Origin of the sequence: Ruminococcus sp. RTP21484sp1_RTP21277st1_D2_RTP21277_210401 (assembly GCF_040924225.1) — a bacterium.
GTDB lineage: Bacteria > Bacillota > Clostridia > Lachnospirales > Lachnospiraceae > Blautia_A > Blautia_A faecis.
The window spans coordinates 1-85,207 of the sequence record NZ_JBCOMJ010000021.1 but is presented as its reverse complement, the minus strand read 5'-3'; the positions used below and the strand labels follow the sequence as shown (position 1 = coordinate 85,207).

Genomic DNA, 85,207 nt, shown 5'->3' with positions numbered 1-85,207 from the left:
GTATGCTCCTGTGTAGTTGGTCTTATCCTTTGCGCACAGGCTGGTATGGGAAATATGGAAGCTGGAAACATGTACGAGATGTATGGCGTAGCAGCCGGCGTAATCGGTGGCGTTTCCCCACTTGGAGGAACTGGAATCCTTCTTGGAACCTTCGCAGGTGCAGCTGTCTGGCAGACTCTGGAAAATGGTCTGAACATGATCGGTGCACAAGTTGGTATCCAGCGAGTTGTAATCGGCGTGATCGTAGTTGCAGCCGTATTGCTGGATGTAGTTGTAAGAAACGGACAGTTTGGCAAACACAGAAAAAAATAACCGCAAGAAAACAGTATTTTTCACAGGAAAATGAAATCGACAACTGAATATGGGAGATGTAAAATAATTTCATGAAACTAAACCGCAAATGGAGAAGGCGGGTAGTTATAAAAAATAATTTTTAGGAGGATTTTTACAATGAAAAGAAAACTTTTAGCTATGGTATGTGCAGTATCTATGATCGCTTCCCTTGGAGCAGCTACTGTTTATGCATCAGATGATGTTAAGGCTACAGGCGATGAGAAAATTGCGCTGATCACAATGGACTCTATCGACCAGCACTGGATCACCCTGAACGAAGGCGCTCAGGAAGAAGCAAAAGAGCTTGGTGTAACAGTTGACTTCATGTCCCCGAATACAAAAGATGACGCTCAGCAGATCGAGTGTGTAAACAATGCAGTAGCAGGCGGTTATGATGCAATCATGGTTGCTGCAAACGGACCAGACGCTATTTCTTCCGCACTTCAGGAAGCAAAAGATCAGGGAATTAAGATCGTATATGTTGATTCCCCTGCAAATGTAGAGGCAGAAGCTACTTTCTCCACAGACAATGAGGCAGCTGGAACAACAGCAGGAGAAGAGATGAAGAAGGCGCTTGAGGATGCTGGTATTACATCTGGTAAAATCGGTATCATTAATGTAAACGCAGCTACTGATTCCTGCGTAAACCGTGAGGAAGGCTTCCGCGCAGCATTTGACGGCACAGACTTCGAGATCATGGAAACCCAGTACGGCGAAGGTGATGCTGCAAAATCCCAGAGTATCGCAGAGAACTACATTACACAGGGTGTTGTTGGTATCTTCGGATGTAATGAAGGCTCCACAACTGGTGCCGGAAATGCCATCAAAGCAGCTGGAAACGCTGACATCATCGGTGTTGGTTTTGATAAATCTGACGCGATTCTGAACCTGATCGACGACGGATATCTTCTTTGCACAATGGCTCAGAACCCAGATGTTATGGGATCTGAAGGCGTAAAAGCAGCTGTAAAAGCAATCAACGGCGAGGAACTCGGCGGAGAAGTTACAGATACAGGTGTATCTGTGATCACAAAGGATTCTGATAAATAATCTGAAATAAAAGGAATATTGTTCATGGAACGTCATGGATATGATGACGGCTGGGGCAGTAATTATAAGGAGCAAGAAACCGTCGGTTTTTCCGGCGGTTTTCTTGCTTAAAATGCTGAAATGGATTATTATTAGAAGTAAGAAAAAGTGGAGAGAGTTTCTAAAAAAATGGGGAAATTTCTTCACAGTAATCATGTAATGGGGACGGAGAACATGGAGATTTTAAAGGTAGTAATTGCAGATGATGAGGTGCGGATCTGCCAGCTGATCCAGGCACTGATCGACTGGGATTCTATGGGAATGAAGGTGGTGGGAATCGCCCACAACGGAGAGGAAGCCTGCGAAATGGTACGGCAGACACAGCCGGATATTCTGATCACAGATATCCGCATGCCAGGCTGCAGTGGCCTGGAGCTGGTAAAAAGGGTGAAGGAGCTGGATTCCGCTCTGGAAGTAATCATAATCAGCGGTTACGCCCATTTCGAGTATGCACAGCAGGCTATCAGTTACGGTGTGGGACATTATCTTCTGAAGCCGGTAAACAAGGGGGAACTGACTGCTACCCTGCAGAAATTGCAGAAAAAGATCGGGGAGCGCAAGGAGTCGGAACTGAATCATCAGGAGCTTGTAAATAAGGCGAAAAGGGATGATGACCATTTACGGGCAAATCTGATCGACCGGCTGCTGGATCAGCCGGATATGCCGGTTTCACAGGACACATTGACGAGCATTTATCATCTGAAAGCAAGACAGGGAGTGTACCAGGCGTTTTGTGTAAAAGTGGATTATGGAAGAAAGATCATTTCTGGCGGCAGAATGGATGGAACAACAGGTCTGGCTGGCGCACGAGAGATCAGCTCCACTTCCAGTGAAATCCTTATGGAAAAAGTACGTGAGGTCCTGGAACGAAATCTGAAAAAAGACAGCCGCGAATTAGTTCTTCTGATTCGTGATGACTATTGCTACGGTATTCTTAACTATCCGGAAAGTGAGAAGGAATCCATCCGCCGGAGCATGAAGAGCAGCCTTACCCAGATGGAAATCCAGAAAAATATGTTTCAGCATGTAAGCTTTTCCATGGCAGTTGGAGCTGCATACAAAGAGGCAGAGCATTTGGCTGACTCTATGCAGGAAGCCCGAAAACTGATCCAGGAAAGGCTGGTAAAAGGGGACGGACGGGTTCTTGACTGTCTGGGAAAAGCTTCAGAAATCCAGGAGAGCGAGTTGCTGAAAAAGTATCTTCGTGAGATTACTCATGCCGTAGAAATTTCCAGCATTCAGAATGCAGCAGAAGCAGTAGAGGATTTGCAGGATACGGTAAATAAGGCGAAAGAAATTCGTGGCAGCGAGATTTTTGAACTGGTGTATGCAGCAGCTGATATTTTTGCGGCAAGTATTCGGATTCCAGAGCGTACTGCTACTGTGGAGGAATTCCGTAAACAGTGTGATAAATGTGGAAAAATAGAGGAAATTTTTTCCTGTCTTGGGGATTTCCAGAAAAAATATATCCAGGAGCAGGCTGAACGCTATGAAACTGATACTATCCGCCCGGTTCGCAAGGCAAAGGAATATATCCAGAACCATTTCAGTGATCCGCTGACTTTAGAGGAAGTCAGCGAGATAGTGGGACTTAGCACTGCTTATTTCAGTGCCTTATTCAAGAAGACAGAAGGAGAAGGTTTTGCAAAATATCTGATCAACGTGAGAATGGAACAGGCCAAGCTACTCCTTCGGGAATCCAATCTTCCAGTAACAGAAATCTGCAGGAGGGTAGGATATAACGATCCGAAACATTTCACACATACCTTTGAGAAAGCGGCAGGGGTGAAACCCTCTACATATAGAAAATTGTATGGATAAATCAAAAATGAAATTTAAAGAAAAACTGAAATACATATCCAACCGGGCTCTTGTCCTGGGAACGGTAGTCTTCGGGAGTTTTATTATTCTGGCGGTAATTCAGCTGTTATTGGCATATAAAGGCGAAACACCCTGGTGGATGGCCATAATTATAACAATATTTGCAATTTTGTTTCCGATTGTATTCTGGCTGTGGATTCACCGCCCTTACATGCGCTGTGAAAAAATGACGGATCGTTTTCTGGATGGTTATATTTTTTCCGAAAAAGAAGATATGGAACTCTTGAACCTGACTCCAAGCATCCAGAAGCAGATGAAAATGGTAGACCGCATTGTGCGTTCTCCCCAGTATATGGATCTGAACAAAAGACAGGCTCAGTACCTGGCTTTGCAGAATCAGATCAATCCCCACTTTCTTTACAATACACTGGAAAGCATCCGTGGAGAAGCTATTATTGCAGGTCTGGACAGCGTTGCAGATATGACAGAAGCCCTGGCAAGATTTTTCCGTTACACCATTACCAAGGTGGAGAATCTGGTTTCTGTGGAGGAAGAACTGGATAACTGTGAGACTTATTTTGGAATTCAGAAATATCGTTTCGGGGACCGGCTGCAGCTTCATATTGATTATGATATTGCAGAGTATGAAAAGATCATGAACTGCAGAATCCCCAAACTGACGTTGCAGCCGATTCTGGAAAACAGCATTATCCATGGCGTGGAGCTGAAGGTTGGCGGTGGAAATCTTTATATCCGTTTTCAGTGTACAAAGGATCGCCTGCTCATCCGTATTTCAGACGATGGGGTGGGAATGGACGAGATGACTTTAGCAAAGCTGAACCAGAAGCTGGGCAAGTCAACCAAGGCCATTCACGACAATGAAGAAAAACAGGGCGGAATTGCTCTGGTGAATGTGAATAACAGAATCCATTTGATCTTTGGGGATGAATATGGCATGCATGTTTATTCTGTACCAGGAGAAGGAACAGATGTGGAGATCACCATCCCTATACTTACTGACGACAGACAGGTGAAAAACAGGAGCGTGTTGGTATGAGAAACGAAGTTCTCAGAATGGAGCGTGTGACGTATAAAGAGGATGAGGTTGTGAAGCTGGAGGACTTCAATCTTCAGATTTTTCAGGGAGAGATTATGGGATTTATGCCTGTTAACAGTCATGGAAAAACAGCTCTTCTGAAGCTTCTGGAACGGAATCTTCCCCTCTATGACGGTTATATTTATTATGGAGGGGAAAAGGTAAACACCTGGAAAGAGAATTACAAGGCAGCAAACAGGATCAGCATTATCCAGGAGAAAAGTTCTCTGGCAGGAAATCTGAACATTGCAGATAATATTTTTGTCCTGCGTCCGGGCTTTCGCCAGTGGGTGATCCGCACAAAGATCCTGAACCGGCAGATGGAACCTTTTTTAGAAGATATCGGAATGGACATTCCCCTTAATAAAGATGTGGAGAAGCTTTCTACTTTTGAACGGATCATTGTAGAATTGCTCCGGGCTGTGATTATGGGATATCATCTGATCGTGCTGGACGAAGTTGGAGCCCTTGTCAGTGATGATGAGTTGAAAAAGCTCCATGGAATTATCCGTCGTTATGTGAAAAAAGGGTTTTCTTTTCTTTATATCTGTTCTCATCTGGAAGAGATTTCCAGTATCTGTGACAGATGTGCGCTGTTTACCAATGGAAGAATCCAGAAGATTCTGGAAAGAGAGGAGCTGTTCAATGATCCGCCCGTAACTTACATGACGGAATATAACGACATGGTCCGTTATCATACGGAAAAAAGGGAAGGGCAGCAGGCTGCACCGGTTGTTTTTCAATGGAAGGGCTACGGAGAGGATGCAGCCTGCAATTTTTCCTTTGATGTGCATAAAGGAGAATGCCTGGCCGTACAGATTATGGATGCCAGGGGAATGGAGGAGCTACGGAAGATTCTGACCGGAGATATTTTACCGGAAAGTGGAGAAATCCTGTTGAATGGGAAGCAGACAGAGATTCCGGGAAATGGCAGGATTGCAGTAATCCAGGAACGTACTACAAAAACCATGATTTTTCCGAAACTGGATTATATGAATAATCTCTGTATTTGTCTGGCAGAAAAAGTTCCTTCAATCTGGCACAACAAACGTCTTCAGAAAAGTATTCGGAATGAATACAGTCCCATATTAGGGACAGATGTTTTTGAAATGCCGGTGGAGGAACTGAGTGAAAAGCAGAAGTATCAGCTGGTGTATACAAGAGTATTTTTGCAGAAACCGGAGATTCTGTTTTGTATTCAGCCTTTCTGCGGCGCTGATCTTGCTCACAGGATGTTTATCTGGAGTATGTTGGAAAAGTTCCTGGATAAGGGGATTTCGGTGGTGATCTTATCTTTGAATTTATCGGATTCCCTGGCTATGGCAGATCGCCTGTTGATTCTTGGGGAAAATGGGAAAAAGAAGGAAATTGTAAGAGAAAATTTCCATAAGATTACCTCGTCGGTGCCCTGGCTGCATAGGTATCCGTCAGAGAGAAAATAAAATGTATAAAACATAATACTAATAATTCGGATTGTATTTTCAAACACGCTCCAGAGCCTAAATAAGAAGCCCATGGCAACAGAAATAAAATTGCCATGGGTTTCTTTATAACTAAAATTCAATTTCAGTCAATCTTCAGAATCAGTTCCAGCACCCGTCTTGCACAGTGCTCTAATTCCGGGCGGCCAAGCTGTCCCATTTCCATGGCCTTTTTCACACGTTCTGGGAAACCAGTTCCCATTTTTACGTCATTTCCGGCCTTGATTTCTTTGTAATGCTCTGCTCTTGTCCACCAGTCAGTGGTGACCATTCCCTTGAAGCCCCACTCGCCGCGGAGAACATCTTCCAGAAGCTCACGGTTCTCAGAAGCGCGGTGACCATTGATTGCATTGTAGGAGGACATGATCGTCCATGGCTGTGCTTCTTTTACAATGATCTCGAAACCTTTCAGATAGATCTCGCGAAGTGCACGCTCGGAAACACGGGAATCGCTGTGCTTTCTGTTGGTCTCTTTGTTATTTGCTGCGAAATGCTTTACAGAAGCTGCAATGTGCTGGGACTGGATACCTTTTACCATAGCTGCGCCCATTTTTCCGGCAATCAGCGGATCCTCGGAATAGTACTCGAAGTTTCTTCCACAAAGCGGATTTCTGTGGATATTTACTGCAGGGGTAAGCCATACAGCAAGATTGTTCTCCTTCACTTCTTCGGCGCCAGCCTGTCCAACCTGCTGAACAAGAGCCGGATTCCAGGTGCAGGCAAGAAGGGTTGCACAAGGCCATGCTGTTGTGTTCATGCTGCATTCCCCGCTGATACGAAGACCGGCAGGACCGTCTGCTGTCATAATGGATGGAACACCATAATCCGGAAGATTTCCAAAGCCGAAGGTATTGGAAACACCTACGTTTGGCTGTCCTCCAAGAAGATGAATCAGATCGTCATCGCTTAACTGTTCCATAAAATCATCCAGGGAAAGCCTGCCTTCTGCTACATCAATAAACTGTTTTCTGCCAAAGTTGTCGAAAAGTGTGCCACGTGTACAGCAGCGGACTGCAGGGGTAATACCTTCCTCAGTGCCCGGCTCCATTTTCTCAAATACGCATTCGTTCATGTCATTGCATGCAGACTGTGGAAGCTCCTCAAAACTGCCGTCAGAGAGCATACGCTCTTTCAGGCTGGTTGGAACAAGATGAGCTGTCAGCTGCTTTGTGATCATATTTTCATACAGTTCCATTGTCAGGAGGCTCTCCTTAGTGTCGCGCACAGAAGTTCCAATATAGAACTTATAAGTACCTTTTTCCAGAATATATGCGGATTTCTTGATTTTTCCAAGGTCATCGTAGGAAGCCATGTCAGCCTTTGCAAAGGAAAGGCGGATCTGCTGTGTCTCACCTGGCTGAAGAAGACGGGTTTTTGCAAAAGCAGCAAGCTGGCGGGCTGGTTTCTTCAGAAGTCCCTGTGGAGCTTCGAAATAAATCTGGACAACTTCTTTTCCAGCCAGGTTACCGGTGTTGGTCACCTGAACTTCAGCGAAAATCTGATCCTCTGTTTCCCACATAGCGGTGGTGTTCAGGCAAAAGGTGGTGTAGGAAAGTCCGTATCCAAATGGATAGATTACTTTTTCCTGTGCTCCTGGAAGGGTTTCAAAATAACGGTAGCCTACATAAATATCTTCTGTATAGTTTACATAATCAAAAGACTCATGGAAGTTAGCAGTGGATGGATAATCATTTACGTCTGCAGCAAAAGTGTCAGCCAGCTTACCGGATGGATTCCCTTTGCCGGTGAGAAGCTCCGCCATGGCAAGCCCGCCTTCCATGCCACCCTGCCATCCAAGAAGAGCGGAGGAAATCCGGTCATCATTTTTTACCCAGGAAAGGTCCATGATTCCGCCGATATTGAGAACGACTACGATATCATCAAAGCGCTCTTTTACCATGGAAAGCATTGCTTTCTCCCTGGTAGTGAGATAGAAGTCGCCATCTGGGAAAACTTCGCCGGAAATTTTCGGCATGGTGGTTTCTGTATCCCATGGATTAAATTCGTTGTTGCATTCAATGCTGGAACGGTCCCAGCCCTCGCCGGAGAAACGGCTGATCACAACAACTGCAACGTCAGCAAATGCTTTTGCGCCGTCAGCAAGCTCCTGGGAAAGCTCTGGCTCTACCGTCATTCCTGGTGCGGCACCTTTTTCATACTGATGTCGGATATCGGTGCGGTAAAAATCGGATAACGGTTCGTAGATCTGAACGGCGTTTTCCTGCATTTTCAGCCCATCGTAAAGGTTGTGTACATAAGAAACCATAACATCACCGCTTCCGCCGCCGCCTTTTACATAGTCGAAGCTGCCCTTGCCGAAAAGGGCGATGCGTGTGCCCTCAACAAGAGGAAGCAGATTTTTCTCATTTTTTAAAAGAACCATACCTTCCTTGGCGGCTTCTTTGGAAAGAAGGATATGTTCTTTGCTTGCGGTAACACGGCCGCTTTCCTTAAGGGGAAGGTTTGGCTGGAATTTAACTCTGATCCATTTGTTCATTGTGGGATGTCCTCCTGTAGATAAATTTATAATTAGAAAGTTTTTTTCGTGTAGTTGCCTTGATATTGCTATTGTACTGGAAAAAGCGGTGGTGTACTAGATGGTTTATTGCTTCTTTTATAGGTCTTTCTTGATATTATAGATGAAATATTATATATTATCATAAAGAATAAATGGTATATTTTGATTTTGAACCTGTAGCATAAATGTTGTATTTTGATTTTAAACCTGCAGCATAAGTGTTGCGTATTATGGAAGTCGGGAAATTTGAGTGAAAAAAGAAGGTGAGGAATACTATGAGAGCAGAATATGAAAACGTGCTGGATGATCATTTGGGGAAAATTCATTTTACATATGTAAATACCTGGGATGAATTGTTACCGGCGCACTGGCATGAGCATTTGGAAATTATTTATGTGCTTTGCGGCGAGATTACAGCATCTATTAATGATGTGAGTTATGAGTTGGAAAAAGGGGATATTTTTCTGGTAAATTCCAATGATATCCATTATACCTACACGCATGAGGATGCCAGGTATTATCTTTTACAGATCCCGCCGGTTCATCTGGAAAGAATTTCTGCAAAGTGGAAGGGACTGAAATTTCAGGAGCTTATAAGGTCGAAATCAGCTGACGCATGTGTTCAGGGAGAACAACTGGAGAATGTGCAGCGAAAGGGACTTGTGGAGATGAGGGAGAATCGAAAGTCTACAAATCGGGCTGATGATTTGTATGATCAGTTGAGAGACGTATTTCGGAAAATTGCAGGCTTTTATGAAGGAAAAAAAGAAGGCTATCATCTTCTGGTGCTTTCTGCTGTTTACCGTTTACTTTATTTTCTTTATACAGAAGGAATCAGGAGTGAGGAAGATACAGAAAACACTCACGGCACTTTGCGAGACTTGGAGAGGATGAAGCTGTGCATGGAATTTGTCCGGGAACATTATGGGGAAAGAATTTCCCTTGCCGATGCTGCTGGGCTTTTGTCCATTACACCAGAGCATTTCTGTCGTCTTTTTCGCAAATATACAGGACAGACCTTCCTGGCTTATGTAAATCAGATCCGCATGGAGCATTTCCACACAGATCTTCTGGAGACAGATAAAAATATAACATTTCTTCTGGATAAAAACGGGATTACCAATTACAAAGGTTTTTTGCGAAAATTTAAGGAAGCTTATGGGGAATCGCCGAAGGAAGTCCGGAGAAAGAAAAAACTGAAATCTTATGATAAATAAAGTACTTGTAAATTAGCATGGACAATGTTACTATGATAAAAAGCATATTTCTTATATAGTTCATGGCACGTCAGCCATCTGATTTATCTAATTGCATTTCAGAAATTCATGCTTTTAAACCCATTAAAAATGAAAAAAGCAGGAGTTCTGAACGTGATTGGTTAACAAATAAGAGTTAATCTGTATTTTCTGACTCCTGCAAGAAAAGGAGGACCAGATTATGGTAAACAGAAACTACAAGGATACAATATTCAGAATGCTTTTTTCCGACCGTAAAAATCTGCTTTCGCTTTATAATGCGATTAACGGAACATCATATGAGAATCCGGAAGAACTGGAGATTGTGACACTAGAGAATGCTATTTATATGGGAATGAAAAATGATCTGGCATTTATTATTGGCACCAATCTTTTTCTGTATGAACATCAGTCAACCTACACACCTAATATGCCCCTGAGGGATCTTTTTTACATATCAGCAGAATACCAGAAATTGGTGAATAAGAAGTCTCTGTATTCATCGACACTGCAGAAAATCCCTGCACCAAATTTTATTGTATTCTACAACGGTATAGAGAAGACAGATGAAAGATGGGAAAATTGTCTGTCAGAAGCGTATGAGAACCTATCTGGTGAGCCGAAACTGGAGCTTAAAGTGGTAACGTTGAACATTAATGAAGGAAGAAACCGAGAACTGCTGGAACAGTGTCAGACGTTAAGAGAATATGCAGTATATGTAGCAAAGGTACGTAAGTATGCCCAATATATGGAACTAGAAGCAGCTGTGAAAAAAGCTGTGGATGAGTGCATTCAGAATGGAATTCTAAAAGATTTTCTTCAGAATAAAAGAGCGGAGGTTATCGCAGTGAGTATATTTGAGTATGATAAAGAAGAGGAAGAACGAAAGCTGAGAGAAGCCGAGTTTGAGGCTGGGGAGTTGTGTGGAATACAGAAAGGAATACAGAAAGGAATACAGCTGCGTGATAGGGAAATAGCCCAGTCATTGATGAAAAAAGGGATGACTGCAGCGGAGATTGCAGATATTCTTGAGATTAGTGAGAATGATGTTATAAAAATGCGGGAATGATTTTTCAAACAAGCTCCAGAACCCAAAAGCAGGACAGCCTTAAATTCTTTATGTAAAGGTCTGTCCTGCCAGTTGGAAGCTGACGCATTATAACTGCGCTTTATTTTTTACCAGCATTTCATGAATGATATTCTGTGTATAAGCACCCAGATGTTTTTTGTCCTCTTTTTCCAGCTGGTCTATGTAGATTGGTTTGCCATATTCCAGGATAACGTGGGTTTTCTTAACTCTTGGAAAATGGTTTTCCCAGATATCAGCGGAGCCGCTGATCGCCATCGGGATGATCGGACAGTTTGTCTTTGCGGCAATTTTGAAGCTGCCCTCATGGAATGGAAGCATGTCCAGTTCATCTTCATTTTTGTTTCGTGTACCCTCTGGGAAAATGCAGATGGAAATGCCGGATTTCACTTTCTCAATAGCAGTGAGAATGGTTTTCAGGCCCTGCTTCAGGTCATTACGGTCAAGAAACAGGCAGTGAAGACGTTTCATCCAGGTAGAAAGCAGAGGAACCTTTTCCATCTCTTTTTTTGCGATATAGCCGGTACGGATGGGGCAGCGTGGATAAGTGATCGGTACATCAAAAAAGCTTCTGTGATTTCCGATATAAAGAACCGGCACATCAGTTGGTACATTTTCCTCTCCGATAACAGTCAGCTTCACACCGGATATCCACAGGATAAAACGAAATACTGCCTGAACGATCCGAAGAGAGCTGATTTCCTTTGCCATAGGATTGAATTTGCCGATGATCCATTCTACAAAGAGAATGGGAATGGATAAAATCAGGAATCCAACCACTACAATCACGCATAAAATAAAACGAATCATATGATTTTCCTTTCTTTGATCTGTGCCTCATGCGTAGGAAGCATGTTTTGGCATATTGTTTATGTCTATTATATGTAATTTGAAAAATTCTTGCAATAAATCTTTTTTATTCCTCATACAATAAAATAAATGGAGATTGCTGTTTGCTGTGTTTAAAGGCTGAGCATCAGATGAACAGCAACGAGACATCTGAGGTGGCAGAATGAAAAAAACAAAAGCAGTTCTTCTGGGAGTAATTTTGTGGTCACTGCTTTTGATCAGTGGATGCAATTTTATCCGCATTGAGGAAGAGCCGCGGAAGCCTCTGGAGTATTCCATTGTAAAAAATGAAGAGATACCGGCAGAACTGGCTGCCCTGATACAGGAGAAAAAGAAGAATGAATTTCAGCTGACCTATCAATGTGAAAAAGACCTGTTTCTTGTAAAAGGATACGGGGAGCAAATGAGCGGAGGTTACAGTATTTCTGTGGAAGAACTGGGGTGGACTTCCCAGGCTGTTTTTTTCCGGACAATGCTGCTGGGGCCATCAGACGAGAAAATAACGATCAGTCCGCCTTCCTATCCTTACATCGTGGTGAAGACGGAATACCGAAAAGAACCTGTGATTTTTGAACGCTTTACTGAAAAAAGCGAAAATGATGCAATATAGCAGTCTGGTGAAAAAGGAGTGGAAAATCGTGGAATTAAGAAAAGAAAGTGTGCAGATGCTTCAGATAAAAAGCCGTGCAGCCAGCCAGGTAACGTTTGATACAGATTATAATGTACCAGATGCAAAGCCGGATGTGGGCCGACTGATCCAGAACAAGGGTGACGTTTCCATGGATGAAGTGCGTCTTAGCGAAGGAAAGGCATTTATCAGCGGAAACCTGAACGTGGATATTCTCTATGTGGGGGAAGAAAACCAGAAGGTGAGCAGTCTGGGGGCAAAACTGCCTTTTGATGAGACTTTGAACCTGGAAGGGATTGCAAGTGGGGATAAAATGTGCCTGAAGTGGGAGATTGAGGATCTCAGCGTGCACATGATTCATTCCCGAAAACTAAACATAAAAGCAATTGTCACCTTTTATGCAGTGGTAGATGAAATGGCAGGGATTCAGCTTCCGGTGGAAATCAGTGAGGAGGGAATTTCAGTAAAAAGGAAGAAAGTCCGTTTAATGAGTCTTATGGTACATAAAAAGGACACTATGCGGATTAAGGATGAAGTGACTTTAGTGTCCAATAAACCGAACATTGAACAGCTTTTGTGGTATACCATCGATGTCCGTGGAATGGATCTGCGTCCAGAGGATAATGTGGTGAAGGCAAGAGGGGAGCTGTCAGTTTTTGTCCTGTATTCGGGAGAAGATGAGGAAAATCCGCTTCAGTGGGCAGAGTATGTGCTTCCGTTTAATACGGAAGTGGAGTGTACTGGTTGTATGGGAGAGATGATTCCAAATATTGGCTTTTCCGTTATGCATCAGAGCATTGAAGTAAAACCGGATTCCGATGGGGAAGAACGGGTAATGAGTGTAGACACGGTGCTGGAACTGGATATGAAGCTTTACCGCGAAGAAGAGCATGACCTGATTCTGGATGTGTACTCGCCTTTGAAAGAATGCATTCCTCAGGGAAAAGAGATGTGTCTGGAAAGCCTCCTGGTACGGAATGACTCCAAATGCCGCGTATCTGACCGTATTGAACTGAAGGAAAGCCAGGGGAAAATCCTGCAGATCTGTCACAGCCAGGGACGTGTAAAGGTTGAGAAAACGAAAATTGTAGAAAATGGAATCCAGGCTGATGGAATTGTATTTATGAAAATTCTGTATATTACAGGAAATGATGAAATGCCATTCTATTCTGTTGATGGAATGATCCCTTTTTCCCATATAATTGAGGCAAACGGGATCAACGAGGACAGTATCTTTTTTCTGCAGGCAGATCTGGAACAGCTGTCAACGTCTATGATCGACAGCAATGAGATTGAGGTGAAGGCTGTGATCAGTCTCAATGTGCTGGTGCTTCAGTGTGAAAACCGGATGATCATAAGCAAAGTGGAGGAGCGTCCCCTTGATATGGAGAAAATCCAGGCAATGCCGGGAATCACGGTGTATGTGGTGAAAAATGGGGATTCTATGTGGGATATTGCGAAAAGATTTTATACTACAGTGGAGGAAATCTGTGAGCTGAATGAACTGGAAGAGGACAGAGTTGTGCCTGGAATGCCGCTGCTGTTGGTGAAGAAGGTGGAAGGGTAAGGTTGCTTTCTGTTTACTGCATATATTTGGAGAAAACCTTTTCAAACATGCTCTGGTCACGTTGTGGACAGTAACGATATATATAGAATGAGAAATTTCCTCGCATAAATGTATTGAAAAAAATACAAAAATATTTTACAATAAAAGCATTGATAAAATTGTATACAAAGTACAAAGAAACTGCTGCTCTTAGAGCCTGCCAGAGGTTTTATGTGAGCGGCAGCTACAAGCGGAGGAAATTATGCGTTTACGTGCACTTGCAAAGATAAATCTGGGACTTGACGTGGTTGGAAAACGTGATGACGGATATCACGAAGTCCGTATGATCATGCAGACCATACAGATGTATGACGTGCTTGAAATTGAGAAAAAAAAGGAGCCGGGAATTGTCCTTACCACGAACATTCCTTACGTTCCTACTGACGAGCGGAATCTTGTATATAAAGCGGCGAAAATGTTAATGGATGAGTTTGATATAAAAGAGGGGCTTACCATGAATCTGGAGAAGTTTATCCCGGTAGCAGCCGGCATGGCTGGTGGAAGCTCTGATGCGGCAGCTGCTTTTGTTGGAGTGAACCGCCTGTTTGGACTGGGACTTTCTGAGGAAGAGCTGATGAAGCGTGCTGTGAAGGTTGGAGCGGATGTTCCTTATTGTGTGATGCGCGGAACTGCTCTTGCAGAGGGAATCGGGGAGAAGCTGACCAGACTTCCCAGAGTACCTTACTGCTATGTTCTGGTGGGAAAACCAGGAGTAAATGTTTCAACCAAGACTGCTTATGAGAACCTGAAACTGGACGATCCTGTTGTGGTTCATCCGGATATCGATGGTATGGTGACAGCTGTCAGAAATGGTGATCTTGATGGAATGATTTCCAGAATGGGAAATGTATTTGAACCGGGAATTATCAGCAAATATCCTGTGATCCAGGAAATCAAAGATCTGATGGAGAGCAACGGAGCACGTAAGGCCATGATGAGCGGAAGTGGTCCTACTGTATTTGGCATTTTTGATGATAAGGAGAAAATGGATCGGGCAGCAGCTGTTCTCAGGGAGAGCAGACTTGCGAAGACTGTTTTTGCCACAGATGTTTTTTAGCGGAGGAAAATACAAATGACAAGTGATTTTACAGTGCATATGGATGAGTATCTTCCACTTAGGGAGGTCGTTTTTAACACATTGCGTCAGGCAATCCTGAAGGGAGAACTGAAGCCGGGCGAAAGACTTATGGAGATTGCCCTTGCGGAGAAGCTTGGGGTGAGCAGAACTCCTATCCGGGAGGCCATGCGTAAGCTGGAACTGGAAGGGCTGGTTGTGATGATCCCGAGACGTGGAGCCCAGGTTGCCAATATTACAGAGAAGGATCTGAATGACGTTCTGGAGGTCAGGATCACTCTGGAAAATATGGCCATTGAGAAGGCCTGTGCTAATATGACAGATGCGGATATCCGGAAGCTGGAGCAGGCGGCTGAGGTTTTCCAGACCAGTACGGCGGAAGGCGACCTGGTAAAGATGGCTGAGGCGGATGTGAATTTCCATGAGGTAATTTATGAAGCTGCTGATAATAAAAGACTGATGCAGGTTCTGAATAATCTTCGCGAGCAGATCTACAGATATCGTGTAGAATATTTGAAAGAGGATGAGTCCAGAAACCGTCTGGTGAAAGAGCATGAGAAAATTACCAGAGCGATTAAGGAACGGGACGTGAAAGCGGCACAGGAGCTGTCTTTTGAACATCTGGAAAATCAGCGGATGGGAATTATTCAGGCGATTCGGGCAGAAGAGTAAACTGAGTGGTTTTCTGGGAGCGGAGCGGGCACATCCTGCCCGCGTTCCTCTTTTTGGGAAGTTGAGAGAAAATGAATATAATTGTTTTTATGGGAGATACTGGGAGAGATAACCAGTGTCTTTTTTTGTGTAATGGGAAATTTCGTTGAAATTTTCCATTACAAAAAAAAACTACCGGGCAGGATCGCACTGCGGCGAAATGAAAGATGTCGTCCGAAGCGACCCGCCGCAGGTGGAGAATCCTGCAGGCAGGATTTTCTTTTGTTGCCTGAAAATGGAAAAGAGGAGCAGTGTTGGATAAAAATGATAATATTGTTATGATTTCAAAGGATATTCGAGAAAATGAACGGTATATAAGAGAACGTCTGACAGATTGTGGAGATATTCAGATCCGGAAGATGCGGCTGGGGGATGAGCGGAAGGTTGACTGTCTGATGGTCTATATTGAGGTAGCGACTTCCAATATGATGCTGGAAGACTCTGCCATTGGAAAAATGGTGGGGCATTTCTGGGAGATTTCGCCTGGGGAGATGCAGGAATTTGTGGAGTATAACAGTCTGGGAATTGCGGATGTAAAGAAGCTGACTGACATGGAGCAGGTGTTCGCAGGGCTGCTTGCCGGAAATGCGGTTTTCTTTATGGACGGATTTGACCAGGCCATGAAAATTTCCAGTGCCGGTTATCCAAGCATGGGGGTAACAGAAGTGGAGATGGAGAAGGTTCTGCGAGGTTCCAGGGAAGGCTTCTCTGATTCTGTGAAAATAAATTCTGCACTGATCCGGAAGCGGCTTCGGGATACCAGATTAAAGGTAGTGGAATTTTATATTGGGGAGAGATCACATACACTGGTTCAGATGGTATACATGGAAGATCTGGTGCAGGAGGAATTTCTGGAACAGGTGAAAGAGCGGTTGGGAGAGTTTCGAGTTGATGGAATCCTGGACAGCGGAATGCTGGAACAGCTGACGGAGGATTCCTGGTTTTCCCCTTTTCCGCAGTACCAGACTACGGAAAGACCGGATCGTGCAGCGCAGGAAATTTTAAATGGAAAAGCAGTGCTTCTCTGTGATAATTCTCCGTCAGCGCTTATTTTGCCAGGGGTTTTTCACAGCTTTATGGAAAGCAGCGAGGACTGGTATAACCGATTTGAAATGGCATCATTTCTTCGAATACTGCGCTATGTGGCACTGGCAGCTGCTACGTTGCTGCCGGGACTTTATCTTGCAGTGATCCGGTTTCACACGCAGATTCTTCCTACGAATATGCTTCTGTCCTTTGCCCAGGCAAGAGAAGGCGTGCCATTTTCCAGCATTGCGGAGCTTGTTCTGCTGGAATTATCCTTTGAACTGATTCGGGAGGCTGGTGTACGGATTCCGGGAGCGCTGGGAAATGCTATGGGAATTGTGGGAGGACTGATCGTGGGATCTGCTGCTGTGGAAGCGAATCTTGTAAGCCCGATCGTGGTCATGGTTGTGGCGATCACGGCACTTGGTTCTCTTGCAATCCCTAATGAAGAATTTGCCTCGGCATTTCGGATGCTTAAATATTTCTTTTTGTTTTTGGGAGGATATCTGGGGATTTTTGGAATTGTGACAGGAGTATATCTGACAGTATCACATCTGGCAGGACTTCTCAGCTTTGGAGTTCCATACCTGTCGCCCTTTGTCAAACAAAGTACGGATAATGGGACTGGAAGCAAAATTGTGAGAGTGCCATTTAAAAAGAGATGGAGGCGCCCTCCATATGCCAGAAAAAATGAGCGAGTGAGACTGCAAAAAATCCGCAATAAGAACAGGAAGGAAAGGTAACCGAAGTAAATGAAATTTGCAGAAAATAATCGAATCTCCCAGCGGCAGCTCTACAGGCAGATTGTGATTGCGTTTATTGCACCATTAATATTATGCCTTTTCGAAAACAGAAAAACTCTGGGGCTTGGTGGGCTGGCAGGGACTGCAGCAGCCCTTGCAGCTGTGCTGTTTTATGTGATTTTCCTCATCCGTCTTCGTTATGCTTTTGCCAGGCCCTGCAAAACAGCCGGTGTGGTGTGGGGACGGCTGACAGCGTTGTTTTTTCTTATATACTGTATTTTTGGAGCCGCATTTCTTTTGAACCTTCTGGGAGAAATTGTTGCAGTTAGTCTGGGAACAGGTATAGGAAAAAAATGGCTATGTCTGATCACATTGCTGGTTTGCAGTCTGGGCACGCAAAAGGGGATTCAGAGGCGAGGCAGAATGGGAGAAGTGTCAGGAGGCGTGGTACTTGCAGCGGTTATGCTTATGTTAGTCCTGGCTGTGGGACAGGGAAAATGGGAGTATTTTCAGGAAATGGTATGGAATTCCTCTTTCTCAGGAAGAAAAATTCTGGAAAGTGGATATGATGTGATATGTGCATTTTCCGGATTGGGGCTGCTTCCCTTTGCACTGAACTGTGTAGGAAACAGTAAAGATACAGGGAAAACTGTAAGCCTTGCCGTTTTTACCCTGGGAATTTTGCTTATTCTGACGGAATTGCTGCTTCCTTCTGTATTTGGATGGGGGCGGCTGAAATATGAAAGCTGTCCGATTTTGCCGCTTCTGTCAGGTGCGGAGCTTCCAGGGAATGTATTGGCAAGATTTGATGTCCTCTGGATGGGATTTCTTTTATACAGCCTTTTATTTTCTATTGGAAGTTTTCTGCATTATGGTCATTTAATTGTGGAAAAAGCAGATATGGGAACTGGAAAGCTGTGGATATCCATTCTGGTTTTTGCCGGAGCTGTGTGGGATATTGAAAGATGGGGAATCCGGAATAGTTTTCCATTATATTTGAAATATATTTTTGTGCCCGGAATGCTGGTGCTTCAGATTATGTTTTTTATGACAGGCAAAAAGAAGTGGAAAAAGAAGCTTGCTGCAGCGTGTGTCAGTACATTGTTTCTGTTAACCGGCTGTGGTGGTGTGGAACCGGAGAAACGCATGTATCCGCTTGCACTTGGAGCTGATATTACAGAGGGGAAATATCTGCTGACTTACGGAATTCCGGATCTTCCAAAATCTACAGGACAGGAAAAAGACGGGGAAGACCAGGGGAATGCTGCTCCGTCGATTCAGGGAGAAACTTTCCGTGAGATTGAAAATATATACAGCCGGACACAGGAAAAATATCTGGATATGGGACATCTGGAAATTCTGGTTCTTGGAGAGAGTCTGTTGGATGGAGGGCGTTGGGAGCAGGTTCTCGAGTATCTGAAGCAGGAGCCGACTATAGGTGAAAATGTTTATGTGTTTCGCTGTGCTGCGGCATCTGAAGCAGTAGCCTGGGTAAGCCCTCAGGACGTTTCTCTGGGAGAGTATCTTCTTGGGCTGCTGGAAAATAATCCAAATGGAAGCCCGGGACAGGCAGTAACGCTTCGTGAGGTTTATCATGAGTTTTATGAACGTGGTGCTTTGTCTGAATTGCCAGAACTGAAAATTTATGGAAAGGAATTGGAAGTGAAATTTTAGCCGAATCTCCCACAAATTGTGACGCACATCTTGCAGAAAGCCTTTTTCAGACACGCTCCAGGGAAGCTGCGAAAAGCAATAAGCAGTGGGAATAAATGTGATTATTCCGGGCCGGGACAGGGAATACTTTTGTTAAGAAAAATATGGGAGGTACTTTTATGCTTTGTCTGAGAAAAAACAAATATCATATAGCGGCAGCACTTCTGACAGCAGTATTACTTTGCCCGGGCAGTGAAAATTTTAATAAAAATTCTAACCTTCTTGCGTGGTGGGGAACCATTTATCCCCAGTTCTGTTTTATGGAAGCACCGAGGACGGAGAACGGTCAGAAAGCGGAGCCAAGATTTCATTTCTGGATTGTGGATACACTTAACGCTTTGATGTAGTACAAGCACTTGCACCGCCGCTCCTTTGGTGTTAAAATGAAATACAGATTGCGAATATCGCTTGACTATGAATTTGGAGATAGATGAATGAAAATAGACAGAGATGCGCCTGTTGGTGTGTTTGATTCCGGTATTGGCGGACTTACTGTGGCAAGGGAGATCATGCGGAATCTTCCAGCAGAGAAAATCGTGTATTTCGGTGATACTGCCAGGGTTCCATACGGAAGTAAATCCAAGGAAACGATTATAAGATATTCACGTCAGATTATCCGTTTCCTGAAAGAACAGCAGGTAAAGGCAATAGTGGTAGCGTGTAATACAGCCAGTGCATTTGCCCTGGATGCAGTCCGGGAAGAATTTGATATTCCTATTCTAGGGGTGATTGAAGCCGGGGCGAAGGTAGCTGCGCAGGTTACCAGAAATAAACGGGTGGGAATCATCGGTACCGAAGGTACTGTTGGAAGTGGAATCCACGCGGAGGTTCTGAAAAAGATCAATCCGGAGATTACAGTGATCGGAAAGCCATGCCCCTTATTTGTACCGTTGGTAGAGGAAGGCTGGACTCATGATCCGGTAACAGTGGAAGTCGCCAGCAGATATCTGAGGGAATTACAGGAAAAAGATATTGATACACTGATCCTTGGCTGTACCCATTATCCACTGCTCCGTTCTACCATCGGACAGATCATGGGAGAGGGTGTTACTTTGGTGAACCCGGCGTATGAGACGGCACTGGAGCTTGGCAGACTTCTGAAAGAGCAGAATATGCAGAGCACCGGACAGGGACAGTCTGATTTCCCATATCGTTTCTATGTGAGCGATCTGGCAGAGAAATTCAAGGGCTTTGCCAATTCAATCCTGCCCTTTGATGTAGAGAAAACACAGAAAATCGATATTGAGAAATATTAAAAAGAGATGGAAAAAAGAATGGAAAAAGAAGTTTTAATTCACGTAAAAGGTTTACATATGATGGACACACCAGAAGGTGATGAGCCAATCGAGATTGTGGTTCCGGGAGAGTATTATTTCCGCAATGGAAGCCATTATCTTCGCTATGAAGAAATGCTGGACGAGCAGGGAGATCCTACTGTAAATTATATCAAGATATCTTCCCGGGGAATGGAAGTCCGAAAAAAAGGACAGGTAAATACACATATGGTTTTTGAGCAGGGAAAGCGTAATATGGCATTTTATACCACCCCGTTTGGAACTCTTGAAATGGGAATTTCAGCGACGAATCTGGAATTGGAAGAAAGTGACGGTCAAATTGCCATGAAAGTGAACTATTCTCTGGACCTGAATCAGGAGCATGTGGCAGACTGCTGTCTGGATATTCAGGCGCAGGGGAAGAATACAACTGGGTTTGTGTTGTAGGAACTGTTGGGTAGAAGCATTACAGAAATTAATTTTAACAAGAAGACAGCAGGCGTTCGTTTGTTAGAATGAACTCCTGCTGTTTTTTTTATTGTTATTTGAATCGGTAGCAGTGGACGAATCTGGTATTGGAATCAATATTTTCAGATGAAACCAGTGGTCACTGGCGCTGACATCCACGGTATTCATGAATTTGAAAAGGGTTCCATCGATGACGCTGGTTATGGTAATCCCATGTTTCTGGCAATATATGGTTTTCATTTTTTATGTAATGATGTAAACAAAAGAGGTGCGACTTAAAAGTTTGTTTTTAAGCTGCGCCTTCTTTGTTTAATTCACCAGCCGTAACCAGATACGAAAGCGTAATCTGTAGCTTTTTAAACGTGGGATGTTGTGGACTCCTGGAGAAATTCATTTTATACTATAGTTAAATTATGAGTAGATTTACAAGAAATGAGAATTGGTTATTGTTCAAAGATTGTGAACAGCAATAATTTACGGGAGGAAAACGGAAATGGAAAATACATTTTGGATCTGGTATCCGGGAGATTTTGAATTATATCATGCCATGAAGCAGAATTTCAGCCGTGTGGAGAGAGGTTTTGGATGGCCGGCATTTTGGAAGAGTGAGGGCTTCCGCAACCGTGTGGCTTTCCGCCGGACTTATGAATTGGAGCAGGAGACCAGTTTTACTGTATTTTCCAATGCGATTGGTCATGTGCTTGTAACCAGGGAGAATGGGGAGAAGAAATATCCATTTGGAAAGAAGATTACAGTAGCACCTGGAAAGGTGCGGATCTCTATTCATGCAGGCTGTGTGGAGGCATTTCCTTGCGCTTATGTGCAGGGTGAGGTGATCCATTCTGATAAAACATGGAAGGCAGAGGATTATTCCCAGCCATTAGTGCCGGTTGGAGTGTGTAAGTATTTTACCAAGCCGGGACAGAATCCTACTGTGTGGGAATATACAGAAAAAGAGTGCAAGCCGGTGAAAATCAGCGAGATAAACGGTGGCGTGCTGGCAGAGTTTGAGACGGAACTGACGGCGGCGGTTTATGTGAAAAGTAAACGCAGTAATTGTGTTGACAGTACAAGCGAAGATGAGGATTTAGAGGTTTTTTGCGGTGAATCTGAGGACGAAGCTCTTGACCTTGAGCACTGCTACTACAGCTGGCAGCCGAATCCGGTTACAAATCGATGCCCATGCTGTGCAGTCCGTTTTGCATTCATTCCGAATTGCAAAGCCGAAGATGTGGAAATCACAGCATTCTATCAGTATGTAGATTTCCCGAAACGCGCTTCCTTTAAGTGTAATGATGAGAAACTAAATAAAATCTGGGAGGTGGCGGAGCATACCTTCCGTCTTTGCAGCGGTATCTTTTTCCTGGATGGGGTGAAACGTGACAAATGGATCTGGTCTGGAGACGCCTACCAGAGCTTTTTTGTAAATCAGTATCTGCTGGCAGATCCTGATATTGACCAGAGAACTCTTTTAGCACTACGTGGAAATGATCCTATGACAAGACATATCAATACCATCATGGACTATTCCCTGTTCTGGATCCTGGGCGTGCTTTATCATTATGAGGCATATGGTGACCTGGAATTTGTCCGCCAGGTTTATCCGAAAATGTGCTCCCTTATGGAGTTCTGTGAGGGTCAGCTGGATGAAAACGGATTTCTTGTAGGTCGTGAAAATGACTGGATCTACATTGACTGGGCTGACATGGATAAGACTGGTGCCCTTTGTGCAGAGCAGATGCTGTTCGCAGCATGCTGGCAGACCATGGCGAAAGTGAGTGCGGCTCTTGGAGAAGAAAATCCGGAATACATGGAGAAATATGAGAAACTGATCGGGCAGATCCGTAAATTCTACTGGGATCAGGAGAAAGGCGCATTTATTGATTCCTTTGAATCCGGTAAGAGAAATGTGACCCGTCATGCCAATATTTTTGCAATTCTTTTTCACATTGCAACACAAGAAGAGCAGGAGAAAATTCTGGCAAATGTAATTAAGAATGATGCAATTCCGGCAATTACAACTCCGTATTTCAACTTCTTTGAACTGGATATGCTCTGCCAGACCGGAAATCTGGAATTTGTACTAAATAAGATTCGCAATTACTGGGGCGGTATGCTGGACCGCGGTGCAGTTACCTTCTGGGAAGAGTTTGACCCGGAGGCACCAGTAGAAACTCAGTACGATATGTACGGCGACCGCTTTGGAAAAAGTCTCTGCCATGCCTGGGCTGCAAGCCCGATCTATTTCCTGGCGAAGTATTTCATGGGGCTGAAATTTACTGGAGTCGGCGGAAAAGAATTTGTGGTAGAATCGCATACTGAGTTTTTCGACAGCTTTGATTGTACATTGCCTGTTGCTGAGGGACAGGTACATATTGTGTGGGATGGGAACGAGCTGAAGGTAGAGAAGACAGCTCACAGACTTGATTTATAAAGTTCTGTGGGCTGTTATTAGCGTAAAAAAAAGGACTGTTCACGCTAATTCTTCCACAGAGATAGGAAAAAGCAGTAAACTGTCAACAGAACGAGAATGCCGAAAAGGTAGTTGGTTTAAGGACAGAGATTTCAGAAAGGAGTAGTTTACTGTATGCAGAAAATTGATTTTAACAAGGATTGGATATGCAGGTGTCTTACCAGGGATGAGGAAGCTTATCCGGTGACTTTGCCACATGATGCAATGCTGAGTGAGCCGCGTACTCAGGAGAGTACCGGCGAGGGAAATATTGGATGGTATATTGGTGGGGATTACGAATATACCAAGAATTTCTTTGTGCCAGAGGAGTATAAAGATAAGAAAGTCCTCATTGAATTTGAGGGTATTTACCACAATGGTGAAGTTTACATAAATGGAAAAAAAGCGGCTTACCGTCCTTATGGTTATACCAATTTTTATGTGGATACAGAGGGCTTTTTTCAGTATGGAAAAGAGAATGAGATCAAAGTCATTGCGCGCAATGCTGACCAGCCAAACAGCCGCTGGTATCCGGGAACCGGTATTTACCGTCCGGCTTATCTGTATGTTGGGGAAGAAAAACATATTCCGGTAAACGGCGTGAAAATCCGTACTTTAAGCTATGATCCGGCGAGAATTGAGGTCGTTGTGAAAACTTCTTCGCCGGGAGAGGTTTCCCTGAAGATTGAGTTTGAGGGCTCTAAAGTACTTAGAGTAATTGGTGAAAGTACAAAAATAGGAAATGTAAACAATGACAAAATAATATCATCAGATAATAAAAACATGCAGCCAAATGAATCAGTACAGACTGGAAAAAATGGACAGAAGAGTGAATTGGCGCAGGTGGAAGCGGAAAAAAATAATCAGGAAGCAGCATACCAGGCCATCTTCCAGCTGGATGTTCCAAACGCAAAGCTCTGGGATACAGAGCACCCGAATCTCTATACCTGTAAAGCAATTTTCGGTGAAGACGAAGTAACTGAAACTTTCGGAATCCGTGAATTGATCTGGAATCCTCAGGTAGGAATGACCATTAACGGAGAGCGTGTGATTCTTCGCGGTGCATGCTTTCATCACGATAATGGCGTGCTTGGTGCATGTACGTATCCGGAAGCAGAAGAACGTAAAATGCGTATTCTCAAAGAAAATGGATACAATGCAGTCCGCTCTGCACATTATCCTTGCTCTAAGGCACTTCTGGATGCCTGTGACCGTGTGGGAATGCTGATGATGGATGAATATGTAGATGTGTGGTACATTCATAAGACTAAATATGATTATGCCGGACAGCTTGCTGACTGGTGGAAACAGGACTTAAAAGACATGGTTGACAAGGATTATAATCATCCAAGTGTGATCATGTACTCCACAGGAAATGAGGTTGCAGAGACCGCCCAGAAGAAGGGAATTGCCCTCACCGGCGATATGACAAACTACCTTCACAGCTTGGATTCCACCCGTCCTGTTACCTGCGGAATCAACATTTTCTTCAATTTCTTAAGTTCCATAGGACTTGGTGTTTACAGTGATGACAAGGCAGAAAAGAGCGCTGGAAATGCAGAGAAAAATGCCGCTCAGGCAGCTGGAAAGAATGAGAAAAAAGTAGTTAAAAGTGGTGAAAAGACAGTAAATAAAGCCACAGAAAATGGAAAAAAAGGATTAGGCAGCACCAAGCCGGAAAAGAAGAAAAAGCCAGTAGGAAGCGAGTTCTATAATACTCTTGCCTGTCTGGTTGGAGACTACTTTATGAAGTGTGGTGCCACCCTTTATCCATGCGATTTAAGGACGAAGGATGCCTACGCAAACATGGATATCGCAGGTTATAATTACGGTATTTTCCGCTACAAACATGATCTGAAAAAGTACCCGAACCGTCTGATTCTTGGAAGTGAAACCTTCTGTAAAGATGCGTATAGTTTCTGGGAAATTGCCAAGAAAAATAAAAGAATTATCGGTGATTTTGTGTGGGCAGGATGGGATTATATCGGAGAAGTCGGGGATGGTGCAGCAGAGTATTCTGACTATAAATTTGAAGATCCCGCCACGAGAATGACAGGCGGAAACGGTCGAATTGACCTGAACGGAAAGCCGCGTGCAGAGGCTGCATATACCAGAGTCGCTTTTGAAAGAGAGACAGGTCCGTTTATTGCAGTTGATCCTGTTTATCAGAAAGAAAAGCTTCGTCTTACTGGCTGGCAGCTGACAAAAGCTCTGGAAAGCTGGGCATGGGATGGCTGTAACGGAGAACCGGCGAAGGTAGAAGTTTATGCAAGGGCTGCACAGGTTGAGCTGTTTATCAATGGCAAAAGTGCTGGTAAAAAGAAAGTGAAAAAATGCCGTGCAAACTTTAATATCACCTATCAGAATGGGGAGATAACGGCGGTTTCTTACGATGAAAACGGAAGAGAAATCAACCGTTATTCATTACATACAGCAGGAAAAGAAACGGTTCTTCAGGTGCGCCCAGAGGAGAAAACCGTAAAACCGGAGGGCCTTGCATTTATTCAACTGCAATACACAGATAGCAAGGGAATCTGGAAACCAATGGAGAAACATAACATAAAAGTAACAGTAGAAAATGGTGTCCTGAAGGGACTCGGAAGCCCGGCTCCTTATGTAAAAGGGAATTATACTGACCATACTGTGGCGACTTATTATGGTGAGGCAATGGCAGTTGTACAGGCAGATGGAAACGGACCGGTGAAGGTTACCGTGGCAGATGAAGAACGGTTTTATGTGGTGGAAATTCCATGTGAATGAAGTGAAAGACTTATGATTTAAGGTGGAAAAGAGGTTGAACAAATGAAGAAAAAAGGTTTTATCATAGGTGGAATCTGTCTTGCTGCTATAGTTGGTATTCTAGGTTACAATCATGAAGCTGTTCGTGTGGTTTTTCATAATGTATACTCTCCATCAGTGAAATTGGATGATTCTTCCAAATGGAATGGTGGAAAAGCTTATGAGAAGCTGCCATATTCTGAGACTTCCGAAAATGATTATCTGGATCTGTATGTGCCGGACAGTGAAGAACCTATGCCGTTGATCATATTGGTACATGGGGGCGGCTTCGTATACAATGACAGCCAGTCCCGTCAGGCGCAGCTGATGTACCGCTATTTCCGCGATCATGGATATGCATGTGCATCCGTTAACTATCGTCTTGCCCAGGAAGCAGCCTTTCCGGCCGGAGTGGAAGATGTGAAATCGGCAATCCGTTTTCTTCGTGCAAATGCAGAGAAATATGGATATGATCCGGAGCGTTTTGCAATCTGGGGAGAGTCAGCTGGGGGGTATTTATCAGTGATCTGTGGCGCTTCTAATGATGAGGAATTTAATAGTGTTCCATTTATCGGAGAAGATAAGAACCATCCTGTTTCCAGTGAAGTTCAGGTGATTCTGGACTATTACGGCTGTATGGAATTCGGAACTATGGAAGATGATTACAGGGAGCTGAGGATTCCAAAAATTGTCCGCTGGGCGGCCAGCCTGTGGCTTCAGGGAGCAATTAAAGATACCGGCTACGAAGATGTAGAATCTTATTGGATGCGCAAGGATGTAAAAACTCTTACTGAGGATGAGAAAAACAATTATAGTCCATTATATTATATTGAGAAAAATCTTACGGAGAAAAACAGCCCGGATATATTGATCTGGCATGGTGATGCGGATTTAGATGTTCCGTATCTGCAGTCTGAGAGACTGAATGCACTGCTTACAAGAATTGTTGGGACAGATAAGGTGGAATTTAAGCTTTTTCATAATTATAAGCATGCGGCAGATCAGCTGTACAGTGATGAAAATCTGGGAATCCTGAAAGAATATCTGGATGAGAAATTTGCATAAGGGAAGTCGCATACATTAATATGAGCGTGATTACCGGAGAATCGGCAGACACATAAGCTGACAGAAACGAAGAAAATATCTGGCACAGGGCAGAATTGCCCCGTCAGATATTTTTTTGCCCTCAAATAAAAAGGTTTTAACAAAATCTGTCAAAACCTTGAAAAAGCTAAATGGGTTTGATATGCTGTCTATATATATCTTTTGATGAGTTGTAAGTCATTGTTTACAGGTAATATTCTGTGCGGGTAAATTTTGCACAGAATTGCAGCACAAGGTGATCATTGTGCACTTAGTGAGCAGTGCTATTTTATATAGTAGGGAGAAACTATGAAAATAGAAAAAAAACTATGGATCACTCTGTTCGTATTTGGATTGTTTGCAATTGGTTTTTCAGGTTGGATATTCAGTCAGAGTACAGCCAGGGAAAAATTGCTCTGGGATAATACGATTAGGTTTGAAACAAAAAAACTGACAGATGGAGAAATCAAATCAGAGAATATTGCTCTGCCCGAAGACTTCGATGATCCCAGATCAATCTTATTTAAAACCACACACACCATTGCAGAAGTGTGGCTGGACGGAGAAAAAATATACGAATACGGAAATGAAGAAGATGCTCCCAGCTTTATGAAGTCACCGGGAAGCTGCTGGCACATTGTGAATATTCCGGAAGACAGCGCTGGTAAAAGTCTTGAGGTCAGAATTATTCCAGTATATGACAACTATTATGGAAATGAAGTCAGCATTGTATACGGAACACGGGGCAATTGCGTTCTGAAAATTTTAATGGACAGCTTTAAAACCCTGTTGCTCAGCTGCGGGATCCTGTTTGCAAGCATCATCTGCCTGCTGCTTTATTTGGGAGCAGTGCGAAGAAAAAGAAGAGACAAGACAGAAACGAAGATAGAGGTCTTTTTAAACCTTGGATTTTTCTCATTGCTGATTGCAGTATGGACACTGGCACAATGTGGATTCCTGCAGTTTTTGATTCCGGATGGAAGAACTTTGTATTTTGTAGATTATTTTTCATTCTTCCTTTTCCCGGTACCCTTTAATTTTCTGCTATATGATATCTGCAAAAGCAGATACCACAAAGGTGCATTGATTTTTCCCATTCTTTATCTTGCGAATATGGCAGCTGACGTTCTGCTTCAGTGTACGGGAATTATTGATATATTCCGGCTGCTTCCCGCAACCCATGTTATTATGGTTGCCAATGCAGTTTACACAGTTGCCCTCATTCTTTACGAGGCCAGAAAAGAAGGCAACGATGAAGCCAAGAAATTCCAGTATCCTATGTGTGTGCTCATAGTATTCGGAATGGTAGAAATGTTCCTTTATTATTTGAGAAAATTTCAACAGACATCCATTTTGCTTCCCATAGGAACCCTGCTGTTTATCATTATGCTGATCTGGATCCAGGTTTCCCAATATTACGATCAATACATCCAGAAACAAAAGGTGATCTATCTGCAGAAAATAGCCAACATGGATATGCTCACAGAGGCCATGAACCGAAACGCTTACGAGGACATGGTGAAATATCTGGAGGAAAGTGATATTAAACTTCGTACAACAGGTGTAGTTCTGTTTGATCTGGATAATCTGAAAGTGATCAATGACAATTTTGGGCATGAAAAGGGAGACGAAGCGCTGAAGCTATGCTATCAGTGTATCAGTCAGGCATTTCAGAATGTAAAGAACTGTTTTCGGATTGGCGGCGATGAGTTTGCATATGTATATCATAGCGATGAGAAGGATATGATTCCGGAACGGCTGAAGGCGCTGGAGCTGATTTTGAAAAAAACAGCGGAAACGAACAAGCTGGAGTATCCACTCAGCATGTCAGCCGGATATGCTTATTATCAGCCTGATATAGATTTTGACTTTAAGGATATTGTAAGACGAAGTGATACCATGCTGTACCGTCAGAAGCGCAGAAAGAAGGTGGCACGGTCAGCAGGTCTGGACAATCTGCTCTCCCGTATGAGTAAGCAGTCGACAGAGGAGATCACAGATGAGGTGATCCTGCAGGAGAAAAAGTTTCAGAGCATGTCTGTGGATGAGCTTTGCAGTGTGATCGATCTTCTTAGTCCGACTACAGATAATTACCCATATGTGGTTGACTTTCGGTCGGATTTTTATTACATAGCAAATCAGGCTCTTGAACGCTTCTGTATTCCCAAAAATGGTTTTCATAATGTAATTTCGAAGCATAAGGAATTTGTATATGCACCGGATTATGAAAAACTGAAAGCGGAATTTGATGATCTTCTGGAAACAGACCGCTGCACCCATAGCATGGAATATCGTTGGCTGGATCTGAAAAAAAAGCCGATCTGGATTCATTGCAAAGGGTATCTGGTCCGTGACGATAACATGAAACCTCTTTATATGATTGGTTGTGTGAACGAAATTGGAAAGAGACAGAAGGCAGATAATGTAAGCGGACTATTGGGAGAGTCTGGTTTCCGGGAGTATATGAACCAGCTGGATACTCCTTTGGAGACAGGATATCTGCTTCGTATAGGAATCGATCATTTTAAGGAAATCAATGATAACTTCGGACAGGAGTACGGTGACTTTGTACTTAAGAAAACGGCGGAGTGTATTTCAGGCTGTACATCAGAAGGACAGAAGGTGTACAAGCTTGTGGCAGATGAATTTCTGATTCTGGATGTTGCTTCTGACGAAGCGAAGGATGCGGATAAGCTTTATGATAAAGTGAGAGAGGCAATAGACAGATTTATTGAAACCAATGAATTTAAAGTCATGTATACGGTTTCAGGAGGAATTGTACCATTTGCGGCATTAAAGGGAAATCAGTGTTCAGAAGCATTGAAGCTGACGGATTTTGCCCTGAATGAGGCGAAGAAGCTGGGAAGAAACCGTTGTTATATATTTAATGGGGAAACCTACAGAAAATTTCTTCGGAAAAGGGAGATCACCCAGGAACTGCGGGAAGCTGTGATCAATGGATTTCAGGGCTTTACAGCTTTTTACCAGCCTGTATTTGCTGAAGACAAAAAAGTGCCTTATGGAGCAGAAGCTTTAATGCGTTTTACCTCTGAAAAATTCGGAATGATTTCACCGGCGGAGTTCATTCCCATTCTGGAAGAAACAGGTCTGATTATTCCTGCTGGCCGCTGGATGATGAAAGAGGCTATGGGAAAATGCAGTGAGATCAGGAAGATACTTTCAGGGTTCCGGATGAGTATTAATATTTCCCAGGTACAGGCCTCTAAGTCTGATGTGATTCAGGATATCAGTGCAGAAATGAAAAGGACAGGGCTGCCGCTGGAAGCGGTGATCGTGGAATTGACAGAGAGCGATCTTCTGGAACAAAATATAAATGAGAAGCATTTTCTCACAGAACTGAAGCGAATGGGAATCAGTCTGGCGCTGGATGACTTTGGAACCGGCTACTCGAACTTCCATTATCTCAGCGAGCTGAAACCAGAGATCATTAAGATCGACCGTTCTTTCACTGCGAAAGCAGTTGCAGATGAGCAGGAATATTATCTTCTGAATCAGTTTTGCACCATGATTCATAATCTGGATATGAAGATTTGTATCGAAGGTATAGAAAGTGCCCAGGAATGGCTCAAAATCCGAAAGCTGTGCCCGGAATTCACACAGGGATATTTCTGGGGGAAGCCTTGTGGGTATGAAGAGTTTGTGAGAAAATTTGTACAAGAAAAATAAGAGAAATCCGGTACAAAGTGTATAAAAATGCTTTGTGCCGGATTCTTTTTATGTGTGTATAAAATAATCTGCTACAGCACATAAAATTAAAAAAATGTAAAATACAAAAGTTTTAAAAATACATTTTAAAAACTTGAAAAAATATCAGTGATAAGCAGTTAGGAAATGAGTGAGAAAATGGAAAAAATGATAGAGATAATTTGATACTGGATGTTGATGGCAATAAATTAGATAGATTTTGCAAATTGACGTTGCGTGGGATTTAACCTATAATGAAATTAGTTTTATGAGTGAAATGGGGGAAACTATGCGCGTTGATGAGGTCATGACAGAAATTATACAACGGTGCAGATTGTATGGGGCACAGAAGATAATTCTGTATGGATCCCGGGCAAAGGGAACTGCGACAGAGCGGAGCGATATTGATATTGCAGTGTCTGGAGTCGCTTCACACGAAATTCTTGATTTGCAGGAGAATTTAGAAGAGATTCCAACATTGTACACAATTGATCTGGTTGATCTTGATACTTGTCAGAATCAGCTGTTGTTGGAGGATATAAAACAATATGGACGAGAAATTTATAAGAAGATTTGAGTCGTTTAGAAATTCACTGGACTCTCTGGCGGAGGCGAAACAGCGTGATTTGTCAGATTCTTTTGTACTTAGTGGAACCAGTGCTAAATTCAGTATTACATTTGACTTGGCGTGGAAGGTTATGAAAGATATTCTGGTACAGTATTATGCAATAACTGGATTTGTCACTGGCTCACCAAGAGAAGTTCTCAGAGAATCATTTCAGGCGAATCTGATTACTGGTGATGAGTGGATGGATATGCTGAAAGTAAGAAATCAGCTTGCACACGACTATGATGGAGTGATTGTGAAAGAACATTGCGGGACAATTGTTCATGTGTATATTGATAAATTATATGATTTCAAAAAGGCTGTTGAAAAATTGCTGAAAGAATAATACATCGACCGGGGCATGCCCGGTCGGTTGTTTTTAGGGAGTTTGGGTTATGGCTAAGGTGTATTTTGTGAGGGAAGAGATTAGTATAGAGATTCCGGTTGGAACCAGCGTTCTGGAGGCGGAGATTCAGGCGGGGCTTGCGCCGGATGTGCCTTGCGGAGGGCAGGGAACCTGTGGGAAATGTCTGGTGAAGGTAGATGGAAAGCCTGTGTTGGCATGTCAGACGAAGGTGGAAAAGGACTGTCAGGTGGAGATTCCCGGGAAGAAAAATAGAGGTAAAATTTTGAGCGAAGGATTTTCCAGAAAGGTGAATTTCCAGCCAGAATTGCAGGTGAAAACAGTGTGGCTGGAGAAGCCGGAGACTGGGGAAAAAAAGTCAGAGTGGGAGCGGCTGGTGGAGGCTGTTTATGAGAACCCTGAAACTGAAAAAGCTTCGCATACGATTCAGCGAAACATAAAAACAGATATAGAAATAGCTGGAAGTCTTTATAAAAAAAGAATCTCTGAGGCAGAATGGGACGTGATTTACATAGATGATGAAATTCTGGATTTGCAACCCTGTTTCGCTTCACAGGATGCTTCAAAGGAAAGACAGGAAGATAATTATAAAGGAGTACATCCGCTGTTGTTTACTGCATCAATTGACCTTGGAACAACCACAATTGTAGGTTATCTTCTGGATGGCAGAACAGGGGAGACATTAGCTGTGGAGAGTAGAATGAATCCTCAGATGCAGTACGGTGGAGACGTGATCCAAAGAGCTAATTATGCGCTGGAGCATGGAGAAGATGTGTTAAGTGCGTGTGTACGAAAGGTAATAAATGAAATACTGGAAAGCCTTAGTGTAAAAGCTCGAAAAGCCCTTCCAATAGATATAGAAAATCGCAAAAACGAAGTAACAAATGAAAAGAAAGAAGCGAATGAACAGGCTGTCAATGGCAAGCTGGGAAGCGCTGAATGGATGCCTGGAGTGGAAGATATCTATCAGGTAAGTCTTGTTGGAAACACCTGTATGCACCACCTGTTTCTTGGAATTTCCCCGGCTTCTTTGGTACATGCGCCATATACGCCTGCAATCAGTCAGTCCCTTACTTTGCGCGCAGCCGATTATGGTATTCACATCCACCAAAAAGGCCAGTTGCTCCTTCTTCCGAATATCGCCGGATACATAGGCGCAGACACCAGTGGCTGTCTTCTGGCTCTTCGACAGGATCTGAAGGATGAAATAACTTTAATGCTGGATATCGGAACTAACACAGAGATGATTCTTGGAAATAAATATGGCCTGGCAGCCTGCTCCGCGGCATCTGGCCCAGCCTTTGAAGGGGCGAAGATCCAGTGCGGAATGCGGGGGCTTCCGGGAGCTATCGATCATGTAAAATATGAAGATGGAAAATGGCAGTATACCACAATTGGCGGTGAGAAGCCTGTAGGCCTATGCGGTTCCGGGCTGATTGATCTGGTGGCAGAGCTTCTGCGTGCAGGTCTGTTAGAGGAAAATGGAATTCTTCACAGTGGGCAGGAAAGATCAGACACGTTTATGCTTGTGCCACCACAAGAAACTGTTTTTGCCCAATGTGAGCAGAATATGTCAGAGGATGCGCAAAGTGAGAAAACGGAGTGCCTACAGAGAAACGAAAAAAATGGGAGTGGGCAGTCGCGTTTTGAGAATGATTGCGGAGTCTATCTTACCCAGAAAGACATTGGCGAGGTTCAACTTGCCAAAGCAGCCATTGCCGCTGGAATCCAGCTTTTATTAAAGAAAAGAAGCATAGAAGAATCCCAGATCCAGACCGTGTATCTGGCAGGTGGATTCGGCAATTATATGAGTGCAGAAAACGCAGCCCGGATTGGGCTGATCCCGGAAAGTTTTGTGAAGAAAGTACAATGTGTGGGAAATATCGCCGGGGAAGGTGCTAAGATTGCATTGCTAAATAAGAATGAGCGTCACGAGATTGAAAATGCAGTGCGAAACATGGAATTTCTGGAACTGGCGGCCTGCCCGGAATTTCAGGATTGTTTCGTAGATGAGCTGGGATTTGAAAGGTAAAGAGATTTCCGTGTTTATTACAGGAAATTTTAGTGCTGATTTTATAAAAATAGAAGCAAGATAAAAAATAGAAACAAGATATAAAAATAGAAGACAGAGAATTATAAAATGTTTTTGCATATTGTTATCTGTGGATAATAATGATTAAAAAAGGATTAGAGACATGAATTTCAAAGACTTAAAACAACTATGCCTGTCCCACGGTTTCACCAACGTGGTACCCCTGGCCTGCGATACCATTGAACTAAAGCCAGAAGTACGCCAGATGTGCGCCTCCGATTCCTGTCACAAATACAACAAATGCTGGAGTTGTCCGCCCGGCTGCGGAACCCTGGAGGAATGCGAACAAAGAGTAAGAAAGTATAAACTTGGAATCTTGGTACAGACAGTGGGACAGCTGGAGGATTCCATGGATGGGGAAGGTATGATGCGCACAGAAGCTATGCACAAAGCCTCCTTTTACAGCCTGGAAAAAGATCTGCGGAAATTTTACCCGAATATGCTTCCAATGGGCGCAGGCTGCTGCACAAAATGCAAAACCTGTACCTGTCCGGACGCTCCCTGCCGCTTTCCGGACCAGGCCTTTTCCTCAATGGAAGCCTATGGAATGCTGGTCATGCAGGTTTGTCAGGCAAACCACCTTGACTATTATTATGGTCCTAGAAAGATTGCGTATACCAGCTGTTATTTATTAAAGTGAAACTGAGAAGATGAAATGCAGGTGGTTAGATATTTCGCAAAGAAAAGTTGTATATGTGTCAAGTGAAGGAGTGTAAGCACAAAGAAATGAAAGTTTATATAGTATTTTACGATGCTTTGCTCTGAAATCCTGCATATGCATTAAGCTGTGAAATTATTCACAGTAAGATAGTATAATCGAATGAGAAAATAACAGAAGAGGAATTTCCCCCAATTGATATAAAATGAATTTGTAAAAAGCAAGTCCTTTTAGCAGAGGACTTGCAGCGGAGAGAACGAAACTGTTACAGCTTGCGGAGAAGATTGTGACAGAAAATTACAAGTTACTGGTCACGGAGTGAACAGTAGCAATTACAATTTCATATTGGAGGGAAAATGCCATGATTATTATTGGTGAGAAGCTCAACGGATCCATTCCGTCAGTTGCAAAAGCCATTGCTGAGAAGGATGCGGACCTGATCAGAGAAAGAGCCAGAATGCAGACAGAAGCGGGAGCCACATTTCTGGACGTATGTGCCTCAGTAGAAGAGGCTGTAGAAGTAGAAACCTTGAAATGGATGATCGACCTTGTACAGGAAGTGACAGATACACCAATCTGTGTGGACAGTCCAAGTGCCAGATCCTGCGTTGCAGCCATTCCATTTTGTAAAAGACCGGGACTTATTAACTCTGTTTCCCTTGAAGGAGACAAAATTGACACGATTTTTCCAGTGATCGCAGACACAGACTGGGAGTGCGTAGCCCTTCTCTGCGATAACGATGGAATTCCGGATTCCGTAGAGCGTCGTATGAAAATTTTCTTCGGAATTATGGAAAAAGCGAAACAGTACGGCATTGCACCAAGCCGTTTACATATTGACCCACTGGTTGTAACCCTGGGAACAGACCAGACTGCGCTGACTGTATTTGCAGACTGCTGCAGAAGAATCAAATACGAATATCCGGAAATCCATATCACCAGTGGACTTTCCAACATTTCCTTCGGACTTCCGGTGAGAAAAAATATTAACCAGGCATTTATGGTTCTTGCTATGAATGCTGGTATGGACAGTGCCATCGTAGATCCGACCAACAAAAACATGATTGGTATGATCTATGCAACAAACGCACTTCTGGAGCGTGATGAATACTGCCTGCAGTATATTGATAAATTCGGAAACAAAGCATCCGAGGAAGCCGCTCAGCCGGCTCCTGCATCTCCGCTTGATGAGAAAATGCAGAAGGTTTTCAAATTAACCCAGGATGGAAAAAATAAAGAAATCGGACAGGCTGTCCAGGAGGCACTTGATGCAGGATGTGATCCAACTGCAATCCTCAACGACGCCATGATCGGCGCCATGGCAGTTGTTGGCGATAACTTTAAGAAAGAGATTATTTTTGTACCACAGATGCTGGCTGCAGCCAGAGCCATGAAGGCTGGTGTGGAAGTACTGAAGCCATATCTTGCAACCGGAGAGGCCGGAAGCGCAGGAACCATCATTCTTGGAACGGTTGCCGGAGATCTTCATGACATTGGTAAAAACCTGGTTGGAATGATGTTCGAAAGTGCAGGCTTCGAAGTAATTGACCTTGGTGTTGATGTGCCGATCCAGACTTTTATTGATGAGGTAAATAAGCACAAAGAAGCAAGCATTGTAGCACTTTCCGCTCTTCTTACCACTACAATGCCGTCACTTCGTGACACAGTAGCAGCACTTCTGGAACAGCCATTCAGAAGCAGGATTAAGATCATGGTTGGCGGTGCGCCGATCAGCCAGGAGTTTGCAGATGAGATCGGAGCAGACGCATACACAGAGGATGCAGCTTCTGCAGCAGAGTGTGCAAAAAAATATGCGGAATCCGGATTCTGTGCAAAGGCAGCAGCCGGGGAATTTGACCAGGTTTCAGTAAAGGGCGAGGAAAGCGTAACTGCAGGTGCGGAAGACAAAGAGAAAAATATTGCGATGACTGATGCGCAGACAAAGTCAGAGCCGGATGCAGAAGAAACTCCGGAAGATGATTCCTACGAAACATCCGAAACCAATGGTACCTGGGTACGCAGACCGCTTCATGAGGCACCTCATTTTGTAAAGGATAAAGTGGATCTGAGCAAAATTCAGCTTCCGAAACCTGGTGAAGGCTACAAAGTAAATATGGAAGCTGCCAAAGAGAAATTCCGCAACTACTGGGCGCATAAGAACACGGGAAGACCGCTTATGTGCGTAATCGCAAGAAGACCTGAGGTGGAGCAGTACTCCGACGGAACACCTGTAGAGGGCGGTTATCTGGATCAGATCTGTCAGGGAAAATACTATAATATGCCGGAAGAACTGAAGTGGAAAGATATGGAGGACAAATACCAGAACCCTCAGAGAATTGTTGACCGCTATCGTTACTTCTGCCAGACACATGCATTCCTTGGAGAGAGCTTTCCGAATCTGAATATTGATTTTGGACCAGGCTCACTTGCTTCTTATCTTGGTTCTGAAATTGGGTTTAAAGAAGATACAGTATGGTTTAACAAATGTCTGGACGGCTGGGACGGTGTGCCGAAGCTGACCTTTGATCCGGAGAATAAATGGTTTAAGAAACATCTTCAGCTTGCAAAGGATTGTCAGGCACTTGCCGGAGATGACTTCTATGTGGATATGCCGGATCTTATGGAAAACATTGATGTTCTTGCCTCTCTTCGCGGAGCGCAGGATATTCTGTTTGATCTTCTGGATGAGCCGGAAATGATCGGGGAAAGAATCCAGGAGGTAACGGACATTTATTATGAATATTATGACCGTTTTTATGATGTTATCAAAGATGAAGAAGGCGGAAATGCATACACCGTATTCCAGATCTGGGGACCAGGCAGAACGGTGAAGCTTCAGTGCGATTTCTCAGCAATGATGTCACCGGAAGATTTCCGTAAATATATCCAGCCGTCCTTACGCAGTCAGTCTGAAAATGTGGATCATGTACTTTATCATCTGGATGGTCCGGCTGCAATTAAGCACATGGATGCGCTTATGGAAATTGAGGGAATTGATGCTCTTCAGTGGACCAGCGGTGATGCCGGTCCGGACGGAACCCTTCCGGATTGGGATGTGATCTATGATAAAGCAATTGCAGCAGGCAAATCCATCTGGGTAAAGGTATATTCCGGTGAGTTTGAAGACTGGATCCGCAACGTAGACCGAATTGTAAATAAATACGGCTCCCACAGCCTTTTCCTTCTTTTCCCGGAAATGTCCATGGAGCAGGCTGCATATCTTCTTGATTATGCAGACCGCAACTGGAGCGATGTGAAGGGAACTTTTGTAGAGTCTCTGGGACGCTGAAACATATGCAGTCTTATTGATGGAAGTAACCCATATTCAAATTAAGTTTGTTTTGTTAACTCCATAATAAAAACCAAAAAGCGCCGGCAGGTAAATCTGTCGGCGCTTTGCGTTGTCTGTATGAGATATACAACGTGCAATAATTCATATAAAACTAATAGGAATAATTATAATATTTGTGTAATTAGTACAAAAAACAATAAGAAAGTATAAAGTAACAGGAAGAAAATAGAAGAAAAAGTTTTTTTAAAAGATATAATTGAAATTAATACGCGGGGGAAACACAAAAATTGAATGGGGAAAAGAGGTATTTCAAACTATGAAACAGAAAGCTATGGATGTAAAACTTGTTGTAAGACCATTGATCGGTTGTCTGACACATACTCATTTCTGGGAGGGACCGTGCCGTGCCGGACGAAAAGAAGACATGACTGTAGAGGCAGAGACAAAGGTTGCTGATGAAACCTTCAAAAGCTCTGTAGAGGCCCTGAAGGACGTGATTAGCGAGGTTGAATTTAAAGAGGCATTGGATGTAAGATATAATGAATCCTTTGTTGTAGAAAAAGAAATGTTCGACAAGATCGGTGAAGATGTAGATGAAATTGACTGCTTCCTTTGCATGGGATGGAGAATTCCGAAGCTGGAACGCTACAGAAAACCGGTCATTATCTGGCAGAATGGAAATGAGGGCATTGATTTTGCAGCATATTGCCGCTCAATTGGTGTGGAAGCATACGTGGCAATGGATCTTCAGGATGTAAATGAAATCGCACATATTCTCTGGGTAAGAAAAGCAGTTCGCAATACAAGAGCACTTGTGCTGACCGCAGGTTCCCAGCCTACATTTGGAATTCAGAGCCTTATCCGTGATCCGGAGGTTCTTCGTCAGCGTTATGGATTTGAAGTGATCAAGCTTCCATTCACATCTATTTTCAAATATATGGATGAGATTACGGATGAAGAGGCAAAGCCAATTGCGGATAAGCTGATTGCTGGTTCTACAGATACTCAGGTAAATACCGACTGGTTTATCAATGACATTAAATATTATCTTGCAGCAAAGAAAATGATGGATATTTATGACTGCAATGCATTTTCCACAGCCTGTCATGAGCTTTGTACGACGGAAATTCCACAGAACCGTAAATTTACACCATGCATGTGTCATTCAATTATGAAGGATGAGGGAATTCCAAGCGGATGCGAGGAAGACTTGAATGCACTTATGGCGATGCTGATCATGCAGTATGCTGCCAACCGTCCGGCATTTATGGGTAATCCGAACCATGAGACAGATGAGCTGCTCAGGATCCATCATGCAGTTCCGGCACTTTGTATGAACGGATACGGAACAAAACCGCTGGAATACAAGCTGTGGGCATTTACCGGACAGGGCTTCGGCGGTAAGCTTCAGGTTGATTTTACACAGAACGAAGACGATTATATTACACTTGGTCGTTTCAATCCGGCAGGTGATACCATGTGCATTAAGAAAGGAAAAGTAATCCGTTCGGAATATGCCGAGACCTATTGCAGCCCGTATTACTATATCCAGATGGATGATGCAAGGGAGTTTATGCACAATCTGGCTGGCTTTGGACATCATCAGGTTCTGATTTTTGGTGATTATACCAGGCTGATCAAAAAAATTGCAAAGGTTATGGATTTCAATATCCTGGAAGGATGAGTTAGATGATCTATCTGAACAATGCGGCCACTTCCTGGCCCAAGCCTTCCTCTGTATGTGAAGCTGTACAGGCGTGTCTTATGGACACGCCTGCTTCGCAATTCCGGGGAGGAAGCGAAATTTTGAAAAAAGATACAGAAGAAAGGTGCAGGGAAAAGCTTGGAAAGCTGCTGGGCATCCATGCTCGTGACCGGATCTTTTTTACCTCAGGTGCTACGGAAAGCCTGAACACAGTGCTGTGTGGATTGGATTACGGAGAAGAGGGGTGTGGAATCCTGGCAACCCAGACAGAACACAATAGTGTATTGCGCCCGCTTATGAATCAGCCGGTATTAAAGAAGCATCCTGTAACAATCATTTCCTGCCTGGAAAATGGAGCAGTTACCCGGAAGGCACTGGAAAAAGGTTTGGAAGAAGCTCTGGAAAACACAGGGAAAAATCCGTCAGCTCTTATTGTAAACCACTGTTCCAATGTGACCGGATATGTGCAGGATATGAAGCTGATTGGAAATTTTGTAAGAGAAAATAATCTGCTTCTGATTGTTGATGTATCGCAAAGTGCAGGCTGTATTCCGGTGGATGCAGACAGCTGGAAGGCAGATGGGGTTATTTTTACAGGGCATAAAAGTCTTTTGGGAATACAAGGCACCGGGGGCTTTTTCATAAGAAAGGGGCTGGAACTGAAGCCATTGAAGTATGGCGGCACAGGGCGGAACAGTCAACAGCTTACTTATGAAGAAGGTGATTATGAGTATGAGGTCGGCACTCAGAATCTGCCGGGAATCAGGGCACTTCTTGCCGGTGTGGAATTCGTGCTGGAAACCGGCGTGGACAGGATAAAGGAAAAAGAAGAAAGGATGATGAAGCTTTTGTATGAAGGGCTTGGAAAAATTCCGGGGGTACAGATATATGGCAGTTTTGCGGAATGTAAGGGACCTGTTATGAGCCTGAATTTTCAGGGGCTGAAGGCTTCCGATGCGGCATATATCCTGGAAAACGGTTATGAAATTACAGTGCGCGCCGGACTTCATTGTTCCCCCCTGATTCATGAGGCAATGGGAACAAAAAATAGTGGAACTGTGAGAGTGAGCGTTTCCTGGTTTACGAAAGAAGAGGAAATCCTTGCATTTCTGGAGGCAGCAGGCCAGATTGCAGTATCATTGAGAGGAGCCGATTAAATGAAAATTCTTGGAAAACAGCCGTCAAGAGAAAAGTGTGCAGAATCAGGCTGGTTCGCAACGGATTACCTTCTGGATGCGCCTATAGACAGAGCTTTTATATTAAGTCTGAGACCTCTGGGAAGTTTTGTGTATCTGGATATGCTGAAAGAGCCTTTTTTCAAAATAGAAAATGATTATTATATGATAAAGGGAGTGCAGGGAAAAGATTATTTCAGAATTGCAGTTCATGGGAAGCATGAGGATGAGCTGCAAAAGTTAGAAGAATTTTTGGATTCCGGTCCCCAAAAAGAATAAGTTACTGCTCGCTCCGTGTTACTGGTCACGGAGTGAACAATAACATAATCTTTAAGGCTGATTGCATGCAGAACCCAAGTCTGCTATACTGTGCTCATGAGATTATTACAGGGGGCAGAGTATGAGACTGGAACGAGACAGCATTCCTCTTGATAAAGAATTTCCTTTTCAGATATCAGAAGTGGAGCTTAACCCTTCCAACAGTCATCCGGGAACCTGGCACTGGCACAGCTATTTTGAGATCACCTGGGTTCTGGAAGGAAAGGGAAACTATTTCGTCAATGGACAGGAATATACCATGGAAGAGAATGATATTATCATTTTTAATAATGTAGAGCCGCATGGCTGGAAGCTTCTGGGAGGCAGAATGAAGCTTTTGGTTATGATCTTTTCGCCGGAGTTTGTAGCAGAGAAGATCAGTACTTTTGATACGGAATATCTGCGGCCCTTTGTTGAGCGTGGAACTAATTTTAAGAACAGAGTGGGCCATGAAGAACCGGTGAATACGGAGATCCGTACCAGCATACAGGAGATTTACCAGGAATGGCAGGAGCGCAAGGAGGGCTATCCGCTTATGATTAAGGCGAATGTTCTGCGGATTCTGACCATGCTGATCCGGGCTTATCAGGATGAGACCAAGTCCGGTGAAATGCTTCGGGAAAAGAAAAATGCCATGAAACGTCTGGAGCAGGCTTTTACTTACATAAACGCTCATTATTGTGAGAAGATTACACTGGAGGAGGTTGCAGCGTCTGTTTATATGAGCTCCAACTATTTCTCCTCCTATTTCCGTAAGTTCACCAACATCAGCTTCAGTGATTATGTGACACGTCTGCGTGTGAACCGGGCCCGGGAGCTGCTTCGGGAGGATGGGGCAAATGTGACTGAGATTGCCCTGGCATGTGGGTTCAATAATATTTCCAATTTTTACAGATTATATAAGAAGCATATGGGAAAAACTCCTGGATATGAGAAGAGTAAAAATAATTAAAATTCAGGAGCAGATAAGACATAGACCTTTTTCAGGCTGGCATGTTAGGATAAAAGCAGGAAGCTTTGTCCTGATGTGCCAGCTTTTTATGTAATGGAAAATTTCGTTGGAATTTATTATCACGCAAGAGGCTCTTTCAGACAGACAACGTAAAAAAAAGGGGATTGAAAAACGGAGGGAATGGAAAATGATAAAAACAGACAGGTATGTACAGACGGAAGCGGCAGGAATGTTATACCGGCTGATTCCGGTTACAGAGGAAATTATCCGCTGTGTAATTGGAAAAGAGGAGATTAAGGGAAACGACTCTCTTATTATTGAAAAAAAGGAATATCCGGCAGTTGAGTTTGCAGCAGAGGAAAACGAAGAAAAGCTGGAACTAAAGACTGGAAAAGTTCTGGCCTCTCTGGAACTTTCATCTGGAAAAATAGAGTGGAAGCACGCGGACGGAACCAGGTGGTGCATACAGGATAAGGCAGATTTAACAAAAATTGATGTAGTGCGGTATACAACTGGAGGTGAGAAGCCGGTTATCAACCGTGTAAAAACAGTTGACGGTGAGCGTAACTTTATCCAGAATCTGAAGCCGGAGAAGGTGCGCGACGGTTATCGTGCAAGGGTATTTTTCGACTGGAAAGAGGAGGAAGAGATTCACGGTCTTGGCCAGGCGGAGGAAGGAATTTACAATTATCGCGGACACAATCAGTATCTTTACCAGCACAATATGAGGATTCCAATGCCTCTGTTTGTTTCTACAGAAGGATATGGAGTGCTGTTTGACTGCTGTTCTTTGATGACTTTTAATGATGAGGGAAGGGAGTCTTACCTGTTTTTGGATACAGTGGATCAGATCGATTATTATTTCATGGGCGGCAATACCATGGATGGAATTATCCATGCTTATCGCTATTTGACAGGCAAGGCGCAGATGCTGCCGAAGTGGGCTTATGGTTATATCCAGTCCAAGGAGCAATATTATACTTCCAAAGAATTAGAGGAAATTGTACGCCATTACAGAGAAATCGGGGTTCCGCTGGATTGTGTGGTTCAGGACTGGAATACCTGGGATCCGGGCAACTGGGGGGAGAAGATTCTGGATCAGTCCCGTTATGGGGATAACAAGGAGTGCATGGAGCGGATTCATGAGATGCATGCCCACAGCATGGTCTCTGTATGGCCGAATATGAATGCCGGAGGAAAAAATCATCAGGAATTTTTTGATGCCGGATATCTTCTGTATGATTATGCAACCTATGATGCTTTTAATGAAAAAGCAAGAGAAATGTACTGGAAACAGGCGAAGGAGGGGCTGTTTGACCAGGGCTTTGATTCCTGGTGGTGTGACTCCACAGAGCCGTTTTCCGGTCCGGACTGGGGCGGTGCGGTGAAAAGAGAGCCCTGGGAGCGTTTCCAGCTGGTTGGAGGCGAGCACAAGAAATACCTGGATCCTGCTGTGGCCAACGCTTTTGCCCTGGAGCATGCAAAGGGAATTTATGAGAACCAGAGAAAGGCTCGGGAGGATATGCGTGTACTGAATTTGACACGTTCCGGTTATGCATCTGGTCAGAAGTATGCAGCTATGCTGTGGTCTGGAGATACCTGCGCGGACTGGAAGAATCTGAAGATCCAGATCGTAGAAGGTTTGAATATGGGACTGAGCGGTTATCCCTATTGGACCTTGGATATCGGAGCCTTTTTCACAGTTGCAGATAAGTGGCAGAACCGTGGATGCGGATGCAACACGGATCCGGAGCCCAAGTGGTTCTGGCAAGGAAAATATAATGAGGGTGTGAAAGATAAGGGATATTGTGAGCTTTATACACGCTGGCTTCAGATGGGAACATTTCTTCCTATGTTCCGGTCTCATGGTACAGATACGCCGAGAGAAATCTGGAATTTCGGGGAAAAGGGCACTATGTTCTATGATGCTATCGAGAAATTTATCAAGCTGAGATATCATTTTATGCCTTATATTTATTCGCTGGCAGGGGCAGTACATTTTGAGGATTATACCATTATGCGAAGCCTGTTGTTTGATTTCCCGGAGGACAGAGAGGCGCGAAAGGTGGAGAATGAGTTTATGTTTGGACCATCCCTGCTGATCTGTGCAGTTACGGAGCCTATGTATTATGGTCCGGAAAGTACCGTGCTTAACAGGGAAAAGACATGGGAGTGTTATCTGCCGGCTGGTACGATCTGGTACGATTACTGGACAAATGAGAAATATGAGGGCGGCCAGTATGTGAAGGTGGAGACACCTATTGACCGGATCCCGATTTTCGTGAAGGCGGGTGCGATCATTCCGGTGGCTGATGGGCTGGTTTATGCAGAGCAGGAGCCAGAGAAGCCGGTACAGATTATCGTTTATCCTGGGGCAGACGGAGAGTTTGTGCTGTATGAGGATGAAGGAAATAACTATAACTTTGAGAATGGGGCGTATGCGACGACCAGATTCCAGTGGAAGGATGCGGCAGGACAGCTGGTGAATGGGCGTAGAGAGGGCAGCTTCCCGGGAATGAGGGAAGCGGTTTATGAGACGGTGATTATAAAGTAGGATACTGCGGTGCGGGAAGCGAAAGTGGAGAGAAGGAAAGATATATGGTTGTAGAGAGAAATAGGGCTGTATTTACTGAGGCTCCGACGGCTGTGCCAGATGGAAATGTGGATGTTTCAGGGGGCGGACGATGGAAAATCTGGCAGAATGCGGGGACGAAGATTGACGCGCCGATTTTGGGAAATGGAGATTTGCTGGCGGCAGTGGCCGGGGATGGGAGGTATCCACAGTTCTGGTTTACGACCAATGACTTCTGGCAAATGGAAAGTGCGGCGAACTGGGAATTCTTTCATGATAACAGTTCTGCCAAATGTGATCCGGCGGTAAGCGGCGGAAGCCCCAGACCGGTAGGGCGTATGGTGTTTGATATTCCTGCTATGGAGGGTGCCCGGTGGTATACGGAGCAGAAGTTTGCCACGGGAGAAACTATAACAATATTGACAAATTCCGCCGGAGAGAAATGTTCTCTGAAAAGCTGGGTGGCTGCAGATGAGAACATTCTTGTGGTAGAGTTTGAGAGTGAGACAGATCTGGATGTGGAATTTGATTTTTATTTTCCGGACGAAATAGGAAAAGGCTGCGAAAAAGCTGTGGATGTCTGGGGAAGCGGTGAGTTGGAGAATATCCAGAACGGAATGTTCGCTGGACTGGTGACGGGACGTCCGCTGCAGGTAAAGAAAACCGGCGGTGGGATTGTAAGTGGATACCGGCAGTTTTCAGATCATGTGGATATTCCAACTAAGGTCGGTTTTGCAGGGGGCTTTCTGAAGGAAACGAAAGTAATTGGCGGCGTTGAAAGTCTGGCTTCTTTAAAGAAGGGATCTATTATATTCACTGAGGAAAGTGGGAATAAATCAAATAAAGCGGTATTTACAGAACCTTCGGCGGGAAACGGTATTTTAAAGAATGCTGAGGCAGTTAAAGCATTTGGAAATACAGGAAAGCTAAGTGACAGAAGCACTCATAAAAAAATAAAAGCCGGTAAGCGGGCAACATTCGTTCTGCCAGTGCGCTCCTGGGCGAAGTGCAGCAGGCCTTATGAGTATGCCTTTTCCAGGGCAAGGTGGATAACGGAAAAAGATGTGGAAACTCTTCATGAACGGCACCGGGCATGGTGGAAAAAGTTTTGGAGTGTTTCCGAAATTTCCCTGGATGATCCGGTGATCGAGCAGAGATATTATCTGTCGAAGTATATGCTGGCAAGTGTAGCACGGGATCCGGAATATCCGCCCAATATTCTGGGAATCAGTACTTTTGACCGTCCGGCATGGAATGGAAATTATAAGATTAATTATAACCATCAGTCTCCCTATCTGAATCTGATGGTCTCCGGACATTTCCAGCAGTCTGATCCTCACGATGCGCCTTATCTGAAACTGATGGAAATTTCAGATGAGATGTGTAAGCGGCTGCTTCACCATGAGGGACTTTATTATCCGCTGGGACTGGGACCTCACGGCCTGGTAAGTGAGGCCCTGCTTTTGCATATGAAATCTCCTGCCATTCACGGTGCTTTGAATATGATCTATCGTTATGGAATCACGGAGGATGAGGCGTATGCACAGAAGGTTTATCCCTATCTTCGCGGTGTGGCAGATTTCTGGGAAAAGGATCTGGTGTGCAGGGATGGCGTTTACCATGTAGTTGGAGATGGTATGCACGAGCGCACAGATGGGAACATCCGTGACAATGGCGTTCCGGAAGATCCGGTGAATACATTAGGTTATCTGAAAACCTTCTTTACCTGGATGCCGAGAATCAGTGAGGCACTTGATCTGGATGAGAAAAAGAGGGAAAAATGGCTGGAAATCGCAGAGAACCTGGCACCTTATCCAAAGGGGACAATTCGGGAGATTCAGGAGAATCCAACTCTTTGGAAAGAGGTGGATGTGAAGCTGGAGGATCTGCTTCCGGAAGAAATGCTGGACAAAGAGATTTATTATGATGAAGGTATCGGTGGCAAATGGTCTTTCCATTTTCCGGGAAATGTGATGCAGATATATCCGGGCAATGCAATTGGGCTTGGAAGTGCCCCGGAAGAGCTGGAAGTGGCGCGAAATACAGTGCAGATACATGCACTGGTGGAGAATGCGCTGGGAGAGCTGGAATACAGGAAGGCACTTGAAGAAGCAGAATTTGCAGATAAAGATAATGCAAATAACTTGCTGTTCAATAGCAATGGTGAATTAGAAAATGGCGAAGCTTACAGCAATGGAATGGAATCTGGTGGAGTAAAAAATCCTCATTTCTACAAGGCTGGTGCTTTTAATGCCTCTAACCTAAGCTGTCTGTTTTTCACTGCCGCAGTACGTGTAGGCTACGCTCCGGAAATCATCTGGAAAGAAATGCGCGATATGATCCTGAACCGGGGAATCCCAAACGGTTTTCTGAAGGAAAATCCTCATGGAATCGAGCAGCTGAACACCATCCCGGATGCCATCCAGGAGATGATGCTGCAAAGCTGCGAGGGCATGATCCGCATTTTCCCAGTATGGCCGAGAGCTGAGCATCCAAACGCCTTTTTCCGGAATTTCCGTGCCTGGGGAGGGCTTGAGGTAAGCGCTGCTTTGAAAGACGGTGAGGTAGAGCGGGTTAGCATACTCAGCCACAAAGGACACCCATGCAGAGTGGAAAACCCATGGCCAGGAAAATCTGTGAAGGTTTCCTATGAATACGGAAGACCAGATGAAGTGCACTTTGGAGAGTACTTAAATATAGAGCTGTATAAAGAAGAGCATGCAGAATTATTCCGGATCTAGAGCCTGTTTGAAAAATCATTCCCGCAATCTGTACGCCCCGCTTTGCGGTATATTTCACCCGAATTTGGTTGCTGTAGCCCGCTACGGCGCCCTCATCCGGGCGAAATCTCCCACAAATTGTGACGCACATCTTGCAGAAAGCCTTTTTCAAACACGCTCTAGAGCGTGTCAGAAGGCCGGCAGGGAACAATCCCTGCCGGTCTTCAAAGCTTTACCCCCGGAATTCCAACGGGCTTTTACCTGTATGTTTCTTAAAAATTCTGCTGAAATATCCCTGATCATGATAGCCGCACATTTCCCCGATCTGTTTCACGGACAGACCAGGCTCATGGACCAGAAGACGCTGGGCGTGGCTCATGCGCAGGGTGATCAGATATTTGGACGGGGTACAACCGTAGACCTGGCAGAAAATTTTGGTCAGGTAGCTGGGACTGTAGTTCATGTTATCTGCGATCAGGTTCAGATTAATGTCCTCGCTGTAGTTTTTTACAATGAAATCTTTCAGTAATGTGGCGATCTGAGTTGGTGTCATGGCAGCAGTCCGGGCATTAAACACCTCTTCGTAATCATTTCCGGCAATCTGAAATTCCTGTTTGATCTTGGAGAGAGCTTCTTTAAGCTCCTCTGAATCAACTGGCTTCAGCAGATAATCAGAAACCTTTAAAGTGATGGCCTTTTTTGCATATTCGAAATCTGAAAATCCACTGGTGATAATAAATTTAGTAAATGGAAACTGCTCCCTTACTTTTGTGAGCAGGGTGATTCCATCCATCACAGGCATACGGATATCCGTAATTACAAGATCAGGGCTGAGCTTTTCTACCAGAGCCAGAGCCTGATCGCCTGTTTGTGCAGTTCCTGCCACCAGAAAATCCGGATCCGCTTTCTGGATTTTCTGGACAAGATTTGTGAGCAGAAGTTCTTCATCCTCCGCAACGATGACAGTGTACGTCATACTGTTTTGATTCCTCCTTGCTTATTCACTTATGCAGTCAGTTTCATCTGCTGATTTAGCTGTCTTGGAAAAATACCGTCCAATAGACACGATTCCGTGCCCATCAGCGGTATTTCCATATCTGAAAATAATGTCTCCTTTACAGAATATTTTCCATCTGAGATACACATTTATAGTTCCCAGCCCATTTATTTTTAGTTCCGGAAGTCCCGGATTCTGAATGGCTTTCATAATGTTGGCAGTGATCCTCTCTTTGGCTTCCTCTGTAAAGCCAGGACCGGAATCCGTTACTTCAATCTGCCAGCTTCCTTCCGTGACCACGCTGGTGATCGAAATGTTCCATGGCGGTGCACAGTTCGAACCATAGCGAATGGCATTTTCCACAATAGGCTGGATGATCAGCTTGGGGACTGGTTGGGAAAGAAGGCTTTCATCTACATGGATGCTGTAATTCAGGCTGGACTGATAACGGACCTTCATACAATACAGATATTTCTGTACATAATCCAGTTCATCCTTTAAAGTGACCGTTGTCTCTGTGGTATTGGTAATATAACGCATGATCCGGGAAAGATTCCGGCACATTTTTACCACGGTCTCAGAATCTCCGTTCTCTGCCAGAACTATAATGCTGGACAAGGTATTGTAGTAAAAATGAGGATTGATCTGTGTCTGCAAAGCCATGCTTCTGGCTTTCATTTCCTGCTCCTTAGCTTGATTCAGCTGCTCCATGGAATCCTTCAGATTGTCGCTCATCAGCTGAAAGGCCTGGTAGAGCTCTTCCAGTTCATTAACGGAAACCGGATATGCAGTTACCTTTTCCTGTCCAAGTGTATCAAGCTCCATGCGCTGAATAATATGCTTCAGATGCTTTACCGGTTTTACGACTGAACGGGAAAGCCGGTAGGAAATAAAGATGGAGATTGTCAGAAACAGCGCAACAATTGCCGCAAGAATACGAAGCAGATTGTAAACCGGAGCCAGAACTACAGATTCCGGCTGAATTGTAAGATAGGTATAGCCGGTATAAGAGGATACGGCCTCTGCTGCATACTCTGTTTTTCCTGTAAGAGGACTGATAAAAGTGAGGGCTGAATCATCTCCCTTGGTAAGTTCATAGTAGGGCTGAAGTGCTGCTTTGTATTCCTGGGAAATATCGTAGGGATAGATCAGATCGCCATTGCTGTCAAAAACATAGATGCTGGCAGCATCTTCATGGTTCTTTTTTTTATAAGTGATGATACTTTTAAAAACAGATTTGCACTGCTTGGCTGTTTCAATCACACCCACGCCACGTTTATATTGATTATTAAAGGATCGGTACAGGGAAATAAACCACTGGTCATAGGTGGCTGTTTTTGTATATTCTCTGGTACAGTAGGGTGGAGTAAGGACTTTTTTTCCCTCCAGTTCACGGGCGACCTCAATCCACTCATCCTTTGAGCCATCCGTCTTTTTGACTATAGTTGAGATGCCGGCTTCCAGAACATATCCGGAAAAATCATAGAGATTTACCTGATCTGCCTTCAGCTCGGTTCCGGAAAGGGAAATAAACAAATCAGACATGGCAGAAAGCATGTTGCTGGAAATATTTAAGTTGAAGGAATTGTCCAGAATGGTTTTTGACTGATTGCTGTAGTTAATGTTTACAGATACTGCATCCAGATTGCGGATCGCGGAATCTACCTGAGTCTGAAAGCTGGAATTGAGAGTGTTCATGGCACTGATCTGACTTTGCTTGAGCTGTCTGGAAACAAAAGCATAGAAAAAAACAGCAAAAGAAAAAAGAATCAGGCAGGCCAGACTGATATAGGCAAAAAAAAGCTTGGATTGTAAACTGCGTGATTTCATCTGGCGATACCTCCTGTAATTGTTTTGCCCGCGCTGCTGACTATATTATGAAAGCAGATGCAGAAATCCATGTGTGAAACATTAAAAATCAGTATATCATATTTGTTTAAAAAGTACAAATAAATGCTCGAAAACAGAGAAAATATATATAAGAATTTCGGGTGACTTTTCGAAGAAACATAAGCTTATGTGAAAAAAGTATAATATGTGGTGAAAAAAGTACAAATTGAAAGTAAGAATATCCATGGATTAAAAAGCATCTGGCTGATAAAATAATATCATCAAAAGAACAGAGGAATCAGCGGAGATTCCTGAATGAGGTAAATGCCATTTTATTAAAAGGAGGATATGTAAATGAAAAGAAAGAGTTTTGTGGCAGTGGCTTGTGCAGCAGCAATGATCGCGTCCATGACAAGCGGACTTACCGTATTTGCAGAGGAGACTGCAGATTTTTCCGGTGAGGAACTGAGTATTCTGGTATCAGCAGGCTGGATGGATAACAGATATGATGCAACAATCGAGCGTTTTGAAGATACTTATGGTGTAACAGTTGACCTTCAGACTATTCCGGCTGACCAGTATTCTGACCTGCTTCAGTCCAAACTGGCTACTGATTCCTGCGCAGATATTTTCTGGATTCAGTCTAACCCATTTGCAATCGAGTCTACAATCGTTGATCCAGAGAAATACTGTATTGATTTCACAGGAGCTTCCTGGGAAGATCTTATGCCGGAAGCAAGAAAAACATCCTGTGTATACAATGATAAATTATACGGACTTCAGATCTGGCACAATTCACCAGAATATGTAATGGTTTATAACAAAACATTGTTCGAAGAGAATGGTTGGGAGATACCATCTACTTATGCAGAGCTGAAAGACCTTTGCGCTAAGATCGCAGAACAGGGAATTACTCCATGGTTTATGCCAGGTGCAGATGGATGGCAGCATCAGCTGGCATTCTTCCAGATCGGTGGTGTTTACGAAGAAGCTACACCAGGACTTTACGATGCTTTGAATACAAATCAGGCTACATTTGCTGACAATGAGAAAATGCTTGAGGTTCTGAACGAGTTCAAAGAGCTTTCCGATGCAGGATATTTCGGAGAGGACTGGATTGGAACTGACAGCACCAACCTGACAAATGAATTTGGCGACAGAAACATTGCAATGGCTATGGCAAACTCCAGTTACATTCAGCAGATCAAAGATGACACAGGCACAGAGGATGAGTTTGGTATGTTCCTGATCCCACTTGGCGATAACACCTGGTATCCGACCAACCCGGCTGGACCTACCATGTTTGGTTACAAGGGAACAGAGCATGAGGATCTTGTAAAAGAATTCTTCAATTTTGTTACAACCACAGAGAGTCTTCAGGAAATCCTTGACAACTCTCCTGCATACACAAACGTTGATATGAACGATGATGCAATTGAGCAACACTGGCTGCCAGAGGAAGAAGAGTTCCTTGCAACAGTAGATGACAGTAAGAAGAGCGTATCTGTTCTGCAGACCGGCACAAAATATACAAACGATTACTGGATGCAGTTTGGTCAGGATATGGTTGCATTCTGCCAGGGCGAAATGGAAGCAAATGACGTTCTTGCAAATATGGACACCAACCGTGCAGAGGCTGCCAAGACAGTTGGCGATGCAAACTGGAACTAAATAAAGTTTTCCGGTAAGAAATTGACATAATTATTTAAGCATAAGATATTTAATAAGGGTATATCTTCAGTGCGAAGGAGTGATTCCTTCGCACTGTTTGATAGAGGGGAGGTATCGCCTTTGAATAAGAAGAAAATTTATCCACAGTGGTTTCTGATACTGCCGCTGGCTTTGTACATTATCTTTTTCCTGCTTCCCAGTATAATGGGTGTTGCATATTCATTCACAGACTGGAATTCAAGAAGTGTATTAAATGGTGTCCATTTTGTGGAACTGGACAATTTTAAAGAGATTTTTACATCAAATAAGGATTACTTAAGCGGTATTGGAAATACATTAAAATTTACCATTATTTCCAATATTGTGAAGCTGATCCCGGCACTTCTGATTGCCATCATGCTTCAGGAAGGACTGAAGGGAAAAGGACTTTACAGAACCTTACTGTATCTGCCGTCCATTCTTCCATTTGTTATTATCGGTCTTGTTTTTAAGTCTATCTTAAACTATAACAACGGTCTTCTTAATGCAATCCTGGATGCACTGCATCTTGGTATCCTGAAACAGAAATGGCTTTCGGATCTTGGGGTTGTGTGGAAATCCATTTATGGTGTGGATGCATGGAGAGGTATTGGTTATGTAATGACGATTTTCCTCGCCGGATTGAATACCATTCCGAGATCCTACTATGAAGCAGCGGAGATCGACGGAGCAAACTTCTGGCAGAGACTTCGCTATGTGACACTTCCAATGCTCAGCGGCGCCATCATGATCAACCTGGTATTTGGTATTACCTATGGCCTGAAGGTATTTGATATCGTTTACGTTCTGACAAATGGTGGCCCTGGACATGCAACAGAGGTTCTTACCACTTACGCATTCCAGCTTTATTCCAGAGGCCAGTACGGTATGTCTTCTGCTTTGAACAGTATTCTGCTTCTGATCACGGCAATTGCTGGTGTTGTAATTGTTAAAACTTTAGGAAAACAGGAGGTACAGCAATGACAAAGAAAAAAGTTCAGAATCTGCTGAAACATCTGGTCTGCATCCTGCTGTGCCTGACCGTTATCCTGCCTTTTTATATGGTAGTTATAAACTCTTTCAAGAGTAAAGGCGAGGCTTCCCGAATGAGTCTTGCCCTGCCGAAGGAATGGCTGTTTTCCAATTATACCGAGGTTATTGACAAAGGAAACTTGATCCAGGGATTTTCAAACAGTTTACTTTACGCACTGGTCGCAACCACTTTGGGGGTTGTGCTCTGTGCAATGGCTGCCTTTGTAATGTGCCGCAAGCGTACCAGATTAAATGTATTTTTATATTATTTCGTACTTTGCGGACTGTTTTTCCCGGTTAACTATGTAACATTGGTGAGAGTATTAAGCACTCTTCATCTGAACGATACGCGACAGGGAATTATTATGGTGTTTACAAGCGCCATGATTCCGTTCTGTGTGTTTACTATCCGCAACTTTGTGGTTTCTGTTCCGGTGGAACTGGATGAGGCAGCAGTCATTGATGGCGCAGGTCCTATCAGCCTGTTTTTTAAGATTATCATGCCTCTTCTGAAGCCAACTATGGTGACCTGTTTTATCCTGCAGTTCATGGGTGTGTGGAGCGATTTCCTGACTCCATTGTATCTGTCAAGCAAGAGTAAAATGTTCCCGATGACTATGGCTGTTTATCAGTTCTTTGGAAAAAATAAAAGCTACTGGAATTACATTTTTGCTGATATTGTACTTACCTGTATTCCGGTTGTAATCGTGTATATGATCGGACAGAAATATATTGTGGGCGGTATGACTTCCGGTGCGGTGAAAGAGTGATCTGGGGCGCGCAGCGAGGCTGCAAATTATAATTGAAATTCCTTCTAAACCGGGAATGGTTCTTTGAATGTTAGGATTTGGAGAGCTGTTTCCGGTATTTTTTTGCCTAAAAGGTGCCTACATTTGCCAGAATGCTGAAAAATAAGAAGAAATCTGTTATCTTTATCTGTGAAGAATTTTATTGTATGCAGTCTGCGGCTTCTGAGCTGCAAATTGCGGATTTTTCAGGAAATGATCCATGAAATGTGATAAAGTATCTGGAGAAAATGTAGGAGTGGGAAAATGATGAGGCATAAAATTGAGATAACAGCAGATGAAAAAATGTGGAACCGGATCAGCCAGATTCTCGCAGTTGTTCTGGTGCTACTTTCCGGAATTGATATTGTCCGGTTTGCAATTTTGGGAGATAAGACAGCATTTATTACATTCAGTATGATCGCGGTGGTTTTTATGCTGGTGGCGTATATGGCATGGAAAAGCAGAATGCCATTTTTATATCTGCTGATTGCAGTGACGGCTTTTGTTCTGTATTTTAATACCAATTTTTCTACCAGTACATATTATTTTAACTGGTTATTTCTGGCAGAGGCTATTGTAGCCACGCTGGGAGGAAGCCTGGGGACAACGGTGATGATCTGGAAAAAAATCCCTATGGGGCGTGTGGCAGTTTTACCGCTTGCGGCAGCAGTTCTGATACTGGCAGGATTTCTGGGATTTTGGAAAGTAAGGTATGATGCAGGACATGAAGCGCAGGGACAGGCTCGGGATGAGTTATGGGCAGTTCCGTCGAAATATGATGAGGAAGAACCAGAACAGGCTGGAACTGTGGAAGAAGTTGTATACGATACCAGGGCTTATGCCACTGATGGAAGAAGCGTGAAAAAGTCAGCTTATGTATATCTTCCATATGGTTACAGTAAGGAAAAAGAGTATAATATTCTGTATCTGATGCATGGAACTGGTGATGATGAAAAATACTGGCTGAAAACAAATCCATATAATAAAACCATGCTGGATAACATGATCGCAGATGGAGATATTGAGCCACTGATCGTGGTGACACCAACCTTTTATGTGGAAGATGACTGTGCAGATGATCTGGATCAGCTGACCTATTCTTTTGCAAAGGAGCTGCGAAATGATCTGATGCCTGAGATTGAATCCTCTTATTCTACATATGCAAAATCGGCAGATGATAAGGGATTTTCCAAGAGCCGGGATCACAGAGCCTTTGCTGGTTTGTCAAGAGGGGCGGTAACGATGTACCATTCCGTATTGTGCCAGAGCCTGGATTATTTTTCCTGGTTTGGGGCATTCAGCGGAAGCAGGACAGATAAGACTGCATTTGAAGACACCATTCAGACAGGCGATTTTGCAGAACTGCCAATTCATTATTTATATGTGGCAAGTGGCAACCTCGACTTCGCCCTGCCTGGACAGATTCAGGATTACCAGGCTCTGCTGGATATTGAACCCAGATTGCGGTCTGGTGTAAATACCTGTTTTGATGTATTTCCAATGCGGTATCATTCTATGGGAAACTGGCATCTGGCGCTGTATAATTTTTTACAGAAGATTTTCTAGAGCGTGTTTGAAAAAGGCTTTCTGCAAGATGTGCGTCACAATTTGTGGGAGATTTCGCTCGGATGAGGGCACCGTAGCGGACTACGGCAACCGAATTCGGGTGAAATATACCGCAAAGTGGGGCGTGCAGATTGCGGGAATGATTTTTCAAACAGGCTTTAGAGCCTGTTGCTGCGAACAGGAGAACAGCAATGCGCTTTTTGCACAGTTGGCGCGTGTTTTTTGGCAGGTTGCGTTTGGAATAGCGCAGCCTGCTTTTTATTTGGTAGAATTAAGCTGAGAAGCAGCATTCGGTTATGAGTAAGTAGCGAAGCGGACCTGGAATATCCGCTTGACATTAAAAGAAAATTATAGAAAATTTCAGGAGGAAATCATGAAGCAGTCATTTAACGAAAACTGGATTTGCTACAAAACAGGAGATAAAGAAAATGCATTTGCAGTAACTCTTCCGCATGATGCCATGCAGCTGGATGAGAGAAGCGAGACAAGTGCCGGCGGTGTGAATACAGGATGGTATGAGGCACAGGATTACACTTACGAGAAAACATTTATCCTTCCAGAGAAAGCGAAAGACGAGAAAGTGATCCTGGAATTTGAGGGCGTTTACCGTAAGGCAACTGTATATCTCAACGGCGAAAAAGTTGCATATCATTCTTATGGCTATCTTGGTTTCTATGTAGATGCAACAAAATATGTAAAATTCGGGGAAGAAAATGTGATCCGGGTGGAAGTGATCAATCACGATCAGCCTAATAGCCGCTGGTATTCCGGTACCGGAATTTACCGTCCGGTGTGGCTGTATATCGTGCCGAAGAAACATTTAAGATTTGACAGCGTGAAGATCACTACACTGGATTATAAGGAGCCGAAAATCCGCGTGGAGGCATGGCCGAATGCTGCCGGTGAGGTGAAAGTGGAAATTATGGAGAAACAGATTGTTACCAGAAAAGCTGTGGCTGGCGAAAGTGCAGACCAGACAGACGAGACCATAGAGCAGTGTATTGACGAAAATGCAGTACAACCAACCGTTCAAAATTCTGACAAAGCATCAGATAAGATCATCGCCTTGGAAATTCTCCAGGCAGATGGTAAATTTTCTAGAGAAATTGCTCTTCCGGGAGCAAACCTTTGGAGTCCGGAAGCACCGAATCTTTACACCTGTCGCGTAACCTTCGGCGAGGATATTCAGGAAGAAACCTTTGGAATCCGTGTAGTAAGCTGTACTCCGGAAGAGGGCTTCTGTATCAATGGAAAACGTGTCCTGTTAAAAGGTGGCTGTATCCATCACGATAACGGCCTTCTTGGTGCCTGTGCGTATGAATTTGCAGAACGCCGTAAAATCCGCATCCTTCTGGACGCTGGCTATAATGCAATCCGTTCTGCACATAACCCATGCTCCAAAGCACTTCTTCGCGCCTGTGACGAGATGGGAATGCTTGTAATGGACGAATATATTGATGGCTGGTATATCCATAAAACAAAGTATGACTATGCAGATGAGATTCTGGAAAATTACAGAAAAGACTTAAAAGATATGGTGGATAAGGACTATAATCATCCATCTGTGATCATGTATTCTACAGGAAATGAAGTGTCTGAGACTGCGCAGAAAAAGGGAATTGCCCTTACAAAATCCCTTACAGACAGACTTCATGAGCTGGATTCCACTCGCCCTGTAAGCTGCGGAATCAACATCTTCTTTAACTTCTTAAGCTCTATGGGATTTGGTGTTTACAGCGATAAAAAAGCAGATGAAGCTGCTGAGAATGCCAAGAAGAAAAAGGCTGTGGGAAGTGAATTTTATAACACGGTAGCCGGAATTTTTGGTGCCGGATTTATGAAAACAGGAGCAACTCTTTATCCATGTGATGTGAAAACAAGGGATGCATATGCCAATATGGATGTAGCAGGATATAACTATGGAATCAAGCGTTACCGTCATGACTTAAAGAAGTATTCCAAGCGAATTATTCTTGGAAGTGAAACCTTCTGTGCAGATGCTTACAGATTTATGCAGGAAGCAAAACGTGATAAGCGTATCATTGGTGACTTCGTCTGGGCAGCTCAGGATTATCTGGGTGAGGTTGGAATCGGCGCATGGGAATATAAGGATTATGCACCTCGTTTTGATGGCGGCTGTGGCTGGGTAAGTGCCGGTTCAGGCCGAATTGATCTCACAGGAAAGCCTCTTGGTGAGATGGCATATACCAGAGTTGCCTTTGAACTGGAGGATCTGGCAATTGCAGTTATGCCGGTTGATCACACAAAGGATGCCCATTCTCCTTCTGCATGGAAAATGACAAATGCAATGGAAAGCTGGTCATGGAATGGCTGTGATGGGAATGCAGCAAAAGTGGAAGTTTACACTCGTGCAGATCATGTGAAGTTGTATATAAACGGCAAGTGTGTAGGCACTAAGAAGCCGAAAAATGACTGCAAGGTATTCTTTGATACAACCTATCAGAATGGAGAAATCAAGGCTGTTGCCTATGATGCAAATGACAATATAATTGAAGAGAAAACCTTGACAACCGCGGGAAAAGAAACAATCCTCCAGGCAGAACCAGAGCTTACCTGTGTGAATGCAGACACCGATCTTTGCTACGTAAGAATGCGCTACACAGACGAAAACGGCCAGACAAAACCGTTGGCAAGAGGCAGAATCAAGCTTGCTGTAAAAGGTGGCGAGCTTCTGGCATTTGGAAGTGCCTGCCCATACTATCCGGAAAGCTACCAGAGCAATGAGACAGATACTTATTATGGAGAAGCACTGGCGATTATCCGTCCACAGGCTGGAGCTGGTAAAGTAGTTGTGAAAGCTGAATCTGAGCTTGGAAATGCAGAGACAGAGATTGAAATATTAGATTGATTTAAATTTCATATGCTTACCAGTTTTGCCAGAAACGGTTCCAAATTTGCCGAATTTTTCACAAATCCCATTCCTTTTGCTATAGTAAATCCAGCGGTTCAAACAGAACTGAAAGGACAGAGTAACTATCTGAAAAGTATGTGTTTATCTGTCAAAGGAAATTTACTAGGAGGAAAGGAAATATGAAAAAGCATACCGGGAAAATCTGGCGTGGTTTGGCAACAACTACAGCCTCACTTCTCACAATCACACTGGGCGGAAGCTCAATTGCAAATGCAAGAGTGGATTTCATTAATGCGACACTTGGAACCTCAAGCTACAAAATCGAGCAGGGAGATTCTGACTCTGATGGCATTTATTATGAATCTGAATTTGACAATGTAGAGGATCTGGTAAAGGCTAAAGAACAGCTGGCTGCTGAAATTTCTTCAGAAGGTTCCGTTTTATTCAAAAATACAGATCAGACTCTTCCACTTGACAAATCCAAAGAAGCTGTTACCCTCTGGGGCTTAAACAGCCATCTTCCGGGAACCGGCGGATTAATTGGTTCCTCTGTTGTGGCTGATTCAGAGGATGGTCAGATCGCTTATGGTATTGAAGAAGCTATGGATGAAAGAGGCTTCACAGTAAATGAAACCATGAAAGGCTTTTATGCAAGTGAAACCTGCGCGCCATATTACAGAAAAGCTTCTTTCTTTGGAAATGAAGTTCCGGGCCATAGCCTTGTACCTGCTTTTTCCGCTTCTTATAATGAAGCAGATACATATACAGTAGGTGAGGCACCTGCTGAACTTTACACAGATGATATTCTGGAATCTGCTAAGGATACAACAGCAATTGTTGTTCTTTCCCGAGACAGTTCAGAGGCGTCTGACTACAGCACAAATATGAAGGATCCTAATGGGGACAGCTTCGACACCCCGATGTCTATCTCAGCTTACGAAAAAGAGATGATCCAGCTTGCAAAGGAAAATAGCAATGGCAAGGTGATCGTTTTGATCAATTCTGACGTTCCTATGGAAATCCAGGAACTGAAGGATGATCCGGAGATTGGAGCAATTCTTTGGACTGGACTTCCGGGAATGAATGGATTCCTTGGAGTATGTGATGTACTTTCTGGCGATGTGAATCCATCCGGTCATATTTCTGATACTTATGCCACAAGTTCTGTTTCTGCTCCGGCAATGACCAACTTTGGCCTTTATACTTATACTAATGCTTCCAATGCAGAATCTGGTGCAGAACTTACAGAAGCAGACAAGGGTGACTGGTATGTAGTAGAAACAGAAGGTATCTATATTGGTTATAAATATTATGAAACCCGTTACGAGGATACTGTTCTGGATCAGGGAAATGCAACCACCACAGAAGGCTCTTCTACTGGCAAAGCATGGAACTATGTAGATGAAGTAACTTATCCGTTTGGATATGGTTTATCTTATACAACCTTTACTCAGGAGCTGGAAAGTGTAGATGTAATATCTGGGGAAAAGGGACTTGCAAAAGTGAAGGTAACCAATACCGGTGACGTTGCCGGAAAAGATGTTGTCCAGCTTTATGTACAGACACCATATATAGAGGGCGGACTGGAGAAAGCTTCTATTCAGCTTCTTGATTTTGGAAAAACAGAGGTTCTTGAGCCTGGCGAATCACAGACTCTGGAAATTGAGTTCGCTCCGGAATATATGGCAAGTTATGATGAAAAAGCTGTAAAAGAAGATGGAACAGAGGGCGCATGGGTGCTGGATTCCGGTGATTATTATTTCACAATCGGAAACGGTGCGCATGAAGCATTAAACAATGTCTTGGCGGTAAAAACAGATTCCACAGACGATCTGATCACAATTACAGACGATGAAACAATTGAGCCGGAAAATGTAGTGACAGTTTCTCTTGGTGAAGATAAAGAGACTTATTCTGAAAACGTAGAGAATGCATTCCAGGATTGCGATATTAACAATCTGATCCCGGATACTGCTGAATACACTACACGTTCTGACTGGAGCAAGGGCTGGAAAGAAGTGGAAAGCATTACTCCAATAGAGGAAATGATGAAAGGTCTTACAAACTCCGCTTATGAGCTTACTGAGAACAATGACGAAGAAGTTGTCTGGGGAGCTGACAACGGATTAAGCACCGTTGATTTCCTCCAGTTTAATGAGGATGGAACTTTCGCAGGTGCACTTACTCTGTCTGATGAAAAATGGGATCAGCTTATGGATCAGCTGACTTTGGAAGAGGCTGCCAACTTTATTGAAAAAGCAGGAGATAAAAACTTTGAGAAGCTGGATTCTATTTTCCTGCCAGAAGCAATCTGGTATGACGGACCGATCGGTTACAGCTACGACCAGATTGCAGGATATGCAACCCGCTGGAATGAATCCAACTCTTCCGAGCCGACTTATGTTTCTTCAGACAACGAATATGCTTCCTACTCTATGAGCTCCATGCCTACAGAACCTGTAGTTGCAGCAACATTCAATAAAGAACTTGTAGAGAGAGAAGGCGAGCTCTTTGGTGAAGACGGATTGTGGTCCAATGCCAACTCCATTGCAGCACCTGGTCTTAACATTCACCGTGCACCTTACTGCTCCAGAAATCATGAATATTATTCAGAAGATGCCATGCTTACCAACCTGTTGGGACAGGCTGTCTGCAAAGGCGGAAAATCCAAAGGTCTTATGATGATGCCGAAACACTATATCATGAATCATCAGGAGTTAAACCGTTCCGGTGTTTCCACATTTTTCACAGAGCAGGCTGCAAGGGAAAATGAACTCCGTGCATTCCAGGGAGCTATGGAAAATAACTATGCGCAGGGAATCATGACAGGCTTCAACCGTCTTGGAACTGTATATTCAGGAGCTTCCGAAGCTTCACAGGTGCAGGTTGCACGTAACGAGTGGGGCTTTGAAGGCTGGATTGTAACAGATATGATCAACGGTGCTGATTACATGAACTGGAGAGATATTGTATTTGGCGGCGGTGGCGGATGTCTTACAACTTCCGCATATGAAAGCGCTAATATTGGTTCCATGACTTCAACCGAGAACCTGAAGCTGATTGCAAAGGACTCTGCTTTCCAGAAAAAGATGAAAGAAACAATTAAATATTTCGTATATAATACAGTTGCAAGTAATGATATGAATACAATTACAACCTCCACTAAATATATTCACGTTCTTACATGGTGGCAGATTGCCTTTATGGCAGCAGAGGTGGTATTTGGACTTCTGACACTTTTGTTTGCAGTTATGTACCTTCGAAATTCACTTCGCAAAAAGACAGTTTACGTGAAGGAGGACAAGTAATATGGGATATCTGAAAAATAAAACATTTGGTTTTTACTTAAGCTTTGTGGCTGCAATCCTTGCGCTGATCGGCTTTGTAATGTACCGCCAGTCAGGACATACAGAATCTTATATTGAGGTTCTGCTGCTTGTAACAGTGGTTCTGCAGATTCTTGCGATGATCGTTTTGAAGGTGGCACCTGATTTTAAGTGGACAAGCCTTCTGCTTACTGCAAATGCAATTCTGACTGCAGCAGCACTTGTTAACAGTTTTTATACACAAGTTGATTTTATTGGATATGTGGTATCAGGACTTTATGAGTTTGCAACCATAAAAAAATTCATAATTTCAGCCGTACTTATGGCACTTTCCATGATTGCATATATTGTTTCCTCTTATTCTGGATTTCAGAAATGCACTTGTAAGGATGAGACAAAAGCTTGATTTATCTGCTGTAAAATATGGCACAAATTAATATTTACATGGTATAATGAAAAAGCCGGAATGCCCAAAAGGACTCCGGCTTTTTCATTATACCATGGAGGATAACTATGATTACCATTGCTATTGTGGAAGATGATAAGAAAAGTGCAAAAATTCTTCAAGACTATATATTACGCTATTCAGAAGAAAAACAGGAACCGTTAGCTGTAGAATGCTTTGAAAACGGATTAAATTTTATCAGCGATTATAAAGCCAGCTGCGACATTGCTCTTATGGATATTGAAATGCCTCATATGAATGGTCTTGACACCGCCAGAAAACTGCGGGAATTTGATAGCCAGATTCCTCTTATTTTTATTACCAATATGGCGCAATATGCCATTAACGGATATGAAGTGCAGGCTCTTGATTTTATGGTAAAGCCTATTGAATATTTCAACTTTTCGCTGAAACTGGACAAAGCGATCCGAATCTGTAAAAAGCTTCATGGTTATCAGATATATGTTCCTTCTGAACAGGGAACTGTTAAAATTGATATTGCAGATCTGATTTATATTGAAAGTGCAAAGCATTATCTTTATCTTCATACTTCGAAAGAGACCTTTCGCCTGCGAAGCACAATGGGAGATTTTATAGCACAGCTTCCGACAGGTCGCTTCTCCTGTTGCAGCAAATCCTTTTGTGTAAATCTGGAATGGATTTCCCGCTATCAGGGAAACAGCGTGTTTGTAAATGGAAAGGAATTATCGATTTCCCGTTCTTATAAAAAAACTTTTATAGATCAAATGACAATGTACATTAACCGGGGAGGAAACTGACGTGGCAATTTATGAAATATTAGCTTCATCTACAAGTGAAATACAGGGAATTACCTGTTTTATCATCCAACTTTTTATAGCGGAAGCTATGTTCTTTTTCCATCTAAAAAAAAGGAAACGCTTCTGGTTACGCCTGCTTGTAGGGGGAACTGCCTGTCTGCTTTTGGGAGTTACCCTTCCAATTATAATTGGTCAATATATAAGCGGAATTCGAACCTTTATTGTGCTTGTTTTTATGCAGCTTTACATGTGGTTTTGCTTCAGGCGTTCTTTTTTGGATATTTTATTTTGTACAATTGGAGCTTTTACTGTACAGAATCTTGGAAGCAATATTCAGGTGCTGATTTGTATCGTGACCAAAACTTCTTTCAAGATGCTTTCCACGGAAATGGTCATTGGATTTACCATTGTATATATTATTTGCTATCTCACTTGTGCAGCAAAAATAAAAAATTTTCCGAATATCAGCCAGAACAGAGTCCGTGTACTTTGGGTAGCCATTATTTCCTTATGTGTCTGCTGGCTCCTTCAAAGCTGGCTGATCAGTGAAAAGTTGGATATGGTTATGGCGTGCCGTGTTCCATTTGTATTCTGCTGTATTTTATCTCTTTTTATGCAGTTTGGGCTTCTGGAGCAGTCCCGGCTCAATGAAGAAAATCTGGCTCTTGAGCAGTTAATAAAGGAAAATGCAAAACAGTATGAGTTGTCAAAGAAAACAGTTGAAATCATTAACATGAAATGTCATGATTTTAAGCACCGGATTCTGGAATTGGAACAAGCCGGAAATGCAGATCATGGCCAGCTGGAAGAAATACGTAAAGCAGTAGATATTTATGACGGGCTTGCGAAAACAGGCTGCCAGCCATTGGATATTATTCTTTCAGAAAAGAATCTTCTTTGTGAAAAATATCAAATTAAGTTTTCATATATGATTGATGGAGAGAAGCTTACTGGTATTAAATCGGGAGATATCGCTGCCATATTTGGAAATGCTTTAGATAACGCTATTGAATGTGCAGCGGAGCTGCCAGTTGAAAAGAGAATTATCAGCCTCATCGGATATGCGAGACAGGATGTGATGGGGATTCATATTGAGAATTATTGCGAGGATGAACTGGAATTTCGTAATGGGCTTCCGGTGAGTACCAAAGGAGATGATAATTATCATGGCTTTGGCATGAAAAGTATTCAATATGTGGTGGAAAAATATGGCGGAAATCTTGTGGCGAATTTGGAAGAAAAGATTTTTAGTGTAGATATTATTTTTCCAGTTCTAGATTAGAGCCTTTTTCAAACTGGGGAGGTGCCTTTTTTTGAACGCAGATATGCATTCCCCCGCTTCAAGTGCGCGGAGCACTAAGCAGCAGGTGAGGGGGAATGCTTCTGTCAGTGGGAGCCTTCAGCTCCCACTGACAGATCGCGAAGCGACTGCGTTTATGAGCAAGTAGCGAAGCGGACCTGGAATGTTCGCTTTAATAATATACGATAGAAATAAGTTAACTGGTAGTATTCCGGCGAATCAGCACCGGAGTGATCTGTTTGTGAATTGGCTTTTCCAGTGGCTTAGGCGCTCGCTTTTTTTGCTCTTCCATCTGCTGCACCAGAAGCTCCATGGCAGTCTGTGCAATAACATCAATTTGCTGACCGACAGTTGTGATCGGAAGGATTGATTCACTGGCAATTGGAGAATTATCAAAACCTATAATTTCGTAAGTAGGTGGTAATTTACCATATTTCTGGAAAATTAAATTGAGAAACATATTGGCATAGGTATCATTCGCAAGAAAGATACCTTTTTTTTGATTCGGATACTTTTCTTCAATTCTTGTAAAGATACGTCTTATCACATTTAAAATCTCTTGATAAGAATTGCCGCTTACGCTTAGATCAATGTCATAAGGAACCTGATATTCTTTACATGTTTCCTCAAATGCACGTATACGATCATAAGCCGGGACTGTTTTTTCAACATTGACATTGATATGAATCAATATATCACATTTATCACGAATTAACAGGGAGGTAGCCTGAAGGGAACCCATATAATTGTCAGTGGTAATGCTGCTGATATATTCTGCCTCTCGCTCAATGGCAATGACAGGAATCTGATAGGAAGCCAGCTTTTTGGATGACAGTGTATGGCTTAAAACAATAAGCCCCTCAATCTGATAGGAAAGAAGCTCTTCAATATACTGTTGTTCCTCTTCGGCACCGTGTTCACTGGAAAAAACAAGAAATTTGTAATGGTAGTTACTATAGCTTGAAAGAAGCTGTGTCAGCATTTCAGAGTAGTAATGCAAGTAGAGATTTGGAACAATAATTCCGATAAACTCACTTTTACCATTTGCCAGAACTTTTGCAAGTTTATTTTTTTTATAGCCAAGGGTATCAAGGGCCTGTGAAATCTTTTCCTGATTTTCAAGCGTAAGAGAATCGGGATGATTGAAATACCGTGATATTGTAGTTTTTGAAAAATGAGTATATTCTGCAATATCTGCAAATGTCACCTGTTTTTTTGCCATAAAAATTTAATCTCCTTATAAATAAATGAGAATAATATTGGGGAATCTTTTAATTACTGGGATTATATTATTTTTTTAGTATAGCAATTATTTAAAAAAAAGGCAATGCTAAAATAACCGATTACGTAACCGGTTATTTTAGCTTGAAAAAGTGTTGACATATGAACTTGGATGTAGTAACATCGAGCTATAAAGTAACCGGTTACTTAACCGGTTCTGAGAACGAAAAGGGAAAGGAATGGAGGAGAGGTGCATGAAAAAAATGCAGAACCAAACAATACCCGTGAAAAAGCAAACATGGCAAGATAAGGTTAACTATGTGAAGAAAAACTGGCAGTTATATCTTTTTTTCTTAATGCCAGGGCTTTTGCTGACAATTATCTTTAAGTATCTCCCTATGGGAGGACTTCTGATTGCATTTGAGGATTACAACGTAATCAAGGGAGTGCTTGGAAGTCCATGGGTTGGACTTGAATATTTCAGGCGGTTTTTATCTTCACCGGATTTTATGAACTACCTGTTGAATACGTTAAAACTGAGTATTTATGGACTGTTGTGGGGCTTTCCGGTTCCGATCATTCTGGCATTGCTTTTAAATCGTATCCGCAGAACCGGAGTTAAGAAGAAAGTACAGCTTCTGGTCTATATGCCGAACTTTATATCTGTAATTGTACTTTGTGGTATGGTACGTATGCTGCTTTCTCCGGTTGGACCTCTGAATAAGCTTTTAGGAATCAGTACAAACTGGATGACAATGCCATCTGCTTTCCGCACCATTTACATAGCAAGTGGAATCTGGCAGACAGCAGGCTGGGCCTCTATTATGTACACGGCTGCTTTATCCAATGCAAGCAAAGAACTGGAAGAAGCAGCTATTATGGATGGCGCAAATCTTCTGCAGCAGATCTGGTATGTGGAGCTTCCTGCAATCAAAAATATTATTGTAATTCAGTTTATTCTGCAGGCTGGAAATATTATGAGTATTGGATTTGAGAAAGCCTATGCATTACAGACAGATATGAACCTGCCGGCATCAGAAATTTTATCAACATATGTATACCGTATTGGTCTTTTGAACGGCGATTATGGTTATTCGACGGCTGTTGGTCTGTTTAATTCAGTAGTAAATGTAATTCTGTTAGTTTTTGTAAACTGGGTGGTAAAGAAGCTGAACGACGGAGAAGGATTATAGGAGGAAGCGAAGATGGAGAAAATAAAGAAAAAATATTCGAAGACAGACTGTCTTATCCTTGGAATTGGATTCCTGATTCTTGGACTGTTTGTACTTTCTATTGCAATTCCAATCGTGTATGTAGTGCTGGCCTCTTTTATGGATCCTACAGTTTTGAATAATCAGGGACTGAGTTTTCATATTAAGGACTGGACTTTGGATGCATATCGCAGAGTACTGGAAAATGAGATGATCTGGCGTGGATTCCTGAATTCTTTTCTGTATTCACTTGCATTTACAGCTATTTCTGTTTTTATAACATTGCTGGCAGCGTATCCATTGTCCAAGAAGGAATTTGTGGGAAGAAAATTTTTCAATCTCATTTTCCTGATTACAATGTTCTTTGGCGGTGGAATGATCCCGACTTTTATTTTAATCAATCAGCTGCATATGGTAAATACAGTCTGGGCAGTTTTGATTCCTGGAGCATTTAATGTATGGAATATGATCCTTGCAAGAACATACTACCAGTCAATCCCGGCAGAATTAAGAGAAGCTTCCGCAATTGACGGAGCCAATGAGATCCAGCATTTCTTCAAAATCATGATGCCGGTATGTAAGCCGATCATTGCAGTACTTGCACTGTGGTCATTTGTAGGAATGTGGAACAGCTATTTTGATGCAATGATTTATCTGAATGATGCAAATCTTCAGCCTCTGCAGTTAGTACTTCGTTCCATTCTGGTACAGAATACTCCGCAGCCAGGTATGATTGCAGATATTCAGAGTACTGCTGAAATGGCAAAGGTAGCGGAACAGCTGAAATATGCAACCATTGTAGTATCAAGCTTACCGCTTTTAGTAATGTACCCATTCTTCCAGAAGTATTTTGATCAGGGAATTATGGTCGGATCAGTAAAAGGCTGATAAGAAAGGAACGATACAGATATGAAGAAAAACAGAGTAAAAGGTTTACTTGCACTTGGGCTTTCTTTGACGATGATGATAAGTATGGCTGGGTGTGGAAAAGAGCAGATGCTTGATGCCGAGATTAATCCTGACACACCAGTATCTGATGTACAGTTTCCATTGAAAGAAACCGCGGAACTTTCCTTTATTACAAGTGCACCGGCTACCTCAACACAGGATCCGAATAAAAGGGTGATTTTTCAGAGACTGGAAGAACAGACAAATGTTCATATTGATTGGACCTGTTTTGTATCAGATCAGTTTTCCGATAAAAAGAATCTGGCATTGGCTCAGTTTGGAAATCTGCCGGATGGTCTGTTTAATGCAGGTATGAGTGATTATGACCTGCTGCGTTATGCCAAGCAGGGAATTATTATTCCATTGGAAAATCTGATTGACAAATATATGCCGAATCTTCAGGCTGTGTTTGAAAAATACCCAGAGTACAGGACTATGTGTACAGCACCGGATGGACATATCTATTCTTTCCCGTGGATTGAACAGCTTGGTGCAGGAAAAGAAGCAATTCAGGCGATTGGAGATATTCCATATATTAATAAAAAATGGCTTGACTACCTTGGACTTGAGATTCCTACAACAACAGACGAACTGGAACAGGTACTGATTCAGTTCCGCGATCATGCAGAAGAACTGGAGAAAGAATTTTCCATTGAAGGTGATGTAATTCCAATGTCCTTTATTATCAATAACGGAGATCAGGATCCGGCGATTTTAATAAACGGATTTGGAGAGGGTTACGGAGACACAGGAGATCATTTCGCGGTAACAGATGAAGGAAAAGTAATTTATACAACTGTTCAGGAAGGCTACAAGGAAGGAATTGAATGGCTTCATAAACTGGTGACAGAAGATCTTGTAGATCCGGAAGCCTTTACACAGGAGTGGTCTACTTATGTTGCAAAAGGAAAGAATCACCGTTACGGACTCTGCTTCACATGGGATATTGCGAATATAGATAACAATACAGATTATGTGATGCTTCCGGCACTGACCGGGCCGGATGGCATGAGAAATATTACCAGACAGAACAACAGTGAAACCAGTGGATTTGACCGTGGAAGATGTGTTCTTACATCCAGCTGTCGTAATACAGCACTTGCTGCTGCATGGATTGATCAGATGTATGCACCCCTCCAGTCTCCGCAGAATAACTGGGGTACTTATGGCGAAGAGGATTCCTTTAACATTTTTGAACTGTCTACAAACAAAGACGGCGGCGAAATGTTAAAACATATGGATCTGGGAGAGCAGTCTCCAGTGGAAGTGCGTGAGGCGCAATCTGTAAATGGCCCTCTGGCCGTGCTGAATGAATATTATGATGTATATGTGACACAGCCGGAAGATGCGAAATGGCGTCTGGATAATATGCACGAGACATATTTACAGGATATGAACAGCAAATATGTTTATCCGAATGTATTTATGAGTATTGATGATACAAACAAAGTATCACAGTATGATACCGATATTAAAAAATATGCAGAACAGAAGAAAGCTGACTGGATCCTGAACGGAGGAATTGAAGAAGAATGGGATTCCTACCTGGAAAAGATGGAGAAGTACGGGCTTTCAGATTATCTTTCAATTAAGCAGAAATATTTTGATCAGTATCAGGAATCCTTAAGCGTGGAAAAGTAACAAAAGATGTAAGAATTGAACAACGACTTTGACAGGAGATTTTTCATGAGCGAAATGTTAGAAAAGGCAAGAAAATATGAATTTACACAGGGACAGCAGATTAAAGCGGAAGACAGACCGGCTTTTCATATAACTCCTTATGTTGGATGGATGAATGATCCCAATGGATTTTCCTGCTATAAGGGAGAATACCATTTGTTTTATCAGTACAATCCATATAACACACATTGGGACAGCATGCACTGGGGGCATGTGGTAAGTAAGGATCTGCTGCATTGGGACTATCTCCCGGCAGCATTGGCACCAGACCAGGATTACGATAAAGTGGGCTGCTTTTCCGGAAGTGCCATAGAGCTGGAGGACGGCAGACAGCTGCTTATGTATACTGCTGTGGACCGGGAAATACTGGAGGACGGAACCGCAAGGGATGTTCAGACACAGGCGGTGGCTGTGGGAGATGGAAAGGATTACGTGAAGTATGACAAAAATCCGGTCCTGACCTTTAAAGATCTGCCGGAAGGTGCAAGCAAAGTAGATTTCCGTGACCCAAAAATCTGGAAAGAAAAAGACGGAAACTTTTATTGTGTTATAGGAAGTCGTCCTGCTGATGGAAGCGGACAAATTCTTCTTTACAGAAGTAAAAATGGTTTTGAATGGGAATTTGTAAGTACTTTGGCAGAGAATAAAAACCGCTATGGAAAGATGTGGGAATGTCCGGATTTCTTTGAACTGGACGGCAAATATGTGCTTCTGACAAGCCCACAGGACATGATTCCGGAAGGAATGGAATATCATAATGGAAATGGAACATTATGTATCATAGGAGATCTGGATTCTGAGACACATACTTTGAAGGAACAGTCTTATCAGAGTGTGGATTATGGAATTGACTGTTATGCAATGCAGACATTGCTTGCTCCAGATGGAAGAAGAATTATGATTGCCTGGATGCAGAACTGGGATACTCTTGCTTATCGCAGGAATGATTCTAAATGGTTTGCACAAATGAGCCTTCCAAGAGAGTTGTCAGTGAAAAACGGAAGATTGTATCAGGTTCCGGTCAGAGAACTGGATTCCATGCGTGCAAATAAAGTCGAGTACAGGGATGTTGTGATTAAAGACACCAGAATCACACTTGACCAGATTGAAGGACGTACCGTAGATCTGGAGCTTGTAATACGACCGGTAGATAAAGATAAGCTTTATAAAAAATTCGAACTCTGTTTTGCAGAGAATGAAAAATATCATTCCACTTTACGATTCCGTCCAGATGAATCAGTTTTGAAAATCGACAGAAGCTTCTCCGGAAGCGAACGTGCAGTGGTTCATCAGAGAGAATGTCTGGTAAATGGTGACTGTAATGAATTGAAATTACGAGTAATTCTGGACAGATTCAGCGCGGAAATATTTATCAATGACGGAGAACAGGTTATGTCTGCTGTTATTCTTACAGAGCAGGATGCAAAGGGAATTTCTTTTGCTGTGAATGGTGCTGCCAGAATCGATGTAGTGAAATATGATCTGGCATAAAAGTCGTATAAGGCGGTTATGAATAGGTATTGTTTACAGCAGTGAGTTCAGTTCATGGCGTTGCGTCTGACTGGGCTGAATGCCAAATATATGAATCAGGAGATGCATATGAAAAAATATGATGTAACGGCACTGGGCGAATTATTGATTGATTTTACTGAGAATGGAAAAAGCAGTCAGGGAAATCCGCTTTTTGAAGCGAACCCGGGAGGGGCACCTTGTAATGTACTTGCAATGCTGGCGAAGCTGGGACATAAGACAGCATTTATCGGGAAAGTGGGAAACGATTTCTTCGGAGAACAGCTGAGAACTGCAATAAAAGAAGCTGGAATTGATGACACTGGATTATGTACAGACGAAAAGATCCATACAACCCTTGCTATGGTACATACATATCCCGATGGAGACAGGGATTTCTCTTTTTACCGTAATCCAGGAGCGGATATGATGCTGAACAAAGCAGAGATTCGCGAAGATATTCTCAAAGATACGAAAATTTTTCATTTTGGCACATTGTCTATGACTCATGAAGGAGTGCGGGAGGCAACCAAGGCGGCAATTCATATTGCAGAGGAAGCTGGTGCCGTTATTTCCTTTGATCCCAATTTACGCCCACCGCTCTGGGAATCTCTGGATGAGGCGAGAGAGCAGGTATTATATGGTCTTGGACATTGCCAGATTTTAAAGATTTCAGATAATGAAATTCAGTGGCTGACAGGGGAAGAGGATTATACTGCTGGTGTAAACTGGATCCTGGAAAGATATCAGATTCCGCTGATCCTTGTGTCTATGGGCAAAGAAGGAAGCCGTGCTTATTATAATGAAATGATGGTGGAAGTAAAGCCGTTTTTACAGGAGAATACCATCGAGACAACCGGAGCAGGAGATACCTTCTGCGGCTGTGTATTGCACTATGTCTGTGAACATGGAATTAATGGACTAAAAGAGGAAAATCTGGCTGAAATGTTAACATTTGCCAATGCAGCTGCCTCAATTATCACAACAAGAAAAGGCGCACTGAGAGTAATGCCGGAAGAAAAAGAAATAAAGCTATTAATATAAAATATTCAAAAGAATAGGAATACAATAAAGGGACTTCTTTGGAGGTTCCTTTATTGTAGTAGAAAATAGTTTAAATTTCATTTGACGTATAAATATGCACACTTTACGACGAAAACGATTATTTTACTGTGAAAATGGTACAATGCAAAATAAGCAAGGTAAGAAAAAATAGTTAAAATAACGGACATCACAAAATATGAAAGCCATCTGATCTGCATCAATGACACTGATTAGATGTTGTCCGGGATTTTCACAGAAAAATCGAGGAGGAGAAAAATTCATGAGTATGAAACAAGTGCTTGCCGCATTCATGGGCGTGACACTCCTGGTTGGCAATGGACCGGTAAGTGTGTTCGCTGAAGAAGCGGCAGTTGAGGCAGCAGCGGAACCTGCAATTGTAAATCTGGAAACCCAGGGACGCACAAACCCAATTGGCGTTGACGAGACCAACCCTGCTTTTTCCTGGCAGATGCAGTCTGGTGAGATTGGGGCAGCTCAGAAATCTTATCAGATTGTTGTGCAGGATAAAGAGGGAAGCGTGGTCTGGGATTCCGGTGTGGTCGAGAGCAGCCAGTCAAATGAGATCAAATATGAGGGAAGCAGCCTGACTCCGGCTACTCAGTACAGCTGGAAAGTGACTGTGACCGATAACAAGGATAATTCCATTCAGTCTGAGACTGCAACCTTTGAGACTGGTTTGATGGATACAAGTTCAGCATCCTGGGGTGGAGCCAAATGGATCGGTGCAGGAGAGCTTTCTCTGGATGCAGCATCTAAAGCAGTTTTTAATATTTCCGCAGATGTTCAGGTGGCAGAGGGCAGTAACGGGGCATCCTTTATTCTTGGCGCAGATGATTTCCGTTTGGAGAACAAAGTGTTCAACAGCGAAATGCAGAAGGGCGAAAACTATGTCCGCGTAGAACTGGATCTTTCCGGTGTTGGCGCGAACGGTGGTGCGAAGATTAACGCTTACCGCATGGGCTATGCAAAAGACGATGATCCTACAACTCCATTTTTCACAATTGAAGATGATGAAGATCTGAATACTTTGATTACAGAGAAGAACAAAAACGATGTTCACCACATTAATATTTTCTGTACTGCAAGTACACTTTCCATCACAGTTGACGGAACCAAGGTGGGAGATGACATTCTGGTAAACACCATGGAAAACGGAAACACTTTTCCGAACTTAAATTCTGTAGGTTTTGCAGCAAATACAGGTGACAGCGCCACATTCACAGATTATAAGATCGAAAACGGCGGAAAATATGCAACCGGAACTCTTCTGGATGCAGAGACAGGTGCAACTTATTCCATTTTTGATGGAATGGATGGTGTAACTGTAGATGGAAATACAATTACTGTAAATGGAGGTAACGCAGGAGTTCTTGGATATGCAGATCCTTCCTACGCAGCAGCACCGATGGTTCGTACAGATTTCGAAGCAAAATCAGAGATAGAGTCTGCAAGACTTTACCTGACTGCACAGGGTATCTACGATTTCTATATCAACGGACAGGAAGTTGCGCCGGAAGAATGGTTTAACCCAGGCTCCACAGAGTATGATTCCATTCTTGCGTACAATTCCTATGACGTAACCGATTACCTTCAGACTGGCGAAAACGCAATGGGAGCAATCCTGGGTGAAGGTTGGTGGACTGGTATGACTACCTTCGAGTGCACAAACAACAACTACTATGGAGACCAGCCTGCACTGATGGCAAAACTGGTAGTGAACTATACAGACGGCTCCAGTGACACAGTAGTAACCGATGACGGCAGCTGGACTTATTATAACGATGGCCCGGTACGTCTGGCCTCTCTTTTCCAGGGAGAAAGATATGATGCGACAAAAGAGGCTGCTGTAGAGGGCTGGACAGAGGCTGGATATGATGACTCTGCATGGACTGCTTCCTCTGAAATCGAGACAAGAAAACAGTTTGCAGATTATCAGCTGGTTTCCCGCTATGATGAGCCGGTTCATTTAATCCGTACTAACGATGTAAAAGAGGCTCTTGGCGAAACAAAAGAGGGATCTGGTTCTTACATTTACGATATGGGCGAAAATGTTTCCGGTGTTCCGGTAATCACAATTCCAGAAGAATACGCAAAGCCAGGCGAGACAGTAACCGTTCGTTTCGCAGAGATCCTTTACCCGGAACTGGAGGAGTACACCAGTGAAGGTGTTGACGGAATGCTGATGGTGGAGAATTATCGTACTGCAATGGTAACGGATTTCTATACCATGAAAGAGGGAGAGAATGTATTTGCACCAGACCTTACTTTCCACGGATATCGTTACATTGAGATCACAGGTCTGGATCAGGAGCTTCCGGCAGACTGCATTAAAATGCAGGTACTTTCTTCACTGGACGCAAGTGCTGAATATGAGTCCTCTAATGAGCTGACCAACCAGCTGTTTACGAACATTACAAACTCAACAACCAGTAACTACATTTCCATTCCAACAGACTGCCCGCAGCGTGACGAGCGTATGGGATGGACTGGAGATGCGCAGATTTATGCACTGTCTGGCTCTTATGTAGCTGATACATACAATTTCATGCGCCAGTGGATGGATACTGTCCGTGCAGATTGCGGTGAAACAGGAATGTCTTCCCAGTATTGTCCGGCATTTGTGAATTATGATCTGGAAGCTGATGACAAAATCCAGCATAACGGACAGAGCTTCGGTATTACCTGGAACTGTCTGGTTGTAACCATTCCGTACAACCTGTATATGCAGACCGGAAAACTGGACATTGTAAAAGATAACATTGATAATATTTATGCGTATGTGGATCATCTTGCCTCTACTCCAATGAGTTATAAGAATGGAAATGGAGATAAGAAGGAGGATGCACGTCTGACAGGTGAGACTGGTACACTTTGTGACCACCTTTCCAGAATCCCGACTGACGGTGTGATGCTTGGAAATGTGCTTTATATTAACTGTCTGGATCAGGCAGCAGTTCTTGCGGATGTTATGGGCGATACAGATAAGGCAGAAAGCTATCGTGAGACAGCTGCAACTGCAAGAGAAGCATGGAATGAGTTTTTCATTGATCCGGACACTGGAAAAACAAAGAACACTAAGGGCGAGATTCAAGATACACAGGCTTCTTATGCAACTCCTCTTCGTTTCCATGTGGTAAGTGATGAGAATCTGGAAAAAGTTCTGGAGAATTATAACGCAACAATCGCAGAGGCTTCCGGTGAGGACAGTGATGGAATGCCGATTGTTCCTTACACTTTGACAACTGGATTTAATGCAACTGGAAACCTGTTAAATGCACTTTCCGATTATGGCTTAAATGATACTGCTTACAAGCTGTTTGAGTCCACAGACTATGCTTCCTGGCTCTATCCGGTAACACAGGGTGCAACCAGTATCTGGGAGCGTTGGAACGGTTATACAAATGAGCTTGGATTTAACGGAAACAACAGCATGAACTCCTTTAACCATTATTCACTTGGTGCAGTTTACGAGTGGATGGTAGCTTACCAGCTTGGAATCAAGTCTGACGAGACACAGCCTGGCTATCAGCACTTTATCCTTCAGCCCACTGTAGGTGGTGACTTCACAGAGGCAAAGGGAAGCTATGATTCTGTTTATGGAACCATTAAGAGCGGCTGGACAGCAGCTGACGGTGTGATGACATCCTATGATGTGACCGTTCCGGCAAATACCTCCGCAACCTTATACCTGCCAGTATCTGGTGAGGTCACTGCATGCGACGGCGTAACTGTGACAGGTGCGGCAACACATAATGCGGTTGAGACACAGCAGATGGAGCTGGTAGCTGGAACTTACCACTTCGAAGTAACAGACGGAAATGTGACAGTGACAGCTGCATAATGAGTTATGTTGGAATACTCGCTGCCAGAGTAGTTTATAGAGAATCATAGATAAAATCCTTCACTTTATTATGATTGAATTATAAAAAGGTCAGTACTGACGGAGTATTTTTCCTGAAATCAGGAAAGAGAGCTTCGTGGTACTGGCCTTTTTGCTACTGAGTATTCAATTTCAGTCGCGTGAGAAAAATGTGGTGTGGCAGATTGCAGAAAACCTTTTTCAAACACGCTCCAGGCAGATGCTGGCTTATGATAGCTGGTTTATTAGGAAACTTTCTCTTGCTAAATTGTAAAAGCCTGTTAGAATATGTATAAAATACAAGAAGATATGTCAGCGTGTATAATTTTGCTGATTGCCTGACTGACATGAAAAAGAATGTCCACATGCGAGGTGAAAGTTATGATCACACTTAATGATTATTTATATTCCGGAGATACAGTTTTAAAGATTTTACAGAAATATACAGAGGATCTGCGCAAGGAAGCGAAAAAGAACCATAATGAGATCGATCTGGTGCACAGCAATTTTTTGATCCAGATCACGGAACTTTTGGAGCATAATGACTTCCTGACAGCTCAGTCCCAGAAGATCCGGGAATTTTATAAATATATGGCCCATGAATATCCGTTTCTTGCCTTTACATTTAAAGGCAGGATCAAGTCCCTGATCCGGGCAGAAGAGAAATTTAATGGATATGTAGTGGAATATATTTATGATTATTACAGGGAAAATGGTACCTATCCGTCGGTTGCAGAGTTGAAAAACAAGCTGAGCTGCTTCCGTGATTTTATTGCTTACAGGATCGTGGTCTGTATGCCAAGATGTCATTTGAAGCCAGGGGAAGACCAGGAGCAGGCGTCTATCCGCTATCTTTATGAGATTGCAAATGTGCTGCCAGGATTTCTGGAAGAGAGAGGCTTTACAGCAGAATCGGCTCAGGGAGTGAAATTGAGTACTTCTGATCAACTAAATGATGATGTAAAGCCTTATTACAGAGATTATATTTGTGGTACCAGTGAATATGGGTATCAGTCTTTACATATTACGTTCTATGATAACAGCTCCAGATCCTACATGGAGGTACAGCTCCGCACCCAGAAAATGGATGATACTGCGGAAATCGGACCGGCCAATCATCTGGGCTATGAGAAACGCCAGCAGGACGAGCGAGCCAGAAGAGATGTGATCCCGGAAGGGGAATGTGTTTACTTTGATGAGGCTTATGAGCGGGGGATGAAGCTACTTTCCCTGGAATTAGCAGATCTTGACGTGAATATGTTTTCTGCGGTAAATAACAGTCTGATCAACGATGGCTGTGGATTGTTCCGAGGCAGATTGATTCTGCCTTATGAGCATTTGTCCAGATTTCAGAATGATGTGATTGATTGAGAAAAAAGTAAGTGGAGCAATAAAGATGTTAAAGAAAAAGATGTTAATTGCTTTAGGGGTGGCAGCAGTATTGAGTGTGAGCTGTGTAAGTGTGACTGTCTGGGCTGAGGAAAACGCAGAAGAGCAGACAGAGGAAGCAGAGGACAGTTCTAATTCTGAAGGCGAGGAAGATGCTGATTTAGAAGAGTCTGACAATCCGGAGATTGAAGAGGGATACACTACAGAACTAGAAGGCTGCACAAAGGTGGTTTCCTGGTGCAAAAATGGAGACAATAATATTTACGGACAGTTCTATTATCCGGAAGATTTTGACGAAACAAAGACTTATCCAGTAATCATTATGAGCCACGGAATCGGTTCTACTTCCCAGATGGTAGAGCGTGCAAAATGGCCGGAAAAGGCGGCTCAGGATGGATATGTGGTTTATACATTTGACTTCTGCGGCGGTTCCCTTAACGGAAACAGTGACGTAGATTTCATGGATATGACAGTGATGACTGAGAAAGAAGATTTAAGTGCTGTTATGGACTTTGTGAAAACAAAGGATTATGTGGATCAGGATCATCTTTTCCTTCTGGGACAGAGCCAGGGAGGACTTGTAAGTGCTCTGACTGCTGCAGACAGAAAAGATGATGTGGCTGCTATGATCCTGATTTATCCGGCGTTTTGTATTGCGGATAATGCCCGGGAAATGTATGATTCCGCATATGATATTCCGGAAGACAGAGCTGAGATGCCGGTAGGAACTGTGGGTTCTGAGTATGTGAAAACAGTTTATGATCTGGATGTTTATGGCACTATCAGCGCATATGACGGAGACGTGATGATCATTCACGGAATCAATGACAGCCTGGTGCCATACAGCTATTCTGAAAAGGCAATTGAGGAAGCGTATACAGGGGAAGGTTCTGTTCTGATTCCCATTTATGGAAAAAAATCTACCCATGGTTTCGAGATGAACTTTGAAGAGGGAAGAGACTATGCGGAGACAGTTGGATTGGAATTTTTGGATGTGCATTTGAAAGAGGAAGAATAAAGGTTTAGGAAACCAAAAAGTGAAAAAAACATGTAGGGCGTATTTATAGATCGTTATGAATTAAAGGCATTGCAAGGATATTATACCGCGTACTAAAAGTTAGATTTTAATGTCTGACTTTTGGGCGGCATGTTCTACAATGCCTTTTTTTATTTAAGTATATATTTTATAAAAATAATATTGTATAAAATAAATACAAATGGTATAATATTAACGAGGAATGATTCTTAAAAAAATATAAACTCCTTGCAGTACATTATATTTTATGTTACGCTGAATTCACATCTTAGGAACTCTATGTACTATTCGTAGGCGGTTCAGCTCATGAACAGCAGTCTATTCATTGCCATTCGGTGAAGTATTCCTGTGAAATAAGCGTAATAAAGAAGGTGGTGAAACTTGGGTGTAAAAGACCAGGGACTACAGGAGTATCTGAAAGATAACGAACGCTTTGCAGATTTTGTGAATGGTACCTTATTTGCAGGAAAGCAGATTGTGGATCCATGTTATCTTAAGGAAGTACAAAGGAAGAAGAGAGTATCATATAAACAGTCGATTATGGCAAAAAATATACAAAAGAAAAACAGTTCTGAAAAATACGGCGAAGAGGAAATTGCCAGGGAAAAAGGTGTTTTTGAAGAGGGAGAATTCGGGGATGACAGCGCGAAGCTCATGTATCTGGAAAGAGAGCGCGATTTCCTTCGTCTCCACGATAAGCCAGGCTGTAGATTTTTGTTGGCATGTGAAGTTGAATCTGGGGCAAATTATGAGATGCCTGTGAGATGTTTTACATATGACAGCATAGAATATACAGATCAGCTAAAAGAGTGGAAAAGAAAATCCCAGCAAATGTTTTGGGGAAGAGGAAAACGTGGGAAAAAACGGCGCCGAATCCGTCGTCCATTGCTTCCGGTATTTCATCAGGTATTATACCTGGGAGAGAAAAGGTGGAAGAGTAAGTTAAAATTACAGGAAATGATGGACATCCCGGAAAATGTGATGAGTTTTTCAGACAGGCTTCCTGATTATGATATTTGTATGATAGATATTCATGAACAGAATCCTGAGTTGTTTCACACGGAATGGAAAGATATTTTCCAGCTTATGAAGCACAGCCGTAAAAAAGACGAATTGAGAAAATACGTAGAAGAGAGTAACGAAGAAATACGAAAGCTAAGTCAAGAAACCAGATGGCTTTTGGCGATATTACTGGAGCAATATGAATTTGTTGATGAAGAGGTTGTGGAGGTGAAGGATATGTGTAAGGCATGGGATGGCGCAATGCAAATGTATGCAGATGAAGCGAGAGCAGCAACGCGGAAAGAAATGAAGAAAGAGATGAAAAAAGAAATGAGAAGACAGGCCAGAGAAAAAGATCGCAGGACCGTTTTTAACATGTTTTCTCGGGGGTATTCACAGAAAGAAATTGCGGCAATTTCCGAGCTGCCGCTTAAAAAAGTACAGAAAATGTGTGAAGGGTTTATCGAGAATACAACAATGGCAGTACATACTTCTTGATTTGGATTAGAAATTACAGAATAGTAGCTGAGAAAGTTTAACGAGAAAAGGCATTGCAAGGAATTATATGGCGTCTGTAAACGATTTGATTTTGGAGTCAAACGTTAGGGAGAGGCTATATCCTGCAATGCCTTTTAAAATCCTTCAAATTTATATGAAAACTGCTAACAGGTACGCTTATGCATCTTGTTTCTCCGGAAACATTTTCCCGAAGAGAAAACGGATCAGCGGTCCACAGTACATAAGCTGCCAGAAGAAGGCTACCGGGAAGTTCATGAAAGTGGTCTGGAGCCATACGGCAACGAACTGGGAACCCGCATTTTTAAACAAGATTGTGGCAATTAAGCTCATGATCGGGCACATAATGCAGATGATCATAACAGAAATTGCAACTGTGATGGCGAAAGGTCTGTCTTTAGGTGTGACAATACGAAAAGCAAGCTTATGGGCAAGGTTATCAACAATAAAGAACTCCAGTACAAATGCAACCGGCCACATAATCTTCATTTCGCCGAAAGCCATGAGAAATACCTGGTTGCTCATTCCACCGATGTTCAGGGAAATGTTGTAGCAGATCATGGCGTAGACCATAAGGAAAGCCATCATCAGAGTGAAAATAACATTTTGAAACTTAGTTTTTGGCATAAAATTGTTCTCCTTTTTCTAAAAATGGGTACAAAAAAGACACATGTGTTGTTCGTTATCAAGTGTACACTTGTGTCGTTTCCAATTTTATACCAGAGCTAATTTGTTATTGAATTGTTTACCGAATGATTATTATACCAGATAAATGGGAAAATGCAATAAGAAAATCGATATATAAGATGGACTAAGAAATGGTAATGGGGATTTTTTATAAGTCAGAATGCAGTTTTACTTAGTTACTGTTCACTGGTAACGTTCCGCGAGGCGTTTTTTGTGAACAAAGTTCACAGAAAACCCGAGAATTGCGGCGCGAAATCATGCGAATGCATGATTTCTGTGCATCGCGAAGCGCGTTACTGTGAACGGAGTGAACAGTAACTTTACTTATGTTCCTTGGTTATATTAAACTAGTGGTTTATTGCAGAATATGTAGTTCTTCTGGTAATATAAAACATGCAAGAAATCATATCGGTCATTATCCCGCTAAGGAGGCGGAGCGGACTGTAAATCCGCTGTTATCATAACACGAGTGGGTTCGATTCCCTCATGACCGAGTATACTCCTGTAGCTCAGCTGGATAGAGCACGCGTCTACGAAGCGCGGTGTCGAGAGTTCGAATCTCTCCAGGAGTGCTTCCAATGGCAGATGCCTTGGAGTAAAGTGAATCAGGTAAGGAAATGGTGTAAAGGAAGAAAGCTGTCTGTGACTGGACAGTTTTTTTATTGAGCTTCAACCGCTGGACTTTAAAGATGTGCTATTTGCGATAAATTTGTTACAATTTACGTTAAAAACAGGTACAGAAATTGCAGGGTGTTATAATAAATCCATGATATGAAACATGTAAAATAATAAATGGAGGATAACAGGTATGAAAACAAAGCAGGCTGTAAATCCGTACCTGCCAAGCTGGGAATACGTGCCGGATGCGGAGCCGCATATTGTAGATGGACGTGTATACATATATGGTTCTCATGATCTTTTTAACGGCTTGAATTTCTGTCTGGGAGATTATGTATGCTGGTCAGCGCCGGTAGACGATCTGGGCAACTGGCGTTATGAGGGTGTTATTTTCAAAAGAGAGCAGGATCCGGCAGCACCGAAGATCCGTCTTACAAATGGTCTGGCAGCACCGGATATGATCCAGGGACCGGACGGAAGATTTTATCTTTATTATTTCATGGGCGGCACCAAGATGATCTCTGTGGCTGTCTGTGACAAGCCGGCAGGCAAATATGAATTCTATGGTTATGTAAAATATGCAGACAGCACTCCTATTGGAAAGAAAGAGGAGCCGCTGCAGTTTGACCCGGGCGTTTTTATGGATGATGATGGAAAGCTGTATCTTTACACAGGCTTTGCCCTTCAGGGAAATCCCCTTCTGCTTGATGGATCCAAGCCGACTGAGCACGGTGCAATGTGCTTCGAGCTGGACCCGGCAGATATGCTTACTGTAAAAATGGGACCGAAATACATTGGAATTGCCAGTGAGAAAGAAGCACCGGGAAGTTCTTATGAGGGACATCCCTTCCTGGAGGCAAGCTCCATGCGTAAATTCAATGGAACCTATTACTTCATCTACAGTTCCCTGAACAGCCATGAGCTTTGCTATGCAACAAGCGATAACCCTACAGAGGGCTTTGAGTTTGGCGGTGTTCTGGTCAGCAACGGGGACATCGGCCTTCCTGGAATCACAGATGTAAAAAATGCAAGAAACTGCACCGGAAACACTCACGGAAGCCTGATCGAGATTAATGGAAGCTATTATGTTTTCTATCACAGACACAGTAACCGTAAGCAGTCTTCCCGTCAGGCCTGTGCAGAGCGCATCCGCTTCGAGAATGGCAAATTCTATCAGGCAGAGATGACCTCCTGTGGTCTGAATGACGGACCGCTTAAGGGAAAAGGAAACTATCCTTCCTACATTGCCTGCAACGTATATGGCAAAAAAGGAACCCGTTTCTTAAGTATGATCAAACATCCAAAGTCCGGTCATCCATATCTGACTCAGGAAGGAAAGGATCGTGAGCAGGGGTCAGATCAGTATATTGCCAATATGTGTGACGGAGCAGTTGCAGGCTTCAAATATTTTGACCTGCGTGAGACCTCTAAGGTTCGTATTAATATTAAGGGAAAAGCAACGGGAATTGTTTATGTATCCACAGAGGAAGGCGGCAAGCCAGTGGCAAAGATTCAGGTAAAACCTTGCAAGGAACAGCACGGTTTTGCAGCTGATGTAAACGGACTCGGTGAGAAAGAGGCACTGTACTTCAGTTACAAGGGAACTGGCGCATTTAATTTTATGTCTTTTGATCTGAAGTAAGATTCCATTAAATGTGCAGGAAATATTCTGCCTGCAAATGGAAGACAGAGCTTAAATAAAGGGAAAAAGAGTTTATCTTAAGAGTCAAATAAACCCAGGAGGCGAAATATTTGAACATTACTAATTTTGCAAAAAAACTTGCAGAAAAGCCGGTTTTTAAAACAAGAATCAAATCCGATCAGGTGAAGCTTCCGGAAATTGCCATTGGATATTTTCTGGCGCCCTTTTGCGCCATGTTTGCCAATGCCATTTTCGGTGCCTATCTGAACCGTTATTATGTGGATGTACTTGGCTGGACGAAATTCGGAGCATTTGCCACACTTCTGCCAATCGTATCTGTGATTTTTGTAGTTCTCGGAAATCTGATGATCGGGCAGTGGATCGACAACACCAGAAGTACACAGGGAAAAGCAAGACCTTACCTGATCATTGCAGCACCAATGCTGATCATAGCCATTATTCTTATGTTTATGACACCAACTAAGGGCAATAATGCAGTGCAGATGATCTGGATCGCAGTGTCCTATAACCTGTACTATGCACTTGCATATCCATGTTTTTACTGTGCACATAGCTCCATGGTTTCTCTTTCTACCAGAAATTCTGAGAGCCGCGGGCTTCTTGCGACACTGTCAAATGCAGCAATGGTTGCTTCCGCAGGAGTTGGAGCCAGCATTGTAGTGCCGATCCTTCTTCAGAGCTTTCTGTTTGTGACAAAGGACGGCGGAATCGATGTGGATGCAAGCTATTCACACTGGAGGATTATTTCCATAGTTCTTTGCCTGGTAAGTGCATTTGGCTGTATGCTGGAATATTATTTTACAAGAGAGCGTATTACAGAGGAAACTATCAATCTGAATGTAAAGGAAGAGAAGATGCCGCTGAAAAAACAGCTGGAAGGCTGTATCCACAACAAATACTGGTGGATCATCATTCTCTATTTCCTGATTTTCCAGTTTGGTCAGCTAGTCAAAAACAGTTCCATGAGCTTCTATGTAAGATGGATGTTTGACAGTGTAATTAATTCTGCAAATCCGGAGCAGACTTCCGGAGCATTAATGTCAACACTTGGTTTGGTTGGTGGAATTCCTACTGCCGTTGGTATGGTAGTGGCATGGCCAATTGCCCGTAAGCTGGGCAAAAAGAGAGCTGTTGTTACAGGACTTTGCTTCTCCGTTGTAGGCGGCCTTGTCTGTTTCCTGAATGTACACAGCTTCGGAATGGTTGCTGCAAGTATGGTACTGAAAGGAATCGGAAGTATTCCGGCAATGTATGTGACGATGGCGCTTCTTTCTGATGTGCTGGATCACCTGGAAGCGAAAAATGGTTTCCGAAGCGATGGATTTACAATGTCTGTTTATAGCTCCATTATGGTAGGTCTTAGCGGACTCTGTATCGGTGTGCTGAACAGTCTTCTTACCTTTGCTGGTTACAGCAATACCGGTATTGCATGTAATCCGCAGACCTTGGAAATTGTTGAAAATGTGGCAAATTATACAGGTCAGGTGGTATATCGCCAAATGGGCGGCGTGGAGCAGGTGCTTGCATTCGCATTCCTGGCGGCAGATGTGATCACATATGCAGTTGTTATCATTCTTATGAGCCGTCTGGATGTAGAAAAACACATTGAAGAGGACCAGAAAAAGATCAAAGAAAATCAGAAGAAAGCAGCTAATATCTAATTGTTTCAGAACCTGTTTCCTGTTATACTATTCTTAGTTAACACAAGTGATTCCGGCTCCCTGGTGCAGTGTCACTGTGCCAGGGAGCCGTTTTAGCCGAATAAGCTGCGAAGAAGCTATTCGATTATGAGAAGGCAGCAAAGCGGATTGGAGTATCCGTTTGATTGAATAGGATAGGTGAGAAATAATTATGATAAGAATTGCAATTGTAGAGGATGACAGGCATGACCGGGAGGCGTTGAAGAAATGCCTGAATCGTTATGAAAAAGAGAACCAGATGAAATTTTCCGTAACAGAATTTCAGGACGGAGAGGATATTGTGACCGATTACACTGCCAGCTATGACCTTATTATTCTGGATATTGAGATGGCGTTTCTCAATGGAATGAAAGCAGCAGAAAAAATCCGCGAGCTTGATACAAATGTAATTATTATTTTTATTACAAACATGCCTCAGTATGCCATTCAGGGATATAAGGTAAATGCGCTGGATTATATTTTGAAGCCAATTTCCTATTTTTCATTTTCAGAGAGTATGGTAAGGGCTCTGGCAAAGGTGAAGACACCGGAGAAGGAGTACATTACCATTGTTCTGAAGGGAGGTAAAAAGAAGCTGGATGTGGCGCGGATTTGTTACGTGGAGGTTCAGGACCATGTGCTGATCTACCACACTCTGGATGGGGATTTTGAGACAAAGGGCACTATGAGGGATACAGATAATCAGTTTGATCCGAAGAAATATTTTCGGTGTAACCGCTGTTATCTGGTAAATCTGGAATTTGTAGAGACTTATCAAGGCAGTGATATTATGGTAAACGGCGATACGATCCAGGTGAGCAGAAGCAGGCGGAAGCCCTTCCTGGATGCCCTGAATGAATATATGAATGAGGTGGAAAAATGAGAGGCACAGTAGTCAACACTCCCGGATATTATTATGCCATTTCCTACTGGCTTTCTGCACTGGTAATGATTCTTGTGCATGGATGCGGGAAAAAAGATGTGTGGAAATATGTGTATGGGGTGTTGAGCTTTATCAGTATTTTTACCGTTATGTTTTTTACAGATGGAATAAAGCAGATGTTTTTCATGCCTCTTATGGTTTGTGTGTTTTTGCTGATGCTTTTGTACATCAGGATGGCAGGAGAGCTTCCATGGCGTGAAACCGGATTCTTCTGTGCAAAGGCATTTATTAACGCAGAATTTGCAGCATCTTTGTGCTGGCAGATCCATTATTTTTATACAGGTGATTTCAGCGGTCAGGAGAAGGGGACACCAGAGCAGATGCTATGGAG

At 43.1% G+C, this 85,207-nt stretch carries 59 protein-coding genes, 2 tRNA genes and 7 pseudogenes; 59 read left to right on the top strand and 9 right to left on the bottom strand.

Features of this window, described 5'->3' with window-relative positions; all coding sequences use genetic code 11:
• From AB5706_RS14465 to AB5706_RS14445, 5 genes and pseudogenes are all read left to right on the top strand, one after another.
• Positions 1 to 312, top strand: a pseudogene (locus AB5706_RS14465) (ABC transporter permease); the annotation flags it as partial.
• Between the two features lie 138 nt (positions 313 to 450).
• Complete coding sequence (locus AB5706_RS14460) at positions 451 to 1,383, top strand: ABC transporter substrate-binding protein (protein WP_148461524.1); 933 nt, start codon at positions 451 to 453, stop codon at positions 1,381 to 1,383.
• A 213-nt stretch (positions 1,384 to 1,596) separates the two neighbouring features.
• On the top strand, positions 1,597 to 3,243 hold the full coding sequence (locus tag AB5706_RS14455; protein ID WP_173715745.1) for a response regulator: 1,647 nt from the start codon (positions 1,597 to 1,599) through the stop codon (positions 3,241 to 3,243).
• A gap of 7 nt (positions 3,244 to 3,250) precedes the next feature.
• A complete protein-coding gene (locus tag AB5706_RS14450; protein ID WP_148461526.1) occupies positions 3,251 to 4,300 on the top strand; it encodes a sensor histidine kinase in 1,050 nt (349 codons plus the stop codon).
• Entirely contained in the window at positions 4,297 to 5,781 is a 1,485-nt protein-coding gene (locus AB5706_RS14445) for an ATP-binding cassette domain-containing protein (RefSeq protein WP_173715746.1), read from the top strand. The genes AB5706_RS14450 and AB5706_RS14445 overlap by 4 nt, the downstream gene beginning before the upstream one ends.
• Positions 5,782 to 5,905: 124 nt before the next feature.
• On the opposite strand, the gene AB5706_RS14440 is transcribed toward AB5706_RS14445, so the two are convergent.
• Entirely contained in the window at positions 5,906 to 8,317 is a 2,412-nt protein-coding gene (locus tag AB5706_RS14440; protein WP_368366149.1) for a glycoside hydrolase family 3 C-terminal domain-containing protein, read from the bottom strand.
• A 296-nt stretch (positions 8,318 to 8,613) separates the two neighbouring features.
• On the opposite strand from AB5706_RS14440, the gene AB5706_RS14435 reads away from it, so the two are divergent.
• Both AB5706_RS14435 and AB5706_RS14430 read left to right on the top strand, forming a co-directional pair.
• Positions 8,614 to 9,555, top strand: coding sequence for an AraC family transcriptional regulator (locus tag AB5706_RS14435; RefSeq protein ID WP_173770787.1), 942 nt, complete (start codon positions 8,614 to 8,616; stop codon positions 9,553 to 9,555).
• 220 nt (positions 9,556 to 9,775) lie between these two features.
• Positions 9,776 to 10,642, top strand: coding sequence for an RpnC/YadD family protein (locus tag AB5706_RS14430; protein WP_368361334.1), 867 nt, complete (start codon positions 9,776 to 9,778; stop codon positions 10,640 to 10,642).
• A gap of 87 nt (positions 10,643 to 10,729) precedes the next feature.
• On the opposite strand, the gene AB5706_RS14425 is transcribed toward AB5706_RS14430, so the two are convergent.
• Positions 10,730 to 11,470: a lysophospholipid acyltransferase family protein gene (locus AB5706_RS14425; protein WP_118577600.1), complete on the bottom strand. Its 741-nt coding sequence runs from the start codon at positions 11,468 to 11,470 to the stop codon at positions 10,730 to 10,732.
• A gap of 202 nt (positions 11,471 to 11,672) precedes the next feature.
• Between AB5706_RS14425 and AB5706_RS14420 the strand changes: the two genes are divergently transcribed.
• From AB5706_RS14420 to AB5706_RS14395, 6 genes are all read left to right on the top strand, one after another.
• Positions 11,673 to 12,119, top strand: a complete 447-nt coding sequence (locus AB5706_RS14420) for a protease complex subunit PrcB family protein (protein ID WP_118577599.1) — start codon at positions 11,673 to 11,675, stop codon at positions 12,117 to 12,119.
• A 28-nt stretch (positions 12,120 to 12,147) separates the two neighbouring features.
• Positions 12,148 to 13,704, top strand: coding sequence for a DUF3794 and LysM peptidoglycan-binding domain-containing protein (locus AB5706_RS14415; protein WP_173734781.1), 1,557 nt, complete (start codon positions 12,148 to 12,150; stop codon positions 13,702 to 13,704).
• Positions 13,705 to 13,945: 241 nt separating this feature from the next.
• Positions 13,946 to 14,800: a 4-(cytidine 5'-diphospho)-2-C-methyl-D-erythritol kinase gene (ispE, locus tag AB5706_RS14410; RefSeq protein ID WP_118577597.1), complete on the top strand. Its 855-nt coding sequence runs from the start codon at positions 13,946 to 13,948 to the stop codon at positions 14,798 to 14,800.
• Positions 14,801 to 14,815: 15 nt separating this feature from the next.
• On the top strand, positions 14,816 to 15,490 hold the full coding sequence (locus AB5706_RS14405; protein ID WP_118577596.1) for a GntR family transcriptional regulator: 675 nt from the start codon (positions 14,816 to 14,818) through the stop codon (positions 15,488 to 15,490).
• A 293-nt stretch (positions 15,491 to 15,783) separates the two neighbouring features.
• Entirely contained in the window at positions 15,784 to 17,298 is a 1,515-nt protein-coding gene (locus AB5706_RS14400; RefSeq protein ID WP_368366148.1) for a spore germination protein, read from the top strand.
• Positions 17,299 to 17,307: 9 nt separating this feature from the next.
• A complete protein-coding gene (locus AB5706_RS14395) occupies positions 17,308 to 18,972 on the top strand; it encodes a GerAB/ArcD/ProY family transporter (protein WP_368366147.1) in 1,665 nt (554 codons plus the stop codon).
• Here the strand turns inward: AB5706_RS14395 and AB5706_RS23160 are convergent.
• Positions 18,969 to 19,022: a DUF6783 domain-containing protein gene (locus tag AB5706_RS23160; protein ID WP_465220659.1), complete on the bottom strand. Its 54-nt coding sequence runs from the start codon at positions 19,020 to 19,022 to the stop codon at positions 18,969 to 18,971. The two genes, AB5706_RS14395 and AB5706_RS23160, sit on opposite strands and share 4 nt — an antisense overlap.
• Between AB5706_RS23160 and AB5706_RS23155 the strand changes: the two are divergent.
• The 20 genes and pseudogenes from AB5706_RS23155 to AB5706_RS23150 form a co-directional block, all read left to right on the top strand.
• Positions 19,005 to 19,067 (top strand): annotated as a pseudogene (locus AB5706_RS23155) (hypothetical protein); the annotation flags it as partial. The gene AB5706_RS23160 and the pseudogene AB5706_RS23155 sit on opposite strands and share 18 nt — an antisense overlap.
• A 63-nt stretch (positions 19,068 to 19,130) precedes the next feature.
• Positions 19,131 to 19,358 carry a hypothetical protein gene (locus AB5706_RS14385; RefSeq protein ID WP_368366146.1) on the top strand — a complete coding sequence of 76 codons (228 nt, stop codon included), beginning with the start codon at positions 19,131 to 19,133 and terminating at the stop codon, positions 19,356 to 19,358.
• 87 nt (positions 19,359 to 19,445) lie between these two features.
• Entirely contained in the window at positions 19,446 to 20,267 is an 822-nt protein-coding gene (murI, locus tag AB5706_RS14380; protein WP_472515484.1) for a glutamate racemase, read from the top strand.
• An 18-nt stretch (positions 20,268 to 20,285) separates the two neighbouring features.
• Positions 20,286 to 20,732 carry a YwiB family protein gene (locus tag AB5706_RS14375; protein WP_118577592.1) on the top strand — a complete coding sequence of 149 codons (447 nt, stop codon included), beginning with the start codon at positions 20,286 to 20,288 and terminating at the stop codon, positions 20,730 to 20,732.
• 514 nt (positions 20,733 to 21,246) lie between these two features.
• Positions 21,247 to 23,187: an alpha-L-rhamnosidase-related protein gene (locus tag AB5706_RS14370; protein ID WP_368366144.1), complete on the top strand. Its 1,941-nt coding sequence runs from the start codon at positions 21,247 to 21,249 to the stop codon at positions 23,185 to 23,187.
• A 153-nt stretch (positions 23,188 to 23,340) separates the two neighbouring features.
• A complete protein-coding gene (locus AB5706_RS14365; protein WP_368366143.1) occupies positions 23,341 to 25,965 on the top strand; it encodes a glycoside hydrolase family 2 TIM barrel-domain containing protein in 2,625 nt (874 codons plus the stop codon).
• Between the two features lie 42 nt (positions 25,966 to 26,007).
• The gene (locus AB5706_RS14360) at positions 26,008 to 27,048 is read left to right on the top strand and encodes an alpha/beta hydrolase (protein WP_173715756.1); all 1,041 of its coding nucleotides are present in this window, start codon (positions 26,008 to 26,010) and stop codon (positions 27,046 to 27,048) included.
• Positions 27,049 to 27,375: 327 nt separating this feature from the next.
• Positions 27,376 to 30,753: a bifunctional diguanylate cyclase/phosphodiesterase gene (locus tag AB5706_RS14355; protein WP_173715757.1), complete on the top strand. Its 3,378-nt coding sequence runs from the start codon at positions 27,376 to 27,378 to the stop codon at positions 30,751 to 30,753.
• Positions 30,754 to 31,039: 286 nt separating this feature from the next.
• Positions 31,040 to 31,348, top strand: a complete 309-nt coding sequence (locus AB5706_RS14350) for a nucleotidyltransferase family protein (protein WP_226814871.1) — start codon at positions 31,040 to 31,042, stop codon at positions 31,346 to 31,348.
• A complete protein-coding gene (locus AB5706_RS14345) occupies positions 31,320 to 31,724 on the top strand; it encodes an HI0074 family nucleotidyltransferase substrate-binding subunit (protein WP_118577587.1) in 405 nt (134 codons plus the stop codon). Before AB5706_RS14350 ends, AB5706_RS14345 begins: the two co-directional genes overlap by 29 nt.
• Before the next feature lie 49 nt (positions 31,725 to 31,773).
• Positions 31,774 to 33,774, top strand: a complete 2,001-nt coding sequence (locus AB5706_RS14340; protein ID WP_243249474.1) for an ASKHA domain-containing protein — start codon at positions 31,774 to 31,776, stop codon at positions 33,772 to 33,774.
• 163 nt (positions 33,775 to 33,937) lie between these two features.
• A complete protein-coding gene (locus AB5706_RS14335; protein ID WP_195409250.1) occupies positions 33,938 to 34,474 on the top strand; it encodes a DUF2284 domain-containing protein in 537 nt (178 codons plus the stop codon).
• Positions 34,475 to 34,853: 379 nt separating this feature from the next.
• Positions 34,854 to 35,636: pseudogene (locus tag AB5706_RS14330) on the top strand (methyltetrahydrofolate cobalamin methyltransferase); the annotation flags it as partial.
• 51 nt (positions 35,637 to 35,687) lie between these two features.
• On the top strand, positions 35,688 to 37,781 hold the full coding sequence (locus tag AB5706_RS14325) for a corrinoid protein (protein WP_243243604.1): 2,094 nt from the start codon (positions 35,688 to 35,690) through the stop codon (positions 37,779 to 37,781).
• Between the two features lie 319 nt (positions 37,782 to 38,100).
• Positions 38,101 to 39,468: a hypothetical protein gene (locus AB5706_RS14320; protein ID WP_118577584.1), complete on the top strand. Its 1,368-nt coding sequence runs from the start codon at positions 38,101 to 38,103 to the stop codon at positions 39,466 to 39,468.
• Positions 39,469 to 39,473: 5 nt separating this feature from the next.
• Positions 39,474 to 40,646, top strand: coding sequence for an aminotransferase class V-fold PLP-dependent enzyme (locus tag AB5706_RS14315; RefSeq protein ID WP_368366142.1), 1,173 nt, complete (start codon positions 39,474 to 39,476; stop codon positions 40,644 to 40,646).
• Complete coding sequence (locus AB5706_RS14310) at positions 40,647 to 40,943, top strand: hypothetical protein (RefSeq protein ID WP_173718067.1); 297 nt, start codon at positions 40,647 to 40,649, stop codon at positions 40,941 to 40,943.
• 121 nt (positions 40,944 to 41,064) lie between these two features.
• Complete coding sequence (locus AB5706_RS14305) at positions 41,065 to 41,934, top strand: AraC family transcriptional regulator (protein WP_148461547.1); 870 nt, start codon at positions 41,065 to 41,067, stop codon at positions 41,932 to 41,934.
• Between the two features lie 187 nt (positions 41,935 to 42,121).
• Entirely contained in the window at positions 42,122 to 44,488 is a 2,367-nt protein-coding gene (locus AB5706_RS14300) for a glycoside hydrolase family 31 protein (protein ID WP_195991277.1), read from the top strand.
• 44 nt (positions 44,489 to 44,532) lie between these two features.
• A pseudogene (locus AB5706_RS23150) lies at positions 44,533 to 46,659 on the top strand (glycosyl hydrolase family 95 catalytic domain-containing protein); the annotation flags it as partial.
• 430 nt (positions 46,660 to 47,089) lie between these two features.
• Here AB5706_RS23150 and AB5706_RS14295 read toward each other — a convergent pair.
• Positions 47,090 to 47,338: pseudogene (locus AB5706_RS14295) on the bottom strand (DUF6783 domain-containing protein); the annotation flags it as partial.
• Here AB5706_RS14295 and AB5706_RS14290 point away from each other — a divergent pair.
• Positions 47,315 to 47,365 (top strand): annotated as a pseudogene (locus tag AB5706_RS14290) (DUF6783 domain-containing protein); the annotation flags it as partial. The pseudogenes AB5706_RS14295 and AB5706_RS14290 sit on opposite strands and share 24 nt — an antisense overlap.
• 93 nt (positions 47,366 to 47,458) lie before the next feature.
• Here AB5706_RS14290 and AB5706_RS14285 read toward each other — a convergent pair.
• Positions 47,459 to 48,202: a response regulator transcription factor gene (locus AB5706_RS14285; RefSeq protein ID WP_173769864.1), complete on the bottom strand. Its 744-nt coding sequence runs from the start codon at positions 48,200 to 48,202 to the stop codon at positions 47,459 to 47,461.
• Between the two features lie 21 nt (positions 48,203 to 48,223).
• On the bottom strand, positions 48,224 to 50,053 hold the full coding sequence (locus tag AB5706_RS14280; RefSeq protein WP_173773194.1) for a sensor histidine kinase: 1,830 nt from the start codon (positions 50,051 to 50,053) through the stop codon (positions 48,224 to 48,226).
• Between the two features lie 354 nt (positions 50,054 to 50,407).
• On the opposite strand from AB5706_RS14280, the gene AB5706_RS14275 reads away from it, so the two are divergent.
• The 4 genes from AB5706_RS14275 (at position 50,408) to AB5706_RS14260 (ending at position 55,128) form a co-directional block, all read left to right on the top strand.
• Positions 50,408 to 51,724, top strand: coding sequence for an ABC transporter substrate-binding protein (locus AB5706_RS14275; protein WP_118577574.1), 1,317 nt, complete (start codon positions 50,408 to 50,410; stop codon positions 51,722 to 51,724).
• Positions 51,725 to 51,844: 120 nt separating this feature from the next.
• Positions 51,845 to 52,726 carry a carbohydrate ABC transporter permease gene (locus AB5706_RS14270; protein ID WP_226815705.1) on the top strand — a complete coding sequence of 294 codons (882 nt, stop codon included), beginning with the start codon at positions 51,845 to 51,847 and terminating at the stop codon, positions 52,724 to 52,726.
• Positions 52,723 to 53,544, top strand: coding sequence for a carbohydrate ABC transporter permease (locus tag AB5706_RS14265; RefSeq protein WP_173718072.1), 822 nt, complete (start codon positions 52,723 to 52,725; stop codon positions 53,542 to 53,544). Before AB5706_RS14270 ends, AB5706_RS14265 begins: the two co-directional genes overlap by 4 nt.
• 282 nt (positions 53,545 to 53,826) lie before the next feature.
• Positions 53,827 to 55,128, top strand: a complete 1,302-nt coding sequence (locus AB5706_RS14260; RefSeq protein WP_195477233.1) for an alpha/beta hydrolase-fold protein — start codon at positions 53,827 to 53,829, stop codon at positions 55,126 to 55,128.
• Here the strand turns inward: AB5706_RS14260 and AB5706_RS14255 are convergent.
• On the bottom strand, positions 55,076 to 55,237 hold the full coding sequence (locus tag AB5706_RS14255; protein WP_334285684.1) for a DUF6783 domain-containing protein: 162 nt from the start codon (positions 55,235 to 55,237) through the stop codon (positions 55,076 to 55,078). The two genes, AB5706_RS14260 and AB5706_RS14255, sit on opposite strands and share 53 nt — an antisense overlap.
• Between AB5706_RS14255 and AB5706_RS14250 the strand changes: the two genes are divergently transcribed.
• The 6 genes from AB5706_RS14250 to AB5706_RS14225 all read left to right on the top strand — a co-directional run bounded on the left by AB5706_RS14250 (position 55,169) and on the right by AB5706_RS14225 (position 63,832).
• Positions 55,169 to 55,408, top strand: coding sequence for a DUF6783 domain-containing protein (locus AB5706_RS14250; RefSeq protein WP_334285683.1), 240 nt, complete (start codon positions 55,169 to 55,171; stop codon positions 55,406 to 55,408). The genes AB5706_RS14255 and AB5706_RS14250 overlap by 69 nt on opposite strands.
• A 93-nt stretch (positions 55,409 to 55,501) precedes the next feature.
• Positions 55,502 to 57,997, top strand: a complete 2,496-nt coding sequence (locus AB5706_RS14245) for a glycoside hydrolase family 2 TIM barrel-domain containing protein (protein WP_202030756.1) — start codon at positions 55,502 to 55,504, stop codon at positions 57,995 to 57,997.
• A gap of 182 nt (positions 57,998 to 58,179) precedes the next feature.
• The gene (locus AB5706_RS14240; protein ID WP_173770715.1) at positions 58,180 to 61,308 is read left to right on the top strand and encodes a glycoside hydrolase family 3 C-terminal domain-containing protein; all 3,129 of its coding nucleotides are present in this window, start codon (positions 58,180 to 58,182) and stop codon (positions 61,306 to 61,308) included.
• Between the two features lies 1 nt (position 61,309).
• Positions 61,310 to 61,732: a hypothetical protein gene (locus AB5706_RS14235; RefSeq protein ID WP_173715761.1), complete on the top strand. Its 423-nt coding sequence runs from the start codon at positions 61,310 to 61,312 to the stop codon at positions 61,730 to 61,732.
• 107 nt (positions 61,733 to 61,839) lie between these two features.
• Positions 61,840 to 62,550 (top strand): LytR/AlgR family response regulator transcription factor, encoded by a 711-nt coding sequence (locus AB5706_RS14230; protein WP_118577566.1) that lies wholly within the window; start codon positions 61,840 to 61,842, stop codon positions 62,548 to 62,550.
• A gap of 1 nt (position 62,551) precedes the next feature.
• Entirely contained in the window at positions 62,552 to 63,832 is a 1,281-nt protein-coding gene (locus AB5706_RS14225; protein WP_195589253.1) for an ATP-binding protein, read from the top strand.
• A gap of 214 nt (positions 63,833 to 64,046) precedes the next feature.
• Here AB5706_RS14225 and AB5706_RS14220 read toward each other — a convergent pair whose 3' ends face one another.
• A complete protein-coding gene (locus tag AB5706_RS14220; RefSeq protein WP_195589251.1) occupies positions 64,047 to 65,072 on the bottom strand; it encodes a LacI family DNA-binding transcriptional regulator in 1,026 nt (341 codons plus the stop codon).
• A gap of 253 nt (positions 65,073 to 65,325) precedes the next feature.
• Here AB5706_RS14220 and AB5706_RS14215 point away from each other — a divergent pair, with 253 nt between their 5' ends.
• From AB5706_RS14215 to AB5706_RS14175, 9 genes are all read left to right on the top strand, one after another.
• On the top strand, positions 65,326 to 66,264 hold the full coding sequence (locus tag AB5706_RS14215) for an ABC transporter permease (protein WP_187565186.1): 939 nt from the start codon (positions 65,326 to 65,328) through the stop codon (positions 66,262 to 66,264).
• A gap of 12 nt (positions 66,265 to 66,276) precedes the next feature.
• A complete protein-coding gene (locus AB5706_RS14210) occupies positions 66,277 to 67,170 on the top strand; it encodes a carbohydrate ABC transporter permease (protein ID WP_118577562.1) in 894 nt (297 codons plus the stop codon).
• A gap of 21 nt (positions 67,171 to 67,191) precedes the next feature.
• Complete coding sequence (locus AB5706_RS14205) at positions 67,192 to 68,871, top strand: type 2 periplasmic-binding domain-containing protein (protein WP_173770709.1); 1,680 nt, start codon at positions 67,192 to 67,194, stop codon at positions 68,869 to 68,871.
• Between the two features lie 45 nt (positions 68,872 to 68,916).
• Positions 68,917 to 70,401 (top strand): glycoside hydrolase family 32 protein, encoded by a 1,485-nt coding sequence (locus AB5706_RS14200; RefSeq protein ID WP_173770708.1) that lies wholly within the window; start codon positions 68,917 to 68,919, stop codon positions 70,399 to 70,401.
• Between the two features lie 108 nt (positions 70,402 to 70,509).
• Positions 70,510 to 71,463 (top strand): carbohydrate kinase family protein, encoded by a 954-nt coding sequence (locus tag AB5706_RS14195; RefSeq protein ID WP_173770707.1) that lies wholly within the window; start codon positions 70,510 to 70,512, stop codon positions 71,461 to 71,463.
• A gap of 280 nt (positions 71,464 to 71,743) precedes the next feature.
• Positions 71,744 to 75,325, top strand: a complete 3,582-nt coding sequence (locus tag AB5706_RS14190; RefSeq protein ID WP_173770706.1) for a family 78 glycoside hydrolase catalytic domain — start codon at positions 71,744 to 71,746, stop codon at positions 75,323 to 75,325.
• Positions 75,326 to 75,724: 399 nt separating this feature from the next.
• Positions 75,725 to 76,714 carry a nucleotidyltransferase family protein gene (locus AB5706_RS14185; protein WP_118577558.1) on the top strand — a complete coding sequence of 330 codons (990 nt, stop codon included), beginning with the start codon at positions 75,725 to 75,727 and terminating at the stop codon, positions 76,712 to 76,714.
• Between the two features lie 25 nt (positions 76,715 to 76,739).
• A complete protein-coding gene (locus tag AB5706_RS14180; protein ID WP_118577557.1) occupies positions 76,740 to 77,750 on the top strand; it encodes an alpha/beta hydrolase family protein in 1,011 nt (336 codons plus the stop codon).
• Between the two features lie 399 nt (positions 77,751 to 78,149).
• Positions 78,150 to 79,268, top strand: a complete 1,119-nt coding sequence (locus AB5706_RS14175; protein ID WP_173770705.1) for a hypothetical protein — start codon at positions 78,150 to 78,152, stop codon at positions 79,266 to 79,268.
• A gap of 177 nt (positions 79,269 to 79,445) precedes the next feature.
• On the opposite strand, the gene AB5706_RS14170 is transcribed toward AB5706_RS14175, so the two are convergent.
• Complete coding sequence (locus AB5706_RS14170) at positions 79,446 to 79,913, bottom strand: DUF2798 domain-containing protein (RefSeq protein ID WP_118577555.1); 468 nt, start codon at positions 79,911 to 79,913, stop codon at positions 79,446 to 79,448.
• 469 nt (positions 79,914 to 80,382) lie between these two features.
• Here AB5706_RS14170 and AB5706_RS14165 point away from each other — a divergent pair.
• From AB5706_RS14165 to AB5706_RS14140, 6 genes and pseudogenes are all read left to right on the top strand, one after another.
• Positions 80,383 to 80,467: transfer RNA gene (locus AB5706_RS14165), tRNA-Tyr, on the top strand.
• A gap of 4 nt (positions 80,468 to 80,471) precedes the next feature.
• Positions 80,472 to 80,545 (top strand) — tRNA-Arg (locus tag AB5706_RS14160).
• 236 nt (positions 80,546 to 80,781) lie between these two features.
• Positions 80,782 to 82,233 (top strand): family 43 glycosylhydrolase, encoded by a 1,452-nt coding sequence (locus tag AB5706_RS14155; RefSeq protein WP_173772114.1) that lies wholly within the window; start codon positions 80,782 to 80,784, stop codon positions 82,231 to 82,233.
• A 110-nt stretch (positions 82,234 to 82,343) separates the two neighbouring features.
• A complete protein-coding gene (locus tag AB5706_RS14150; RefSeq protein ID WP_202030779.1) occupies positions 82,344 to 83,915 on the top strand; it encodes an MFS transporter in 1,572 nt (523 codons plus the stop codon).
• 190 nt (positions 83,916 to 84,105) lie between these two features.
• Positions 84,106 to 84,816 (top strand): LytR/AlgR family response regulator transcription factor, encoded by a 711-nt coding sequence (locus tag AB5706_RS14145; RefSeq protein ID WP_173769723.1) that lies wholly within the window; start codon positions 84,106 to 84,108, stop codon positions 84,814 to 84,816.
• Positions 84,813 to 85,207, top strand: a pseudogene (locus tag AB5706_RS14140) (hypothetical protein); the annotation flags it as partial. The gene AB5706_RS14145 and the pseudogene AB5706_RS14140, both read left to right, overlap by 4 nt.

What these genes read in the sequence shown, in the direction of transcription:
- AB5706_RS14320 (WP_118577584.1), top strand. Translation starts at nt 38,101, where the DNA reads ATGAAACAGAAAGCTATGGATGTAAAACTTGTTGTAAGACCATTGATC.
- AB5706_RS14365 (WP_368366143.1), top strand. Translation starts at nt 23,341, where the DNA reads ATGCAGAAAATTGATTTTAACAAGGATTGGATATGCAGGTGTCTTACC.
- AB5706_RS14240 (WP_173770715.1), top strand. Translation starts at nt 58,180, where the DNA reads ATGAAAAAGCATACCGGGAAAATCTGGCGTGGTTTGGCAACAACTACA.
- AB5706_RS14370 (WP_368366144.1), top strand. Translation starts at nt 21,247, where the DNA reads ATGGAAAATACATTTTGGATCTGGTATCCGGGAGATTTTGAATTATAT.
- AB5706_RS14355 (WP_173715757.1), top strand. Translation starts at nt 27,376, where the DNA reads ATGAAAATAGAAAAAAAACTATGGATCACTCTGTTCGTATTTGGATTG.
- AB5706_RS14220 (WP_195589251.1), bottom strand. Translation starts at nt 65,072, where the DNA reads ATGGCAAAAAAACAGGTGACATTTGCAGATATTGCAGAATATACTCAT.
- AB5706_RS14460 (WP_148461524.1), top strand. Translation starts at nt 451, where the DNA reads ATGAAAAGAAAACTTTTAGCTATGGTATGTGCAGTATCTATGATCGCT.
- AB5706_RS14445 (WP_173715746.1), top strand. Translation starts at nt 4,297, where the DNA reads ATGAGAAACGAAGTTCTCAGAATGGAGCGTGTGACGTATAAAGAGGAT.
- AB5706_RS14335 (WP_195409250.1), top strand. Translation starts at nt 33,938, where the DNA reads ATGAATTTCAAAGACTTAAAACAACTATGCCTGTCCCACGGTTTCACC.
- AB5706_RS14430 (WP_368361334.1), top strand. Translation starts at nt 9,776, where the DNA reads ATGGTAAACAGAAACTACAAGGATACAATATTCAGAATGCTTTTTTCC.
- AB5706_RS14230 (WP_118577566.1), top strand. Translation starts at nt 61,840, where the DNA reads ATGATTACCATTGCTATTGTGGAAGATGATAAGAAAAGTGCAAAAATT.
- AB5706_RS14285 (WP_173769864.1), bottom strand. Translation starts at nt 48,202, where the DNA reads ATGACGTACACTGTCATCGTTGCGGAGGATGAAGAACTTCTGCTCACA.
- murI (WP_472515484.1), top strand. Translation starts at nt 19,446, where the DNA reads ATGAAAATAGACAGAGATGCGCCTGTTGGTGTGTTTGATTCCGGTATT.
- AB5706_RS14215 (WP_187565186.1), top strand. Translation starts at nt 65,326, where the DNA reads ATGAAAAAAATGCAGAACCAAACAATACCCGTGAAAAAGCAAACATGG.
- AB5706_RS14200 (WP_173770708.1), top strand. Translation starts at nt 68,917, where the DNA reads ATGAGCGAAATGTTAGAAAAGGCAAGAAAATATGAATTTACACAGGGA.
- AB5706_RS14305 (WP_148461547.1), top strand. Translation starts at nt 41,065, where the DNA reads ATGAGACTGGAACGAGACAGCATTCCTCTTGATAAAGAATTTCCTTTT.
- AB5706_RS14435 (WP_173770787.1), top strand. Translation starts at nt 8,614, where the DNA reads ATGAGAGCAGAATATGAAAACGTGCTGGATGATCATTTGGGGAAAATT.
- AB5706_RS14280 (WP_173773194.1), bottom strand. Translation starts at nt 50,053, where the DNA reads ATGAAATCACGCAGTTTACAATCCAAGCTTTTTTTTGCCTATATCAGT.
- AB5706_RS14385 (WP_368366146.1), top strand. Translation starts at nt 19,131, where the DNA reads ATGCTTTGTCTGAGAAAAAACAAATATCATATAGCGGCAGCACTTCTG.
- ispE (WP_118577597.1), top strand. Translation starts at nt 13,946, where the DNA reads ATGCGTTTACGTGCACTTGCAAAGATAAATCTGGGACTTGACGTGGTT.
- AB5706_RS14345 (WP_118577587.1), top strand. Translation starts at nt 31,320, where the DNA reads ATGGACGAGAAATTTATAAGAAGATTTGAGTCGTTTAGAAATTCACTG.
- AB5706_RS14205 (WP_173770709.1), top strand. Translation starts at nt 67,192, where the DNA reads ATGAAGAAAAACAGAGTAAAAGGTTTACTTGCACTTGGGCTTTCTTTG.
- AB5706_RS14405 (WP_118577596.1), top strand. Translation starts at nt 14,816, where the DNA reads ATGACAAGTGATTTTACAGTGCATATGGATGAGTATCTTCCACTTAGG.
- AB5706_RS14265 (WP_173718072.1), top strand. Translation starts at nt 52,723, where the DNA reads ATGACAAAGAAAAAAGTTCAGAATCTGCTGAAACATCTGGTCTGCATC.
- AB5706_RS14210 (WP_118577562.1), top strand. Translation starts at nt 66,277, where the DNA reads ATGGAGAAAATAAAGAAAAAATATTCGAAGACAGACTGTCTTATCCTT.
- AB5706_RS14450 (WP_148461526.1), top strand. Translation starts at nt 3,251, where the DNA reads ATGAAATTTAAAGAAAAACTGAAATACATATCCAACCGGGCTCTTGTC.
- AB5706_RS14360 (WP_173715756.1), top strand. Translation starts at nt 26,008, where the DNA reads ATGAAGAAAAAAGGTTTTATCATAGGTGGAATCTGTCTTGCTGCTATA.
- AB5706_RS14310 (WP_173718067.1), top strand. Translation starts at nt 40,647, where the DNA reads ATGAAAATTCTTGGAAAACAGCCGTCAAGAGAAAAGTGTGCAGAATCA.
- AB5706_RS14180 (WP_118577557.1), top strand. Translation starts at nt 76,740, where the DNA reads ATGTTAAAGAAAAAGATGTTAATTGCTTTAGGGGTGGCAGCAGTATTG.
- AB5706_RS14425 (WP_118577600.1), bottom strand. Translation starts at nt 11,470, where the DNA reads ATGATTCGTTTTATTTTATGCGTGATTGTAGTGGTTGGATTCCTGATT.
- AB5706_RS14375 (WP_118577592.1), top strand. Translation starts at nt 20,286, where the DNA reads ATGGAAAAAGAAGTTTTAATTCACGTAAAAGGTTTACATATGATGGAC.
- AB5706_RS14145 (WP_173769723.1), top strand. Translation starts at nt 84,106, where the DNA reads ATGATAAGAATTGCAATTGTAGAGGATGACAGGCATGACCGGGAGGCG.
- AB5706_RS14170 (WP_118577555.1), bottom strand. Translation starts at nt 79,913, where the DNA reads ATGCCAAAAACTAAGTTTCAAAATGTTATTTTCACTCTGATGATGGCT.
- AB5706_RS14455 (WP_173715745.1), top strand. Translation starts at nt 1,597, where the DNA reads ATGGAGATTTTAAAGGTAGTAATTGCAGATGATGAGGTGCGGATCTGC.
- AB5706_RS14395 (WP_368366147.1), top strand. Translation starts at nt 17,308, where the DNA reads ATGAAATTTGCAGAAAATAATCGAATCTCCCAGCGGCAGCTCTACAGG.
- AB5706_RS14155 (WP_173772114.1), top strand. Translation starts at nt 80,782, where the DNA reads ATGAAAACAAAGCAGGCTGTAAATCCGTACCTGCCAAGCTGGGAATAC.
- AB5706_RS14275 (WP_118577574.1), top strand. Translation starts at nt 50,408, where the DNA reads ATGAAAAGAAAGAGTTTTGTGGCAGTGGCTTGTGCAGCAGCAATGATC.
- AB5706_RS14315 (WP_368366142.1), top strand. Translation starts at nt 39,474, where the DNA reads ATGATCTATCTGAACAATGCGGCCACTTCCTGGCCCAAGCCTTCCTCT.
- AB5706_RS14185 (WP_118577558.1), top strand. Translation starts at nt 75,725, where the DNA reads ATGATCACACTTAATGATTATTTATATTCCGGAGATACAGTTTTAAAG.
- AB5706_RS14245 (WP_202030756.1), top strand. Translation starts at nt 55,502, where the DNA reads ATGAAGCAGTCATTTAACGAAAACTGGATTTGCTACAAAACAGGAGAT.
- AB5706_RS14420 (WP_118577599.1), top strand. Translation starts at nt 11,673, where the DNA reads ATGAAAAAAACAAAAGCAGTTCTTCTGGGAGTAATTTTGTGGTCACTG.
- AB5706_RS14340 (WP_243249474.1), top strand. Translation starts at nt 31,774, where the DNA reads ATGGCTAAGGTGTATTTTGTGAGGGAAGAGATTAGTATAGAGATTCCG.
- AB5706_RS14195 (WP_173770707.1), top strand. Translation starts at nt 70,510, where the DNA reads ATGAAAAAATATGATGTAACGGCACTGGGCGAATTATTGATTGATTTT.
- AB5706_RS14300 (WP_195991277.1), top strand. Translation starts at nt 42,122, where the DNA reads ATGATAAAAACAGACAGGTATGTACAGACGGAAGCGGCAGGAATGTTA.
- AB5706_RS14325 (WP_243243604.1), top strand. Translation starts at nt 35,688, where the DNA reads ATGCAGAAGGTTTTCAAATTAACCCAGGATGGAAAAAATAAAGAAATC.
- AB5706_RS14260 (WP_195477233.1), top strand. Translation starts at nt 53,827, where the DNA reads ATGATGAGGCATAAAATTGAGATAACAGCAGATGAAAAAATGTGGAAC.
- AB5706_RS14190 (WP_173770706.1), top strand. Translation starts at nt 71,744, where the DNA reads ATGAGTATGAAACAAGTGCTTGCCGCATTCATGGGCGTGACACTCCTG.
- AB5706_RS14350 (WP_226814871.1), top strand. Translation starts at nt 31,040, where the DNA reads ATGAGTGAAATGGGGGAAACTATGCGCGTTGATGAGGTCATGACAGAA.
- AB5706_RS14235 (WP_173715761.1), top strand. Translation starts at nt 61,310, where the DNA reads ATGGGATATCTGAAAAATAAAACATTTGGTTTTTACTTAAGCTTTGTG.
- AB5706_RS14440 (WP_368366149.1), bottom strand. Translation starts at nt 8,317, where the DNA reads ATGAACAAATGGATCAGAGTTAAATTCCAGCCAAACCTTCCCCTTAAG.